The 115343-nt window shown below is 57.0% G+C and carries 98 protein-coding genes, 1 pseudogene and 1 other annotated feature (2 of these 100 cut by a window edge); of the genes and pseudogenes, 44 read left to right on the forward strand and 55 right to left on the reverse strand.

Going from position 1 to position 115343, the window contains the following annotated elements; translation table 11 throughout:
• Nucleotides 1–301 carry the 3' portion of a FadR/GntR family transcriptional regulator gene (locus tag PGH32_RS10380; RefSeq protein WP_337893972.1) on the forward strand. It extends 461 nt beyond the left edge of the window, so the window shows 301 of its 762 coding nt (coding positions 462–762); its start codon lies off the left edge, out of view; its stop codon occupies nt 299–301.
• Between the two features lie 38 nt (nt 302–339).
• Here the strand turns inward: PGH32_RS10380 and licT are convergent, their stop codons facing one another.
• From licT to PGH32_RS10395, 3 genes are read right to left on the reverse strand one after another with little or no spacing between them, the layout of a single operon-like run.
• Nucleotides 340–1194, reverse strand: a complete 855-nt coding sequence (gene licT / locus PGH32_RS10385; RefSeq protein WP_337894287.1) for a BglG family transcription antiterminator LicT — start codon at nt 1192–1194, stop codon at nt 340–342.
• Between the two features lie 45 nt (nt 1195–1239).
• Nucleotides 1240–2652, reverse strand: a complete 1413-nt coding sequence (locus PGH32_RS10390) for a glycoside hydrolase family 1 protein (RefSeq protein WP_337893973.1) — start codon at nt 2650–2652, stop codon at nt 1240–1242.
• Complete coding sequence (locus tag PGH32_RS10395; protein WP_337893974.1) at nt 2649–4709, reverse strand: glucose PTS transporter subunit IIA; 2061 nt, start codon at nt 4707–4709, stop codon at nt 2649–2651. The genes PGH32_RS10390 and PGH32_RS10395 overlap by 4 nt, the downstream gene beginning before the upstream one ends.
• Before the next feature lie 361 nt (nt 4710–5070).
• Here PGH32_RS10395 and PGH32_RS10400 point away from each other — a divergent pair, with 361 nt between their 5' ends.
• The 4 genes from PGH32_RS10400 to PGH32_RS10415 all read left to right on the forward strand — a co-directional run bounded on the left by PGH32_RS10400 (nt 5071) and on the right by PGH32_RS10415 (nt 10824).
• Nucleotides 5071–6072: a LacI family DNA-binding transcriptional regulator gene (locus tag PGH32_RS10400; RefSeq protein WP_337893975.1), complete on the forward strand. Its 1002-nt coding sequence runs from the start codon at nt 5071–5073 to the stop codon at nt 6070–6072.
• A gap of 48 nt (nt 6073–6120) precedes the next feature.
• Nucleotides 6121–7806, forward strand: coding sequence for an alpha-glucosidase (locus tag PGH32_RS10405; RefSeq protein ID WP_337893976.1), 1686 nt, complete (start codon nt 6121–6123; stop codon nt 7804–7806).
• Nucleotides 7799–9190, forward strand: coding sequence for a PTS transporter subunit EIIC (locus tag PGH32_RS10410; protein WP_337893977.1), 1392 nt, complete (start codon nt 7799–7801; stop codon nt 9188–9190). The genes PGH32_RS10405 and PGH32_RS10410 overlap by 8 nt, the downstream gene beginning before the upstream one ends.
• Nucleotides 9191–9318: 128 nt before the next feature.
• The gene (locus tag PGH32_RS10415; protein WP_337893978.1) at nt 9319–10824 is read left to right on the forward strand and encodes a carbohydrate porin; all 1506 of its coding nucleotides are present in this window, start codon (nt 9319–9321) and stop codon (nt 10822–10824) included.
• A gap of 54 nt (nt 10825–10878) precedes the next feature.
• Here the strand turns inward: PGH32_RS10415 and PGH32_RS10420 are convergent, their stop codons facing one another.
• From PGH32_RS10420 to nac, 10 genes are all read right to left on the reverse strand, one after another.
• Nucleotides 10879–11721, reverse strand: coding sequence for a transporter substrate-binding domain-containing protein (locus tag PGH32_RS10420; protein ID WP_314423703.1), 843 nt, complete (start codon nt 11719–11721; stop codon nt 10879–10881).
• 22 nt (nt 11722–11743) lie between these two features.
• Complete coding sequence (locus tag PGH32_RS10425; RefSeq protein ID WP_337893979.1) at nt 11744–12481, reverse strand: amino acid ABC transporter ATP-binding protein; 738 nt, start codon at nt 12479–12481, stop codon at nt 11744–11746.
• Nucleotides 12482–12484: 3 nt separating this feature from the next.
• Nucleotides 12485–13243 (reverse strand): amino acid ABC transporter permease, encoded by a 759-nt coding sequence (locus PGH32_RS10430; RefSeq protein ID WP_314423709.1) that lies wholly within the window; start codon nt 13241–13243, stop codon nt 12485–12487.
• 5 nt (nt 13244–13248) lie between these two features.
• The gene (locus tag PGH32_RS10435) at nt 13249–13950 is read right to left on the reverse strand and encodes an amino acid ABC transporter permease (RefSeq protein ID WP_314423712.1); all 702 of its coding nucleotides are present in this window, start codon (nt 13948–13950) and stop codon (nt 13249–13251) included.
• Nucleotides 13951–13976: 26 nt separating this feature from the next.
• The gene (locus PGH32_RS10440; protein ID WP_337893980.1) at nt 13977–14729 is read right to left on the reverse strand and encodes an SDR family oxidoreductase; all 753 of its coding nucleotides are present in this window, start codon (nt 14727–14729) and stop codon (nt 13977–13979) included.
• Nucleotides 14730–14864: 135 nt separating this feature from the next.
• Nucleotides 14865–15635: a LamB/YcsF family protein gene (locus tag PGH32_RS10445; RefSeq protein ID WP_337893981.1), complete on the reverse strand. Its 771-nt coding sequence runs from the start codon at nt 15633–15635 to the stop codon at nt 14865–14867.
• Entirely contained in the window at nt 15632–16120 is a 489-nt protein-coding gene (locus PGH32_RS10450) for an acetyl-CoA carboxylase biotin carboxyl carrier protein (protein WP_337893982.1), read from the reverse strand. The genes PGH32_RS10445 and PGH32_RS10450 overlap by 4 nt, the downstream gene beginning before the upstream one ends.
• Before the next feature lie 15 nt (nt 16121–16135).
• Entirely contained in the window at nt 16136–17104 is a 969-nt protein-coding gene (locus PGH32_RS10455) for a biotin-dependent carboxyltransferase family protein (RefSeq protein WP_314423722.1), read from the reverse strand.
• Entirely contained in the window at nt 17101–17772 is a 672-nt protein-coding gene (pxpB, locus tag PGH32_RS10460; protein WP_123334848.1) for a 5-oxoprolinase subunit PxpB, read from the reverse strand. Before pxpB ends, PGH32_RS10455 begins: the two co-directional genes overlap by 4 nt.
• Nucleotides 17773–18080: 308 nt before the next feature.
• Entirely contained in the window at nt 18081–19004 is a 924-nt protein-coding gene (gene nac / locus PGH32_RS10465) for a nitrogen assimilation transcriptional regulator NAC (protein WP_123334850.1), read from the reverse strand.
• 328 nt (nt 19005–19332) lie between these two features.
• Between nac and PGH32_RS10470 the strand changes: the two genes are divergently transcribed.
• Nucleotides 19333–20541, forward strand: a complete 1209-nt coding sequence (locus PGH32_RS10470) for an aspartate transaminase (protein ID WP_337893983.1) — start codon at nt 19333–19335, stop codon at nt 20539–20541.
• A 14-nt stretch (nt 20542–20555) separates the two neighbouring features.
• The gene (locus PGH32_RS10475) at nt 20556–21248 is read left to right on the forward strand and encodes an RraA family protein (RefSeq protein WP_123334853.1); all 693 of its coding nucleotides are present in this window, start codon (nt 20556–20558) and stop codon (nt 21246–21248) included.
• Between the two features lie 59 nt (nt 21249–21307).
• On the opposite strand, the gene PGH32_RS10480 is transcribed toward PGH32_RS10475, so the two are convergent.
• Nucleotides 21308–22246 carry a 2-hydroxyacid dehydrogenase gene (locus PGH32_RS10480; protein WP_337893984.1) on the reverse strand — a complete coding sequence of 313 codons (939 nt, stop codon included), beginning with the start codon at nt 22244–22246 and terminating at the stop codon, nt 21308–21310.
• A gap of 117 nt (nt 22247–22363) precedes the next feature.
• Nucleotides 22364–22867, reverse strand: coding sequence for an SRPBCC domain-containing protein (locus PGH32_RS10485; protein ID WP_337893985.1), 504 nt, complete (start codon nt 22865–22867; stop codon nt 22364–22366).
• A gap of 157 nt (nt 22868–23024) precedes the next feature.
• Between PGH32_RS10485 and PGH32_RS10490 the strand changes: the two genes are divergently transcribed.
• On the forward strand, nt 23025–23942 hold the full coding sequence (locus PGH32_RS10490; RefSeq protein WP_337893986.1) for a LysR family transcriptional regulator: 918 nt from the start codon (nt 23025–23027) through the stop codon (nt 23940–23942).
• Between the two features lie 115 nt (nt 23943–24057).
• On the forward strand, nt 24058–25158 hold the full coding sequence (locus PGH32_RS10495) for an NADH:flavin oxidoreductase/NADH oxidase (protein ID WP_314423739.1): 1101 nt from the start codon (nt 24058–24060) through the stop codon (nt 25156–25158).
• Nucleotides 25159–26238: 1080 nt separating this feature from the next.
• On the opposite strand, the gene PGH32_RS10500 is transcribed toward PGH32_RS10495, so the two are convergent.
• The 6 genes from PGH32_RS10500 to PGH32_RS10525 all read right to left on the reverse strand — a co-directional run bounded on the left by PGH32_RS10500 (nt 26239) and on the right by PGH32_RS10525 (nt 33899).
• Entirely contained in the window at nt 26239–28611 is a 2373-nt protein-coding gene (locus tag PGH32_RS10500; RefSeq protein WP_443112751.1) for a TonB-dependent receptor domain-containing protein, read from the reverse strand.
• 712 nt (nt 28612–29323) lie between these two features.
• Nucleotides 29324–29863, reverse strand: coding sequence for a PadR family transcriptional regulator (locus PGH32_RS10505; RefSeq protein WP_314427433.1), 540 nt, complete (start codon nt 29861–29863; stop codon nt 29324–29326).
• Nucleotides 29864–29944: 81 nt separating this feature from the next.
• The gene (locus PGH32_RS10510; RefSeq protein ID WP_443112773.1) at nt 29945–30730 is read right to left on the reverse strand and encodes a siderophore-interacting protein; all 786 of its coding nucleotides are present in this window, start codon (nt 30728–30730) and stop codon (nt 29945–29947) included.
• Nucleotides 30731–30825: 95 nt separating this feature from the next.
• Nucleotides 30826–31269, reverse strand: a complete 444-nt coding sequence (locus tag PGH32_RS10515; protein WP_337893987.1) for a GlcG/HbpS family heme-binding protein — start codon at nt 31267–31269, stop codon at nt 30826–30828.
• 173 nt (nt 31270–31442) lie between these two features.
• Nucleotides 31443–32873 carry an EmmdR/YeeO family multidrug/toxin efflux MATE transporter gene (locus PGH32_RS10520; RefSeq protein WP_314427439.1) on the reverse strand — a complete coding sequence of 477 codons (1431 nt, stop codon included), beginning with the start codon at nt 32871–32873 and terminating at the stop codon, nt 31443–31445.
• Nucleotides 32874–33002: 129 nt separating this feature from the next.
• Entirely contained in the window at nt 33003–33899 is an 897-nt protein-coding gene (locus PGH32_RS10525) for a Kdo hydroxylase family protein (RefSeq protein WP_443112752.1), read from the reverse strand.
• A 207-nt stretch (nt 33900–34106) separates the two neighbouring features.
• Here PGH32_RS10525 and PGH32_RS10530 point away from each other — a divergent pair, with 207 nt between their 5' ends.
• Nucleotides 34107–35192 carry a LacI family DNA-binding transcriptional regulator gene (locus PGH32_RS10530; protein WP_337893988.1) on the forward strand — a complete coding sequence of 362 codons (1086 nt, stop codon included), beginning with the start codon at nt 34107–34109 and terminating at the stop codon, nt 35190–35192.
• 90 nt (nt 35193–35282) lie between these two features.
• Here the strand turns inward: PGH32_RS10530 and PGH32_RS10535 are convergent, their stop codons facing one another.
• From PGH32_RS10535 to PGH32_RS10560, 6 genes are all read right to left on the reverse strand, one after another.
• A complete protein-coding gene (locus tag PGH32_RS10535) occupies nt 35283–35597 on the reverse strand; it encodes a DUF496 family protein (RefSeq protein WP_123334873.1) in 315 nt (104 codons plus the stop codon).
• 159 nt (nt 35598–35756) lie between these two features.
• Entirely contained in the window at nt 35757–36815 is a 1059-nt protein-coding gene (locus PGH32_RS10540; protein WP_314427444.1) for an FUSC family protein, read from the reverse strand.
• Between the two features lie 226 nt (nt 36816–37041).
• Nucleotides 37042–37512 carry a GyrI-like domain-containing protein gene (locus PGH32_RS10545; RefSeq protein ID WP_314427446.1) on the reverse strand — a complete coding sequence of 157 codons (471 nt, stop codon included), beginning with the start codon at nt 37510–37512 and terminating at the stop codon, nt 37042–37044.
• 102 nt (nt 37513–37614) lie between these two features.
• Entirely contained in the window at nt 37615–38520 is a 906-nt protein-coding gene (locus PGH32_RS10550; RefSeq protein WP_314427447.1) for a LysR family transcriptional regulator, read from the reverse strand.
• A gap of 88 nt (nt 38521–38608) precedes the next feature.
• Entirely contained in the window at nt 38609–39790 is a 1182-nt protein-coding gene (gene dacD / locus PGH32_RS10555) for a serine-type D-Ala-D-Ala carboxypeptidase DacD (protein WP_337893989.1), read from the reverse strand.
• A 110-nt stretch (nt 39791–39900) separates the two neighbouring features.
• Nucleotides 39901–40653 (reverse strand): D-alanyl-D-alanine carboxypeptidase family protein, encoded by a 753-nt coding sequence (locus PGH32_RS10560; protein WP_337893990.1) that lies wholly within the window; start codon nt 40651–40653, stop codon nt 39901–39903.
• A gap of 340 nt (nt 40654–40993) precedes the next feature.
• Between PGH32_RS10560 and sbcB the strand changes: the two genes are divergently transcribed.
• A complete protein-coding gene (sbcB, locus tag PGH32_RS10565; protein WP_337893991.1) occupies nt 40994–42421 on the forward strand; it encodes an exodeoxyribonuclease I in 1428 nt (475 codons plus the stop codon).
• An 84-nt stretch (nt 42422–42505) separates the two neighbouring features.
• Here sbcB and PGH32_RS10570 read toward each other — a convergent pair whose 3' ends face one another.
• On the reverse strand, nt 42506–43873 hold the full coding sequence (locus PGH32_RS10570; RefSeq protein ID WP_314427454.1) for an APC family permease: 1368 nt from the start codon (nt 43871–43873) through the stop codon (nt 42506–42508).
• Between the two features lie 485 nt (nt 43874–44358).
• Entirely contained in the window at nt 44359–45777 is a 1419-nt protein-coding gene (locus tag PGH32_RS10575; protein ID WP_314427544.1) for a glutamine synthetase family protein, read from the reverse strand.
• A gap of 226 nt (nt 45778–46003) precedes the next feature.
• Here PGH32_RS10575 and puuD point away from each other — a divergent pair, with 226 nt between their 5' ends.
• Genes puuD through PGH32_RS10595 form a run of 4 tightly spaced genes read left to right on the forward strand, consistent with a single transcriptional unit; the run spans nt 46004 to nt 49511 of the window.
• Nucleotides 46004–46765, forward strand: a complete 762-nt coding sequence (gene puuD / locus PGH32_RS10580; RefSeq protein ID WP_337893992.1) for a gamma-glutamyl-gamma-aminobutyrate hydrolase — start codon at nt 46004–46006, stop codon at nt 46763–46765.
• Complete coding sequence (gene puuR, locus PGH32_RS10585) at nt 46762–47319, forward strand: HTH-type transcriptional regulator PuuR (protein ID WP_314427459.1); 558 nt, start codon at nt 46762–46764, stop codon at nt 47317–47319. The genes puuD and puuR overlap by 4 nt, the downstream gene beginning before the upstream one ends.
• Nucleotides 47320–47359: 40 nt before the next feature.
• Complete coding sequence (locus PGH32_RS10590; RefSeq protein ID WP_337893993.1) at nt 47360–48634, forward strand: NAD(P)/FAD-dependent oxidoreductase; 1275 nt, start codon at nt 47360–47362, stop codon at nt 48632–48634.
• A 49-nt stretch (nt 48635–48683) separates the two neighbouring features.
• Nucleotides 48684–49511 carry a hypothetical protein gene (locus PGH32_RS10595; RefSeq protein WP_337893994.1) on the forward strand — a complete coding sequence of 276 codons (828 nt, stop codon included), beginning with the start codon at nt 48684–48686 and terminating at the stop codon, nt 49509–49511.
• Between the two features lie 60 nt (nt 49512–49571).
• Here PGH32_RS10595 and PGH32_RS10600 read toward each other — a convergent pair whose 3' ends face one another.
• Entirely contained in the window at nt 49572–50402 is an 831-nt protein-coding gene (locus PGH32_RS10600; RefSeq protein ID WP_337893995.1) for an SDR family oxidoreductase, read from the reverse strand.
• A gap of 178 nt (nt 50403–50580) precedes the next feature.
• Between PGH32_RS10600 and hisL the strand changes: the two genes are divergently transcribed.
• The 10 genes from hisL (at nt 50581) to PGH32_RS10650 (ending at nt 58424) form a co-directional block, all read left to right on the forward strand.
• Entirely contained in the window at nt 50581–50628 is a 48-nt protein-coding gene (gene hisL, locus PGH32_RS10605) for a his operon leader peptide (RefSeq protein WP_124231649.1), read from the forward strand.
• Nucleotides 50604–50726: a sequence feature (His leader region), on the forward strand. It overlaps the preceding gene by 25 nt.
• Nucleotides 50727–50815: 89 nt before the next feature.
• Nucleotides 50816–51715 (forward strand): ATP phosphoribosyltransferase, encoded by a 900-nt coding sequence (hisG, locus tag PGH32_RS10610; RefSeq protein WP_314427467.1) that lies wholly within the window; start codon nt 50816–50818, stop codon nt 51713–51715.
• 4 nt (nt 51716–51719) lie between these two features.
• Complete coding sequence (hisD, locus tag PGH32_RS10615) at nt 51720–53027, forward strand: histidinol dehydrogenase (protein WP_337893996.1); 1308 nt, start codon at nt 51720–51722, stop codon at nt 53025–53027.
• The gene (gene hisC / locus PGH32_RS10620) at nt 53024–54118 is read left to right on the forward strand and encodes a histidinol-phosphate transaminase (protein ID WP_337893997.1); all 1095 of its coding nucleotides are present in this window, start codon (nt 53024–53026) and stop codon (nt 54116–54118) included. Before hisD ends, hisC begins: the two co-directional genes overlap by 4 nt.
• Nucleotides 54115–55182, forward strand: coding sequence for a bifunctional histidinol-phosphatase/imidazoleglycerol-phosphate dehydratase HisB (gene hisB / locus PGH32_RS10625; protein ID WP_337893998.1), 1068 nt, complete (start codon nt 54115–54117; stop codon nt 55180–55182). Before hisC ends, hisB begins: the two co-directional genes overlap by 4 nt.
• Nucleotides 55182–55772 carry an imidazole glycerol phosphate synthase subunit HisH gene (hisH, locus tag PGH32_RS10630; protein WP_337893999.1) on the forward strand — a complete coding sequence of 197 codons (591 nt, stop codon included), beginning with the start codon at nt 55182–55184 and terminating at the stop codon, nt 55770–55772. Before hisB ends, hisH begins: the two co-directional genes overlap by 1 nt.
• Nucleotides 55773–55777: 5 nt before the next feature.
• On the forward strand, nt 55778–56515 hold the full coding sequence (gene hisA / locus PGH32_RS10635) for a 1-(5-phosphoribosyl)-5-[(5-phosphoribosylamino)methylideneamino]imidazole-4-carboxamide isomerase (RefSeq protein WP_314427479.1): 738 nt from the start codon (nt 55778–55780) through the stop codon (nt 56513–56515).
• Nucleotides 56497–57273 (forward strand): imidazole glycerol phosphate synthase subunit HisF, encoded by a 777-nt coding sequence (hisF, locus tag PGH32_RS10640; RefSeq protein WP_314427483.1) that lies wholly within the window; start codon nt 56497–56499, stop codon nt 57271–57273. The genes hisA and hisF overlap by 19 nt, the downstream gene beginning before the upstream one ends.
• Nucleotides 57267–57878 (forward strand): bifunctional phosphoribosyl-AMP cyclohydrolase/phosphoribosyl-ATP diphosphatase HisIE, encoded by a 612-nt coding sequence (gene hisIE, locus PGH32_RS10645; protein ID WP_314427486.1) that lies wholly within the window; start codon nt 57267–57269, stop codon nt 57876–57878. The genes hisF and hisIE overlap by 7 nt, the downstream gene beginning before the upstream one ends.
• Before the next feature lie 60 nt (nt 57879–57938).
• A complete protein-coding gene (locus tag PGH32_RS10650) occupies nt 57939–58424 on the forward strand; it encodes a YbaK/prolyl-tRNA synthetase associated domain-containing protein (RefSeq protein WP_314427488.1) in 486 nt (161 codons plus the stop codon).
• A gap of 185 nt (nt 58425–58609) precedes the next feature.
• On the opposite strand, the gene wzzB is transcribed toward PGH32_RS10650, so the two are convergent.
• The 16 genes from wzzB to galF form a co-directional block, all read right to left on the reverse strand.
• Complete coding sequence (gene wzzB / locus PGH32_RS10655) at nt 58610–59626, reverse strand: LPS O-antigen chain length determinant protein WzzB (protein ID WP_337894000.1); 1017 nt, start codon at nt 59624–59626, stop codon at nt 58610–58612.
• A gap of 164 nt (nt 59627–59790) precedes the next feature.
• Nucleotides 59791–61197, reverse strand: a complete 1407-nt coding sequence (gndA, locus tag PGH32_RS10660) for an NADP-dependent phosphogluconate dehydrogenase (protein ID WP_337894001.1) — start codon at nt 61195–61197, stop codon at nt 59791–59793.
• Between the two features lie 218 nt (nt 61198–61415).
• Nucleotides 61416–62168, reverse strand: a complete 753-nt coding sequence (locus tag PGH32_RS10665) for a glycosyltransferase family 2 protein (RefSeq protein WP_337894002.1) — start codon at nt 62166–62168, stop codon at nt 61416–61418.
• The gene (locus tag PGH32_RS10670; RefSeq protein ID WP_337894003.1) at nt 62168–63034 is read right to left on the reverse strand and encodes a glycosyltransferase family A protein; all 867 of its coding nucleotides are present in this window, start codon (nt 63032–63034) and stop codon (nt 62168–62170) included. Before PGH32_RS10670 ends, PGH32_RS10665 begins: the two co-directional genes overlap by 1 nt.
• Before the next feature lie 39 nt (nt 63035–63073).
• A complete protein-coding gene (locus PGH32_RS10675) occupies nt 63074–64108 on the reverse strand; it encodes a glycosyltransferase family 2 protein (protein WP_337894004.1) in 1035 nt (344 codons plus the stop codon).
• Nucleotides 64109–64116: 8 nt separating this feature from the next.
• The gene (locus tag PGH32_RS10680; RefSeq protein ID WP_337894005.1) at nt 64117–65151 is read right to left on the reverse strand and encodes an EpsG family protein; all 1035 of its coding nucleotides are present in this window, start codon (nt 65149–65151) and stop codon (nt 64117–64119) included.
• 161 nt (nt 65152–65312) lie between these two features.
• Nucleotides 65313–66233 (reverse strand): WavQ, encoded by a 921-nt coding sequence (locus PGH32_RS10685; protein WP_337894006.1) that lies wholly within the window; start codon nt 66231–66233, stop codon nt 65313–65315.
• Nucleotides 66230–67741: a lipopolysaccharide biosynthesis protein gene (locus tag PGH32_RS10690; RefSeq protein ID WP_337894007.1), complete on the reverse strand. Its 1512-nt coding sequence runs from the start codon at nt 67739–67741 to the stop codon at nt 66230–66232. The genes PGH32_RS10685 and PGH32_RS10690 overlap by 4 nt, the downstream gene beginning before the upstream one ends.
• 64 nt (nt 67742–67805) lie before the next feature.
• Nucleotides 67806–68933: a dTDP-4-amino-4,6-dideoxygalactose transaminase gene (gene rffA, locus PGH32_RS10695; RefSeq protein WP_337894008.1), complete on the reverse strand. Its 1128-nt coding sequence runs from the start codon at nt 68931–68933 to the stop codon at nt 67806–67808.
• Nucleotides 68934–68984: 51 nt separating this feature from the next.
• Entirely contained in the window at nt 68985–69527 is a 543-nt protein-coding gene (gene rfbC, locus PGH32_RS10700; RefSeq protein ID WP_337894009.1) for a dTDP-4-dehydrorhamnose 3,5-epimerase, read from the reverse strand.
• A gap of 1 nt (nt 69528) precedes the next feature.
• Nucleotides 69529–70410 (reverse strand): glucose-1-phosphate thymidylyltransferase RfbA, encoded by an 882-nt coding sequence (rfbA, locus tag PGH32_RS10705; RefSeq protein WP_314427548.1) that lies wholly within the window; start codon nt 70408–70410, stop codon nt 69529–69531.
• Between the two features lie 33 nt (nt 70411–70443).
• Nucleotides 70444–71346: a dTDP-4-dehydrorhamnose reductase gene (gene rfbD / locus PGH32_RS10710; protein ID WP_337894010.1), complete on the reverse strand. Its 903-nt coding sequence runs from the start codon at nt 71344–71346 to the stop codon at nt 70444–70446.
• Nucleotides 71343–72434, reverse strand: coding sequence for a dTDP-glucose 4,6-dehydratase (gene rfbB, locus PGH32_RS10715; protein ID WP_337894011.1), 1092 nt, complete (start codon nt 72432–72434; stop codon nt 71343–71345). The genes rfbD and rfbB overlap by 4 nt, the downstream gene beginning before the upstream one ends.
• Nucleotides 72435–72513: 79 nt before the next feature.
• Complete coding sequence (wecA, locus tag PGH32_RS10720) at nt 72514–73560, reverse strand: UDP-N-acetylglucosamine--undecaprenyl-phosphate N-acetylglucosaminephosphotransferase (protein ID WP_337894012.1); 1047 nt, start codon at nt 73558–73560, stop codon at nt 72514–72516.
• Between the two features lie 451 nt (nt 73561–74011).
• Nucleotides 74012–75025 (reverse strand): UDP-glucose 4-epimerase GalE, encoded by a 1014-nt coding sequence (gene galE / locus PGH32_RS10725; protein ID WP_337894013.1) that lies wholly within the window; start codon nt 75023–75025, stop codon nt 74012–74014.
• A 46-nt stretch (nt 75026–75071) separates the two neighbouring features.
• Nucleotides 75072–75968: a UTP--glucose-1-phosphate uridylyltransferase GalF gene (gene galF / locus PGH32_RS10730; RefSeq protein WP_314427519.1), complete on the reverse strand. Its 897-nt coding sequence runs from the start codon at nt 75966–75968 to the stop codon at nt 75072–75074.
• A 355-nt stretch (nt 75969–76323) separates the two neighbouring features.
• Between galF and PGH32_RS10735 the strand changes: the two genes are divergently transcribed.
• Nucleotides 76324–77889 (forward strand): TerC family protein, encoded by a 1566-nt coding sequence (locus PGH32_RS10735; protein ID WP_314427521.1) that lies wholly within the window; start codon nt 76324–76326, stop codon nt 77887–77889.
• 34 nt (nt 77890–77923) lie between these two features.
• Here PGH32_RS10735 and asmA read toward each other — a convergent pair whose 3' ends face one another.
• The 3 genes from asmA to udk form a co-directional block, all read right to left on the reverse strand.
• The gene (gene asmA, locus PGH32_RS10740; protein ID WP_337894014.1) at nt 77924–79768 is read right to left on the reverse strand and encodes an outer membrane assembly protein AsmA; all 1845 of its coding nucleotides are present in this window, start codon (nt 79766–79768) and stop codon (nt 77924–77926) included.
• A gap of 13 nt (nt 79769–79781) precedes the next feature.
• Complete coding sequence (dcd, locus tag PGH32_RS10745; RefSeq protein ID WP_314427525.1) at nt 79782–80363, reverse strand: dCTP deaminase; 582 nt, start codon at nt 80361–80363, stop codon at nt 79782–79784.
• Between the two features lie 111 nt (nt 80364–80474).
• Nucleotides 80475–81116 (reverse strand): uridine kinase, encoded by a 642-nt coding sequence (gene udk, locus PGH32_RS10750; RefSeq protein WP_123334955.1) that lies wholly within the window; start codon nt 81114–81116, stop codon nt 80475–80477.
• Nucleotides 81117–81335: 219 nt separating this feature from the next.
• Between udk and PGH32_RS10755 the strand changes: the two genes are divergently transcribed.
• From PGH32_RS10755 to yegD, 3 genes are all read left to right on the forward strand, one after another.
• Nucleotides 81336–81950 (forward strand): phosphatase PAP2 family protein, encoded by a 615-nt coding sequence (locus PGH32_RS10755; protein ID WP_314427527.1) that lies wholly within the window; start codon nt 81336–81338, stop codon nt 81948–81950.
• Nucleotides 81951–82080: 130 nt separating this feature from the next.
• A complete protein-coding gene (locus tag PGH32_RS10760) occupies nt 82081–84651 on the forward strand; it encodes a diguanylate cyclase (protein ID WP_337894015.1) in 2571 nt (856 codons plus the stop codon).
• A gap of 110 nt (nt 84652–84761) precedes the next feature.
• A complete protein-coding gene (gene yegD, locus PGH32_RS10765; RefSeq protein WP_337894016.1) occupies nt 84762–86114 on the forward strand; it encodes a molecular chaperone in 1353 nt (450 codons plus the stop codon).
• Nucleotides 86115–86174: 60 nt separating this feature from the next.
• Here the strand turns inward: yegD and PGH32_RS10770 are convergent, their stop codons facing one another.
• Together PGH32_RS10770 and PGH32_RS24700 are read right to left on the reverse strand one after the other, a co-directional pair.
• Nucleotides 86175–86432, reverse strand: a complete 258-nt coding sequence (locus tag PGH32_RS10770; RefSeq protein ID WP_314427534.1) for a hypothetical protein — start codon at nt 86430–86432, stop codon at nt 86175–86177.
• A gap of 845 nt (nt 86433–87277) precedes the next feature.
• Nucleotides 87278–87637: pseudogene (locus PGH32_RS24700) on the reverse strand (IS630 family transposase); the annotation flags it as partial.
• An 84-nt stretch (nt 87638–87721) separates the two neighbouring features.
• On the opposite strand from PGH32_RS24700, the gene PGH32_RS10775 reads away from it, so the two are divergent.
• On the forward strand, nt 87722–88432 hold the full coding sequence (locus PGH32_RS10775) for a DUF6216 family protein (protein WP_314427536.1): 711 nt from the start codon (nt 87722–87724) through the stop codon (nt 88430–88432).
• A 376-nt stretch (nt 88433–88808) separates the two neighbouring features.
• On the opposite strand, the gene PGH32_RS10780 is transcribed toward PGH32_RS10775, so the two are convergent.
• Complete coding sequence (locus PGH32_RS10780; protein ID WP_337894017.1) at nt 88809–89771, reverse strand: aldo/keto reductase; 963 nt, start codon at nt 89769–89771, stop codon at nt 88809–88811.
• 231 nt (nt 89772–90002) lie between these two features.
• Here PGH32_RS10780 and PGH32_RS10785 point away from each other — a divergent pair, with 231 nt between their 5' ends.
• The 14 genes from PGH32_RS10785 to PGH32_RS10850 all read left to right on the forward strand — a co-directional run bounded on the left by PGH32_RS10785 (nt 90003) and on the right by PGH32_RS10850 (nt 112462).
• On the forward strand, nt 90003–91256 hold the full coding sequence (locus PGH32_RS10785) for an MdtA/MuxA family multidrug efflux RND transporter periplasmic adaptor subunit (RefSeq protein ID WP_337894018.1): 1254 nt from the start codon (nt 90003–90005) through the stop codon (nt 91254–91256).
• Nucleotides 91256–94375: an MdtB/MuxB family multidrug efflux RND transporter permease subunit gene (locus tag PGH32_RS10790; RefSeq protein WP_314420550.1), complete on the forward strand. Its 3120-nt coding sequence runs from the start codon at nt 91256–91258 to the stop codon at nt 94373–94375. The genes PGH32_RS10785 and PGH32_RS10790 overlap by 1 nt, the downstream gene beginning before the upstream one ends.
• Entirely contained in the window at nt 94372–97446 is a 3075-nt protein-coding gene (gene mdtC, locus PGH32_RS10795) for a multidrug efflux RND transporter permease subunit MdtC (RefSeq protein WP_337894019.1), read from the forward strand. The genes PGH32_RS10790 and mdtC overlap by 4 nt, the downstream gene beginning before the upstream one ends.
• A gap of 1 nt (nt 97447) precedes the next feature.
• Nucleotides 97448–98857, forward strand: coding sequence for a multidrug transporter subunit MdtD (mdtD, locus tag PGH32_RS10800; protein ID WP_337894020.1), 1410 nt, complete (start codon nt 97448–97450; stop codon nt 98855–98857).
• Nucleotides 98857–100242 (forward strand): two-component system sensor histidine kinase BaeS, encoded by a 1386-nt coding sequence (gene baeS, locus PGH32_RS10805; RefSeq protein WP_314420930.1) that lies wholly within the window; start codon nt 98857–98859, stop codon nt 100240–100242. Before mdtD ends, baeS begins: the two co-directional genes overlap by 1 nt.
• Before the next feature lie 23 nt (nt 100243–100265).
• Nucleotides 100266–100973: a two-component system response regulator BaeR gene (baeR, locus tag PGH32_RS10810; protein ID WP_314420555.1), complete on the forward strand. Its 708-nt coding sequence runs from the start codon at nt 100266–100268 to the stop codon at nt 100971–100973.
• Between the two features lie 120 nt (nt 100974–101093).
• A complete protein-coding gene (gene trhP, locus PGH32_RS10815; RefSeq protein WP_314420557.1) occupies nt 101094–102476 on the forward strand; it encodes a prephenate-dependent tRNA uridine(34) hydroxylase TrhP in 1383 nt (460 codons plus the stop codon).
• Nucleotides 102477–102760: 284 nt separating this feature from the next.
• Nucleotides 102761–103660, forward strand: coding sequence for a lipid kinase YegS (gene yegS / locus PGH32_RS10820; RefSeq protein ID WP_337894022.1), 900 nt, complete (start codon nt 102761–102763; stop codon nt 103658–103660).
• A gap of 1950 nt (nt 103661–105610) precedes the next feature.
• The gene (manD, locus tag PGH32_RS10825) at nt 105611–106825 is read left to right on the forward strand and encodes a D-mannonate dehydratase ManD (protein ID WP_314420563.1); all 1215 of its coding nucleotides are present in this window, start codon (nt 105611–105613) and stop codon (nt 106823–106825) included.
• Between the two features lie 10 nt (nt 106826–106835).
• Nucleotides 106836–107846 (forward strand): Zn-dependent oxidoreductase, encoded by a 1011-nt coding sequence (locus PGH32_RS10830; protein WP_337894023.1) that lies wholly within the window; start codon nt 106836–106838, stop codon nt 107844–107846.
• A gap of 96 nt (nt 107847–107942) precedes the next feature.
• On the forward strand, nt 107943–109226 hold the full coding sequence (locus tag PGH32_RS10835) for an MFS transporter (protein ID WP_337894289.1): 1284 nt from the start codon (nt 107943–107945) through the stop codon (nt 109224–109226).
• Between the two features lie 46 nt (nt 109227–109272).
• Nucleotides 109273–110739 carry a mannitol dehydrogenase family protein gene (locus PGH32_RS10840; protein ID WP_337894024.1) on the forward strand — a complete coding sequence of 489 codons (1467 nt, stop codon included), beginning with the start codon at nt 109273–109275 and terminating at the stop codon, nt 110737–110739.
• Between the two features lie 130 nt (nt 110740–110869).
• On the forward strand, nt 110870–111556 hold the full coding sequence (locus PGH32_RS10845) for a GntR family transcriptional regulator (protein WP_314420569.1): 687 nt from the start codon (nt 110870–110872) through the stop codon (nt 111554–111556).
• 282 nt (nt 111557–111838) lie between these two features.
• A complete protein-coding gene (locus tag PGH32_RS10850; protein WP_314420570.1) occupies nt 111839–112462 on the forward strand; it encodes a LuxR C-terminal-related transcriptional regulator in 624 nt (207 codons plus the stop codon).
• Between the two features lie 98 nt (nt 112463–112560).
• Here PGH32_RS10850 and fbaB read toward each other — a convergent pair whose 3' ends face one another.
• The 3 genes from fbaB to thiM all read right to left on the reverse strand — a co-directional run.
• Nucleotides 112561–113613 carry a class I fructose-bisphosphate aldolase gene (fbaB, locus tag PGH32_RS10855; protein WP_337894025.1) on the reverse strand — a complete coding sequence of 351 codons (1053 nt, stop codon included), beginning with the start codon at nt 113611–113613 and terminating at the stop codon, nt 112561–112563.
• Nucleotides 113614–113791: 178 nt separating this feature from the next.
• Entirely contained in the window at nt 113792–114592 is an 801-nt protein-coding gene (gene thiD, locus PGH32_RS10860) for a bifunctional hydroxymethylpyrimidine kinase/phosphomethylpyrimidine kinase (protein WP_337894026.1), read from the reverse strand.
• A protein-coding gene (gene thiM / locus PGH32_RS10865; protein ID WP_337894027.1) for a hydroxyethylthiazole kinase crosses the window boundary here: on the reverse strand, nt 114589–115343 show its 3' portion. 37 nt of this gene lie beyond the right edge of the window; the window shows 755 of its 792 coding nt (coding positions 38–792); its start codon lies off the right edge, out of view; the stop codon is at nt 114589–114591. The genes thiD and thiM overlap by 4 nt, the downstream gene beginning before the upstream one ends.

The raw sequence follows: 115343 nt of genomic DNA on the forward strand, positions 1-115343 counted from the left end.
GGAGCTGGATTTTCACGGCGTGGTCGCCAGCTATGCCGACAACGTGCTGCTGGCGTTTCTCTGCCACTTCTTACAGCGGCTGCTGAAGGATCTGGCGGTGTGCAAGGATATTTATCAGCGCCCCGAGCCGGTGGATCGCCGGGTGGGCATCAACTTTCAGCGCCGCCTGATCGACGCGATGCGCCACAAGGATGCGGAGGAAGTGGAGGCCATTATGCGCGCGCATATGCAGCACGCCGAGGCATCAATGCTGGCGCTGGAGGCAACGCTGGAGGAACGTTTTCTGAGCGACAGCATTTAACGTTTACCGCCCGCTTTCGGCTAACTGACGGCCCGCAGTCAGTCGTCGGCCGGCTCCCCTGCCGGCGGCACCACCCGCACCAGATGGATCATCAGGTACAGCAGCTCGTCGGTGGTGAGCGTCACCTGCAGCAGATTCAGCACGTATTCGCCGATCAGCTGGCTGGCGCGATAGTGATCGGGATACTCGCCGCGCACCTGTTCGAAGATGAAATCGTCTTTGGTGGCGATCTGCCGCCGCTCGATCATCCGCTGAATGAAAAACTGCAGGTGGGTCAGAAAACGCTGATAGTTCAGCGAGTCGCGGTCGATCTCCACGCGGAAGTGATATTTGATAATGTTGAAGATATCTTTCAGCATCTTCACCGACAGCAGCGTGGATTCCATATTCAGCACCTCGGTCTGCCCGTTGACCAGATGGAAGGCGATATTGCCCGCCTCCTCCTCCGGCAGGCTGATGGCCAGCCGCTGATTCAGCGTGTTGACCGCCTGCTGCGCCAGCGCGAATTCACGCGGATAGAAGCGTTTGACCTCAAACAGCAGCCGGTTCTGGATGGCAATGCCCTTGTGGAAACGCTCAATCGCAAAGCTGAGGTGATCCATCAGGGTAAAAAACAGCTGCTCGCTGAGGCGGCCGTTCAGCCCGACGTTGGCCAGGTCAATCAGCGACTGCACCAGCGGCGGCAGGTATTCCGGCGAGTTTTCAATCACCCGCAGATAGTCGCGGGCGGCCTGGCTGTTCTGCACCGCGTAGATTTTTTCAATCTTCTGCGGATCCAGCTCGTCGCCGGGCCGGCTGCTGAAGCCCAGCCCTTTGCCCATCACAATCACGTCTTCATGGCCGGGGGTACTGGCTAACACCAGACTGTTATTCAGCACCTTTACTACCGTCATTTTTTCCATTTATCGCCACCCGGCCATTGTCTGCTGCGTGTTGTTTTACAGGCTCTGCCCGTTGCTGGCAATCACCTGCTGATACCAGCCGAAGCTCTGCTTGCGAATCCGCTTCAGGTCTTTCAGATCGTGCTCGCCGCGATTAACGTAGATAAAGCCGTAGCGTTTGCCGTAGCCCTGATGGGTGCTGACCACATCAATCGCCGACCACGGGCAGTAGCCGATCACCTCCACGCCATCCGCCAGCGCCAGCTGAAGCTGTGCGATATGCTGGCGTAAAAAGTCGATGCGGTAGTCGTCGTTAATCACCTCGCCCGCTTCCAGCGCGTCCGGCGCGCCGATGCCGTTTTCGGTGATCAGGATCGGCAGGTTGTAGCGCTCCCAGGTTTTACGCAGCGTCAGGCGCAGCCCCACCGGATCGACCACCCAGCCGTATTGGGTTTTGCCGACGAACGGATTTTCCGCCGCGCGATAGACCCCGGGTTCACCCAGCATAATCTGCTGATCCCCGGCGCGGGCGCTGATATCCGAGGCGTCGCCGCGGCTGGCGGCGATGGTGGCCGTGGAGTAGTAGTTGATCGCCACGTAGTCCGGCCGGCCCTGCAGCAGGATCGCCGCATCCCCTTCCTCGACCTCCGGCGCAATATCGCGGTCCAGCAGGTAGCGCCAGGCCAGCGAGTTGTAGCGCCCGTGTACCGCGACGTCGAGGAAATTCCAGCCGCGCAGGGTTTCCCAGTTGTGCGCCGCAATGGCATCTTCCGGTTTGCAGGTTTCCGCATACATCGAGGTGGTGTTAATCGCCGGGCCGATTTTCGCCACCGGCAGCAGGCGGTGGCAGAGCGCCATCACCTGCGCCTGGGCCAGCATCATATGGTGGTTCTGCTGCCACAGCGATTTCGCCGTGGGCATCACGCCGCCTTCCGGCAGGCCAATCGCCCCCGGATGGAGGATCATGGTGTTCTGTTCGTTGATGGTCAGCCAGTAGCGAACCTTTTCGCCAAAGTGGGTAAACAGCGTGCGTGCGTACGCCACAAAGGCGTCGATGGTTGCCCGGCTGTTCCAGCCGCCCTGCTGCTCAAGGCACCACGGCAGATCGAAGTGGTACAGGGTGACGATCGGTTCGATGCCGTGGCGGTTCAGCTCATCAATCAGCCGCTCGTAGAAGGCCAGACCGGCCGGATTCACTTCCCCGACGCCGCCGGGGATGATGCGCGTCCACGCGATCGAGAAGCGATAGGCCTTCAGCCCCAGCTCGGCGAACAGCGCAACATCCTCCATCACGCGATGATAGTGATCGCTGGCCACGGTAAAATCCGCCGTTTCCGCCGGATGCTGGCACATATCAATCACCGACGGGCTTTTGCCGTCTTCGTTCCACGCCCCCTCAACCTGATAGGCCGAGGTTGAAGCGCCCCATAAAAAATCGGCTGGGAACGGTGCTGTCTGACGATAAATCATGCTGTAGCCTCCCCTGGTTGATTTCTCAGGGCCAGCAGATCGGCCCCCGTGGCGATCTGGCCGTCGGCAACGGCCTCAACCGCCCGATACTCCTCGCTGTTGACCACCAGCACCGGGGTGATCGGGTCATAGCCGGCGGCAATAATCGCCGCCAGATCGAAGCTCACCAGTTCGTCACCCGGGCTGACGCGGTCGCCAACCTGCAAAGCAGAGGTGAAGTGCTGACCGGCCAGATTGACCGTATCAATACCGATATGGATCAGAATTTCCGCACCGCCGTCTGATTTGATGCCCACCGCGTGCTTAGACGGCAGGAAGGTCACCACCTCCCCCGCTACCGGGGAGAGCAGCACGCCGCTGTCCGGAATAATCGCCACGCCCTGGCCCAGCAGGCCGAGGGAGAAGACGTCGTCCGGCACCGCCGAGAGCGGCACAATGCGGCCGCTGAGCGGGCTGCGCAGCGTTTCAGACGGCTGCGAATGAGCCGCTGACGTGTCGCTGTCAGAGGGACATCCAGCACCCTGTACGGAGTGCGCTTCCGACCCGGCGATGGCTGATGCCGCAGGGCTGGACTGTCCCGATTCGGCCGTAGCGGAACCTGATACTGCCGCCCTGGACACCGGAGATGCTCCGCTACCGGCAGGTTTCGCCCCGGCGGAAGGGGTACCATCAGAAGGCGATAAATCACCCTCTCCTTCCGGCTGCGGATCGTCAAAGCCGAGGAACCAGGTCAGCGAGAACGTCACCACGATGGCGATGGCACAGGTGACCAGCGCATGGACGATATTCATCGGGTTGTCGCCGATAAACGCGGGCAGCGCGGCCAGGCCCGGCGAAACAAACGCATAGCGCACCACGCCGCTCAGCCCGGCGTAAATCCCGGCGCAGCCGCCGCCGATCATCGCGGCAATGAGTGGACGTTTCAGCTTCAGCGTGACGCCGTACAGCGACGGTTCGGTAATGCCCAGCAGCGCGGTGAAACCGGCCGACGACGCCAGCTGCTTCAGATCTTTATTTTTGGTTTTCAGCGCCACGCACAGCGTTGCCGCGCCCTGCGCAATATTCGAGGCCAGCATGCCGGGGCCGTTGATGGTTTCAAAGCCCTGACGGGTCAGCTGGGCGGTGGCAATCGGCGTCATCGCCCACGCCGTGCCGGTGATCACCAGGAAGGGCTGCAGACCGCCCATCAGCATCGGGATCAGCCAGCTGGCTTTCCCGTTAACCACGGCGGCACCGGCGGCGACCAGATCGTTAAGCAGGATGCCAAACGGCCCCACCACCACCAGCGCCAGCGGTGCCGTGACCAGCAGGACAATCATCGGCTTGATAAAGAACACCAGCATCGACGGCGAGACTTTTTCCGCGAAGCGCTCCACCCACGACATCAGCCAGACGGTGAAAATAATCGGCAGCACCGAACCGGCATAGTCCGCCAGCCGCACGTCGATGCCGATAAAGGTGATATCGCCGCCTTTTGCCAGCATCTGCGCCAGGTTCGGGTGCAGCAGCGCCCCGGCGATGGTCATCGCCAGAATCGGGCTACAGGCAAATTTAATCGCCGCGCCGTAGGCCAGCAGCACCGGCAGGAAGAAGAACGCGGCGTCGGCAATGGTATCCAGCAGCTGATAGGTGGTGCTGCTGGCGCTGATTAACCCGCAAAGCTTGAGGATTGCCAGCAGCGCCTTGATCATCCCCGCGCCGGTAATCGCCGGGATCACCGGGGTGAAGGTGGTGGAGATCACGCTGATAATCTGGCTGAATATGCCGCTTTTTTTCGCCGCCGCGTTTCCGCCGGCGGGCTGCGCGTTCAGCGTGCCGATTTCCGACATCAGCGTGCGATAGGTTTGCTGCACCTGATTGCCGACCACAATCTGGAACTGGCCCCCGCTCTCCACCACGCCGATGACGCCCGGCAGTTTTTCAATCGCCTGCGCGTCAACCTGAGTACGATCGTTAAATTCCATGCGCAGCCGCGTTGCGCAGTGGGTGAGCCTGCTGATGTTGCTTTTGCCACCGCCGAGCGACAGGATTTGATGGGCGAGCTGTTTATAATCCACTGTTTTCCCCAGAAAAAAACCAAAAAAAAAGACCAAAATAAGAAATGCGCCTCATGGTGGAGGAGCATTTTTATTTTGGTCTTGCCTGCTTTACCAGTGACACGCCTTAATAAAAAATCACGGCAACCTGTAAAGCTCGTTGCGTGGCGATTATCGACAGAGCCGGTGCAGGCTGGCAATCCCCTTAGTGCAGTATTGCGATCTGGCTCTCAACTTTAACCGCACGCCGCCGCCCCTTTGCTGCCATCTGGAAATTTCTGACCGCTTTCATGTGATTGCGATCAAATTCTGGAAGGTTGCGTTTGACAATTCTGCCGGCAAAAAATAGCGTAGCGGCATTCTGATATCGATTTCATACATTATGACTGCAACCATTAAAGATGTGGCAGAGCACGCCGGACTGTCGGTCACCACCGTCTCGCGCTTTCTGAATAACCACCCTTACATCTCCGAAGATAAGAAAATCCGCATCCTCGCGGCGATGAAGGCGCTGGACTACGAGCCAAGCACCGCCGCGCAGCAGATGCGCGGGGTGAAGTCGCATCGCATCGGCATTCTGGTGTCGCGGATAACCAACCCGTTCTTCGCCAATCTGGTCGACGCGCTGGAAGTGACGGCGCGCAAAAACGGCTACTCGGTGCTGATCGTGCAGAACCACGACAGCGCGGGGGAAGAGGCCAACTGCCTCGATCTGCTGAAGAAAAAGATTATCGACGGCCTGATCCTCTGCTCGGTGGAGAGCGATAAAGCGGTGCTGGAAAAATACCAGCAGCACGGCCCTATTCTGCTGTGCAACACCCGCGTGGACGGATCGGACCTGCCGGTGGTGCGGGTGGATGATGAAGAGGCAACGTTTAATGCGATGGGCTATCTGCTGGAGCAGGGCTACCAGAAAATCGCCTACTGCACCGGCGGCGACTTTCTGCAAAAGGGCCACGGCGAGCGCCGCAACCGGGGCTTCCTGAAGGCGATGGCGGCCGCGGGCAGAGCCGTTGATGACGCGCTGATTTTCCGCAGGCTGCACAGCTACAAAGACGGCATCCGCCTGGCGGAGCAGCTGGCGGCGCTGCCCCCTTCCGCACGGCCGGACGTGGTGTTTACCGGCAGTGACGATGTGGCCTGTGGCCTGGTCACCTGGCTGACCAACCATGACATCCGGGTGCCGCAGGATATCGCGGTGGTCGGCTTCGATAACCTGCCGGTTTCTGAAATGGTCAGCGTACCGATTACCACGGTGAATCAACCAGTGGACAAGCTGGGCCAGTTCTCGGTGGAGTACTTGATTGCGCTTATCGCCGGTAAACCGTACCGCTACAACAGTGACGACCTGAAAGCGGAACTGGTGCTCAGAAAGTCGGCGTAAATTTTTTTTATCACAATGTGGTATCGATACCACATCACAGGGGTGGACATGTTAAAGCAGCAAAGAGACCAGGATAACGCCTGGTGGAAGGGATCCGTGATTTACCAAATCTATCCGAGGAGCTTTAAGGACAGTAATAACGACGGCATTGGCGATCTGCCGGGGGTTATCGAAAAACTGCCCTATCTGCATTCACTGGGCGTGACCCTGCTGTGGATATCGCCGTTTTATCTGTCACCGATGGCCGATAACGGCTACGACATCGCCGATTACTACGCGGTCAACCCGGAGTTCGGCGAGATGCGCGATGTGGATACGCTGATTGAGAAAGCCGCCGCGTTCGGGATTAAAATCATGATCGACCTGGTGGTAAACCACACCAGCGATGAGCATCCGTGGTTTCAGCAGGCGCTGGCCGATGCAAATTCGCCTCATCGCGATTATTATCTGTTCCGCCCGGCGGTGAACGGCCAGCCGCCGAATAACTGGCGCTCGATTTTCGGCGGCAGCGCGTGGGAAAAGGTGCCGGGCGAAGAGACGTATTACCTGCACGTGTTCCACAAAAAGCAGCCCGACCTGAACTGGGAAAACCCGCAGATGCGCCACGATATCTACCGGATGATCAACTGGTGGCTGGAGAAAGGCGTGGCCGGCTTCCGCGTGGATGCGATTACCTTTATCAAGAAAGATGCCGACTACGCCAGCGTCCCGGTCGACGGCGCGGACGGGCTGGGATCGATTAAAAGCAAGGCGCGCAACCGCCCCGGCATTGAGGTGTTTCTGAACGAGCTGAAGGAAAACACTTTTGATAACTATGCCTGCGTCACCGTGGGTGAAGCGCCGGGCGTTCCCTATGCGGAATACGGCCAGTTTATCGGCGAGAACGGCTACTTCGATATGATTTTTGACTTCCACGCGGCGGACATCGACGTGGAAAACGGTTCCGAATGGTTCCGCCGCCGCGACTGGACGGTAGCCGAGTTCCGCGACGCGCTGTTTGACAGCCAGAACGCCTTTGCGCAGTGCGGCTGGGGCACCAGCTTTATTGAGAATCACGACCAGCCGAGGGCGCTGTCAAAACTGGTTCACCCGGACTATCAGAATGCCATCGGCGCGAAATGCCTGGCGGCGATGTACTTCTTCCTGCGCGGCACGCCCTTCATCTACCAGGGCCAGGAGCTGGGCATGACCAACTTCTGCCGCAGCGATATCAGCGAGTTCGACGATATCTCCAGCATTGATAACTACCATCGCGCGCTGGCGGAAGGGTTCTCCGCACAGCAGTCGCTGGCGTTCGTCAATAACCGCTCGCGGGACAACTCGCGCACGCCGTTCCCGTGGGACAACACGGCAAACAGCGGATTTAATCAGGGGGCGAAACTCTGGCTGGCGCTCTCCTCGGACGACGGCAAAATCAACGCCGCCGATCAGCAGCAGGATGCGGATTCGGTCTTTGCCTTCTACCAGCGGCTGATCCGCCTGCGCAATCATGACTATCCCGATGCGCTGATCTGGGGCGACTTTATGCCGCTGGAAACGGCCGAACCGGAAATTATCAGCTATCAGCGCCGCACGGAAAGCGAATGCTTTATTTCTGTCACCAACCTCAGTAACCACGCAGTTGATTATAAAATACCGGAGGGCGAGATTATCGTTAATAACTATCCACAGCTCAGTTCTTCATTAAAGCCTTATCAAAGCATTCTTATCAAGGGAACAACCCAACATGAATAAATATAAAAATATTGCCGTTGAGCTGGTGAATATCATTGGCCGGGAAAACATTATTTCTGCAACGCACTGTGCCACCCGGCTGCGTTTACAGGTAAAAGATCGCAGCCTGATAGACGATGAGAAAATAAGAAACGTCGATGAAGTGAAAGGCGTCTTTTTTAATTCGGGGCAGTATCAGGTGATCCTCGGCACCGGGATTGTGAATAAGGTTTACGCCGAGTTTATGCAGGCGTTTAATATCAGCGAAGTCAGCAAGGATGAGATGAGCCGCCAGGGCAGCGGCTCGCTGCAGGCGGGGATCCGCCATCTTTCGGACGTATTTGTGCCAATCGTACCGGTGCTGGGGGCAACCGGGCTGTTCCTCGGGCTGAAGGGGGTGCTGTTTAACGATACGGTGCTGGCGATGTTTGGCGCCAGCACCCTCGCCCTGCCGGCCTCGGTGACCACCCTGATGACCGTGCTGTGCGATACGGCGTTTGCGTTTCTGGCGGCGTTTATCTGCTGGTCGGCTTTTAAGAAGTTTGGCGGCACGCCAATTATCGGCTTCCTGATCGGGCTGATGCTGGTGTCCCCCGCCCTGCCTAACGCCTATTCGGTCGCTTACGGCAACGCGCAGCCGATCTATCTCTTCGGTTTTATTCCGCTGGTCGGCTATCAGGGGTCGATACTGACCGCGCTGATCACCGGCATTATCGGCGCGAAGCTGGAGAAGGTTTTCCGCCGGATTATGCCCAACTCGATGGATCTGATCTTCACCCCGTTCCTGGTGATCCTCTGCGCCGTGGCGATTGCGCTGCTGGTGCTCGGCCCGCTGGTGCACGGCTTTGAGCACTATGCGGTAATGGCTATCCAGCAGTTCCTGGCGCTGCCTGCCGGTATCGGCGGCCTGCTGATCGGCTTTATCTACCCAATTGCGGTGATGACCGGGATGCACCATATGTTCATTATGATTGAAACCTCGCTGATTGCCGGCACCGGGTTCAATCCGCTGATCACCGTCTGCGCGATGTACGGGTTCGCCAACGCCGCCGTGTGCCTGGCGATTTCGCTGAAGTCGAAAAACGTGGCGTTTAAGACCGCCGGGATCTCGGCCACCGTTACCCAGCTGCTGGGCGTTTCCGAACCTGCGCTGTTCGGTATCGTCATGCAGTCCGGCATGCGGGCCATTGCCGTCATGCTGTGCAGTTCGGCGCTGGGCGGCATGGTGCTCTCCCTGCTGTCGATTAAGGCCAACTCCTACGGGCTGGCGGTGCTGCTGTCGCCGCTGATGTACCTGTACGACCGCTATCAGTTTATTACCTATATCACCGTCGGCGTGGCCGTGGCCGTCTTCGCCTTTGTCTGCACGCTGCTGCTGGTCAGGGTGGATAATAAAAAACGATAATAAATCACAGACCGATGCCGTAAACCCTTTGCCGTAATCCTTTGCTGTAAAAGCACGCTTCACTTTATTAATGGCAACCCGTATGCCCTGAATACTTCTATTCAGAGCAGGGTGACTCACAGGTATAAATGATGAAAATAGCACTTCTTACTTTCTGTACCCTGGCCTGTACTTTACCTGCGCACGCAGCGGAATTAACCCTGGCCGAAATTAACGCCCGGCTGGAAAAAGTGGAGGCGGAACTTAAGCTTTCACAAAAACAATTAACGCTTGCTGAAAATAAAATTGCCGTGGCGGAGAAACGAGCCAGTGACGCGGAATTAAAAAATAAAAACAGCAAGAGCGATATTATTAATAACGATACCGAGATTAAATTCGGCGGCTACGCCCGCACCGGCATCCTGAGCGGAAAACAGGGCACCACTACCACGGTCGGCCCTTCCCTGACGCCCGCGGGCAGCACCGGCGGCAGCGTTGGCCGCCTGGGGAACGAAGCCGACACCTACGTTACCGCCGACTTCGACTACAAGCGCCACTACGCCAACGATTCGAGCTTCCGCTACTACATGAAAATTGCCGAGTGGGACAAAACCTATAACACCGACAGCGCGTTTAACGGCCAGATGAACCTGCGCCAGGCGTTTGTGGAGATGAGCAACCTGCCCACCTTCACCGGCGCGTTCAGCGGCTCCACGCTGTGGGCGGGCAAGCGCGAGGACCGGGATAACTTCGATATCCACTGGCTGGACTCGGACATGATGAACCTGATCGGCACCGGCGCGGGGATTTACGACGTGAATTTCTTCGGCGACGTGAAAACCAACCTGTCGGTCTACGGGCGTAACTTCAACGATATCGATGCGATGGAAAATGTTGAATACAACAACATGACCGGCGCCGATAATACGTTTATCCAGAACTACACCTTCTCGCTGAATAACCGCGTCGGCAACTGGCAGTGGATGCTGAACGGCCTCTACTCGAAGGAAAACGACAAGCGGATCAACGACGGTCTGGCGCAGGATAACGCCGCCTCGCACGGCTTCAACACCATGCTGGCGTGGCACGGCGACAGCTTCTACGGCCTTAACGAGGGGTCGACCAAAACCGTGCTGCTGTACGGTAAGGCGCTGGGGGCCGAAGTGCGCGGGCCGGGTTCGGATGGCTATCTGATTGACGATGCCTGGACGGTGAAGTTCGCCACCTACGGCATCACCCGGCTGAGCGAGAAGCTGAGCGTTGCCCCGCTGCTGGTGGCTCAGAGCAGCAACAGCCGCTACATCAAATCCGACCATTACGACTGGGTGACGCTGAACTCGCGGCTGATTCAGGAAATTAATCAGAACTTTGCCCTGCAGTACGAGGCCAGCTATCAGTATATGGACATCGATCCGAAGGGCTTTAACGGCAATAAGCCGGTGTCCGGCAGCTACTACAAGCTGACCTTCGCGCCGACCTTTAAAATGCAGAACGTCACCGACTTCTTTGAGCGTCCGGAGATCCGTTTCTTCGTCACCTGGATGAACTGGGACAAAAATCTGGATAACTACTCTTCGACCGATACCTTCGGCAACGCGGGCTATCACAGCGGCGGTTCGCTGATGGTCGGCACCCAGCTGGAAACCTGGTTCTGAGGTTAACCGGCTAACGGTAACGGGGCTGAGTTCAGTGCATCAACCCCCAAAACCTTACTCCAGCGCCTCAAACTTCAGCTGGCTGAGCGGCTGCACCTTATCCTCGCGCACCATTTTGTATTCGGTGTCCGGCCCCAGCCAGCGATTCCAGATGGTGTCGATCTCGCCGCCCTGCTCCATCTTCGCCAGGCTGTCGTTCACCTTCGCCAGCAGCGCCTCGTCGCCCTTCTGCATCCCCACCGCCACCGGCTCCAGCGCCATCGGCTCTTTCAGGATCGCCAGATTAATGCCGTCGGCTTTGGCGCGGTTCACCAACTGGGTGGCGGTCATGCCGTTGGTGACAAAGCCCACCGATTTATTCTGCTGCAGCGCCAGATACGCCGAAGCGGTGTCCTGGAAGGTGACCGGCTTCGCCTGCGCCAGGCGGATCGACTGCTCGGAGGTGGAGCCTTTGGTGGAGCTGAGGCGTTTGCCTTTGAAATCGGCGCGGGTTTTCGCGGCGTTGGCTTCCTTCACCACCAGCACCTCTTTGGCGATGTAGTACGGATCGCTGAACTGGATCTGCGCGGCGCGGCTTTTGGTGTAGGCGAGGTTGGCAATCAGTACGTCAACCCGCCCGGTGGTCAGCACGGCAATACGCGCCTCAACGGAGACCGGCATCAGGTTGGCTTTTACCCCCAGCTGCTTCGCCAGCGCGTTGCAGAGATCGACATCCATCCCGGCCAGCTGGCGGGTTTTGACATCCGGCGAGGAGAACGGCGGTACGTCGGCATAGACGCCGCAGTTCAGCTCGCCGCGGCTGCTGATATCGGCAAGCGTATCGGCGCTGGCGGGCAGTGCGGCACTGAGCATTAACGGCAGACAAAGTGACAGCAGCGGCGTGGTGATTTTTCTCATGGTTTCAGGCTCCGTTTCGGTTTCAGTGCTGACGCAGGTCGGTAAGGAAACGTTGCGCGCGCGGGTGCTGGGGACGGGTAAAGAAGGCGTCTGGCTCAGCCTTTTCCAGTATTTTTCCTTCATCCATAAACCAGATGGTATCCGCCACCTCGCGGGCAAAATTCATTTCATGGGTCACGCACATCATGGTCATGCCTTCGTTCGCCAGGCTGCGCATCACGTTCAGCACCTCGCCGACCATTTCCGGGTCCAGCGCCGAGGTCGGTTCATCAAACAGCATCACCGGCGGCTTCATCGCCAGCGCCCGGGCAATCGCCACGCGCTGCTGCTGGCCGCCGGAGAGCTGCGCGGGCCAGGCGTTGGCCTTGTGCGCCAGACCCACCCGCTCCAGCAGCGCCAGGGCATGCTGCTTCGCCTCGCTGCGCCGCACGCCCAGCACCTTGATCGGAGAGAGCATGACGTTGTCGATCACCGACAGGTGTGGAAACAGGTTAAAGCTCTGAAAGACGAAGCCGATCCGCGCCCGCAGCCGGTTTTGCTGGGTGCTGGCCCCGTGAATATCCAGCCCGTCGAAGACAATCTGGCCCTGCTGGATCGGCTCCAGCCGGTTGACGGTGCGGATCAGCGTGGATTTGCCGGAGCCGGACGGCCCACAGACCACCACCACCTCGCCGCTGTTCACTTCCGCGTTGAGGTCGGCGAGCGCGTGATAGGCGCCGTACCACTTGTTAACCTGGTTAAAGTGAATGATCGGACTCATGCCTTACTCCTCGATAGCGGGTTTGTTGACCAGCAGCGCGGCGGGCTGCGGTGCTGAGCTGACGGCGGGGCCGCGTCGTTTGGCGGCGATGCGCCGTTCCAGATAACCGGCCAGCCACGTCAGGCTGAAGCAGATGATGTAGTAGCTGATGGCGACAATGGCGAACACCTGAAACGGCTTGGTCAGCAGCTGGTTATTCACCTGATTGGCGGCAAAGGTCAGCTCCGGCACGTTGATCACGTAGCCGAGGGTGCTGTCTTTGATAATCGACACCAGCTGGCTGACCAGGCTCGGCAGCATGTTGTAGAGCGCCTGCGGCAGGATCACCAGCCGGAAGGTGCGGGTGTAGCTCATGCCCAGGGCGCGGGAGGCTTCGTACTGCCCCTGCGGCAGCGCCTGGATCCCGGCGCGGACAATTTCCGCAATGTAGGCGCTTTCATAGATAACTAACGTGACCAGCATGGTGCCGAAGCCGCTCAGCGTGTGGCCCAGCAGCAGCGGCACGCAGAAGTAGGTCCAGAAGATCACCATCAGCAGCGGCACGCCGCGCAGCACATAGACCCAGACGGTGGCGGGCCAGCGCAGCATGCGGTACGGCGAGATGCGCGCCACGCCCAGCAGCACGCCGATCGGCAGCGCCAGCACAATCGCCATCAGCGATACCAGCAGCGTACAGAGCACCCCGCCCAGCGGGCCGTTGGGATACTGCCCCATCAGGAACAGCATGCCGTTCTGCTGTAAAATCGTCAGCATTTCACTCATTCAGCTTACCTCGCATAGACGCGCTGGAAACGCTGTGCCAGAAACGCACCGGCGGCCATCAGCAGCAGAGAGAAGAACAGGTAACAGAGCGTCGACACCAGATAAGCCTCGAAGGTGCGGAAGGTGTAGTTTTCGATTTCGCGGGTCACGTAGGTGAGGTCCGCCACGCCGATCACCATCGCCAGGCTGGTGTTTTTAAACAGCAGCACCGTGTGGTTAATCAGCGCGGGCAGCGCGTTGCGGATGCCCTGCGGCAGAATAATCAGCCGCATTGACTTCACGTAGCCCATGCCCAGCGCCCGTGCTGCCTCGCGCTGCCCGTCCGGCGTGGCGCGCAGGCCGCTGCGGATATCTTCGGAAAAATACGCCGCCTGGCACAGCCCCAGCGCCACCATCGAGAACAGAAACTCCGCGTTGTAGTCATTCAGCCAGATCTGCGCCGACTCCGGCAGCAGAGTGGGCACGGCGAAGTACCAGATCATCAGCTGGATCAGCGTAGGCACATTGCGATGCCAGGAAACGTAGGCCGCCACCAGCCACTGCAGCGGCTTCAGCGGGGTCAGCCGGATCACCACCAGCACCATCGCCAGGATCATCGCCAGCAGCCAGGAACCCACCGCCAGCTTCAGCGTTAACGCGACGCCATCGACGATCATCTGTCCGTACTGGCCGTGCAGAATGACGCTAAAATCAAGTGAACCGTTCATCGTCGATCGCCCTCACTCAGTTCGGATTAACGCGCAAAATCACCGGGGCGCATGGTGGATAACCCGCCCGGCACCTGCAGCGTGGGGGTAATCTCGATATTGCCGATATTCACCGCCAGCGGCGCAGAGATGGCGAAGGCCACGGTATCGGCAATATCTTTCGCCGTCGGCAGTTCGAAGCCGTCGATAAATTCGCGGCGCGCGGCCTCTTTATCCCCGGTGACGTTGCCGAAGATATCGGTCGCCACGCGGCCCGGGCAGATCTCGGTGATACGCACACGTTTGCCATAGCAGTCCACGCGCAGCTGGCGTGAGAGCGCATGAACGCCCGCTTTGGTGGCGTGATAAATGGAGTTGCCGCCGAAGTTGTAAATTGCGGCAATCGAGGTGATGTTAATCACGTGGCCACGGTCGCGCTCGACCATGCCCGGCACCAGCAGGCGGCAGAGGTGCAGCACCGCGCGCAGATTGACGTCAACCTGGGTTTCGATCTGCGACTCCTGCGATTGCAGAATGGAACCGGGATGGGAAACGCCGGCGTTGTTTACCAGGATGTCGATGGACAGGTCGCGGCACAGCTCATTCAGCGCCTGCACGTCGGAGACGTCGATGGCGTGGGGAATACAGCCGGTTCTCGCCGCCAGCTGCTCCAGTTCGTTATGACGACGGGCCACCGCGTGAACCACGATACCCTCCTGGCACAGACGCTCAACGATGGCTTCACCCATTCCGGCGGAAGCGCCGGTCACCAGTGCGGTTTTATAATCTGAAAATGGCATTCACTTCTCCTGTTGTTATTTTTGCTCTGTCTTTGACTGTATCCCCTCCCCCGCGCCGAGGGGTAAGAGGTAAAGTCTTTGTGGCAATAAGCCGATCTTATAGAGCCAGACAATCTAAGCTATCTCGCTGTTTATTCAATAAAAATGTTTAGATATCGGGCGAATTTCTCCGCCCTGTGCGGCGATATCGGTCCGCAGTTGTGCAATCAGCGCCAGCGAGCCGGGCGTGTCGCCGTGCATTAAAATCGAGGAAATCGCCATCGGCAGCCGGGTGCCGTCAATCGCCGTGACGCAGCCGGTTTTCAGCAGATCTATCACCCGCTGGCTGACCTGCTGCGGGTCGTGGATCACCGCGCCGGGGGTTCCGCGCGGCACCAGCAGGCCGCTGGCCTGGTAGGCGCGATCGGCCAGAAACGTGCAGGCCACGCGCAGCCCCAGCTCGCGGGCGCAGCGCTCCACCGCGTTGGCGGCGGTGGTGCTGATAATCAGATCCGGGTCAAACGCCTTTACCGCCGCCAGCAGCGGCCTTGCCAGCGCCTCATCCTCGGCGGCCATGTTGCCCAGCGCGCCGTGGAAGCTCATGTGGCTCAGCGGGTAGTCCGCCACGCGGGCAAACGCCGCGAGCGCGCCGAGCTGATAGGTGACGTAGTGCGCGAGGGTTTGCGTGTCGATCTGCATCCGCCGACGGCCAAATCCGGCTAAATCCGGGAAGCCGACGTGCGCCCCGAGATCCACGCCGTAGCGTTTTGCCAGCGCCACGCTGCTGGCCATGATCGCCGCGTCCCCGGCGTGGAAGCCGCAGGCGACGTTGGCGGAGCTGATCAGCGCCATTAACCCGGCATCATCGCCGATGCGCCAGTCGCCAAAGCCTTCACCGAGGTCGGCGTTAAGATCGATGCTTCTCATGGTGCTGCCTCCGTTTTAACGATGCGAACCACCGGCTGGCCGTACTCCACCCGATCGCCCTGCGCAACCGCGTACTCATCCAGTTGCCCGTCGGCCCCGGCCCGCAGCGGCAGACAGATCGGTCCGGCCTGCAGCAGCGCCAGCAGATCGCCGGCTTTCACCGTGCGGCCGTCGGCGGCGATGCGTTTGCCGGTCAGCGGGTCCTGCAGCCAGATGCGCCCCGGCATCGGCGCGTCCAGCTCAACGAGGTTGGGCTGCGGGGATGCAGGATAAGTCGCAATAGCGGGCGTACGCGTTGATGGCCGTTGTGCATTGGGAACGGATAATGCTGATGACGGCGTATGGAATGCGGCACCGGTTAGCGGCATCCCTTCAGCGCCGCAGCGAATGCGCACGCTGTAGCCGTCGCCTTTAATCTCAATGCTGTCTATGCCACTGCGCCGCAGTCGGCGGGTAATGGCCTGAAGTTCACGAATGGTGGGCATTTTCTCTCCTCCCGGTTAAAGCGGGCAGCGGCGGTAGTCGTCAATACGCTGGCAGAGCCCCGCCAGCCATCGCTGCTGCTGACGTTCCGCCTCGTCGGCCTGCGGCCAGTTCACCTCAACAAACTGTACGTTGCTGCCTACCGGCACCTGGCCCAGCAGCCACATATCGGCATCGATTACCGTGCCGAGTTTCGGGTAGCCGCCGCTCGGCTGGGCGTCGCGCATCTGAATAATCGGCTGGCCGCTGTGGGTCACCTGGATAACCCCGGGAATAATGCCGTGGGATCGCATCTCCAGCGGTGCTTTCGCCACCAGCCCTTCGCCGTCCAGCCGGTAGCCGTAGCGGTTGCTCTGCGGTGAAACGCGCCACTGCTGCTGCCAGAAGCGCGCCACCGATGCGTCGGTAAAGGCACCGTACTCCGCCGCAGGGAGCACGCGGATCTGCGGCACGCCGTCAGGGCGGTCGCACAGGCTCAGGCGCGGAGAGGCAATGCCGAAGTCCACCGCGCCCCGATACGCGTCGCGGGCGGCGCTGAGCCTGTCGCCCTGCTGCAGTCCGCGGCCGTGGAAGCCGCCAAATTCGCCCCTGAGCTGGGTGCTGCGCGACCCCAGTACCTTCGGCACGTCAACCCCGCCGGGCAGATGCAGATAGCTGCGCGCCGAGAAGCGCGAGGCGTGCAGGGTCAGCACCTCGCCCGCCTTCGCCTGCGCCACCCACCAGGCCGGAATACGCCGATCGCCGAGCATCGCCGGGCTGTCTCCGCCGCTGATGGCAAAGGCGCAGTCGCGGGTGAAGCGCAGGCGGAACGGGAACAGGGGGATCTCAATCACCGCATCGTCCGGCTGGTTGCCGAGCAGCGCGTTGCCCAGCCGCAGCGCCAGCGGGTCCATCACGCCGGCGGTTCCCACACCGAAGTGCAGCGCGCCAAAGCGGCCCTCGTCCTGCACGCTGGACAGCGCGGTAGTGCGTTCAATGACGATCATGCCAGTACCCTGCTTACCCGGAAGCGAATGCTGTCGCCGGGCTGGAGCCGCACCGGCGGCGCGGCGTGGGCATCAAAGAAAACGAAGTCGGTACGGCCAATGGTGTTCCAGCCGCTGGGGCCGGGAGAGGCGGAAACGCCGGTCTGAACGCCGCCGATGGACACCGATCCGCCGGGAATGCTCTGCACCGGGCTGGCGCGGCGCGGGGTGGCCAGCTGCGGATCCATGTTGCCGAGGTAGCAGTAGCCCGGATGGCTGCCGAGGGCATACACCGGGTACAGCGGTTCGGTGTGGCGCTGCACGATCTCCTGAATGGTCATGCCGGTGTGTTCGGCCACGTCGCAGATATGCGGCCCCGGCTCGCCGCCGTAGGTGACATCCAGCTCAATCACCCGGCCGGAGAAGGTTTTGCTTTCACCGCGCTGCCACTGCTGGCGCAGGTGGTCAAACAGCTGCTCGCCCCCGCTCATCTGCGGGCCAAAGACCAGCATCAGGTTATTCATGCCCGGCACCACGCCGCGAATGGCGGCCAGCCCGCTGGCGTAATCGGCCAGCGCCCAGATGCGCTGCTGGTTTTCCAGGGTGATCTCGCCGGGGGCTTCAAACAGTACCGCGTGGGTGCCAAGCCAGCTAATTTGCGGGGCCTGTAACTGACGTGCTGGGTCCATTCCTCATCCTCAACTTCATATCCGCTAACGGAAAAATGCGATAACCCACTCTATCCCGCCGCTCCTGGCGGTCTGTAAGAGGGTTTCGCTTTAGGGGGATAAGGCAGACTTATTACCGGGAAGCCGGGGCGTGCGGCAGGCACGCTGGCGCGGGTTATCGCCCGTCGATGACGGAGGCGGGTGGACCGATACGGGAATCATCTGCCCGGAAAAGGGGCAGCAGCGTGGTGACTTCGGCGACCGTAGGAACAGCGGCGTGGTGACTGCGGCCACCCGTCAGAACGGGCTGGCGGCCGCATCGTGTGATGTCAGCTGACCAGGGTCAGCGGTCGGTTGTCGTGGGTGCGTTCGGCCATCAGCGACAGCAGGATCTTCTTCACCGCTTCGGCAGGCTGGGACAGCGGCAGATGGTCGGAGGTGCAGAACGACAGCGGTGCCTGAATCCCCGGATCGATGATTTTAGACATCCGTGCGCGGGACTGCTTGACCATATTGCGCGCGATGGATTCCGGCAGGATGGTGGCGCCGAGGTTGCCCTCCAGCGCCTGCGCCAGGGTGGTGGCCGATTCGATTTCGCACTTCACCTTATAGGAGAGGTTTTTCTGCACGAAGGCTTCGTCAACCAGCTTGCGCATGATGTTGTAAGGGCGCGGCAGGAACAGCTCAAGATGGGCTATCTGCTCCAGGGTGACGGTTTTACCGAAGCTGATTTCACTCTGCGGCGTCACCAGGTAGAGATCCTCCTTCATCAGCGGAATAAAGGCCAGCCCGTGGATCTGACGATTGCCGTACAGCACCGCCATATCCATGCGCCCGCTCATAATCAGCTCGCTGAGGGTGGTGCCAAAGCTTTCGTTGAAGTAAAGCAGGATGCCGGGATGCTGTTTACGCACCTCCTCCATCAGCGGCAGCGCCAGCAGCGAGGCGGCGGTACCGGGCGCCAGCCCGACGGACACCTGGCCGCTCAGCGCCAGACCCGCGCCGTCGATGGCGCTCTGCGCCTGCTCACACTGGCGCAGTATCGCCTGGGCGTGGGCATAAAGGATGCTGCCCGCTTCGGTCGGCGTCACGCCGCGCTTGGTGCGGATCAGCAGCTGCTGTTTGACTTCGCTTTCCAGCGAGGCCAACTGCTGGCTGAGGGCTGGCTGGGCGATATGCAGAATATCGGCCGCCTGGGTCAAACTGCCGACGTCGACAATTTTGATGAAGTAGCGGAGCCGCCTGAGATTCATTGTCATACCTCTCGTCACCGGACAGAATGTTAAGAAAAAGTGAACGGAAGTGTAGCAAGATCCGGACCAGCCTGAGTGTTAACTGCCCCGCAAAGCCGGATGACAAAAAAGTTAATATGTAAAACAGTGAGATAGATCGTGTTATTTCGCTATCCATCCATTAATCAAACGCTTGCTTCCCGCCGCCGTCTGCACCATTGCGGGGAGTTTTACTTATCGCTGGGCCCCATCCATAAGCTTTTGCTCTTGAATCAGAACAAACTCCTCTTAACCGTCGCCCGCCGCTTATTCGTAACGTAGAGGCATCCCGGAACAGACTGGAGTGACCATGAGTGCTATCCGTATTGCCGCCCGCGTTACGCGTATTAAACCTTCTCCCAGCAGCAGCGCATCCGATCGCGCCAACGCCCTCAAGCGTGAAGGGAAAGCCATTATTAACCTGGTGGTCGGTGAACCTGATTTCGATACCCCGCCGGAAATCTGCGAGGCGGCCTGCGCCGCGATCCGCAACGGGGAAACCCGCTACACGCAGAACAACGGCACCCCCGCGCTGTGCGAAGCGATTGCCGCCAAGTTCCTGCGCGAAAATCATCTGACGGTGAAGCCGGAAGACATCATCGTCACCAACGGCGCGAAGAGCGCGATCTTCAACGCGCTGGCCGCCACCCTGGAAGTCGGCGATGAGGTACTGATCCCCGCACCGTACTGGGTTTCCTATCCGGATATGGTACTGGCCTGCGACGGCCGTCCGGTAGTGATTACCTGCCAGGAAGAGGCCGGATTCCGCCTGACCGCCGAACAGCTGCGGGCGTCGATTACCAGCCGCTGCCGCTGGCTGATCCTCAACTCGCCGTCTAACCCGAGCGGCGCCACCTACAGCCGCGACGAGCTGCGCGCGCTGGCGGATGTGCTGCTGGACTATCCGCATCTGGCGATTATGACCGACGATATTTACGAGCATCTGCGCTACGACGACAGCCCGAACGTGCATCTGCTGGAGGTGGAACCGCGCCTGGCCGACCGCACGCTGGTGGTCAACGGCGTGTCGAAAACCTACGCCATGACCGGCTGGCGCATCGGCTACGCCACCGGACCGAAAGCACTGATTACCGCCATGGGCACCCTGCAGTCGCAGTCCACCAGCAATGCCAGCTCCGTCAGCCAGGCCGCTGCCCTGGCCGCGCTGAACAGCGGCACCGGCTTTATCACCCACAGCCGCGAAATCTACCGCCAGCGCCGCGACGATATTGCCGCCCGCCTGAATGCCGTGCCGGGCCTGAGCTGCCGCGTGCCGGAAGGGGCATTTTATCTTTACGTCAACTGCGGCGGTCTGCTGGGTAAAACCACCGCGCAGGGACAGGTATTGAACAACGACAGCGAGGTGGTGCTGTGGCTGCTGGAGAGCGCGGGCGTGGCGGTCGTCGCCGGTGCCGCCTACGGTCTATCGCCCTACTTCCGCCTGTCTATTGCCACAGACCTTGCCACGCTTCAGGCCGGGGCCGCCCAGATTGCCGCCGCCGTCAGCCAGCTGAAATAATCAGGAGATTCGCTATGCCCGCAGGAAACCGTATTTTCTTACAACGTAATCTCGAAGCCGCTGGCTACGTCGAGGCCTTCCGCACGCTGCCCGCCGCCGTGGTGGCCGACTGCATGAGCCGCCTGCCCGCGCTGTCCGGTGAAATTCGCCTGATGAGCGCCCCGCGCAACGCGGTAATGTGCGGCCTGGCGGTCACCGTTAAGGCCCGCTCCGGCGACAATCTGATGCTGCACAAGGCGATGGATATGGCCGGTAAAGACGATGTGATCGTGGTGTCCAACGAAGGCGATCGCAGCCAGGCGCTGATGGGCGAAGTGATGACCACCTGGGCCCGCCAGCGTGGTATTGAGGGGCTGGTGCTGGACGGCCCGATCCGCGATATCGAAGGCATCGGCAAGATGGATTACCACCTGTATGCGGCCGCCATCACCCCCGGCGGCCCGTATAAAGACGGCCCCGGCGAAATCAACGTGCCGATCGCCTGCGGTAATATTCACGTGTCGCCGGGCGACATTATCCTCGGCGACCACGACGGGGTGATCGTCATCCCGCACGGCGATGCGGCACAGATTCTGGAAGCGGCGCAGGCCTATCTGATCGTCGACGAGCGCAACTTCGAGCTGGCGAAGCGCGGCGAGCTGGAGCGCGGCTGGATTGATGAGACGCTGAAAAACAAGCAGGTGGAGATTATCGACGGGCGGTTCTAGGCGGTAAAAGAACACTATTCTGTGTTGATAACAGGCACCCATAACGGGTGCCTTTTTCGTTATGCAACCGGCGTAATGGCTTTGCCGTGAGCAAACCACGAGGCGAGATTATCCGCCACGTTTTGCGCCATCGCCTGGCGCGTTTCCACCGTGGCGCTGGCGATATGCGGGGTCAGTACCGTATTTTCCAGCGCGAAAAAGCGCGGATCGATTGCCGGTTCACCTTCGAACACGTCCAGCCCCGCGCCGGCGATGGTGTGATTTTCCAGCGCGGCGATCAGATCGTCCTCATTAACCACCGCCCCGCGCGCGACGTTAATCAGCACGCCCTGCGATCCCAGTGCGTGAAGCACCTCGCGATCGACCACTTTGTAGTTACGCGCATCACCCGGCACCGCCAGCACCAGCACATCGCTGAACAGCGCCAGCTGATGCAGATCGCCAAAGCGCTGCCAGCCGGGTTCATCACTCTGGCGGCTGTTGCAGTAGCCGATCTGCATATCGAAGGCGGCGCAGCGGCGGGCAATCGCCGAGCCGATGCGTCCCAGCCCGAGGATGCCGACGCGCCTGCCGCTGAGCTTGCTGCCCAGCACCGGCGGGCGGTTTGCCCATTCGCCCGCGCGCAGGAAGGCATCCTGCGCCACGATCTGCCGGGAGACGCTGAGCATCAGCGCCAGCGCCAGGTCGGCGACGTCATCGGTGAGGATATCGGCGGTAACGGTAACGGTAATGCCGCGATCGCGGGCGGCGGCCAGATCGATGGCGTCAGTGCCCACGCCGAACACGGCAATCACTTCCAGTGCCGGTAACGCGGCCATCACGTCAGCCGCCAGCCCGACGTCTCCCCGGGTGGCAACCGCGCGGATAGTCTGGCCGTGCTGCTGCAGCCAGGCGGCCGCATCCGGCTGCTCGTACAGGCGATGGCACAGGTAGTCGCGGTGCAGCATCTCGCTCAGCGCGGGCATCAGCGGCTGGATAATCAGTATCTGTTGTTTCATTGCGGGCATCCTTATTAACGTAGGGTTCAGAACGTTAATAAACTAGCGGAATTCCGCCGTGGCCCCCGCAAGGTTACGCTTATCGCCAGATAGGATTCGCTTATCATGCACGCGAAATCACCCGGCGCGCGCGGCGGCGATCAGCCCGTCCAGCCACTGCTGATGGCCGTTGATCATCGGGTTGGGGCGCGCGTTGGCCAGCTCAACCGCCGGTTTGCCGTTCTGGGTTTCCTGGGTCAGCAGGCGCACGCGGCCCCCCGGCAGCGCCTCAATCAGCCATGCATGATGCACGTCAAGCCGACTGTCGCCCTCGCCGCACCCGCCGTGCCAGGCAATACGCGCCGCACCACAGACTTCCGGTGCGACGAATTCGTTAACTTCGCTTTCCACCACAAAGCCAAAGGTGGTGAAGCGGAAACGTGCACCGTCGGTCAGATACGGGCCGCTGCCGTCGTGGAACTGAATATCGCTGGCGTTGCTGTAATAACCGGGCCAGGCGGCGGTATCAATCAGTTTGTCCCACAGCGCCGCGACGCTGACGCCGGTAATAATCATTTCGTTGCTGGCGAAGTTGTCGCTGAAACCTGGAATGTAGCCCTGCGGCCAGTGAATTGCGTTCATGATGTTGCCTCTCGGTAAGTCTGGTCAGCCACAGCGCGGGATGCGCCTGCCGAAAACCACGGCATAATGCACGGCGTGATGATATAAAACCAATCAGCATATTTTATTTCAGATATCATCCTTAGTGATATCTGACCCATTAGCCGCCGGGGAGTCGATGAGTAGCCCACTACGCACGCTGGATTTAAATCTGTTGAAAACGCTGGATGCGCTGCTGGATGAACGCAGCGTGACGCGCGCCGCCCAGCGCCTGTCGCTGACGCAGCCGGCGGTGAGCGCGATGCTTAATCGCCTGCGCGAGCATTTTGGCGATCCGCTATTTACCCGCGGCCAGCACGGCATTAACCCGACCCTGCGGGCGCTGGCGCTGGCCGTTCCGCTAAAACAAATTCTCGGCGACATCGATCGGATGCTCCAGCCCGCAGCGTTTGATGCCGCCAGCTCGCAGATGTCGCTGAACATCGCCGCGACCGATTACGCCCTGAGCGCGGTAGCGGTGCCGTTTATTGCCGCGCTGCGCCAGCAGGCTCCCGGCGTGCGGGTGAGCGTGCAGCCGGTGGAAAGTGACAGACTTCCCGTGCAGATGGAGCGCGGCGAGGTTGATATGGCGCTGCTGACTCCGGACATCACCCCTGCCGATCTGCACGCCCGTCATCTGTTTGACGAGCAGTACGTCTGTCTGCTGCGGCCCGATCACCCGGCCCTGCTGCACGGCGAGCTGTCGCTGGATAACTTCTGCTCGCTGGACCACGTGCTGGTTTCGCACAGCGGCCGCGAGTTTCGCGGCGTGACCGACCAGGCGCTAGCCGCAATTGGCCGTCAGCGGCGGGTGACGCTGGCAGTGAACAGTTTCCTGGTGCTGCCGCAGATCCTGCGCAGTAGCGATTTGATTGCCGTGGTGCCGCGCAGGCTGGCAGAATCCGCCGACGGGCTGGTGCGGATAACGCCGCCGGTCGCGGTGGCGGGCTTCAGCAAAACGCTGGTCTGGCACGAGCGCAGCCATCGCGATCCCGGCCACCGCTGGCTGCGCGCCCTGCTGTTTACTACCCTGGGGCTGGACGCCCGCGCGCTGTGATCGGCCAGTGCGTTTCGCACATACGGCTTAGCGGTAATGTGTGGCCATCGCTTACCGTGATCGCCACTTATCGACAGGCCACGTGTTTTTCGATCGTCTATGACTGAGGTTATCTATGTCCGCGCTTTTTACCCCGTTTAAACTGAAAGACGTTACGCTGCGTAACCGCATTGCGGTGCCGCCAATGTGCCAGTACAGCGCCGTTGACGGTCTGACCAATGAATGGCATCAGGTTCACTATCCGGCGATCGCCCGCGGCGGCGCGGGTCTGGTGATTGTGGAAGCCACCGCCGTTTCACCGGAGGGTCGCATCACGCCGGCCTGTACCGGGCTGTGGAACGATGAGCAGGCGCAGGGCATGGCGCGCATTGCGGCGTCGATCAAGGCAGCGGGTTCCGTTCCGGGTATTCAGATTGGTCACGCCGGTCGCAAGGCCAGCGCTAATCGTCCATGGGAAGGCGACGATCATATTGCCGAAGGCGACAGCCGCGGCTGGCAGACGATTGCCCCTTCCGCCATTGCGTTCGGCCACCATCTGCCAAAGGTGCCGCAGGCGATGACGCTGGATGATATTAACCGGGTGAAAAGCGACTTCGTTGCCGCCGCCCGCCGCGCGCGCGATGCCGGTTTTGAGTGGCTGGAGCTGCATTTTGCCCACGGCTATCTGGCGCAGAGTTTCTTCTCCGCCCATTCCAACCAGCGTACCGACGCTTACGGCGGCGATTTTGCCGGTCGCAGCCGCTTCCTGCTGGAAACCCTGGCCGCCGTGCGCGAGGTGTGGCCGGAGAATCTGCCGCTGACCGCGCGTTTCGGCGTGCTGGAGTTTGACGGCCAGGACGAGCAGACGCTGAGCGAGTCGATTGAGCTGACCCGACTGATGCATCAGGGCGGGCTGGATCTGCTGAACGTCAGCGTGGGCTTTACTATTGCGGAAACCAGCATTCCGTGGGGGCCGGGCTTCCTGGCACCGATTGCCGAGCGCGTGCGTCGTGAGGCCGGTCTGCCGGTGGCGTCGTCCTGGGGCGTGGAGCAGGCAGATGTGGCGGAGCGGGTGATTGCCGATCGGCAGATGGATCTGGTGATGATTGGCCGTGCGCATCTGGCGAATCCGCACTATCCGTATTATCTGGCGAAGAAGCTGAACGTTGAGGATCCGTCGTGGGTGTTGCCAGCGCCGTATGCGCACTGGCTGGCGCGTTATCGTTTAGCGGAGTAAAGAGTTGGGGCATTCAATTGCTCGAGACTGTGGGGGCACAAACATGTTTTGCCGGTGACTGTCGTGGCAAAGCCGACGGGGTGTGCCCCTGACCAGGCGGTTCTGTCGGTGACTGTAGTGGCAAAGCTGACGATGTGTGCCCCCGCCCGGGCGGTTTTGCCGGTGACTGTCGTGGCAAAGCCGACGGGGTGAGCCCCCGACCGGGCGGTCCTCGCGCCGCTTCGCGGTGCCTTCACTTCGTTCGTCAGCCGGACGGACCGCCACAGACTCGCGTCCTGCGCGGCTGTGCCTTTCGCCTGCGTCCATGCAGGCGAATCCTGGCTTCCTCGCTCCGTTCAGCGCTGCGGATTGCCCGGTCGGGGGCTCACCCCGTCTGCTTTTTGCATAAGTGTTGTCTGGCAGAAAAAGGCGAACGACAACTGAAGCGATCAATTCCGGAATCAGAACTCAGAACTCAGAACTCAGAACTCAGAACTCAGAACTTCGATTTTCGAGATCCAGCAAAGTAGATTCAAGGTTTAGACTCTGCCTTTACTGAGAAAACGTCCGCATATCCAATCGCTTTAAGGATTAGAAGCCCGTCATTTCAAGAGCAGAATCCAGATTTAAACAGCCAGCACAGTATATTAAAGGCCCGGCCTCTGCGGTTAAAGAGCAAACATCCATCTGTCCTGTAACCTGAAAGATGGGGATCTAATCCCTTAGAGAACGGCATTGAGATTTAAACAGCCAGCACAATGTATTAAAGGCCCGGCCTCTGCGGTTACCGGGTAATCCACAGCGCTGAGGTGGAGGCGACGAGCCAGGAGACGCCAACAGGACGTTGGCGTCAGGCGTGGCGCGGGCAGGACGCCCGCTCCACGGCGGTCCGGAAGGCACGGAGCTGCAACCGAAGGCATCGTGCACAGCGCGACGCGAGGACCACCCGGTAACCGCAGAGGCCGGGCCTGAATCACCGCCACTGAAGCCATCGCCATCGCATTTTCAACCGCCACAAAAAAACCGCTATCCCCAAAAGAGACAGCGGCTTCAAACTCCACTACGCGGGCAACAACCTGACCCGTTAGGCGATCGACCTCATCAGAAATCGACGTTAATCCCCGCCTGGAAAGTACGGCCTGGCATCACCGCCAGCGCCTTCTCGTAGGCATCCTGAGTGGTACTGCCAGTCAGATCGCGGCTGCTGAGATAATCCCAGTACTTACGATCGGTCAGGTTATAAATCCCCCCGCTCAGCTTGACGTTCTTCGCCACCTGCCAGTACGCGGTCATATCCACCATGCCGTAGCCAGGAATACGATTGTACTCGGTGCTGGAATCGGTCAACGCCGTGCCGCTGTTGGTGTAGCTCTCGCGGTTGGTCGCACTGGCCTGCTTGCCCTTCACAAAGGTCGCCACCACCGCTGCGCCGTAGCGCTTCGCCGGATCGTCCCACGCCATGCCCACCACCGCTTTCATCGGCGCAACGCTGTCGATATCAACATACTTGTCGCCGTCGTAGCTGGACTTGGATTTACCTTCGCTGTAGCCCAGAGCAAAGGTCGCGCTCAGGCCGTTAACCTCTTCAAACCAGGTCCCGAAGTTTACCTTGCTGCTCAGCTCACCGCCCCAGATATAGGCTTTATCGCGGTTTTCAGCCTGATAAACGGTGTAGATGTTCGATGGAACATTAGTGAACTTGTCCGGGCTACCGGCACGGGTGTAGCGGCTATAGGCGATGAAGTTCTTGTAGGTGTTGTAGAACAGGGAACCGTTCAGCGTCACGCCGTCGGTCACGTTGCCTTTCACGCCCCACTCCAGGTTGTTACTGGTTTCGGTTTCCAGATCCGCATTACCGATCAGCGCATACTGCGCGGTGCCGGCATAGGAGGAACCCAGGTTCCACGAACCGTATAGCTGGCTGGCGTTAGCAAACTGCGCGCCGCGTTTGTACTGCAGATAGGTAATCATCTGCGGGGTGAGATCGTACTGCAGCATCAGCGACGGCAGGATCTGGCTGTCGCTGTTCGCCGAACCGTACAGGGTTTCCAGCTCGGAGGCGGTCAGCACCGTGCTGCCGGTAGTCAGGCTGGACAGATTCTGCGGTTTGGTATTCTGATATACCGCGCGCACGCCCGGGATCACCGCGAAGCGGCTGCCGTTCAGGTCAAAGTTGATCTTATCCTGCACGAAGCCACCGACCGTATAGCTACGGCTGTCGGCCTGCGGCTGCATGATCACGCTGTAGACGCTCGGAGCCGGATCCTGACGGAACGGACGCTCGGTATCGGTGATGCGGCCGTTGATTCCGGCGCTCAGATCGTGGCGGCCAAGCGTTTTGTTGCCGTGGGTGTCAAAGCCCCAGGTATCAACGTTGTAGTCCGAGTAGACGTGCTGCATGGTGCCGCTGGCATCGGTTGGCATGTAGGTGTTGTCATGCGCTTCGGTGTGCTGGTAGTAAACGCGGCTGGAGAGGCTGTCGACAAAACCGCTGTCCGGCGTGTACTCATCCGCCAGGCTCACGCCCCAGCGGCGGGTATCGCTCTGCTGCTGGCTGTCGCCGATGGTGCTGGTCCCTGCGGTATTCCAGGTATCGTAGTGGCTGTGGTTAACCTTGTGGTAGTAGTCCAGCGTGGCGCTGAATTTATGCTCGTCGTTCGGCTGCCAGATCCCGGAGGTCATCAGCGCGGTGGAGTGCCAGTTCGTCGGGTAGGCGCTGACCTCATCGCTGTTGTTGCTGGTCTGCTGACCGTCACGGCGGCTCAGAACGAAGACGCCGCGCAGGGTGCTGTCGCCCGCTGCGGCGGTGATCCCGTTATGCCAGCCGCGGTTGGAAGAGTCGTAATCACTCTGGTAGCCAAACCAGCTGGAACGTCCCGGGGAAAGATAATCGTCGGCGGATTTATTACGGAAGGAAACGTTGCCGCCGATCGAGGTATTCGGCTGTTCGACGGAGGTGGCGCCGGCATCAATATCCACGCTGCCAAACATATACGGGTCAATATAATCGCGGCCAATACCGAAGGTATTTAAACCCGCACGACTGACGTAGCTGCGACCGGTGGCATCCGGCAGTGGAATACCGTCCACGTCTAAACCAACGCGGTTGCTTTCCAGCCCACGAATATTAAATCCGGTGTAGCCGCTGCGGTCGAAACCGCTTTTACCTGCGGTAGAACCGCCGCTCACACCCGTTGCGCTAATCAGCGGCTGATAACGCATCACCGAACCGAAATCGGTGGTGCCGTTCTTCTGCATCTGTTCAGCGGTGATGGTGGTTTTGCTGCCGCCCTGAAGCGGAGCCTGGGCGGTGACGGTCATCGTGCCCTGTTCATTGCTGCTTTCTGCGGCGGCGTTCGCTGTGGCAGAAGTTTCAGCCTGCGCATAGCCGCAGGCACAGTGAATCGCTGCGGCCAGTACCGCCCATTTCATTACCGGCGCACTGATTCCCTGTAATTTTGACGTGGTGAGCATTTAATTACCCTTTGCTTGTTATTAGTATTGGCTCACGGATTGCTTCGATAAAAAAGAATATGAAATCAGTTAAGTTTCGCTAATATTATTATATTTTTAAGGCGGCGGGATATTAATAGGAATGATTATCTTTATCAATAGAGCTCAGGGCATAAAGTTCACTTTATTATTAAGAATAATTAATTCCGCAGGATAACGTTAAGGGCATTAAATCAACCAGACATCTGCTTTCGAAAAACTTTCACTCTCTGCACAATTTCCTCACAATTATTTCAATGTAACACTCAACGCTGAAAATTAATGATTAGAAAACGGATGTAAATAATCGCGCGCATGCGGAATGTCAGGTGGTGGGTCTGCGGTGCCTGATGTCTTTTCCTGCGGGTAAGCGGAATGACTTGCGCGTTGATGCAAGTGCAACCCGGAAAATTCGGCAATTAGGATCGGTATACAGAAAGGGATCAGGGATCAGGGATCAGGGATCAGGGATCAGGGATCAGGGATCAGGGATAAATCATGTACGGGGTACAACAGAGGGGCAACAGAAGCCTGCATGCATCTGAGAAAACCTGGGCGGAACTAACAGGCGCGGTGTGCATCTGCACGAAGCCAACGCCAGTGGCTATGGCACTGGCAGACTGGCTCTGGCTCTGGCTCTGGCTCTGGCTCTGGCTAACAGGCTAACAGGCTAACAGGCTAACAGGCTAACAGGCTAACTACGTTCGATCTTTTTCGCCGCTTCGTCCAGCGCATCCACGATAGCGTAGAGGGTTTCCTGCGAGATAGCCTGCTGTGACAGCCGCGTGTTGAGCGCGGTTTTCATATTGTGGATCGCCCGCTCCACTTCCGGCACGCTGCGGTTATGCACCAGCACCGCCAGCGAGGAGAGCCGCTGCACGATTGTTGCCAGATCGGGCTGATTCTGCTGCAGCCAGTCGCGGCCCTGCGGCTCCAGGCGATAGGCTTTACGCGCCGCCTGCGGATCGACGGCGGCGATCATCGCCGTTTCTTCCAGCAGCGTCAGGTTGGGATAGATAATGCCAGGGCTGGGCGTGTACTCCCCTTTGGACAGATCCTCAATGGCTTTGATCAGCTCGTAGCCGTGGGCCTCACCCTGGCTGAGAAAATGCAGCACCAGCAGGCGAATATCGCTGCCGTCGAGCATTTTTTCCCGGCGCTTTTTGCGCTGGCTGCCGCAGGCGGCGCGCGGCTCGCTGTCTGAGGGGGTAAAGGGGAACTGCGGTCGTTTCATCGCCTGCCCGTGCGGAAAAATAAGGGGGGTGATAGTAGACCGCCACCCGGTGAAACACAACCGGCGCGGCGGCCCACAGGGTTACTTCTGGTGCCAGTAGGCCACGGCGCGGACAAAGTTCTCGTCGCAGCCGCGCTGGATAACAAAGTAGTCGTTAAGCTGCTTCACCGCGTCACCTTCACCGGTCAGCCAGATAAAGTAATCATCGAGCGGCAGCTGGATGCTGTCGAGTTCGCTAATCAGCGCCCGTAGCGGTTCGCCGTGCATTTTCCCGCTGCCGATCCAGCTGGCATCAATGCCGTTCAGGCCGTCCAGATAGAGGCTGCCGCTGGCTTCGTCAGCAAAGGCGAACAGCTTACGCACTCCGCCCTGTACGGTTTCTTTCCGGCGTTTAAATGCCGGCAGGCCGCTTTCGTCGCAGACGTACAGCTGGAAGGCATAATCCTCCGGTACAATCATCGAGCCGCGCGGGCCGCCAATCGCCAGCGGATCGCCAACCTTCGCCTGCGCCGCCCAGTTGCTGGCCACACCGCCATCGTGGATATAAAAGTCCAGGGTCAGGGTGTTTTTTACGCCGTCAAACCACAGCGGCGTATAGTCGCGGGAAGCCGGGCGGGCGCCCTCTTTCCACACCACGCCGTCGGAGGTGACTTCCGGCAGATGCAGTTCGCCGGTGGCGGCATCGGGGAAAAACACTTTGATATGGTCATCAAAGCCCGGGGAGACGAACCCGGCGAGATCGTCGCCGATAAAATCAATACGCCAGAAATTTTCGGCGACGAGCGTTTTAGCGGCGACCGTAATCTGGCGGAAGCGCAGTTCATTACGTACGCGCTTAGGTGCGCGGCTTTTATTTTCAGACAAAATTATTCTCCTTGGGCTGCCGGATTGACATCCGGCAACGTAACTCCGGCAGGCAGCGCCCACCGGACATCATCGATAATATTTAATGAGGATCCCACTCAGACGCCCACGGCCAGCACGGCGGTTTCCGCCACCAGCGAATCATTGGCACCGTGTGCGCCGCTGACGCCGACGGCACCAATCACCATACCGTTCAGCCAGACGGGCACGCCGCCCTCAAGCGGCGTTACGCCGGGCGTGGCGAGAAAGCTGGGGCGTCCGCTATTGATAAACTGCTCAAATTCCTGCGAGGGAGCCTGCAGCAGCGCCGCCGTTCGTGCCTTACCCAGCGCAACATCCGGACTGATACCAATTGCGCTGTCGCTGCGTTCCAGGGCAATCAGCTGGCCGGCATGGTCGACCACCGCCACGCTGATATGCCAGCCGTTCTCCGCCGCTTTCTGCTGGGCGGCGGCAATGGCGTTACGCGCGCCCTGCAGGGTGAGGCTTAACTGAGTACGCGATGCTGCCTGTGCTGTTTCTGTTACCGATGTCACTGTCATGACGTTCTCCACGGTTCTGGCGATGGCTGAACTGGTAATGATTCGTATTAACGAATCAAAATATATCCATGATATATCTTCACTGCAAGTTATGATCGACCAGGACAACCGGAATAAAGTAACAATCTGTGCGTTTGATGATGGCAGCGACGCCGTTTAACGGCGCCGGCCACTTATTTGGCGACCGGGCGATACTTCCACAGCCAGCGGCCGCTGTTTAAGCGACGCCAGAAGCAGGCACCGCGAATCATCCAGTCCAGCGCCATACCCAGCCAGATCCCCGCCACGCCCATCCCCAGCACGATGCCAAGGAGGTAGCCGGCCACGATACGCCCGCCCCACATGCTGAGCAGCGACACCCACATGGTATAACGCGCATCGCGCGCGCCCTTCAGCCCGGCGGGCAGCACCCAGGAGGCGGCCCAGAACGGCATAAAGGCCGCATTCAGCCACACCAGCATTTTCACTACGTGGATAACCTGGGGATCCTGGGTGTAGAACGCCGCCAGCACCCCGGCAAACGGCACCGTCAGCAGCGCCAGGGTACACAGGCCAATATTCGACAGCCAGAAGATATAGCGCAGCAGCCGCTCCGGCTGGCCAAGCTGGCCGCGCCCAAGTCGGGTGCCGACAATAATCGTCGATGCGGATCCCAGGGCGTTACCCGGCAGGTTAATCAGCGATACGATGGAGAAAGCGATAAAATTCCCGGCAATCACATCGGTGCCCATTCCGGCAACGAAGATCTGCGTCAGCAGCTTGCCACCGTTAAACAGCACAGACTCAATGCTGGCGGGAACGCCGATGCCGAGCACTTCACGCAGGATATTGATATTGAGCCGCGTGAAGTAACTTTTTAGCGATATTTTCAGCGCCGGGACAAAGCCTATCACCAGCACATAGATCACCGCCGCCGCGCCGATATAGCGGGAGATGGTCAGGCCCAGCCCGGCCCCCACAAAACCCAGGCCGTGCCACGAGAAGCAGCCGTAGATCAGCACACTGCTGATGGCAATATTCAGGATATTCATCCCGCCATTGATCAGCATCGGAATTTTGGTATTGCCCGCGCCGCGCAGGGCACCGCAGCCGATCAGCGCAATCGCCGCCGCCGGATAGCTCCACGCGGTGGTTTGCAGATACGAGAGCGCCAGCGCTTTCACCTCCGGCTCCGCTTTACCGGCAATCAGGTCAATAATCTGCGGCCCGATAAACTCGATGGCGATCGCCAGCAGCACGGCAAACAGGGTCATAATAATCAGCGACTGGCGGGCGGCGGCGACGGCTCGTTCGCGGTTCAGTTTACCCAGGCTGAAGGCCACCACCACCGTAGTACCGAGGTCGATGGCGGCAAAAAAGGAGATCACGACAATATTAAAGCTGTCCGCAAGGCCAACGCCGGCCATCGCTTCACTCCCCAGCCAGCTGACCAGGAAAGTGCTCAGCACCCCCATCAGCAGAACGCAGAGATTCTCGAAAAAAATCGGTACGGCCAGCGGAGTCACTTCACGCCAGAACAACACCCGCCAGGAGCGTCTTTTGGGATACCACGCGGTACGTTGAATAGCCTGCTGCAGAGAAACTCTGAGGTTTTGCAAGGTCATTCCAGCTTTTATGTCAGGGAGAGAAGGGACTTAATTATGATGGTTAAAGCACGGGATTTATGCAAAGTCTTTTTATGTTTCAATGTGCTTTGCCTGGACGATGCAGGCCTCCGCCTGCATCGTCAGCGGTCAGATTAGCGGCTGCTGAAGGAGCTTTTGCAGGATGTTAAGCGGGGCATTGTCGGGATTTTTCATCGCCGCCACCGGCAGCAGGAAAGTCTGCTCCAGCATAAACTGACCGCTCATTGCCGCATGGGGCGTCTGGTCGGCAAAACAGATCCAGCTGCTGCCCGGCGGCAGCTCCAGGGTCACCTGTGGCCCCTGCTGCTGATAGTGCTCATCCCCTTTCATGGTGTCGTGCAGCTGCAGCATCAGGTGGTCGTAATGGCTGCGGTAGCATTTGGTGATACCAAGGCGGCTTTGCAGCCAGCTGTTGAACGGCGAGAAGCGTTTCAGGCGCGGTATAAAGCGTTTGGCCAGCACCGGGAACGGCTCCCCCACTCGCCAGTAGCGGCTTTCACCGTGTGGGTTGATATTGGTGAAGATGCGCAGGATACGCTCGCCGTGGTTTGGCCGCGACGGGAAGGCATCCACATGCAGGCGGGAGTCGTCCTTTCGCCAGGAGGTCGAATCACGCCAGACGTTAATCGGATGCAGCCGCAGGGAGTTAACCGGCGCGTGCAGCGCGGACTGATATTCCGGCATCAGGCTGCTGACCAGCTGACAGGCATAGTCATGATGACGCTGGAGCAGCGCCTGCACCTGGTTTTTTTTCTCCGCCTGCGCCACGCCGTTCAGCCTGCCGGTTTGCGCATTAAAACTGATATTCTTACGTTTCGGATCGACCAGCTCCGGGGTTAACAGCGCCTGCTCCTCCGGGCTGAGTTGAAAGGCCAGTGAGGGCAGAAACAGCACTTTCCCCTGCTCCAGCGCATCGACGACGCGGCGATCGTCGACGGTTTCATTCCAGTGACGCGTCGCCAGCGAGCGGATCACCATATCATGTGATAGTGGGCGTTCAGACATTTGATATCCTTATTTCCTTGCGGCGTGAACGGGCCTGCAGCACGCCGCCGTTGTCTAAATGGAGTGTCGATGAAGCCGATTTTTGTGGGGTAAATATCGACCCTTTGACGGCTGATTATAGGGCGCGTAAGCAGAATTAATTAAACCAGAGGTCAACAGAGTCACGGTGTTTACTGTTACACTGCGCCATCTTCAGAGGAGCTAATCATGAGATCCCGTTCCGTGACGCTGGACGATGTGGCTCAGGCTGCCGGCGTCTCCTATCAGACCGTTTCCCGGGTGCTGAATCACTCCAGCCAGGTGGCTGAATCAACCCGCAGTCGGGTGGAGGCTGCGATGCGGGCGCTGAACTATGTGCCGAATCGCGTTGCCCAGCAGCTGGCCGGTAAAAACACCCGAACGCTGGGGCTGGCCACCAGCGATCTGGCCCTGCTGGCCCCGGCGCAGATCGCCTCCGCGATGCAGCAGCGCGCCGGGCAGCTGGGGTGGCATCTGGTGATGGCGATGGCCGGTGCAGATACGGATGGCCCACAGGCGGCGGTCAGCGATCTGCTGTCGCAGCGCGTGGATGCTTTGCTGATTAATCTGCCACTGGAAACCGCAGCCGCTCAGCAGATTGAAACCATGGCCGGATCCCTGCCCTGCCTGTTTCTTGACGTGGCGGAGGATGCCACGGTCGCGAGCTGCGGCTTCAGTGCGCAAACCGGGGCACGCCAGGGCGCGGAGCATCTGCTGGCGCTGGGCCACCGGCGTATTGCGCTGCTGAACGGCCCGTCATCATCGGTAGCCGCCCGCGCCCGCTCAGACGCCTGGCGGCGGGTGCTACAGGAGCATCAGCTCACGCCGCAGGCGGAACTCTACGGTGACTGGAGCGCCAGTTCAGGCTATCGGGCGGTGATGCAGCTGACCGGCGACGCATTCCCTTCGGCGCTGCTGGTGGCTAACGATCAGATGGCGCTGGGCGCGATGCAGGCGCTGCATCAGCGCGGTAAAATCGTGCCTACGGAGGTTTCAGTGGTGGGTTACGATGATACCGCCGACAGCGCCTGGTATCAGCCGCCGCTGACCACGGTACGCCAGGATATGCGACTGCTGGGAGAACGCAGCGTGGACTGGCTGATCGGGCGCGTGGAGCAGCCTGAGCGATGCGATCCTGCGGAGATTTTCCCCACCGAACTGATCGTGCGCAACAGTACCTCACCGGTGTTCAACGGCCAGCCCGGCAGTGCGCAGATCGCCGCGGAGCTGAAGCGCCTGGCGAACGTGCTGGTGCAGGATCTGGACGCGAAATAGACCATCATCAGGCGAAAAAAAAGCCACTATCTGCATAGTGGCTTGTCTGCCGCGCGCCGCGATATCGCGGCGGCCGGGTGAGTCTGACCGTTACTTCGGCTCGCCCATCGCTTTCAGTTTTTTCGACAGGTCGCGACGCTCTTTCGACAGATCGGCATTTTTGATGATGTAGTCATCAACGCGGTCTTCATAATCGCTGCGCATGCTGCCAATGATTTCCTGGATCGCTTCCACGCTCATGCCGGGTTTGATGTACTCGGACAGGTTATCAAGCAGCAGTACGCGTTTCTGGTTGTCGCGGATTTTCTTTTCGTTATCGACGATTTCACGCTGCAGCTTATTTTTGCGACGGAACATACGCACGAACTCCAGTACGTCCTGAAATGATTGCTTTGCATTTTCCATGAAGACACCTTTCTTTTGGGCCTGTTACACAGGCATCACTGTCGTGGCTATCAGCTTAGCGGCACACCGCTGCCGATGGCAATGTTGAATCTGCTAAAACGAATGACCCTATCTTACCCTGGCGTTGACCATCCCGCAGTAAGTAGTTGCTGAATCGTTTTATTTTCGCAGCGCAAGGCGTAAAAGCTCAGACAGCCGCTCCAGCTGGCGGGCCATTTCCAGGCTCAGCCAGACGTAGCCATGGATCGGCGTTTCCACCTGCTCGTCGCCACCCGATTCAGCAATCAGCTGGCGCAGCTCCCGGCTGATTGTCGCCAGCTCTTCGCTGTTGGCCGCCATCTGCTCGGTGTTACCATCAACAATGGCTTTCGACAGCGTGCGCAGCATCTCCTCCGTCATCTGCTGGGTGCGCCGCAGCGCCGAAGCGTTAAGCAAAATCAGATGGCTCTGACGGGACGCCCACCAGGCATTGACCTGCAGCTCCAGGGTACAGACGATATTACGGTTGAGCGTCTGAATCGCTTCAAAGACCGATCGCGGCGTACGCGTTTCCTTGCTGGCGGGTTCGATCAGCGAGCGCATTTTCACCACCCTGCCCAGCAGCCTTTGCAGCGGTCTGCTGAGGCGCGGCTGCTCAACCAGGTTGGGGGAGAAGCCGGCATGGTAGATTTTTGCCGTTTCCAGCAGGGAGTCCGACAGCTGGATCCGCCAGTGGGTATAGGCTTTCTGCGGCCAGATGCTGGTGAACAACAGCGCCAGCAGGGAGCCGAGGATCACGTCCCCTCCGCGCCACAGGGCGGAGTGAATATCCCCCGGCGTGCCGCCGCAGATCACCGCCAGGGTAATGCCAATCAGCAGGGCCATATAGGGATGCTTACCCAGGGTAAGGAAACCACAGATAAACATTACAACGGCGCACCATAGCAGCATCACCGGCAGGTTAAACAGCTCCAGCCTGAGGGCGATCAGGCCGGATATCGAACCGAAAATCGTGCCGCCAATACGCTGCACCGCACGGGGAAACACGTTGCCCCATGAAGATATCGGCCCCATGACCACCACCAGGGTGATCAGCGGCCAGCTGCCTTCCGGGATATCCAGCAGGCGAACCAGCAGGAAGGTGAGCACAAAGGCCAGGGCGATGCGTATGCCATGAACGATGCGATAGTTGCGATAAACGCTAAAATGCAGGGCCGAGAGCGGCGTGTCGGGTCGCAAAACAGGCTCCGAAAAGGATCAGAAATTGCGGCTCATCATACCTTAAGTGCGGAGGATGCGCAGACGAAGCGGGGGGATTTGCGTGAGATTTTGTGGTCATTTCCGTGCGGTAATCCGCATAAAGCGCTGTCATTACCGCACGGTAGCAAGCTGTTAACGCATTCAATTTTATTGAATTTTTACAACAACATACTTATAACCACATTTTAACATGAGTCATCCGCCCTTACGGCTGGCGCTTTTCAACCGGAATGCAGATCAGAAAGTCCCACGTGCCGGTTTGTGAGCCGTCGGTGAGGTAACGATCGAAACAGGGCCCGTCCGCGCGCTGATAGCCGCTGCCGGGTAGCCACTCGTCAAAAAACTCACACCACGGACGGGTAAAATTACCATCGCTGACCTGGACCTGTGCCACGGCATAGCACGCGGCGGGTATCGATCTTAACGATACGCCTTCACTGTCCAGCGGCAGGATAAATTCCGGCGGCACGCTGATGCCGGTATCGACCTCAAGATGGTCTGCGGGCATCTGCTGCGGGTTGCCGTGGTAGACCGCCAGCCATTCTCCCTTCAGCCGGTTTCGGTTCACCCACTCACTCAGCCGTGAAAACCCCTGTGGCACCGTCATTTCCCACGGACCTTCCAGGCGGTATCCCGCCATCTGACTGGCCGGTAAATGCTGAATTTCCACTCTCATCACATTTCATTCCTTTTCATGTTGTAGTGTTGCGATGCACATCGTGGGCGCGATGCTCTCCCGCAGCGACGCCATCATCCCGTGGCGTCATATGCCGCGGGTTTAAAAATTATTCCAGTGCTGTGCCAGCTGCAGCCTCAGCTTCTCAACGAACAGCCTGACTCGCGGCGGCTGATGAAGACCGCTCAGCCAGATGGCATGCAGCGGTGCCGCCGGAAGAGGATAATCGCCGAGGACCGTCAGCAGACGGCCGTCGCGCAGATCCCCGGCGACGTCCCAGATGGATTTCATCGCGATACCCGCATTGTTCAGCGCCAGCGCGTGCGCGGCTTCTCCGGTATTCACCTGCAGCCGGGAGTTTATCGGCACGCTGCGCTGCTCCTCGTCACTGCCAAAACGCCATTCGGTCATCGGCGCATCCCCGGTAACAATGCAGCAGTGGGCGCTCAGCTCTTCCAGGGTTTGCGGCAGGCCGTGCTTTGCCGCATAGCCCGGCGAGGCGCAGAGCACGCGGCGATTGCCGACCAGCTCGCGCGCCACCAGCCGCGAATCGGCCAGCGCACCGTAGCGGATAGCCAGGTCATAGCCGCTGGCGGCCAGGTCAATAACCCGATCGCTGAGATGAAGCTGTAGCTTAACGCCGGGATGCTCGGTCATAAACTCGTTGAGGATCGGCGCAAGCCAGCGCTGCCCCATGCTGTGAGAGGCGGTGATCCGCAGCGTGCCGCTGGCACGACCCAGCCGGTTTGCCAGCGCGCTGTCTATCGCTTCCAGTTCATGCTGCAATCGCACCGCATGCTCCGCAAAGACCAGGCCTTCGTCGGTCAGCGAGACGTGGCGTGTGGTGCGATGAAAAAGCCGCACGCCAAGCTGCTGCTCCATTTGCGTCAGGCGCTTGCTCACCACGGCCAGCGATATCCCCAGCTGGCGCCCGGCTGCGGAAAGCGTTCCGCCGCTGGCAATTGCATTGAACAATGCCACATCACGCAGATCTTTTAACATCGCCATTCTCAATTTTATGGAAACAATTCATTTCCATTCTTGCACAACGGGATGATAAATACAGTCATCCGCCCGCTCCCGCCGCGGCGTCCTGTTAAAGCTTGCGCTGAATGTAATCTTCAATACGGGTGAAGATGCCCGCCTGCTCTACCGGCTGCAGAGTCACCAGCGGATAGCTGGTCAGCAGCTTATCCCCTTCCACCAGCTGAATGGTGCCAACCTGTTCATGCAACTTAAGCGGCGCTTCGAGATTTTTATTATCGACCACGTAGCGCGCTTTGATTTTCTGCACATCATCACGCGGCAGGGAGAGGTAAATATCTTTCTCGCTGCCGAGAGGAACGCTGTGCGGCTTGCCGTACCACACTTTCTCATGGCCGATTTCCCTGCCGGCATGGAACAGCTGTACGGTATCAAAGTTGTTCTGCCCCCAGGTCAGCAGTTTTCGCGCCTGCTCTTCCCGGCCTTTGGTACTTTTTCCGCCCATGACCACGGCGATCAGGCGGCGCTGCCCCTCAACGCTGGAGGCGATAATATTAAACCCGGCGCTTTCGGTGTGGCCGGTTTTCAGGCCGTCCACATGCAGGGTTTTATCCCACAGCAGCCCGTTTCGGTTCTGCTGGGTAATGCCGTTCCAGGTCAGCGATTTTTCACTGTACATCTGATAGAAATCCGGCTCGCCGCTGATGATCGCCCGGGAGAGGATCGCCAGATCGCGGGCGGTGGTGAACTGCCCCGGCGCATCCAGACCGTGAACGGTTTCAAAGTGACTGTTGATCATGCCCAGCTTGCTGACGTACTGGTTCATCAGATCGACAAAGCTGGACTGGCTGCCCGCCACGTAGTCGGCCAGCGCCACGCAGGCATCGTTACCGGAGTCAATAATCACTCCCCGGCTCAGGTCGCGGACGGTAACTTTATCGCCGGGCTTGATGAACATCAGCGAAGACCCTTTAAATACCGGGTTACCGGCGGCCCAGGCGTCTTTACCAACGGTAACAATATCATCGCGGCTGATGCGCTTTTTATCGATAGCGCGATCCACCACATAGCCGGTCATCAGCTTGGTGAGGCTGGCCGGGTTTCGGCGTTCATCAGGGTTGCCCGCCGTCAGAATTTGCCCGGTAGTGGCATCCATCAGCACCCAGGAGGCGGCATCAATTGCCGGAGGGGTAAGCGGGAACGTCAGCGCGTTCTCAGCGGGGATATCTTCAGCACGCGCCACCGTACTCAGTAATAAAACCAGGCATACACTTCCAAGCTGACGCTTCTTCACCGCTAAATCCTCGAATTAACCAACAAAAACAGCGCATGTTGTACGAGATATCGCGTGGCAAAGTGTAATAAAATTGCAAGAAAGTGTGAATAAATCAGCGCATTACCGCATCAGCTGGCTTTCGGGGTCAGGTACTGCATTTTCACCGCGTCAATCAGCGCCTTACAGTCGGTGAAACGATCCTCAGCCCGCTCGGCCCCCAGCGTGACCACCAGCAGCAGCTGATTGTTGGGCATGGAGACGACGCAGGCCAGATTGTAGATAGGCGTCAGCGTACCGGTTTTACCACCAATCACTTCCAGGTCGGAAAACAGCAGGTTATTGGTATTGGAGATAGTTTCGATACGCGGCGTATCGCCGAACACCTTCAGCCGGTAGTTCTGCGTTTTCCAGCTGCGCATGATCAGCGGATAACGGGTGGCGCGGGCCACCATCTTCAGGGCACCAATCACGCTGGCATGATTGCTCCCCAGCCCGGAAGGCGTGGTAAACAGGGCCGATCCCATGCCAATCGCACGTGATTTCGCATTCATCTGGCGAACCCAGCGAACCAGCGCCTGTCTGTCGGTATAGTCGGTCACCCCTTCCGCACTCAGCAGCTTACCGCCCCAGATGCGGGCAATCATATTGGCGGTGACGTTGGAAGACGGCAGCATCAGATTGTAGAAGGCGTCGTTAACGGAAATCGATTCGCTGACGTTGAGGTTTGCCCCGGACCCCAGCGCGGAATCGGCCTCGGTACGGGTCAGCAGCGTGGTGAGATCGGGTTTGAGGTCAGCCAGTACCATCGCGGTTAATATTTTGGTCATCGACGCCATCTGCTGCAGATCGCGATCGCCCTGCGTATACAGCGCTTTCGACACGACCGGTCCCGGCCCTTCATTAATCAACAGGATGCCAGCGGCTTTCGAGCTGCTCAACGCAACGGGCGGAATGGCTAACAGATTAACAGGCAATTTATTCCCCGATTTCAGACAGTAACCCGGTTTAATTGTAACCCGTAACCGGCCGGCAGGCGAGAGGCGGAAAACAGCTTAGCGCACGATCGTCTGAAAATGAGTGGCCGCTTTTTGCCACAACGACTGAGCCTGACGGAGCGCGGCACATTCGTCACTTCAGAGCGGCGGGATTATGGTTTACCATGTAGGCAACGTCGTTCTGTATCGCTCAGGGCCATATGAACAAAGTGAACGGATATAAAATTTGAAAAACGATCGCGCACAGCCTACCTTCCTCTTCCACGATTACGAAACCTTCGGTAAAAGCCCCTCGCTGGACCGACCGGCGCAGTTCGCTGGGATCCGCACCGATATGGATTTCAATATTATCGGGGAGCCGGAAGTGTTTTACTGCCAGCCCGCCGACGACTATCTGCCGCAGCCGGAAGCGGTGATGATCACCGGCATCACGCCCCAGGTGGCGCGTGCGCGCGGCGTGACCGAAGCCGAGTTTACCCGCCGGATCCACCAGCTGTTCAGCGAACCCGGTACCTGCATTGTCGGCTATAACAACGTGCGCTTTGATGATGAGGTAAGCCGCAACCTGTTCTATCGTAACTTTTACGACCCCTACGCATGGAGCTGGCAGAACGGCAACAGCCGCTGGGATTTGCTGGATGTAATGCGCGCCTGCTACGCCCTGCGCCCGGACGGCATTGTCTGGCCGGAAAACGACGACGGTTTTCCCAGCTTCCGCCTTGAGCATCTGACCAAAGCTAACGGCGTTGAGCATGCCAACGCGCACGATGCGATGTCCGATGTCTATGCCACCATTGCCATGGCGAAGCTGATAAAGGAGAAGCAGCCCAGGCTGTACGAGTTCCTGCTGACCCACCGCAATAAGCAAAAAATTACCGCGCTGGTGGATATTCCGCAGATGAAGCCGCTGGTGCATATCTCCGGGATGTTCGGTGCCGCGCGCGGCAATACCAGCTGGATAGCCCCGCTGGCCTGGCATCCCGACAACCGCAACGCGCTGATTACCTGCGATCTGGCCGGCGATATGACGCCGCTGCTGACGCTGGATGCAGACCAGCTGCGGGCGCGGCTGTACACACGCCGCGATGAGCTGGGCGAGGACTCGCCGGTTCCGCTTAAGCTGGTGCATATCAATAAATGCCCGGTAGTGGCCCCGGCCAATACCCTGCGGCCGGAAGATGCGGCGCGGCTGGATATCGATCGCCAGCGCTGCCTGGATAACCTTACGCTGCTGCGTCAGCATCCGGAAGTGCGTGAAAAAGTGGTCACGCTGTTTGCGGAAGCGGAGCCGTTTACCCCGTCGGAAGATGTGGATGCCCAGCTGTATAACGGCTTCTTCAGCGATGCGGATCGCCAGGCGATGAACATTATTCGTCAGACGTCGGCGGAGAATCTGCCGGCGCTGGACCTGACTTTTGCCGATGCCCGTATTGAGAAGCTGCTGTTCCGCTTTCGCGCCCGCAATTTCCCCGGCACGCTGGACGATGCCGAGCAGCAGCGCTGGCTGCAGCACCGTCGCGAGATGCTGAACCCGCAGCGCGTGCAGGACTATGTGCAGGAACTGGAGGCGCTGTTTAACCAGCATGAAGGGGATGCCGCGAAGCTGGCACAGCTTAAAGCGCTGTTTGAATACGCCCGCGAGCTGGTGTCCTGACGATCATCTCCGGCGGCGGGATCGAAAAAGGGCGGTTCATGTGAACCGCCCTTTTTTATGGCCTGACGCAAATCGACAAGGCGATTACATCAGGTCTTCACTGCACTGTGGCACCGGATTACGGAAGCTGCGGGTCACGAAGGCCAGATAGATCAGGCCAATTGCGCCCCACACCAGGCCGAGAACCATTGAGCTCTCTTCCAGGTTAATCCACAGCGCGCCAACGGTCAGCGCACCCAGCAGCGGCAGGATCAGGAAGGTGAAGTTATCCTTCAGCGTTTTATTACGCCCTTCGCGGATCCAGAACTGCGAAATCACCGACAGGTTAACGAAGGTAAACGCCACCAGCGCACCGAAGTTAATCAGCGCGGTCGCCGTCACCAGGTCGAAGGTGATGGAGGACAGCGCGATGGCGCCAACCAGCAGCACGTTCAGTGCCGGGGTACGCCACTTCGGATGGATGTAGCCGAAGAAACGCTCCGGGAACACGCCATCACGCCCCATCACGTACATCAGACGCGATACGCCAGCGTGGGCGGCCATGCCTGAAGCCAGTACGGTCACACAGGAGAAAATCAGAATACCGAACTGGAAGGCTTTGCCCGCCACGTACAGCATGATTTCCGGCTGGGAGGCATCCGGATCTTTAAAGCGAGAGATATCCGGGAAGTACAGCTGCAGGAAGTAAGAAACCACGACAAAGATAACGCCACCGATTAACGCGGTCAGGAAGATCGCTTTCGGGATTACGCGGCCTGCGTCTTTGGTTTCTTCAGACAGCGAGCTGATGCCGTCGAAGCCGAGGAACGAGAAGCAGAGTATGGTTGCTCCCGTAATCATCGGGACGACGTGGGCATTTTCGGACCAGAAAGGTTTGCTGCTGACCAGCGTACCGGCACCTTCGCCGTGCGCCACGCCCCAGACAACCATGCCCATAATGACCACCATCACCGCCACCTGCAGCACGACGATCACGCTGTTGAAGTTGGCAACGGTTTTAATCCCTTTCAGGTTAGACAGGGTCATAAAGCCCACCAGCATGATCACGAATATCCATGATGGAATGCCGGGAACCAGTGCTTCCCAGTAAATTTTGGCCAACAGAATGTTGATCATCGGCATAAACAGATAATCAAGCAGTGAAGACCAGCCGACCATAAAGCCGACGTGCGGGCTGATGGCTTTCTGCGCATAGGTATACGCCGAACCCGCAGACGGGAAACGACGAACCAGCTGGCCGTAGCTCAGCGCGGTAAACAGAATAGCAATCAGCGCAAATGCGTATGCAGTTGCTACGTGACCGTCAGTTAAGCCGGAAACAATGCCAAAGGTATCGAAGAGGGTCATTGGCTGCATGTAAGCCAGGCCCATCATCACTACAGGCATTAACGTCAGCGTTTTCTTCAGGTGAGCGCGTGGCTGTGCGCCAGCAGTAGCGGTATTAAGCGACATGATTCAGCCTCCCCATAGAGTCAACCTTTCTGGGTTGCACCACAGGGAAACTTCGCGTACTGCGATAGTCTTTCTTAAGAGGATTGAGGGAATAGCAGGCAGGAGTAAAGAGAGATCCTGCTTTCGCGCCGTAGTCGTCGCGTTGGCGAATGCCAGCAGATGCTGGAGTAAGAAGATGTTGCCCCATGTTTGTTTCCTCAATAAGACACGTCACTGTGTGTGCTGAAAGCTTATATCTATCCGGTTATGAACCGGCCTCTTAAAATACGAAATTCATTTACCTGCATAAAAAAAATAACCGCCGCCAGGATTAATTAGCGTCGGTTACGTGATCTTTCTTTAATGCAGGGCGCGTATTTTGCACCAAACGGAGGCGGCCTGACAAGCTTTTGAGACGTCCAGTTACAAATTTACGGATTATCCTATTGAACAAGGCACGTTTACACGGTCGATTGCGCTTTCCCAACGCCCGCCAGACACCACCTTCAGGCGTTTTTCAGCATCCAGTCAATCTCCGTGGCGGTGATCAGCCGCTCGAAGTGCATCAGCTCATGATGCTTGCAGCTGTGCCAGACGAAGCCAAAGCGCGTACCCAGCAGTTTCTGTAATGCATGGCTTTGTTCAAACTCATACAGCGCATCGCTCTGGCGAATCGGCAGCGGATTCCCCTCCGCCTCATGACCGTTGCCTTTCACCGCCACGGGCAGCGGCAGCTGATTGTCCAGTCCGTGCAGAATACCGGCCAGAATCACCGACATCACCAGATACGGATTGGCATCGGCACCGGCCACCCGGTATTCCACGCGGTGACTGTCGCTGTCACCGCAGGGGATGCGCAGCGCCACGGTGCGGTTGTTATGGCCCCAGGAGGCCTGAAGTGGCACAAAGGCATCCGGCAGGAAGCGGCGATAGGCGTTGACGTTCGGGGCCAGCAGCGCCATCGACGCCGGCATCAGATCGATCATGCCGGCCAGCGCGCGCTTCAGCAGCGGCGAATCGCTGCCGTCATCGCAGATAAACGCATTATGTCCAGCGGCATCCAGCATGCTGATATGCACGTGCATGCCGCTGCCGGCGTACTCTTCATATGGCTTGGCCATAAAGGTGGCATTCATGCCGTGGCGTTCGGCCACCTGGCGGATCAGCCGCTTCAGCTGTATGGCATGGTCGCAGGCGCTCAGCACGTTGCGGGTGTGATGCAGGTTAATCTCAAACTGGCCGGGAGAGGCTTCCGCCAGCGCACCGTCTGCCGGAATGCCCTGCTGTTTCGCCAGATCGTCTATTTCACTCAGCACGTCGGCAAAGTGGTCGAGGTTGTCGACGGAATAGACCTGGCTTTGCATATTGCGCTCGTCGCTGCCCGGCGCGCACGGCGGCTGAATGTAGCCCTCGGCATCGCGCTGCTTGTCGACCAGATAGAACTCCAGCTCTACCGCTACCACCGGGAACAGCCCTCGGTTACGCAGCTGTTGCCACAGCTGGTTGAGAACATTGCGGGGTTCAACGTCAAAGGGAGTGCCATCTTGGTTGCGCATGGTCAGGAGAATTTGCGCCAGATGCTGAGGATCGGAAGCGGAGGGGATTAACGAGCCTTCAACCGGAACGCAGATGTTGTCCGGTTCGCCCAGCACCTGTCCCAGGCCCGCTTCTTCAACGGTGTTGCCCAGGATGTCCATAGCGTAGACGGAAGCCGGGAAGTAACAGCCCTTTTCCAGTTTCTTCAGGCTGGCAATCGGAATGCGTTTACCGCGGAAGACACCATTTAAATCATTGAGGAGAATATCGACGTACTGCGTTTCAGGATGGCGTTCCAGGTAAGTCTGCACTTCACTCTGGAACGCGGTGGTTCGTTTCTCTTCACTGTGCCGCGTGAAGTCTTCAACTTCGACAATATTGGTCATGATGCCACCCACCAGGTTCGTTTCGTTGTTGAGCGTTGCTCAAAATAACAGCCACACTATTAACATAGCGCCAACACAAAGAGTGTGCAAATGTAACCAATCGCTTTATTTTTCGCCTCATCACGTTTGAATATTACCCAACCCGTTGCTAGATTGACATAATATTGCACAGTTTTGCGCCACGGGCGGTTCCACCGGATGATATTTTTAACAGTGTAACGGGGTGAGAATGGGCATTATTTTTGACAAGCCATTGATTGGCGTGGTGATGTGCCAGATCGACAAAAGCGGCCATTCGACGCAGATGGTGCACAACAAATACCTCGACGCCGTGCTGCTGGCCGGCGGCATCCCGCTGGCACTGCCTCACGGACTGATGTCGGCCCCTCATCTATTAGAAAATGCTATGGCGGTAATGGACGGAATTCTCCTGACCGGCAGCCCAAGCAATATCGAACCCCACCATTATCATCAAGCCGGTGAAGAGCCGGATGCCGACCCCGGCCGCGATCGGCTGGCGTTTGCCCTGATCAACTACGCGCTGGAACAGCACATGCCGCTGCTGGCCATTTGCCGGGGCTTACAGGAGCTGGTGGTGGCCACCGGGGGGACGTTACATCGCGAGCTGCACCGGGTCGCCGGCATGCAGGATCACCGTGAAGACCCCGCTCTGACGCTCGACGAGCAGTACGCACCGGCTCACGAAGTCTGGCTGGAGCCGGACGGCCTGCTCTCTTCGCTGGTGAACAACGCCAGCAGGCTGCGGGTCAACTCGCTGCACCAGCAGGGGATTCAATCGCTGGGGTCGACGATGCGCCCCGAAGCACGCTCCGCCGATGGCCTGATCGAGGCCGTCAGCCATGCTCAGCATCCCTTTGCCCTGGCGGTGCAGTGGCATCCGGAATGGCAAAGTGGCGAATCGGAGTCCTCCCGCCAGATTTTTGACGGCCTGATAACGGCCAGCCAGCGTTTCAGGAAGGAAAAACGATGAGCGAAATCACCCTGGCTCCCGGACGGCGTTTATCCGAACTCCGGCAGCAGATGGGGTTATCCCAGCGCCGCGTGGCGGAACTTTCAGGTCTGACGCACAGCGCAATCAGCACCATCGAACAGGATAAGGTCAGCCCTGCGGTGAGCACGCTGCAAAAATTACTCAAGGTGTATGGTCTGTCGCTGTCCGAGTTCTTCTCGGAGCCGGTGGTGGATGACGTGCCCAAAGTGGTGATTGAAGAGCACGAGCTGATCGATATCGGTGGCCAGGGGGTTTCACTGCGCCTGATCCACAACGGCAATGCCCGCAGAACGCTGGCCATGCTGCTGGAAACCTACGAACCCGGTGCCACCACCGGTGAGAAAATTCGCCATCAGGGTGAGGAAACCGGCACGCTGCTGGAGGGCGAGATCACGCTGAATATCAACGGCCAGAGCTATCACCTGCATGCCGGGCAAAGCTATGTCATTGATACCGGTAACCCCCACAGCTTTACCAACGCCTCTACCCGGCGCTGCCGAATCGTCAGCGCCCATACGCCCGCAACGTTTTAGCCATGAGTAACCCGGTGCAGCCGGGGATAAGGGAAAAACTATGCATGTGAATAGCTACTATGCAGCAACCGCCAACCCGCACGATGCCTGGCCGCAGCTGGAGGAGAGTATTCAGTGCGACGTGTGCATCATCGGTGGCGGGTTTACCGGCCTCTCTTCGGCATTGTTTCTGACGGAGGCGGGCTACGATGTGGTACTGCTGGAAGCCGCGCAGGTTGGCTTCGGTGCCAGCGGCCGCAACGGCGGGCAGGTTGTGAATTCCTACAGCCGCGACGTTGACGTCATCGAACAGCGCTACGGCAGCGAGACCGCGCGGCTGCTGGGCAGCATGATGTTTGAAGGGGCGGAGATCATCCGCGACCGCATCGACCGCTACGCCATTGACTGCGATTACCGCCCCGGCGGAATTTTCGCCGCCCTCACCCCGCGACAGATGCAGCATCTTGATGCCCAGTCTCAGCGCTGGCGGCGCTATGGCAATCATCAACTGGAGCTGCTCGACCGTGAAGCGATTCGGGCCGAAGTGGGCAGCGACCGCTACGTGGGCGGGCTGCTGGACCGCAGCGGTGGGCATATTCATCCGCTGAATCTGGCGCTGGGCGAGGCCGAAGCCATTCGCCGTCACGGCGGGCGGATCTATGAACGTTCGGCGGTGACGTCCGTGCAGTACGGTACGCCGCACCGCATCAGTACCGAACAGGGCCAGGTTCAGGCGAAGTTTGTCATTTTTGCCGGGAATGCCTATCTGGCACCGCATCTGGAGCCAAGGCTGGCGAAAAAGAGTCTGCCCTGCGGCTCGCAGATTGTCGCCACCGAACCGCTCTCCGCCGGGGTGGCGCGGTCGCTGCTCACGAACAACTTCTGCGTTGAGGACTGTAACTACCTGCTGGACTATTTTCGCCTGACCGCCGATAACCGCCTGCTGTACGGCGGAGGCGTGGTCTACGGCGCGCGTGAACCGTCCGATGTGGATGCGCTGATCCGCCCCAAGCTGCTGAAAACCTTTCCGCAGCTGGCGGGCGTGAAGTTTGATTACGCGTGGAGCGGCAACTTCCTGCTGACGCTGTCCAGAATGCCGCAGTTTGGCCGCCTGGAGAACGGCGTCTACTACATGCAGGGCGACAGCGGGCACGGGGTGACCAGTACGCATCTGTCCGGCCGGTTAATCGCCGAGGCGATGCGCGGCGACGCCGAGCGCTTTGATGCCTTCGCTAAGCTACCGCATCTGCCCTTCCCCGGAGGGCGCACTCTGCGCGTGCCGCTGACCGCGATTGGTGCGGCGTGGTACGCACTGCGCGACAGACTGGGGGTTTAAATCCGGCCGGTTCGCAGTAAAATGCGAACCGGTCACCTGAGGAACCGTCATGAATTCAACCAGTAGCAACACCCGCTTCTTCGTTATCGTCGTTTTTGGCATCATCCTGTTCTGGGCGGCGGCGTACCCCCTCTCCCGCTATGTATCCAGCGCCGCCTTTGGCGAACCCACCGGCGCGATCTACAACGCCATCAACGTGCTGTTTACCGCGCTGGCTTTTACCGGGGTGGTGATTACCTTCCGCTTCCAGTACATCGAATCAGAACGATCCGCGAAGGATCTGGTTGAACGTTCCATTTTTGAACTGCTGACCACCTTCACCACCGATGAGTTTCAGAAGGTGAAAGACGAGGCGTTTCTCGCCCTGCTGATTGCGGTGAGGAACAAAGCGTATGCCGAATATCTCAGCAGCCGCCTGTTCCCAATCGGCAGGAAGCCGTTCCCTGACTCTGCCGCAGGGGTGTATGCCGAGCTGAAGCCGGAACTGAACGGAATGGGTCTGGATGAAGTGATCGCGCTGGATCGCAACGCGCGGCTGAAGCTGGATAATGTGCTTAACTTCTTTGCCATGCTTTCCCACCGCCAGGCGGCGGCGACGGTGATCCGCCATGTGGATTTCGCCTATGACTGGTGGCGGCCAACGCTGTGGATTATCGCGCAGCTGCAAAAGGAGATTAAGGACGGCAGCGAGGAAATCAGCCTGTACTGCCGCAATCCAATGCTGCACACCACGCTGGAGCGGCTGGATGAAATTTATCAGTATCCGCCAATAACGCCGGGGCCGGAGGTTTACCGCTATCTGGCCATCCATCCCTGGCTTAAAGAGCAGCGGATCGATCCGGCCTTCTTCAGTCATCCCCCGGAGAATGCGGCCTGACGTGCGAACGCCCTGCATCCGGGCAGGGCTGGCAGCGTGACGGGCCGTATCGGTTAAGGGTTACGCCAGCGGCATTTTGCCCGGGTCCGGGTAGCGGTATTCAAAGCCCAGCTCGCGGCAAATTTTGCTGCCGTCGATGATTTTACCGCCGTCTTTACTGGCTCCGTCGTCAGTAAAGGTCGGCGGCGTCAGGCCAAGCTGGCGCGCGACGGAGGGATAAAACGTCTCTCGCGCGGGATGGACCGGAGCACACAGATTGTAAACGTGGCCGCCTTTCGGGCGCTGCAGCAGCAGCCGGATCGCCTCGATCACATCCTCAAGATGCACCAGATTCACTCCCTGCGCGCCGTTGCTTAACCCCTCTTTTCCGGCCAGGAAGCGCCCCGGATGACGTTTCGGCCCCACCAGACCGGACAGTCGCAGAATGTCCACGGACGTGTGCGGCAGCTGGTGCAGCCAGCTTTCCAGCTCCTGCAGCGTGCGCCCTGCCACGCTGACCGGCATCAGTTCAGTACTTTCTTTGGTCACGCCGGGACGATCGCCATAAACGGACGTTGAACTGGTAAAGATGATACGCGGTACGTTAAAGGCCAGCGCGCTGTCCACCAGCTGCTGCACGGCCAGCAGATAGCTTTCGCCGCCGGAAGCCGTGCGGCTGGCGGGCAGCGTGATGACTAGCGCATCAACGCTCAGCAAGGCGGCCAGGTCGTCCGCCTCACACACCAGTTCCGGGTTGAGCTCCAGTACGTAGCTTTCAATGCCGCACATCCGCGCGGCTTCAACCCCGTCCCGGGTCGTTTTGCTGCCGGTGACCTGCATGCCCGCGGCCGTCAGCGACAGCGCCAGCGGCATACCCAGCCAGCCCAGCCCGACAATTGCGACTCTCTTCATTCCTTTACTCCCCTCAGTTCCAGCCCGTTTAACCTCAGGCTACGCCAGCCCTGTGCCGGTGACAACCGCCAGTTGATGAGAGAATCTTTCAACATTGACAAAAAAGTGTTGCGTCATCTTCCTATCCTGGTTAGGTTAATTGTCACGATATGAATAGACATTCATCCAAGAGAATTTTATGACACGCGTTCAGTTTAGCCATCATCATCACCATCACCCTGACTAGTCTTTCAGGCGATGTGTGCTGGAAGACGTTCAGGATCTTCCAGTGGTGCATAAACGCGAAATGGCCCCCGGAAGATCACCTTCCGGGGGCTTTTTTTTGGGCGCAATATACCGCCCGAATGCTGAGATGACAGGCTGACCGCCCGCATAATGAATATAAAGCAGACAGGAAAAGAGGATTAGCACCGATGTTAGATAACACCCGTTTACGCATAGCTATGCAGAAATCAGGCCGTTTAAGTGACGAATCACGCGAACTGCTGGCACGCTGCGGCATTAAAATTAACCTGCAGCAGCAGCGTCTGATCGCCTTCGCTGAGAACATGCCGATTGATATCCTGCGCGTACGCGATGACGATATCCCGGGCCTGGTGATGGATGGCGTGGTTGACCTCGGCATTATCGGTGAAAACGTGCTGGAAGAAGAGCTGCTGACCCGCCGCGCTCAGGGCGAAGATCCGCGCTATTTCACCCTGCGTCGTCTGGATTTCGGCGGCTGCCGCCTGTCGCTGGCGATGCCGGTTGATGATGAATACACCGGTCCGGCCTGTTTACAAAACTCCCGTATCGCCACCTCCTATCCGCACCTGCTGAAAAAATACCTCGATAAACAGAACATCAGCTTCAAATCCTGCCTGCTGAACGGCTCGGTTGAAGTCGCGCCTCGCGCCGGCCTGGCCGATGCGATCTGCGATCTGGTCTCCACCGGTGCCACGCTGGAAGCCAACGGCCTGCGTGAAGTTGAGGTGATCTACCGTTCTAAAGCCTGCCTGATTCAGCGCGACGGCGAAATGCCTGCCGCCAAACAGGAGCTGATCGACAAGCTGATGACCCGTATCCAGGGCGTGATCCAGGCCCGCGAGTCGAAATACATCATGCTGCACGCGCCGAGCGAGCGCCTGGAAGACATTATCTCCCTGCTGCCGGGTGCCGAGCGCCCTACCGTTCTGCCGCTGGCGGGCGACAAGAGCCGGGTAGCGATGCACATGGTCAGCAGCGAAACGCTGTTCTGGGAAACCATGGAAAAACTGAAATCCCTCGGGGCCAGCTCCATTCTGGTGCTGCCAATTGAGAAGATGATGGAGTAATCCCATGGCGACCACGATGACTCCCATTGCCTGGCAGGATTGCAGCGACGAGCAGCAGCAGGCCCTGCTGATGCGCCCGGCAATTTCCGCCTCGGACAGTATCAGCGCCACCGTGCGCGGTATTCTTGAGAAGGTTAAGACCGAAGGTGACGACGCGCTGCGCTACTACAGTGCCACCTTTGATAAAACGCAGGTTGATGCGCTGCGCGTCAGCGAGCAGCAAATCGCTGACGCCTGCGCGCGTCTCGGTTCAGAAATCAAGCAGGCGATGGCCGTTGCGGTCGCCAATATTAATACCTTCCACGTGGCGCAGAAGCTGCCCGCGGTGGATATTGAAACCCAGCCGGGCGTGCGCTGCCAGCAGGTGACCCGCCCACTGGCTTCCGTTGGCCTGTATATTCCCGGCGGCTCGGCGCCGCTGTTCTCCACCGTACTGATGCTGGCCACCCCTGCCCGCATCGCCGGCTGCCGCCGCGTGGTGCTGTGCTCGCCGCCGCCGATTGCCGACGAAATCCTTTACGCGGCAAAGCTGTGCGGCGTGGAGGAAGTTTTCCAGGTGGGCGGCGCGCAGGCGATTGCGGCCCTGGCGTTCGGCACCGAAAGCGTGCCTAAAGTGGACAAGATCTTTGGCCCGGGTAACGCGTACGTTACCGAAGCCAAACGCCAGGTCAGCCAGCGCCTTGACGGTGCGGCTATCGACATGCCGGCCGGCCCCTCGGAAGTGCTGGTGATCGCCGATGAGGGTGCCACACCGGACTTCGTCGCCTCCGATCTGTTGTCACAGGCCGAGCACGGTCCTGATTCTCAGGTGGTACTGCTGACCCCGTCCCTGCCGATGGCGGAAGCGGTAGCCGCGGCGGTAGACCGTCAGTTGGCAGAGCTGCCGCGTGCGGCCACCGCCGCCAAAGCGCTGGAGAGCAGCCGCCTGATTGTGGTCCGCGATTTGCAGCAGTGCGTGGAAATCAGCAACCGCTACGGGCCAGAGCACCTGATTATTCAGACCCGCCAGGCGCGCGATCTGGTCGAAAGCATCACCAGCGCCGGTTCGGTGTTCCTGGGTGACTGGTCGCCGGAATCCGCGGGTGACTATGCTTCCGGTACCAATCACGTGCTGCCGACCTACGGCTATACCGCCACGTATTCCAGCCTGGGCCTGGCGGACTTCCAGAAGCGCATGACGGTGCAGGAACTGACCCAGGAAGGCTTTATGAGCCTGGCGTCCACCATCGAAACGCTGGCCGCTGCCGAGCAGCTGATCGCCCACAAAAATGCCGTGACCCTGCGCGTCGCCGCGCTGAAGGAGAAGCCATGAGCACGAATTCCGTTGAATCGCTGGCCCGTGCAAACGTTCGCGCCCTGACCCCGTATCAGTCTGCCCGCCGCCTGGGTGGCAACGGCGACGTCTGGCTGAACGCCAATGAATATCCGCTGGCGGTGCCGTTTAACCTCAGCCAGCAGACGCTGAACCGCTATCCGGAGTGCCAGCCGAAGCGGGTGATTGAACGCTACGCCGCCTACGCCGGGCTGAATGCGGATCAGGTGCTGGTCAGCCGCGGTGCCGACGAAGGGATTGAGCTGCTGATGCGCGCCTTCTGCGAACCGGGGAAAGATGCGGTGCTGTTCTGCCCACCGACCTACGGCATGTACAGCGTCAGCGCCGAAACTATCGGCGTGGAGTATCGCACCGTTGAAGCACGTGACGACTGGCAGCTGAACCTGTCCGGTATTGCGGAACAGCTGGACGGCGTGAAGCTGGTTTACGTCTGCAGCCCGAACAACCCGACCGGCAACCTGATCAACCCGGACGATTTCCGTGAGCTGCTGGAGATGACGCGTGGGAAAGCGCTGGTGGTGGCCGATGAAGCCTACATCGAATTCTGCCCGCAGGCGTCACTGGCCGGCTGGCTGAAGGACTACCCGCACCTGGTGGTTCTGCGCACCCTGTCCAAGGCTTTTGCCCTTGCGGGGCTGCGCTGCGGCTTCACCCTGGCTAACGCCGAGGTGATTGCGCTGCTGATGAAAGTGATTGCCCCCTACCCGCTTTCGACCCCGGTCGCGGACATCGCCGGGCAGGCGCTGAGCGAAGAAGGTATTGCGCTGATGCGCGATCACGTCGGCCAGCTGATCGCCAACCGCGAAAAGCTGATTGCCGATCTCCGCCAGTGCGACTGCGTTGAAGAAGTGTTCAACAGCGAAACCAACTATATTCTTGCGCGCTTTACTGCCTCCAGTCTGGTCTTTAAGACCCTGTGGGATCAGGGTATTATCCTGCGCGACCAGAATAAGCAGCCGGGACTGTCCGGATGCCTGCGTATTTCCATCGGCACCCGCGAAGAGTGTGACCGTGTTATCAGCGCGCTGAAATCCTTACCCGGCGCAACCGTACCTCAGGAGCAAGCATGAGTCAGAAAGTCCTTTTTATCGATCGCGATGGCACCCTTATTTCTGAGCCACCGGAAGATTTCCAGGTGGACCGCATGGATAAACTGGCCTTTGAGCCGGATGCAATTCCCGCGCTGCTGTCGCTGCAGAAAGCCGGATACCGGCTGGTGATGATCACCAATCAGGACGGACTGGGCACCAGCAGCTTCCCGCAGGCGGACTTCGACGGCCCGCACAATCTGATGATGCAGATCCTCACCTCTCAGGGGGTGAAGTTTGACGATATTCTGATCTGCCCGCACAAGCCGGAAGATAACTGCAACTGCCGCAAGCCTAAAACCAAAATGGTCACCGAGTGGCTGGCGGAAGGCGCACTGGATACCGCTAACAGCTACGTCATCGGCGACCGCGCCACCGACGTTCAGCTGGCGCAGAATATGGGCATTACCGGGCTGCTGTACGGCAAAGACGGCCTGAGCTGGTCCCGGATTGAAGCGCAGCTGACGAAACGCGATCGCTACGCGCTGGTCAACCGCAGCACCAAAGAGACACAGATTAAGGTTGAAGTATGGCTGGACCGCGAAGGCGACAGCAAAATCAATACCGGCGTCGGCTTCTTTGACCATATGCTCGATCAGATTTCCACCCACGGCGGCTTCCGTATGAATATCGACGTGAAGGGCGATCTGTATATCGACGATCACCACACCGTGGAAGACACCGGCCTGGCGCTGGGCGAGGCGCTGCTGAAAGCGCTGGGCGATAAGCGCGGCATTGGTCGCTTTGGCTTCGTGCTGCCGATGGACGAATGCCTGGCGCGCTGCGCGCTGGATATCTCCGGTCGCCCGCACCTGGAGTATAAAGCCGAGTTCAGCTACCAGCGCGTGGGCGATCTGAGCACCGAGATGGTGGAGCACTTCTTCCGCTCGCTCTCTTACACCATGGCCAGCACCCTGCACCTGCGCACCAAGGGCAAAAACGATCACCATCGCGTGGAAAGCCTGTTTAAAGCCTTTGGCCGCACCCTGCGCCAGGCGATCCGCGTAGAGGGCAACACGCTGCCAAGTTCGAAAGGAGTGCTGTAATGGATGTGGTGATCCTGGATACCGGCTGCGCCAACCTCTCCTCGGTTAAGTGGGCGATACAGCGCCTGGGTTATCACCCGCAGGTCAGTCGTGAAGCCGATATCGTGCTGAATGCCGACAAGCTGTTTCTGCCGGGCGTTGGTACCGCGCAGGCGGCAATGGACCAGCTGCGCGAACGCGACCTGATTGAGCTGATCAAAGCCTGCACGCAGCCGGTGCTGGGCATCTGCCTCGGCATGCAGCTGCTCGGCTCGCACAGCGATGAAAGCGGCGGCATTCCCACGCTGGATGTCATTGAACATCCCGTTGAGCGGATGCAGGACGTTGGCCTGCCGCTGCCGCATATGGGCTGGAACCAAATCACCTCGCAGGCCGGTAATCATCTGTTCCGCGGCATTGAAGACGGTTCGTACTTCTATTTCGTCCACGGCTACGCCATGCCGGTGAATCCGTACACCATTGCCCAGTGCAACTACGGTTCGCCGTTTACCGCTGCGGTGCAGAAGGATAACTTCTACGGCGTGCAGTTCCACCCCGAGCGTTCCGGTGCCGCTGGCGCGCAGCTGCTGAAAAATTTCCTGGAGATGTAACCGGTATGATTATCCCGGCGTTAGATTTAATTGATGGCAAAGTGGTGCGCCTGCACCAGGGCGACTACGGCCAGCAGCGCGACTACGGCAGCGATCCGCTGCCCCGCCTGCAGGATTATCAGGCTCAGGGTGCCAGCGTACTGCACCTCGTCGATCTGACCGGCGCGAAAGACCCCGCTGCGCGTCAGATCCCGCTGCTGACCAAACTGCTGGCGGGCGTCAGCGTGCCGGTGCAGGTTGGCGGCGGCATTCGTACTAAAGACGACGTTGAGGCGCTGCTGAATGCCGGCGCAACCCGCGTGGTGGTCGGTTCGACGGCTATTAAGCAACCGGAAGAAGTTCAGCAGTGGTTTAAGCAGTACGGCGCAGAAGCGATTGTACTGGCGCTGGACGTGCGTATTGATGCCGGTAACCGGAAAGAAGTGGCGATCAGCGGCTGGCAGGAAGCCAGCGGGATCACCCTGGAAGAAGTGATCGAGCAGTTCCTGCCGTTTGGCCTGAAGCACGTGCTGTGCACCGATATCTCGCGCGACGGCACGCTGAGCGGCTCTAACGTTGAGCTGTACCGCGAAGTCTCCGCACGCTATCCGCAAATTGCCTTCCAGTCCTCCGGCGGCATCGGCTCGCTGGACGATATTGCTGCCCTGCGCGGCAGCGGTGCGCAGGGCGTGATCGTCGGTCGCGCGCTGCTGGAAGGTAAATTCAACGTATCGGAGGCGATTTCATGCTGGCAAAACGGATAATTCCCTGCCTCGACGTGCGCGACGGCCAGGTAGTCAAAGGCGTTCAGTTCCGCAATCACGAGATCATCGGTGACATCGTGCCGCTGGCGCAGCGCTATGCGCAGGAAGGGGCCGACGAGCTGGTGTTTTATGATATCACCGCATCAAGCGATGGCCGGGTGGTGGATAAAAGCTGGATCTCCCGCGTGGCGGAAGTGATCGATATCCCCTTCTGCGTGGCGGGCGGCATTAAATCCGTCGAAGACGCGGCGCTGCTGCTCTCCTTCGGTGCGGATAAGATCTCCATCAACTCCCCGGCGCTGGCCGATCCGGAGCTGATCACCCGCCTGGCGGATCGCTTTGGCGTGCAGTGCATCGTGGTTGGCATTGATACCTGGTACGACAGCGAAAGCGGCAAGTACCACGTGAATCAGTACACCGGCGACGAAAGCCGCACCCGCGTCACGCAGTGGGAAACCCTCGACTGGGTGCAGGAAGTGCAGAAGCGTGGGGCCGGTGAGATCGTACTGAATATGATGAACCAGGACGGCGTGCGCAACGGCTACGACCTGGTGCAGCTACAGAAGGTGCGCGAAGTGTGTAAAGTCCCGCTGATCGCCTCCGGCGGCGCGGGCACTATGGAACACTTCCATCAGGCATTTCGCGATGCAGACGTCGACGGTGCGCTGGCCGCGTCCGTCTTCCATAAGCAGATTATTAATATTGGGGAACTGAAAGCGTTCCTGGTAGAAAAAGGTGTGGAGATCCGCGCATGTTAACTGAACAACAGCTGGCTAAGCTGGACTGGGTAAAAACTGACGGAATGATGCCCGCCGTCGTACAGCACGCCGTTTCCGGCGAAGTTCTGATGCACGGTTATATGAATCAGGAAGCGCTGGATAAAACCCTGTCCAGCGGCAAAGTCACCTTCTGGTCGCGGACCAGGCAGCGCCTGTGGACCAAAGGGGAAACCTCTGAGCATTTCCTCAACGTGGTCAGCATCACCCCGGACTGCGATAACGATACGCTGCTGGTGCTGGTCAACCCGGTGGGGCCAACCTGCCACCTTGGCACCTCCAGCTGTTTCTCGCCGGCCGCATCGGACTGGACCTTCCTCTATCAGCTGGAGCAGCTGCTGGCCGAACGCAAGCACGCCGATCCGAAAAGCTCGTACACCGCCAGTCTGTACGCCAGCGGCACCAAGCGCATCGCGCAGAAAGTCGGTGAAGAAGGCGTGGAAACCGCGCTGGCCGCGACGGTTAACGACCGCTTCGAACTCACCAACGAAGCCTCCGATCTGGTTTATCATCTGCTGGTGCTGCTGCAGGATCAGGATCTGAACCTGTCGGCGGTGATTGAAAACCTGCGCCAGCGGCACAAGTAATCGTTCACTATCCTAAAGGGGCCGGTTATCCGGCCCTTTTTTTTATGACAGGGAGCCATGATGAATACGTTTAATCAGCTTACCGCCCTGCTCGACGGGCAGCAGGCGCGTTACCGGGTAATGGAACACGCGGCGATGGGGAAATGTGAAGAGGTGGCGGCGCTGCGCGGCACCGAGCTGGGCCAGGGCGCTAAAGCGCTGGTCTGCCACGTGAAGGGGAACGGGGTGAAGCAGCACGTGCTGGCGGTGCTGCCCGCCGACAGGCAGGCCGACCTCTCGCGGCTGGCATCGGCGCTGGGCGGGCTGCGCGCCTCGCTTGCCAGTCCGGCCGAGGTGGATAAATTGACCGGATGCGTATTCGGCGCCATCCCGCCTTTCAGCTTTCATCCGGACCTGCTGCTGGTTGCCGACCCGAGCCTGCTGACGCGGTATGACGAACTGGCGTTTAACGCCGGGCTGCTGGAGAAGTCGATGGTGCTGAATACGCAGGACTATCAGCGCATTGCGGCACCGACGATACTGAGTTTTTTGCGGGAAGACGTTTAAACGCGGTGGCCTGAAGTGCGACTATGACGATAACGCGCTTGAGCGTGGTCCATAACGCCGTAATTGTACGGGCAGGATGCTGCAGCGGCGGTAAAGGGCGCGAGTACGCCGATCAGTTCGTGGGTATGATGCGTCGTGCAGAGAGATAAAGTGCGGCCGGATCGCGCCGGCCGCTGCGTCAACGCTTAAGACTGCTTGCGCTGGCGATACTGCTGGCTGACCAGGCGGCCAATCACGATGCCGGAACCGATAATGCCACCGAGGATCACCGACAGCAGGACGGTCAGTACGCGCTTCGGACTGTCGCGGCGTATTGGCAGATCGCCCGGTGCGATATAGCGGTAGGACTGCAGGTTATCCACCTGAATTTTCAAATGGGTCATTGCCAGGAGTGAACGCTGCGTGTCGTAATACGCCGCGTCCAGCGGCAGCGGTTTCGTTGCCTCATTGGCGATCATCGCCTGCAGGGAAACGGTGCCCAGCAGGTACAGCGTATCGTCAGAAAGGAATTCGGCCTGATTCAGCTGCGAACGGGTAATATTAGACGCCTCGGCAATTTTCAGCGACTGCTTAATCACATCGATGCGCTGCTGCTTCTTATCCAGCGCCACCTGCTTCTGCGTATCTAAAGAGTCCGTCAGCTCGCGGGTTTTTACGCTCAGGCTGCGACGGATATCTGCGCCGTAGTCGTCCACAACGTCGTCGTTAACGCGCTGAATATACTCACCCAGCTGCTTGCGCGCCAGCTCGGCGGTTTCTGCGGTGAAAGAGATGCGTAGCGGTTCGCTACTACCTTTAATAACCTGCTGGACTTTTAAGCTTTGCGGCTCGTCAAGATTCTCAAGTTCAGATGAAAGTGCACTCATCGAACCACTGAATCGATTAAACAGCTGCTGCTGTAGTGTACCTATCGCTGGTTTATCCTGAGGACTCTGGGCATAAAGCACGCTGAGCGCTGCATTGTAGTTCGCTACCTGCCCCGCAGCAGGAAGCGTGACGATGGCTTTTGAGGTCCACTTCTCTTTTGCCAAAAACACATAGGACAGAGCAAATATTAACGCGATGATGACAGAAATTATGATGACCTTTCTACCTCGCCAAAGTTGAACCAGAATCTCGATTAAATCGAGTTCATCATTTCGGACGGTAGAGTTTTGGTAAGGCAGGTCTTTCTCAGAATTGGAATGGGTATCGCGACTCATAGTTTCAGTTTACTCAACACAAAGGAAAGCTAATGCAAAGGCGGTAAGTATAGGTAAAAATAGGTGAAGAGTCAGCGAGGTAGGATAGGGATTATCTTAAAAAATTTTGGGGGCGAGGGAATGTGAGAAATAACCTCCCGCAGCGCGGGAGGTTGATGACAGGATTAGTCCAGCCATTCGGTGTGGAACACACCGTCTTTATCAGTACGCTTATAGGTATGCGCACCGAAGTAGTCACGCTGAGCCTGAATCAGGTTCGCCGGCAGCACCGCTGAACGGTAGCTGTCGTAGTAGCCGATGGCAGCAGAGAAGGTAGGCGTTGGGATACCGTTCTGAACGGCATAGGCCACAACGTCACGCAGCGCCTGCTGGTATTCGTCAGCGATGTTTTTGAAGTACGGAGCCAGCAGCAGGTTTGCGATGTCGGCGTTATCGGCATAGGCATCGGTAATTTTTTGCAGGAACTGAGCACGGATGATGCAGCCCGCGCGGAAGATCTTGGCGATTTCGCCGTAGTGCAGATCCCAGTTGTTCTCGGTAGAAGCGGCTTTCAGCTGTGAGAAGCCCTGTGCGTAAGAAACGATTTTGCCCAGGTACAGTGCGCGACGCACCTTCTCAACGAACTCGGCTTTGTCACCGGATACGGCCTGCACGGTTGGACCGGTCAGCACTTTCGATGCCGCAACGCGCTGGGTTTTCAGTGAGGAGAGGTAGCGGGCAAATACGGACTCGGTGATCAGAGACAGCGGCTCGCCGAGATCCAGGGAGCTCTGGCTGGTCCACTTACCGGTACCTTTGTTCGCTGCTTCATCCAGAATCACATCAACCAGGTAGTTACCTTCTTCGTCTTTCTTGGTGAAGATATCTTTGGTAATGTCGATCAGGTAGCTGCTCAGCTCGCCTTCGTTCCACTCGCTGAAGGTTTTCGCCAGGTCGTCATTGCTCAGGTTCAGCGCGCCTTTCAGCAGAGAGTAGGCCTCTGCGATCAGCTGCATGTCGCCGTATTCGATACCGTTGTGCACCATTTTCACATAGTGACCCGCACCGTCCGGCCCCATGTAGGCCACGCAGGCTTCGCCTTCGGCACGTGCTGCAATCTCAGTCAGGATCGGAGCAACCAGCTCGTAAGCTTCTTTCTGGCCACCAGGCATGATGGATGGGCCTTTCAGTGCGCCCTCTTCGCCACCGGAAACACCGGTACCGATAAAGTTGAAGCCCTGCTCAGACAGTTCGCGGTTACGGCGAATGGTGTCTTTATAGAAGGTGTTACCGCCATCGATAAGGATGTCGCCTTTATCCAGGTGTGGAGTCAGGGAGGCGATAGTTTTGTCGGTCGCTTCGCCAGCCTGCACCATCAGAAGGATACGACGAGGTTTTTCCAGTGAGTCAACAAACTCTTCGACGGTGTAGTGCGGAACCAGATTTTTACCTGGGTTCTCTGCGACCACTTCATCGGTCTTCTCACGAGAGCGGTTGAAGATAGAAACTGAATAGCCACGGCTCTCAATGTTGAGTGCCAGATTACGGCCCATAACAGCCATACCCACAACGCCGATCTGTTGCTTGGACATACCTACTCCTGTCTACGTGATTTTACCTGCAGCAATGTGACTGCGGTCAATGTTCCAGACATGTTAACTCAGGTTTAGGCAATGTGGATAGTGATTGGTGCAAAGGAATATATGAATATTCCTTATTATTCAGAGGCGGTATGTGATAGAGCTTAATACACGCAAATCAAGTGTGTCTATATGAAGCCAGGGGACTTGATAAATCGTTTGAAGTTGTTCTATCTACGAAAAACAGCACGCCATGCGTAGGAAATAAAGCAAATCGTGGCATGATGTAACTTCAATTTTTCGACTTGTCTATATATTTCCCATTGCCGCCTGGCTTTCCTAACTTTGTTTCTAGAAATTGAACCTGAAACAATTCTGTACTGTGTCAAGACTTCGGTTAAAGCATAGGCTTTAACTCCAGTTTTTAATATTTTTAGCCACAAAGCATAATCTTGACCAGTTCTTAATAATGGCATGCTTAAATCATCTATAACACCTCGCCTTAACAGGACTGTGGAACATCCCAAAGTTGCTTTTTTCATCAACATATCTTGATAAGAAAGGGGCTCTGTATGAAAAGTATCTATTTGCTGGCCGAGTCGTTTCCCATCAGAAGAGATAGTTTCATAAGCAGTGAAAGAGAAGTCTATATCATCTTTCATAAAGACTATTTGCTTTTCTAGCTTATCCGAAAACCAAATATCATCACTATCGATAAATGCTATGAAGTCACCAACAGCACGACTTAATGAATTATTACGAGAAACGGCAGCACCAGAATTAAAATCATTTACGGCCATTTTAACTCGCGGATCATTGATGCTAAGGCTCTCAATAATGACTCTGGTATTATCAGAAGAGCAATCATCTGTAATTAACCACTCCCAATTAGTATGAGATTGGGAGCAAAGAGACGAATAAACGTCTTCAATATATTTTTCAGCATTATATGTTGGAGTAATAATAGAAACCAACTTATTCATCACTCACCTACTAAGTCAGAAACTGAAATTTTGAAATACTTCATGCTAGCTGTAAATTGAACAGTATTATAATCATTATGAACATTGACTTTTTCCAATCCTTTGCCAAAACCCGTTAAAACTGGAGTAAAATGAGTGCTATGCTCTACCACCAATTTAGACACATATCTATTTTTTACCGTTATCATTTTATACCAGATATCATCCGCGCAAGGGCATATTTTATCAATTGTTAAGTAGTCGAAAACATCGTCACTTATGGCTCCCCTCGGATAGCATACACCTGAAACTCCAGTAGGGATCAGATTATTAGCCAGTGAATTTTTTATATTGGCTAGGGGCCAGTCACTATATCTGACAGGATCAATATTATCAGATTTGTAAGTGATAATACGACCGCGATAGCAGTACACGCAATCAGATTGTTTTGTATAATTATCTTTGAAGATTTCCAGCCAATTTTTGGGATAAAAGACATCATCATCAGCAGTAACTACATAATCAAAATCAATCCCTTCCATCTCGAATAATGGAGATAATTTCTTATAGGAACGCGAATCACGTTCTACATAGTTAATACTTAAACCACGCATTTTTTGTCTGTTGAGTATCCAGCCAGATAAGCCTTTGGGAATATCATCAATATAAAGCCATAAATATATTTTTCTTGGCATATAAGATTGCTGAATAATAGATTCTATTGTTAGAAATACGAAATTTATTCGTTTACCATAAGATGTCAATGACACTATAATCTCATCATTGTCATATGCTAATTTTTTTTTGGAAAATAAAGCCATAAAAAAATAGTAGACAGTTAAAACTACAGACTTCATTAAAACCTTTAATTTCTCACTTAGAGTCATAAAAACGCCTTAGATAAGAAAAAATAGCACTTAGCTAATTCAATATCCATTATTAATGGTACTTTCAAATTTATTTCTATCAACGCAATTAAGCTTCAATGAATCCACTAACAACTTAAATGTAAATAACATTGCCTTAAATAAAGAAAGTTTGTTAATTGAAATGACATTCATAAAAACTTTCATTAAAGATGGCATTAACCATGGGTACCATAGTAATCCAAGATGGTTTTTCATATTTACAAATCGATTAAGATAGTGGATATAAGCCTTCCTGACTAACTTAGTTTTGTCACCAGTTAAACTTGCGCCAACTTTATGATAAATGATTGATTTTGGCACACATACCACACTTGCTTTCAAGGATTTCAGTCGCAAGGAAAGATCTATATCCTCTTCTCCAAAAAAGAACTTCTCACTAAACATACCTATATCAATAAAATAATCAGTTCTAAATAGTAATGCACAACCCGTAGAAAACGTGATAGATATGTTCTTTTCTCCGAGATTGACATCTTCAATACTTCTGTTTGCGAAAAGGTAATCACGCTTACCAAAGCGACTAATTGAACCTCCACAATTCCAAATGATTTTTTTATTATGGAAATATCTTATCTGAGGAATTACAGCATCGTTCGTTTTCAATGCTTCGAGCATATAAGGAAAAAAATCGTCCTCTACTACAGTATCATTATTTAAAAATAATACTTGTTCGTATTTCTTTTCTTTAGCATACTTAGCACCGAGATTGCAAGCGCGAGCAAAACCATGATTAACCGAAGACTTCAATAAAAAGAAATTAACGTCATTAACAGAGTATGCAAAACCCTTTTTAATCTCGTATTCGGATGCCAACTTTGAATTTGATAATTCAACTTCCCAACATGCATTATGGGAAAGATCGGTAAGGCCATCTTGCAAAAATTCATATTGATCCGTTCTAGAATCATTATCAATAATCAAAACATCATAATTAATATTATTTCGAGCAAGGCTTCGGCTGCACTCTATAGTATCAATTGTTCCATTCCAATTCAACACTACAACCAAACACTGTCGGTTTATATTTTCCATAAAAAACCCTATAACACTTCAAAGTTTAACAGCTTAACATTTACCACGCAAAAATAAATAATAGCCCAAACAATGAAAACACAGCCCATAAAATATTTTTGTTTTATCTTTAATGTTAATGAAGGTAATGAAAGAATCAATGAAACTCCAAACAATTCGAATGTTCGTGATGCTAATACAGGTACGGAAGAGAAGACATAAAAAATAACAAGCATCACACTCATTATTTTAAAGTAAATGACATCTTCTTTCGGCGGCTTGCGATATTTAATCAATGCCACTGCGTAAATAATAAAAAACGAGAAAACACAGAGGGAAAATTTACTGAATACATTTACATTATCGAACCTACCTAGATTAAGATTATTTATATATCCAATTGCCTTAGTTCCTAAAGGACCAGGAAAATAACTAAAAAAATAAATAAGCATGGCATCCATGTTTTGGACCAGTAATACCGCGGCCAATGCAAAAAAAGGCATTAAAAAATAAATCTTAATATTTAGACGCTTATTGCTAAATAGAATAAGAGGGAACAATATAATGCAACTAAAATGAAACGCACACGCAATTGATATTTTTATTAAATAAGGCTTTACTTTCCTCTCAGTTAAATCTGGGATTGCCAAAAGAAAAAAAGCAGCAGCCGCCCCAACTCTTATTTGTGTAAGATCGTGCAATGTAAAATACATACACAAATAAATAACAAGCGACATCAAAGGCACTTGGGAGTATTTATAAATAGCCACCATTTTAATGGTAATAGCTATTAAAGCATAGGTAATAAATAGAATGGCTATATTATTATTGAAAACAAAACCATCCAGCCATGCGAGTAAAATAAAAGTAGGCTCTTTAATATCATACTGACCATCAAGTATGGAACTGACTGCGGATTGATAGGCCAAAGAATCATTATCGAAACCTACAGGTCGAAACCCAGATATAACTATTAAAAAAACGGTAATGACAATAAATACAAATAAAACAACACCATTTCGACTGTTGCTTAGAGTATTAGCATGCTTATTAATCTCAGACATACGGATTTCGACTCATACGAATTAAAAAATCCAAGTTTTACAAACCATAGCATCAAAAATGCTCTGTTCATATTTTAAAAAACCTGAATTAATTGAAATCATTAATATTGAAATACATTCTATTAAAAATCATAATTATAATCCAATGTATAAACACATGTTCAGGAACTTCTATTTCTAAAGAAAGATTCGATTTCGCCAACACAGCGCTCAACATTCAACTGTGATTTTTCGTGCTCGCTCACTATATGTTGATGAACATAATGGCATGTATCTCTAGCCCATCCTTTTTGCTCATTACTTAAACCATATGCAATACCATAGCGATCTGATTCATTTGGATACCAGTCATCTATACTACGGTTGATACCGGGAACTACAATCGACTCACATCCACAAAGAACCGCGAATATTGAATATGCAGTGTAATCATCATATGAGATGAACTTCTTAGAGCGCCTGAACACTTTAGCCATCTCATCATGAGTCAGTCCGTCAACTTGCACGGAATCAATTGAATGAATGTGTGATTTGTCCTTTCCTTTACGAATCATATGACATGAGGCTATATCTCTTTGGCAATCATTGATGTTATCCATATTGTAAATATCAATAGGATAATAGATAACCTTCAATTCCTCACGAGAAAGACTGGAACCTGAAAACTCGAAATCGTCAATAGCTGAATTAAATTTAAAATAAAGTTCGCCTGTTGAATAATCGATCTCACCAGTATGATACCCTGGTTGGTGCAAAAACCACCTAACCACATTATTAATTTTTAAAGGATTCCCATTTATAATTTCAGGATATATAACTACGCTATTTTTAGGGAATTTTCTTTTTGACCAAACTGGTGTATTCCAATGATAATTTACTTTAAACCTCTTCCTATTAATCAAATACCATTTCAATTGAGAAAAAAACATACGAACCGTTAGCTTACCGCTAAAGATTGGCTCAGACTTAACCAAGTAAGCATTGCATCCTTGTATATTATTTATTAGATGGCACAATCTGTGTAAAACGATAGCACCACCACTATTTTCATTGTAGCTTGGCGTACAAATAAAATAATTCATGCGTTTTTCAACCGAAGTTTGATATTGATTTTTTTTCTAATAAGAAAAATGTAGAAAGCAACGATAACAGACCCACTAAATCCTATTCCAAATAAAACAATAAAGGAGATAAGTCTATCCGATGGTTCTATTTTTAAAGAGTTAATGAAAGAGAAATAGCCACAACATATTAAAGATACAGGAATCAAAAGCTTAACAATAAAATCCAATCCAGACACAAAATATTTATTAAAGTTGTAAACAGACCAACTAAAAAAAAGCGTAGCGGAAGATATGCAGAAGAATATAGAAGTACCTACGCCGTGATATTTATTAGCTATGTAAATATTTGCAGGAACAACAAACACACTAAACAAAAGATATACTAAGGTGTGGTTTCTCAAATCACCGGAACTGTATCTCAGTAAGAAACAAAAATTAGAAAAAACACCAAATACCCCGCCCAAAAATATCCATGGTAAATATCTGCTCGCGCTTGCAGCCAGTTCATAATCTCCACTCCATGCCAGAAGTAGTGACTGACTGAAGAAGAATAAAAATATTGCTAAAGGAACCAAACATAAACAGACAAAGTAGTATGCATAAGTAAAATACTTAGTATATGTTTCATAGTTCCGTTCGGTATAGCTTCGAGTTAGTCTGGGTAAAAGAATTTGATTTAGCGGATCACTTATCACAAAAATTATAGCACTAACCGATACAGCCACACTATATTTAGCATATTCAGAAAGTTGCATGAATTTTGTTAATGCAAGTTTATCTGATTGATTGACTATTATCCACAAAATCGAAAGAGTTGACAGTTGCAATGCAAATAAAAATATTACCTTGATGGAAATCTTACTTTCTAATTTATTATTATCGACAAGGGATAATGCTATTTTTTTCTTTATATACTCACCATAAACAACGGTTAAAAGAGTGTTAATAGCCGCAGCCATAAACTGAACAATAAAATAAAATTTTATGTCCTGCCGGAAATACAACAAGAACATCAAAGTAACAGGTTGTGATAAGGTAATGTAAACGAAATTAATAGTGGAAATGGCAACCTGACTTTCATTTGAGAGTAAAATACTTCGATATGGTCCCTGAATATACCTTACAGCAAAGATACAAAACATTAACAAAGTGCAAAACTGCACCTCTTCATCACTCAAGCTAGTATTTAACCAAGTCTTACTATATTGATGCGCGAATATTGCGCCAATTATAGAAACACTAACGCCGATGAAAATAAAAATCTTTATTACTTTATTAAATACAGCAGTGAACTCAATAAAACTTTGTCGGCTTTCTCGAGAAACAATAGCTTGACGAGCTAAAACCCCACCAATACCAGCATCGAGTATGTTCAAACAAGCCATCAAAATGGCATAAAAACCCACTAACCCATAAGAATCATAACCAACTATCTTGATAATATAGGGGATTAGAAAAATACTTATTAGTGCAGTATAGATTCTCACACTATAAACATAGGAAACAATTTTTAGTTGTTTTTTCATTTTATAATCGCAACTGGACATTTGTTGGTCGACATTAAAAATCAAATCGACCTACTAACATGAATCATTCAGAATAGAATGACGCAATCAAATTACATATTTCATCGACCTGAGAAATTTCCAACTCATAGAAGAGAGGTAGACGCAGTAAGGTATCAGTGAAGCGATCGCTGTTTATAAGATCTTTTCCTTCATATAACTTACTGTAGAACTCACTTTTATGCAGTGATAAATAATGAAACACTGTGTGTACATTATTTTCCTTCATAAAAGATATAAGTCTTGTACGGGTGTCCAGATCTGCGCATATAATGTAAAACATATGTGCATTATTTGTACTATCAGGTGTCAATACAGGTAATCCTATTTTACAGTTCTCTCCAAGATTACTTAAATTTTGATAGTATCTGTCCCAAATGGCCTTTCTTTTTTGCTGAATAGCATCGATATTTTCTAGTTGAGCATATAAATAGGCTGCAATAATATCTGAAGGTAAAAATGATGATCCAATATCTACCCAACCATATTTATTAACTTCACCTCGGAAAAATGATGCACGATTAGTACCTTTTTCCCTTATCACTTCAGCTCTATTTATATATCTCTCATCATTGATGACCAACATACCACCTTCACCTGCAATGATATTTTTGGTTTCATGAAATGAAAAGGTAGCAAACGTTCCAATGCTACCTAGCGGTCTATCTCGATAAAATGAATCAATGGCCTGAGCCGCATCTTCAACAACAGGGACATTATATTTTTCGGAAATTCTCATGATTTCCTGCATGTCACATGCTACACCGGCATAATGAACGACTACAATAGCTTTAGTTTTTTTATTGATTAATGACAATACACTTTTGGGATCAACATTTGGATTATCAGAGTAACTATCAGCAAACTTAATAGTAGCCCCCCGTAAAGCGAAAGCATTCACTGTTGACACAAATGTAAACGAAGGGGCGATAATTTCATCCCCTGGTTTTATATCTAACAATATTGCAGCCATTTCTAAAGCATCGGTGCAGGACGTGGTTAGCAAAACCTTTTTGAAGTTATATTTTCTCTCGAAGTAATCATGACACTTCTTGGTAAATAAACCATCACCCGAAATTTTCCCACTTGCAACAGCTTCTGATATATAAACTAATTCTTTACCATGCAAGTAAGGCTTATTAAATGGAATCATTATTTTATCCTTTTTTCAACATCATTGGCAGAATAGACTTAATATTTGATATTACTGAAAACCAAGTGCGCATGCGTTAAGATCTTTTTCAGACAAAATAAGTTTTTCAATAACACCAAAGGGCCAATTGATATTGAGATTTGTATCATCATAGACTATTGTTTTTTCACTCTCCGGATGATAATAATTTGTCGTTTTATAGAGAAATTCTGCACTCTCGCTCAATACCAGAAAACCATGAGCAAAACCCTCTGGGATCCACAGCTGGCGTTTATTTTCCGCAGAAAGATTCACACCGACCCACTTCGCATAAGTCGGGGAGTCGGGGCGGATATCAACGGCCACGTCAAAGACTTCGCCCGCCGTGCAGCGCACGAGCTTGCCCTGCGCATAGGGTGCCAGCTGGTAGTGCAGGCCGCGCAGTACACCGCCGGCAGATTTAGAATGATTGTCCTGCACAAATTCAACCCTGCGCCCTACCGCCTCTTCAAACGCCTTATGGTTGAAGCTTTCAAAGAAAAAGCCACGCTCATCCCCGTAAACGGCTGGTTCAAAAATTAATACGTCTGGTATCGCCGTTTGAATTACCTTCATTTCAGAACTGACCTTTAATCATTTTTAGTAAGTATTTGCCGTAATCATTTTTCGCCAGCGGCTCCGCCAGCTTTTTCACCTGCGCCGCATCGATAAACCCTTTGCGATAGGCAATCTCTTCCGGACAGGACACCTTCAGTCCCTGACGGTCTTCGATGGTCTTAATGAAGTTACTGGCTTCAATCAGGCTGTGGTGCGTACCGGTATCCAGCCACGCGTAGCCTCGACCCATCATCGCCACTTTCAGCGTGCCGCGCTCCATATAAAGGCGGTTGATGTCGGTGATTTCCAGCTCACCGCGCGGGGAAGGCTTCAGGCTTTTAGCCAGCTCAACGACGCTGTTGTCGTAGAAATAAAGGCCGGTCACCGCGTAGTTGCTTTTCGGCTCCAGCGGTTTTTCTTCCAGCGAGACCGCGATGCCCTGTCTGTCGAACTCGACGACGCCGTAGCGCTCCGGATCGTTGACGTGATAGGCAAATACCGTGGCTCCCGAAGGCTGACTGACGGCCTCCTCCAGCTCTTTCGGCAGATCGTGACCATAGAAAATATTATCGCCGAGCACCAGCGCGCAGTTATCTTCACCGATAAACTCTTCGCCGATAATAAACGCCTGCGCCAGCCCGTCAGGGCTGTCCTGCACTTTATACTGCAGATTCAGCCCCCACTGACTACCGTCACCCAGCAGCTGCTCAAAGCGCGGCGTATCCTGTGGGGTACTGATAATCAGAATATCGCGGATCCCGGCCAGCATCAGGGTGCTGATTGGGTAATAGATCATCGGCTTGTCGTAGATCGGCAGCAGCTGTTTGCTTACGGCCATGGTAACCGGATAGAGGCGGGTTCCGGAACCGCCAGCGAGAATAATGCCTTTACGCTTCATAATTTTTCTCTTTTTAATTCAAACGCAGTGCGTTAGTTAGCCCAGAATCTGCGAAACGTTGAGTTCCTGCAGCATTCGCCGCACGCCCAGCTGCCACTCGGGCAGGGTAAGTCCGAACGTCGTGCAGAATTTTTCGGTCACCAGTCGGGAATTTAGCGGGCGGCGTGCCGGGGTCGGGTAACGGCTTGTCGGCACCGCATGCAGATTTTTTAACGCAAGCTCGACACCCCTTTTTCTGGCTTCGGCAAAAACGAACTGGGCATAGTCGAACCAGGTTGTTGTACCGGATGCCACCAGATGGTAAAGCCCTGCTGCATCGGGGATATGCTGCACCGTGCGGATTGCATGTGCGCTACAGTCTGCAATTAAATCCGCACCGGTTGGTGCGCCAAACTGATCGTTAATCACCGACAGTTCTTCACGTTCTGCGGCAAGACGCAGCATGGTTCTGGCGAAGTTATTGCCCCGGCTGGCATACACCCAACTGGTTCTGAAGATTAAATGTTTTTTGCAGTGCTGCTGAATCGCCCGTTCGCCCGCCAGCTTGCTGGCACCGTAAACGTTCTGCGGATCGGTCGCATCGCTTTCCTGCCAGGGGCGATCGCCCTCCCCCGGGAAGACATAATCGGTGGAGTAATGCACCAGCAGCGCGCCCAGCCGATGGGCTTCTTTTGCCAGGACCTCAACGGTCGCGGCATTGACCTGATGCGCCTGCTCCGCTTCCGACTCGGCTTTGTCCACCGCCGTCCAGGCGGCGGCATTCACAATCACATCGGGCCGCAGCAGGCGCACGGTATCAGCGAGATCCTGCGGCCGGGTGAAGTCGCCGCAGTAGTCGGTTGAGTCAGAGGCCAGGGCCGTCAGCTGGCCCAACGGCGCAAGAGCACGCTGCAGTTCCCAACCTACCTGGCCGTTTTTACCCAATAGCAAAATCTTCACGGCTGACGCCCGCTGTAGTTTTGCGCAATCCACGACTGGTAGGCACCGCTTTTAACGTTGCTGACCCATTTAGCGTTATCCAGATACCACTGCACGGTTTTGCGAATGCCGCTTTCAAAAGTCTCCAGCGGCTGCCAGCCCAGCTCACGGCCGATTTTATTGGCATCGATTGCATAGCGACGATCGTGGCCCGGACGGTCAGCAACGTAGCTGATTTGCTGGCGATAGCTCCCGGCTTTCGGCACCATCTCGTCCAGCAGGTCGCAGATCGTTTCCACCACCTGCAGGTTCTGCTTCTCGTTGTGGCCACCGATATTGTAGGTTTCACCCACTTCGCCGCGGGTCACCACCGTGTACAGGGCGCGGGCGTGATCCTCAACATAGAGCCAGTCGCGGATCTGATCGCCTTTACCATAAATGGGCAGGTTTTTACCTTCCAGGGCATTGAGGATCACCAGCGGAATCAACTTCTCCGGGAAGTGGTACGGACCGTAGTTATTGGAGCAGTTGGTCACCACCGTCGGCAGGCCGTAGGTGCGAAGCCAGGCTCGAACCAGATGGTCGCTGGAGGCTTTGGAGGCGGAGTAAGGGCTGCTGGGAGCGTACGAGGTGGTTTCAGTGAACAGCGGCAGTTTACTGTGCGGATCGCTGACTTCATCGGGGTGAGGCAGGTCACCATACACCTCATCCGTTGAAATATGGTGGAAACGGAAAGCCGCTTTGCGCGAGCCGTCCAGCCCGCTCCAGTACTGGCGAGCAGCCTCAAGCAGCACGTAGGTTCCGACGATATTGGTTTCAATGAAATCAGCAGGGCCGCTGATAGAGCGATCGACGTGGCTTTCTGCCGCCAGATGCATGACGGCATCCGGCTGATGGCGGGCGAAAATAGCGGCCATAGTGGCTTTATCACAAATATCAACTTGCTCAAAGGCATAGCGGGGATCTGAACTGACCGCCGCAACGGATTCGAGGTTTCCGGCATAGGTGAGTTTATCAACGTTGACAACGCTGTCAGTGGTTTCGTTGATGATATGGCGCACAACGGCAGAGCCGATAAAGCCGGCACCGCCGGTCACTAAAATTTTCACGCGTATCTCTCTTAAAATAATGTCTGGCAAAATGCGCTGAGGAACGGTTTCCTCTCGCGTAATGGCACATCAAAGCGGACTATTTCACGGCAAGGAATCGCCCAAAAGTCACTTTTAATTTTTCCAGTGATTTCATCGCAAACAGCATTGAAATAAAGCTACCGACGAACAGGGCAAGCTGCCAGTTGTCAGGCACGCGGCAACCTTCCAGAATAATGCCGATCATGCCACTGAAAACCTGGGCGGAGGTCATAATCACTAACGTCCAGCGACCGCTGAGGCCGACGCGCATCAGAATATGATGCATATGCTCACGATCGGGGCGGAACGGGCTGCAACCCCGCCGCAGGCGCGCAATCATCACACGCATCATGTCCATCAGCGGCACCGCAATCAGCCACAGCGCCGTTACCGGGCTCATAATGGCGTCCTGTCCCTGTGAGGCAACAATCAGCAGCCAGATAACCGTAAAGCCAATCAGCATGCTGCCGGCATCGCCCATAAAGACTTTGAATTTACGTCCCCAGGGAATACCGAGGTTGAGCAGAATATACGGCAGACAGGCGGCCATCAGGCACATACACCACATCGCCATATCATCATTGCCGCCCATGATAAACACGATGCCCAGCGAGCCAAAGGTCACGCAGGACAGCGCGCCCAGTAGTCCATCAATGCCGTCGACCATATTGAAGGCGTTAATTGCCGCAATGACGGCGAACAGAGTAATCACGTAGCCGAATGCGCCAAGAACCAGTTGGTAGCCAAAAAGAATGTTGCCCAGCGAAGACAGATACAGGCCGTTGTACATCATAATGCCGGCAACCGCCGCCTGCAGACCCATACGCGGCATGACGGGCAGGTCAAACCGATCGTCAAGCACCCCCACCAGCAGCAGCAGGGTGGCGCAAATCATATAGATGTCAAAATCAGGCAGCCACGCGGGCTGCAGCGCGTAAAGTATCCATAAAGAGAAATAGACTGAAACACCGCCGACCAAAGGGATATGCCCACTATGGAGTTTGCGCGCGTTGGGCTTGTCCACCAGCCCCACTTTGCGAGCCACTTTTCTCGCAATAAACAACAGCGCTAAAGCTCCCAGAAAGATGAGAACGATCTCTTGCATATGTGCACCAATGCTCACTTAGCTTTTGCATTTTGCTCTTTGAAACCACGCTACCGCCCCTGGCACAGTAGTCCAGTTCGCTTCACATGATTTCCCCTACTCAAGCATAGTCAGACTATCCTGCCTGACTAATTTTTTTCTTCAGATAACTCCTGGAAACAAAATCACACCAAGCATTACCAAAAGAATCACTAATTCTCCCGCCTCGGCAGGACGCATACAAGTTTAATTTGAAAATTTTTATGAAGAGTGGGGACACCTGCTTTATGTGCGTAATTAAGCAGCGGTTGCGCTCTTTTTTTCATCCAGGAATGTTAATAATACGCTATTGAGAATTTTCTCATATAATTCATAAGATAAGTTTTTCTGCTGAGTTGGAGCGAATTTTGAGCGGGCAAAAAAAAACTCCCGAGCAGGGAGTTTTTAAAGTAATTACGATGGCAATTGATAATTAACGATAACCATTCGGGTTATTTGACTGCCAGTTCCAGGTATCGCGCATCATTTCATCAATGCCGCGGGAAACCCGCCAGTCGAGTTCACTGTCGGCCAGCGAGGCATCCGCCCAGAAGGCAGCCAGATCGCCATCGCGACGCGGAGAAACCTGATAAGGCACCGCACGGCCGGAGGCTTTTTCAAAGGCCTTCACCATCTCCAGAACCGAATATCCCTTACCTGCCCCAAGGTTATACGCTTTATACCCTGCGATAGCCGGGAGATGATCCAGCGCCTTTAAATGGCCCTCTGCCAGATCCATGACGTGAATGTAGTCACGCACGCCGGTCCCGTCTTTGGTCGGATAGTCATCACCGAAGATGCCGAGTTTTTCCAGGCGACCGATCGCCACCTGCGCAATATATGGCAACAGATTGTTAGGAATACCGTTAGGATCTTCACCAATCAGTCCGGATTCATGCGCGCCGACCGGGTTGAAATAACGCAGGGCGATGGTTTTAAATTCCGGAATGGCTTTGGCATAGTCGCGCAGGATCTGCTCAACCATCAGTTTCGACGTGCCGTATGGGCTGGTGGTGCCACCAATCGGAGTGGTTTCCACATAGGGAACCGGCGCATCGGCACCGTATACCGTGGCAGAAGAGCTGAAGATAAACTGGTTGACGCCTGCGCTGCGCATCTCCTCCAGCAGCACCAGCGTTCCGGTGACGTTATTCTGATAATACTCCAGCGGCTTGCGCGTTGATTCTCCGACGGCCTTCAGCCCGGCAAAGTGGATCACCGCGCTGATGTCGTGGCTGGCGAAAATATCACGCAGGCAGGCACGATCGAGGATATCCCCTTCGCAGAAGGTGGCGGTTTTACCCGTCAGCGTTTCAACGCGATTCACCGATTCCCGCGAGGCATTGCTCAGATTGTCCAGCACGACCACATCATCGCCCCGCGCGAGCAGCGACAGGACAGTATGGGAACCGATATAGCCTGCTCCACCCGTTACTAAAATAGCCATTGAGACTCCTTTACGCGGCGGGCAGATCCGTCGCGCCAACAGATTGTTATTTAGCCAGAATTTTCTTCACTGCGTCGCGGAAATCACGACCCTGGGCATTGTTACGCAGTCCCCAGGTGACAAACGCCTGCATGTAACCCAGCTTGCGCCCGCAGTCGAAGCTTTGTCCGCTCAGCAGGTGCGCATCAACCGGGCTCTTTTTGCTCAGGTTAGCAATCGCGTCGGTTAACTGATAGCGGCCCCATGCGCCCGGCTCCAGATTTTCCAGTTCTGACCAGATATCAGCTGAAAGCACGTAGCGGCCCACGGCGGAGAGATCGGAGCCCAGCGCCTGCGGCTGCTCCGGCTTTTCAACATACTCGACAATCTGGCTGACGCGGCCCGGGATAGTCAGAGGGTCTTTGGTGGTAATGACCGAATACTCAGACAGGTCGGCGTCCGGCAGGCGGTTGACCAGCACCTGGCTACGGCCGGTTTCTTCGAAGCGCGCCACCATTGCGGCCAGGTTGTAGCGCAGCGGATCCGCTGACGCATCATCCAGCAAGACGTCCGGCAGCAGCACGACAAACGCTTCGTCATGCAGCATCGGGCGGGCACACAGCAGAGAGTTCGCCAGGCCCAGCGGCTGCGGCTGGCGGACGTTCATAATCGTCACGCCCGGCGGGCAAATCGACTGGACTTCACTGAGCAGCTGACGCTTAACGCGAGCCTCCAGCAGCGCTTCCAGTTCGTAAGAGGTATCAAAGTGGTTTTCTACTGCATTTTTAGAAGCATGGGTGACCAGAACAATTTCCTTGATGCCCGCTGCCACGCATTCGTCGACGATATACTGAATCATCGGCTTATCTACGATCGGCAACATCTCTTTAGGAATGGCTTTTGTAGCAGGGAGCATATGCATACCGAGACCCGCGACCGGGATAACTGCTTTAAGCTTGGTCATAATTTTTCCATATAAATGAAGTAATAAGCGTTCGCTAATTATGCATTACCGGGACGATCTTTAAGTATAATCTTAATCTGAAAAATCTTCAGCCGCGCCGATCGATTAAACGCAAAACTTCAGCGGCACCGCGCATCAATGCTCGCCTGTCCGGGTGAATAATATGCTACCTGGGCCAGCATAAAACCAGCCTGAATATCAGATGTTTTACTCTTAATGCTCAATTAATCGCTCATTCCACCTAAGTCGATAATTGATAATAATCAGCCACTCCCATCAGTGGGCATTATCAGTTGAAATAGTGCAGATTCGCACCCATCATTACGCATCAACTTTTGGTTAACAGGTAAAAACGATGTTCGAATGGATCGCCGACCCGTCAATCTGGGCCGGACTGGTCACCCTGGTGGTGCTGGAGCTGGTGCTGGGCATTGATAACCTGGTGTTTATCGCCATCCTGGCGGAAAAACTGCCCCCTGCCCTGCGCGACCGTGCCCGCGTCACCGGGCTACTGCTGGCTCTGCTGATGCGGCTGGTGCTGCTCGCCTCTATTTCCTGGCTCTCTTCCCTGACCGCCCCGCTGTTCTCCATTGCCGGCCATGCCTTCAGCGCGCGGGATGCCATTATGCTGGTTGGGGGGATCTTCCTGCTGTTTAAAGCGACCGTTGAACTGAATGAACGGCTGGAAGGCAAAGATGAAGAGCAGAATCCGCAAAAACGCGGAGCGCGATTCTGGCCGGTAGTGGCGCAAATCGTGGTGCTGGACGCGGTATTCTCACTCGATTCGGTGATCACCGCCGTAGGCATGGTGGACCATCTGGCCGTAATGATGGCCGCGGTGATTATCTCGATCATGCTGATGCTGCTGGCCAGTAAGCCGCTGACCCGCTTCGTAAACGGTCACCCGACGATTATTATTCTGTGCCTGAGTTTCCTGCTGATGATTGGTTTCAGCCTGGTCGCCGACGGCTTTGGCTACCATATTCCGAAAGGCTACCTTTACGCGGCGATTGGTTTCTCGGTGATGATTGAGGCGCTGAATCAGCTTTCCCAGTTCAACCGCCGCCGTTTTCTGTCGGCAAAATCGCCGCTGCGTAAACGCACCGCCGAAGCGGTACTCCGCCTGCTGCGCGGCAGCCACGAACCGGCGGAACTGGACGCGGAAACCGCCTCCCTGGTAGCCAGCAATACCGCGCCAAAGGCCATTTTTAATAAGCAGGAACGCATGATGATTGCGAGGGTGCTGGCGATGGGGCAGCGCAGCGTCAGCAGCATTATGACTTCCCGTCATGATATCCAGCACATTGATCTGGCCGAGTCGCCGGAGGAGATCATGTCCCGCCTGGACAACAATCAGCACACGCGCCTGATCATTACCGAAAACAGCGAAGAGCCGCTCGGGGTGGTTCACGTCATCGAGTTGCTCAAGCAGGCGCTGCACGGTAATCACCTCGATCTGCGGGCGTTAATCCGCCAGCCGCTGGTCTTCCCTGAACAGCTTCCGTTGTTGCCTGCACTGGAGCAGTTCCGCAATGCGCGAACCCATTTTGCCTTTGTGGTGGATGAGTTTGGTTCGGTTGAGGGGGTGGTCACGCTCAGCGACGTTATGGAAACCATCGCCGGGAATCTGCCAAACGAAGGAGAACGGCTGGATCCGCGCTACGATATTCAACAAAACGCTGACGGTAGCTGGACCGCTAACGGCCATATGCCGCTGGACGATCTGACGATGTATCTGCCGCTGCCGCTGGATGAAAAGCGTGAATACAATACGCTGGCGGGGCTGCTGATGGAGCATTTACAGCACGTTCCCCAGGTTGGGGAAGAGGTGCAGATCGGTGATTATCTGATCCGCACCCTGCAGGTTGAGAACCATCGGGTGCAGAAGGTGCAGATCGTTCCACCGCAGGAAGAAGATTAACCAAACGGCCACTAAGGCGTGCCGCAGGCCCGCCTTACATATCTTTCAGCAGCTTTTTCACATCGTTGCGGTTTTCATTATCCGGGTTGCGGCCCATCCACTCTTTCAGCCGCTGTTTCGCCTCGTCACGCAGCTGCAGACGCAGTACCTGATCGACCTTCAGGCTGTAGTTAATCGTCGACCACGGGCCGTAAATCCGCAGCGGAACCGGGGTCTGCTGCAGGCGTCTGACCAGCGTATCGTCCCCCTGCCAGCCCTGCGTTACCGTCACGCCAAAGTTAATATCCAGTTCCCTTTTTGCCAGATCGACATTACCGCTGCCGGTGTAGTTCAGCATCGTCGACTGCGCGCTCAGATCGGGGAAGGTCACCAGGCCGTTATTCAGGGTGGCGTGGCCGCTGATTTGCTGCAGGATCGGCTGGTCGCTTCGCTCGCCGCGCACTTTATCACTGTTACCCTCAACGGCACGCTGGATCAGCTGCTGGAAATTAAGCCCGGCAAACTGGGCATTATCCAGTTTAAGATCCGCGCTGCCCCGCCACTGATGGTTAAATTCGGCCACGGTTAAGCCGTTACCGCTGAAATCACCGTCCAGCGACAGCTCACCGCTGATGGTATCCGGCAGATTAAAGGCTTTCAGCAGGGGGCTGATGCCCACCCGCTGCAGCGACGGCTTCAGCGCAACCTTCGTTTGCGGGCTGCGCACGTCAATGCTTCCCGGCAGAGAGAAACGACCGCCGTTTGCCTGCCCCTGCAGGCTGGCCAGCGTCAGCAGCCCCTGCTGATTGTTGGCATGCAGCTGCACCGCATCCATATCAATACCGCGCCAGCGCAGTTTCGCAACGTTCAGATTGAGGCTGCCGTCAATGACATTCAGCGGCGAGTCGGCATTATCAGGCGGCGCGGACTCGGCAATCACCGGTGCCCGCCCGGCGCGCTGGCTCTGCTGCGCGGCCTCATCGCCGGCGGTTTCGGTAATGCCCAGCAGGGTATCCATATCCAGCGATGGCGAACTGAGGTCCGCCACGATCAGCGGCCGGTTACCCAGTGTACCGGTGATTTTTCCGTTAAGCTGGCTGTCGTTGGCGCTGAGCTGGATATCACCGAGGCTGAAGCGCTGCCCCGCGCTGTCCCAGCTGGCCGTCATGGCTGCCTGACCTTTAATGCCGGCTTTCGGCAGGTCTGCACCCTGCAGCTGGTAATCAAGCTGTTTAATGGCGGCGCTAATCTGGCGTGGATAGTGGGTGATGTCCATATCGCTGCTGAACTGCAGGCGCAGATCGCGCTGGTCGCGACTGATGCGGCTACTGAATTCCAGCGTAGCCTGCCGCGGCTGGGTCTGATCGAGCCGCAGATTGAAATCACGCACGTTAAGCTGCTCGCCGTTGTTCTGCTGCCAGACCAGCAGGCTGTCAACGATCTGCAGATGGGAAATATCAAACTTCCAGCCGCGGGTAACGTCCTCAATCACCGACGGCACCGCACTGCCTGCGGGGCCGATCGGTGCATCCGCCGGGCGCTGGCGATCGCTTTCCGGAATTAACCGGACAACGGCACCTTTGAGCATCACCTGCTTGACGGAAAGCTGGTGGGAGAGAAGAGGCAGAAGATTGACATCCAGCCGCATGTTTTCCGCACTGACCACCGGCTGAGAGGCACCCGGCGCGGTCAGCGTGACCGGCCCGGACAGAATGCTCAGCTGCGGCCAGACGTGCCAGCGCAGATCGCCTTTCAGCGCCAGCTGGTAGCCGCTGCGCTGTTCAACCTGCTGGGCCATGTAGGCGCGAAAATCATTGGGATTGACCAGCAGAACCAGAGCGGTCATTCCGGCCACCATCACCACCAGTAAAATGGCCAGTGTGGTTATCAATCTTTTCATGCCTCTGCCACCTTTAATCTTTATCGATTCGACTGGCAACCGCGCCCTGCTGATCTTTGTATTTCGCATCCTGGCGGCTGTTGTACGGGCGTGCTGCCGGGCCCGATAGCGGTTCAAAACTCAGTGCGCCGATCAGCATGCCGGGGCGTAACGCCAGCGGAAGCTTACCGGAATTATAGAACTCCAGCACAATGCGCCCCTGCCAGCCCGGATCGATGCGGTGCGCGGTCACATGCACCATCAGCCCCAGCCTTGCCAGCGAAGAGCGCCCGTCCAGCCAGCCGACCAGATCGTCAGGCAGCGTGACCGACTCAAAGGTTACCGCCAGGGCCAGCTCGCCCGGGTGAAGGTAAAACGCCTCGCCTTCCGGCAGGACGATTTCATCGCTCATAACGCGATCCAGCGCGGCGCTGACTTCGTGCTTAGGCCCGCTTAAATCAATAAATGCAGCCGTGTGCCCGCGAAACGTGCGGAACTGGTTCCCGAGACGGACATCAACGGTGGCACCACTAATACGCTCCACCGGCGGGCGCGGGGTGATGCCCAGTTTGCCATTATCGAGCCAGGCTTCAATATCGCGGTCACATAATCTCATAACGGGTACTCCAACCTTTTCAGAAATGCGTAAAAGCGGCTACGGTCACAGCGGGAAAACACACCGGTTCGGCTCCGTAGCCTGCCCGCCGGGCGGGCCGGTCGGTGAGGATCACTCAAAGAACTGATTGATCTTCGCCTTGAGGATATCAATGGCAATGCGGTTTTTACCACCGCGCGGCACGATAATATCGGCATACTGCTTCGACGGTTCAATAAACTGCAGGAACATCGGACGCACCGTCTTCTGGTATTGCGCCATCACCGAATCCATTGAGCGGCCACGTTCATTTACATCACGTTTCATGCGGCGCATCAAACAGATATCGAGCGGCGTGTCGACGAAGATCGAGAAATTCATCTCCTGACGCAGACGCGCATCGGTCAGCAGCAGGATGCCTTCAAGGATAATGACCTTCTTGGGCTTCAGCGTAATGGTCTTTTTCTCACGCGTATGTTCGACATAGCTGTAGACCGGCAGTTCAATTGACTGCCCGGCCTTCAGCATTTGCAGATGCTGAAGCAGGAGCGTGTGGTCCATGGCACTCGGATGGTCGTAGTTGGTTTTAACCCGCTCTTCCATGGTTAAGTGGCTTTGGTCTTTGTAATAGGCATCCTCTGGGATCACGCCTATATTTTCATCACCTACGCGATCGCGCACTTCGCGATACAGCGTGCTGGCAATAAGACTTTTCCCCGAGGCTGAAGCGCCTGCGATACCTACGATGACGCACTGGTGCGACTTGTCAGCCATAAATTAACGACCTGATTCCGAGACAAAATGAAAGGATAAATTGCCAGCTTCCTGAAATATGAAGGGCATAGCGCGCGCAATTATAGGGAGTTCACCCATTCGATGCCAGAAAAAAGCATCCTCAACCTTTTCAGATTATACCGTTAGATAATATGCTGGCGTCCGGGTAAAGTACGACAAGCAAAAAAGCCTCAAGGAAACAGCGTGCCAGATCACATAATGCATCTTTTGACTTATTTCGGTGACAGCATGCTGCTGCTGCCGACGGCGGTCATTATCGCTTTCCTGCTTCGCTGGAAAAACGACGACAAACGCGCCGTCTGGTTCTGGCTGCTGGCCTTTGGCTGCGCGGGGCTGGTGGTCAGCCTGTCGAAAATCGCTTTCCTTGGCTTTGGCATCGGCAGCGTGCGGTTTAACTTCACCGGATTCAGCGGCCACAGTGCCATGTCCGCGACGCTCTGGCCGGTGATGCTCTGGCTGCTGAGCGGCCGACTTGCCCCACTGTGGCGACGGGTTCTGCTTGCGGTCGGCTATCTGATCCCGGTAATTGTTGGCCTGTCGCGTCTGGAGCTGAACGCGCATTCGGTCAGTGAAGTCATTGCCGGTTTGATCCTCGGTTTTACCCTCAGCACCGCTTTTCTGCTCAGCCAGCGCACCGTTCGCCCGCGAGGCTTTTCGCTGGCGCAGTTGTGCATTGCGCTGCTGGTGCCGGTGCTGCTGTTCAGCCACGGCCGGGTGGCCACCACTCAGCAATTTTTGCAACACTTATCAGCCCAGATCGCCGGGATTGATCACCCCTGGACCCGCGCGGATCTTTTAAAAATCAAGCAATAAACCCCATTGATATCTGCGGCGTTTATCGCAGGTTTTATGTGCCATTCACTTCAACCCGGTTTTCTTGTGCTAGCATGGCTTTAGAGATAACGATCGCGCCGCTGTCTGGCGCCGTGCTGGATAAGTGTGGATGGCCTCAGAAACGTTAGCCAATGTACAACATAGCCGGACGCAGTGGCTGAACAGCCTGCTGCTGGGCCTGCTGAGCCTGGCATCCACCTTTTACTGTCTTGAGCTGATTAAAATCAGCGGTCAGATCTCACCGCTGTGGTTTTCCACGGCGCTGATGACCATCGTGGTGTTCCGCAATCCCGTCCGTCACCTGCCGCTGCTGCTGAGCGGCTGCATGGTCGGCGTGATCTGCGCCAATGCGATCATCCTCGGCCCGGGCCTCTCCAATCTGAAATTCCCGCTGATCAATCTGGCCCAGGCGCTGATGGGCGGCGTGATGCTGCGCCTGCTGCTGGATCATCACGCGCCGCTGAATACGCTTTACAGCTGGGTCAAAATGATGCTGGCGGTTGGCCTGTTCACCCCGCTACTGGGTGCAATGCTAGCCAGCGCCCTGCTGAATATTCCGGCCGCCTCGCTCACTCAGTTCTTCTCCACCTGGGTTGCCTCCGAAGTGGTCGGCATGCTGGCGCTTGGCCCGGTGGCGCTCCTCTGGCAGCGCGACTCGCTGATGAAGCACCGGGTGATGATTGAGACGCTACTCACCCTGCTGGTCACCCTTATATTCAGCTGGCTGGCGCTCCGCTACCTGCCGTGGTCGTTTGCCTTCGTGATTGTTATTCTGTTCTACAGCGCCGTGCGCCTGCCGCGCCTGGCCGCGTTCATCGTTTACCTGGTGACGGTATCGATGATCTCACTGATGCTGGCGCTCAATCTCATTCCGCAGGATTTTGTCAGCACGCCGCTGCTGATCTCCATTCCCTGGCTGCCCTTCCTGCTGGCGCTGGTCCCCAGCCATCTGATGACCCTGGTGATGCACTCGTTTCGCGAAGAGCGCAAGCACATCTCGGAAAGCGAAACCCGCTTTCGCCACGCGATGGAATATTCGGCGATCGGTATGGCGCTGGTGGCACCCGGCGGCCAGTGGCTGCAGGTCAACAAGTCGCTGTGCCGCCTGCTGGGTTACAGCCAGCATCAGCTTGAAGGCATGACCTTCCAGCAGCTGAGTCACCCCGATGACCTGAACGCCGATCTGACGCAGATGAATGCCCTGCTGGCCGGAGATATCGCCACCTATAGCATGGAAAAACGCTACCTGCGTAGCGACGGCAAAACCGTCTGGGCGCTGCTGGCGGTTTCGCTGGTGCGCGACAGCGAGCAGCAGCCGCTCTATTTTATTTCGCAAATCGAAGATATTACCGGGCTGAAGCTGACCGAAAAAATGAATCAGCAGCTGATGGAACGCATCACCCTGGCCAACGAAGCCGCCGGGATTGGCGTATGGGAATGGAACCTGAACACCGGCGAAATGAACTGGGATCGGCGCATGTTCCAGCTCTACCATCTGCCGGAAAGCGTGAAGATCACCCAGCAATACTGGATAAACTGCCTGCTTCCCGCCGATCGAAAAAAAGTTCTCGCCCTGCTGGAAAACGCGGTGAAAAATACGTCCCCGGTGGACGTTGAGTACCGGATTGAAACCCCCGCGGGCATCCGCTATATCCGCTGCCAGGGCAATCTGGTCGCCGACGAGCCGGGCCAGTCTTCACGCATGCTGGGAATTAATCAGGACGTCACCGTATTCCGCCGGCTCACCGATGCCCTGGATCAGGAGAGAGAGCGGATGCATATCACTCTGGATGCCATTGATGAAGCGGTGATCAGTACCGATGAAGAGATGCAGGTGATCTTTATGAATCCGGTGGCGGAGAAAATGACCGGCTGGCCGCAGCACCATGCGGTGGGCAAACCTATCACCGAGATTTTACAGATCACCCGCGGCGGCGATGGGCCGGAGCAGGAGATCGTCCTCAGCTGTGCGCTGCCGAAAAATACCAAACCGGCGGCTTCCCCGGACCAGGACCTGGTGCTACATAATCGCGCCGGGGAACAGTTTGCCATCAACTACAGCCTGTCACCGCTGAGCACGCAGGAAGGCGATAATATTGGCAGCGTGATGGTAATACAGGACGTCAGCGAATCGCGGGAAATATTCAAACGCCTGCGCTACAGCGCTTCCCACGATATGCTGACCCGCCTGCCGAATCGCGCCAGCTTTGAACAGCGGCTGAAAGTATTGCTGATGCCGCAGGAAAACCAGCATCTGCGCCACGTGCTGGCCTTCGTCGATCTTGATCGCTTCAAGGCAGTCAATGACAGCGCCGGTCACGCCGCCGGTGATGCGCTGCTGCGGGAGCTGTCGACGATCATGATGCGCCAGCTGCGCGGCAGCGACTTCCTCGCCCGCCTTGGGGGCGACGAATTCGGCATGCTGCTGCCGGAATGTTCCCTCGAGGATGCCAGCGAAATCGCCAGCCGACTGGTCGCCACCATCAGTCAGTATCGCTTCCAGTGGAAAGGCCAGGAGTTCTTCGTGGGCGCCAGCGCCGGGCTGACCGCCTTCGACAGCAGCAGCAACGCGGTTGAGGTAATGGCACAGGCGGATATTGCCTGCTACCGGGCTAAAAACAGCGGCCGGGGCCGGATTGCTGTTTACGAAGAGAAGCCCCACACCGACCCCCAGCACTGATCCGGGCACCGCCCTCCCCCTTATTGAATAAAACCACGCTTCCCCCTTGCTCTGCCGACACGGCCAGGCTAAAGTCGCCCCCTTTTTTTCCCCACTCAGCGGAGAGAACGATGTTTATCGGTTTCGACTACGGTACGGCGAACTGCTCGGTCGCCATTATGGATAACGGCCAGCCAAGAATGCTGCCTTTAGAGCAGGGTTCACCTTATTTACCCTCAATGCTGTGTGCGCCGACTCGTGAAGCCGTGAGTGAATGGCTGTTTCGTCATCATCAGGTGCCCACGCCGCAGGCGGAAAGCCAGGCGCTGCTGCGCCGCGCCGTGGCGTTCAACCGCGAAGAAGATATTGAAGTGACTCCGGCCAGCGTGAAGTTTGGCCTGGCCTCGCTGGCGCAGTACATGGACGATCCGGAAGAGGTGTGGTTTGTAAAATCCCCGAAATCGTTCCTCGGTGCCAGCGGCCTGAAGCCGCAGCAGGTGGCGCTGTTTGAGGATCTGGTGTGCGCGATGATGCTGCAGATCCGCCAGTCGGCGGAAAGCTCGCTGAACGACAGCGTGACCCAGGCGGTGATTGGCCGCCCGGTCAACTTCCAGGGGCTGGGCGGTGAAGACGCCAACCAGCAGGCGGAAGGAATTCTGGCCCGCGCGGCCAGCCGCGCCGGATTCAGCGATGTGATTTTCCAGTTCGAGCCGGTGGCCGCCGGTCTGGACTTTGAGGCCACGCTGAGCAAGGAAAGTCGGGTGCTGGTCGTGGATATCGGCGGCGGAACCACCGACTGCTCGATGCTGCTGATGGGCCCGCAGTGGCACGATAAATCCGACCGCAGCGACAGCCTGCTGGGCCACAGCGGCTGCCGCGTGGGCGGTAACGATCTGGATATTATGCTGGCCTTCAAGGAGCTGATGCCGCTGCTGGGCCTGGGCGGTGAAACCGTGAAGGGAATGGGGCTGCCTGCCCTGCCGTGGTGGAATGCGGTGGCGATTAACGATGTTCCGGCGCAGAGTGATTTCTATGCCGCGGCCAGCAACAAGCTGCTGCAGGACCTGATCCGCGACGCGCGCGAACCGGAAAAGGTGAAGCGCCTGCTGAAAGTGTGGCGTCAGCGCCTGAGCTATCGTCTGGTGCGCGCGGCGGAAGAGAGCAAAATTGCCCTTTCCGACCGACCGCAGACGCTGGCGGGTCTGGATTTCATCGACGACGGGCTGGCAACGGATATCAGCGTGGCGGCGCTACAGGCGGCAATCAGTCAGCCCCTTGAGCGCATTCAGGAGCAGGTTGCGCTGGCGCTTGAGACCAGCGGTACGAAGCCCGATGTGATTTATCTGACCGGCGGCAGCGCGAAGTCTCCGGTGCTGCGCCAGGCGTTGCAGCGCCAGCTGCCGGATATCCCGCTGACCAGCGGTGATGATTTCGGCTCGGTGACGGCGGGGCTGGCGCGCTGGGCGCAGGTGATGTTCCGCTAGGGTTTAGTCTGTTCAGGCCGGGCGGTAGTGGCCCGGCATATCGCAGAAGAAGCCCGTGGCTCAGGCTTTACGTCGGTTAATAATTGCGCGAGCGCAGCGGCCAATCAGCGGAACGGCAATCATTGCCAGAATTACCGAGACGATCGCCAGGAAGAGCAGCACGGAGGCAATCGGGTTAAGCACGCCGCCAAGGCTGGTGATATGGCTGAACGAGGCAAAACGCTCCGGGGGCATATCGCGCAGAATGGCGCCCGGCAGGATCATAAAGAACACCAGGCTGACCGGCAGGTAGACGATAAAAATCTTTTTCTTGTTCATACGGTTTGCCCTGTGGCGATGGAGAACGTGTACAGGGCGGTGATGATACCTCAAAGCTGCGAGTCCCATCAACGCGTTGCCGTGCGGGCGCTGCGGAACTGGCGTACGGGGTCCAGCCTTTGCTGCTGCTCCAGGGCAGTCCTCGCGCCGCGTTGCGGTGCCTTCGGTTACGCCATTGTGCCGACCGGACCGGCCAGGATTGAACATCCCTGTTCAAACCCGGCCTGACGCCAGCTTCCCTGCTGTCGTCTCCTGGCGCAATGGCTTCACCTCAGCGCTGCGGATGCCCGTACGCAGCAGCAGAGGCTGTCCCCTTTCAGAATTTCATCGCTTTTGGATTTAGACAAAGGCCACGTCTACTAACAACGTGTGATTCCGCATGAACTCAGCTCAATGAGCAAATAATCAAGTCGCATCTGCAACTCCGGAATTTGCAACCAGCCAGCGCTAGCACCCGACTCTGCAAACAACGCTGCACAAATCACCGGTTGTATGTCTGAAACCGTACTGCATACTTTTCTCGCTGATGAATAGGGGTGCGTGGTTCAGCCTCTGCTGCTGCTCCAGGGCGGTCCTCGCGCCGCGTTGCGGTACCCTCGGTTACACCATTGCGCCGACCGGACCGGCCAGGATTGAACATCCCTGTTCAAACCCGGCCTGACGACAACATCCCTGTTGTCGTCTCCTGCGCAATGGCTTCACCTCAGCGCTGCGGATGCCCTTGCGCAGCAGCAGAGGCTGTCCCCTTTGATAATTTCATGGCTTCTAAAGAGCTGCGCCGAACATCGCTAAACTTTCCCAATCCATGATTGCTCCAGGGGGAACGTACAGGCCGTCTCCATATCTTCATGGATAAGCGCCCTTTTTTTCGCTTTATGCGGATCGCGAATACGCAGTACGGGAACCGCCATGCGCCATACCAGGCCAGCAGCAGGTAACCAGTACAGGAGCTTCCTGGCATGTCACCTGTATCCGATTATCACATTGATTTTTATTGCCAGCAGTTCGTTATCCTGGCGTAAGCGCGGATAGCCAAAATCACCCAGCGTATGTCTTACAAGTTAATGTAATAGCAAACAGATATATTCATAAGGCCACTGGCGCCCGCGCCGGGTGAGTAAAGAGACGAAACCTTCAACACCCGTTAATGTAGACCAATTAATCCACCGCCCCATGGATGAGCTGACACCGCAGAGGGATCTACTTTTTCACGCGGCTATTTAACTTTATTATTGCTTTTTGAGAATCAGGAATAGAGTATAGTAAAAAATCATTGAAGGGATACGGTGATGACAGAAATAACCAACCTGAACCTCCTGCAATCCACCCTTGCTATAATTACAGGGTTAATAACTATCTTTGGCGCCATCTATTCAGTCATTAAAAAATTGAGGGCACCTTCAACCGATCATAATGAACTCTTCAAAAAGTCCGGAATACCCGTATGGATATTGCGAATCCTTATGATCAAAATATCACTACAGAGAATTCCTGACATCAAACGGTCGGACATCATTGCTACTACAATTCTTGTCACGATATTTAGCTGCGCACTGATACTTTCTGGTTACCTCCACACTCGTGTAATCCAGGTTCCCGCAGACTGGGCGGCGTTAACGCTTAAAACCACGGGAGAGAATTTCTTTATGAACTTGGATAAGGCAACGGGTGTTTCTTTCATTAAAGATCATCGTTGGGAAATTGATCGTTCATCCTGCCAGCTGATTTCGACCGAGAAGATAGCGCAGATTGCGGCAATATCTGTCGATCTGGCGACGAATATATGTCAGGTATTCTCCGAAGAAAAGGATCAGAAGATACTCGCCGAGTTTATAAAAAAAACACCAAAGGAAAAAAAATTATTAGAGACTATTCTTGGTTTTCTTGAAGTTATTCTCGTCTGGTTAATGCTCAGTATAATCCTCACGCTGGTATTTAAAAAACGATTGATTGGTGCCATCTTACAACAGCAGGAACGGGCTAAACATTACTTGACCTGATACCTTTGTATCACAGTCCAATATTATTTCCGTCAAGGAGCACGGAAGTTTGACAGCATGCGGGTTGCGCCCCCGAGAGGGCAATCCACAGCGCTGAACGCAGAGAGGAAGCCAGGATTTGGACGCATGGACGCGGCCAAAAGTCACAGCCGGGCCAGGACGGCCCGTCTGTGGCGGTCCGACCGGCTGACGAACGAAGTGAAGGGACCGCGACGCGGCGCGAGGACCAGCCCGAACGGGGGCACAACCCGCCAGCGCCAACTCCCGACTCTGCAAACAGCAGAACCCGTGCCAACACAAGACTCTGGAACCAACACAGCAAGCGTCTGGCCGTTATGCCCTCTTTCAGTCACTAAGCCTTCGGCTTACCAGCAAATCAGTAACTGCTCACCTCGGAAAGCAAACGCTTATCCGCCTCGCTCAGCTTCAGCTGGGTCGCCTTCACCAGCTCATCCACCTGCGCCAGCGACGTCGCACTCACGATCGGCGCGGTAATGCTCGGGCGGGCAATCTGCCACGCCAGCGCCACCTGGGTTGGCGTCGCATGATGCGCTTCGGCCACCTGAACCAGCGCATGAACAATCTTCAGCCCGCGATCGTTCAGATACTTCTCCACCACGCCCTGCCCGCGCGCGCTCTTCGCCGCATCCTCCGGCTTGCGGTATTTACCGCTGAGGAAGCCGCTGGCCAGCGAATAATAGTTAATCACGCCCAGACCGTGCTCCTCCACGACCGCTTCCAGACCGCTCTCGTAGCCTTCGCGATCGTACAGGTTATATTCCGGCTGCAGCGTTTCATAACGCGCCAGTCCGGCATCCTGGCTGATTTTTAGCGCCTCGCTCAACCGGTCGGCCGAGTAGTTTGATGCACCGATAGCGCGCACCTTACCTTCTTTAATTAACGCATCAAAGGTAGCCAGCGTATCCTGTAATGGCGTATCTTCGTCGTCGCGGTGCGCCTGATACAGATCGATATAGTCGGTTTGCAGACGCGTAAGGGAAGCCTCTACCGCCTGGCGAATGTATTTTGGTGCCAGACCGGTTTTACCGTCGCCCATACTGATTCCCACCTTGGTGGCCAGAATGATTTTGTCGCGCTTGCCGCTCTGCTTCAGCCAGTTACCGATGATGACTTCCGATTCCCCGCCCTGATTACCGGGAACCCAGCGAGAATAGACATCAGCGGTATCAATGAAATTCAGCCCTTTCTCCACCAGCGCATCCAGCAGGGAAAAAGATGTGGATTGATCGACGGTCCAGCCGAAAACGTTCCCCCCAAAGGTCAGTAGCGGAACCTGAATGCCGGAACGACCAAGCTGGCGATGTTCTGAAGTACTCATTTCAATCTCCTGGTTAATGGGTTGTACGGCGTCAATCTTAGCAGACTAACTATTTGTCGCTTCGACATTTTCTGTCTAATAATTTGCAGAATGTGAACAGAAGACAATGCAGAACTATACAGTTATCCTTATTTCCTTCATTTTTCGTAAGTTATAATTAGCTAATATGAAGAGTGGACGCCTTTTCGTCCCATCTGGACATGTCCCCGCTACCGGAGAGCAAGAGAGTTAATGAAAGCACAGCGCCGTTTCCCCCTTATCCCACTGGTTATTATTGTTGCCGCACTGGCTGGCGGCGGCCTGTACTGGTGGCACAGCCATGCTGACGCTCCGGGAGCTCAACCTGCCGCCGCAGACAAATCGGCACATCCTCGTGGACGTGGCGGTCGCGGACCCGGTGGGCCTGGCGGTATGGGCGCCGAGTTAAGCCCGGTGCAGGCGGCAGAAGCGCAAAGCAAAAGCGTGCCGCAGTATCTCTCCGGCCTGGGCACCGTCACCGCAGCCAATACCGTCACGCTGCGCAGCCGCGTTGACGGTGATTTGATGGCGCTGCACTTTACCGAAGGGCAGCAGGTGAAAGCCGGCCAGCTGCTGGCCGAAATCGATCCCCGCCCGTGGCAGGTCGCTCTGATGCAGGCAGAGGGCCAGCTGGCGAAGGATCAGGCGACGCTGGCTAACGCCCGCCGCGATCTGGCCCGCTATGAGAAACTGGCGAAAACCAGCCTGGTCTCACAGCAGGATCTGGACACCCAGAAAGCGCTGGTCAGCGAAACGCTGGGCACGCTCAAAGCCGATGAGGGCAGCGTCGCCAGCGCTAAGCTCAACCTCACCTACAGCCGGGTTACGTCGCCGATTGACGGCCGCGTGGGCCTGAAACAGGTGGATGTCGGCAACTACATCACCAGCGGCGACACCAATGGGATCGTGGTCATTACCCAGACGCACCCCATCGATCTGGTGTTCAGCCTGCCGGAAAATGACATCAGCGCCATTCTCAGCGCGCAGAAACAGGGTGCCGTCCCGGTGGAAGCCTGGGATCGCAGCAATAAAACCCTGCTGACGCAGGGTGCGCTGCTGAGCATGGATAACCAGATCGACACCACCACCGGCACCGTTAAGCTGAAGGCCCGCTTCAGCAATGAGGACGACCGGCTGTTCCCCAATCAGTTCGTGAACGCCCGCCTGAAGGTCGCCACCCTGCAGGATGCCATCGTGATCCCGGCGGCGGCGCTGCAGATGGGCAACGAAGGCCACTTTGTCTGGGTGGTCAACGCCGACAATAAGGTCAGCAAAAAATCCGTGACGGTCGGCATTCAGGACAGCGAAACGGTGGTGATTAACAGCGGCCTGCAGGCCGGTGAAAAAGTGGTCACCGACGGCATCGATCGCCTGACCGAAGGAGCAAAAGTCGAAATCGTCGCCCCGCAGTCCACGCCGCTGACCTCGGGTAAAAGCGCGCAGCCAGCCAAGGGAGCCAGCGACTGATGCAGGGAATGCCTTCCAACACCGGCGGCGGGCCGTCGCGCCAGTTTATTCTGCGGCCGGTTGCGACCACGCTGTTAATGGTGGCGATCCTGCTGGCCGGGATTATCGGCTATCGCTCGCTGCCGGTCTCGGCACTGCCGGAAGTGGACTACCCGACGATTCAGGTGGTCACGCTGTATCCCGGTGCCAGCCCGGACGTGATGACCTCCGCCGTCACCGCCCCGCTGGAGCGCCAGTTTGGCCAGATGTCCGGCCTGAAGCAGATGTCCTCACAGAGCGCGGGCGGCGCTTCCGTGGTGACGTTACAGTTCCAGCTGACGCTACCGCTGGACGTGGCCGAGCAGGAGGTGCAGGCCGCGATCAATGCCGCCACCAACCTGCTGCCAAATGACCTGCCTAACCCGCCGGTTTACAGCAAGGTTAACCCGGCGGATCCGCCGATCATGACCCTGGCCGTGACCACCACCAGCATGCCGATGACCCAGGTTGAGGACATGGTGGAAACCCGCGTGGCGCAGAAAATTTCACAGGTCTCCGGCGTCGGGCTGGTCACGCTCTCCGGCGGGCAGCGCCCGGCGGTCAGAGTGAAGCTGAACGCGCAGGCGCTGGCCTCGCTGGGCATCACCACCGAAACGGTGCGTACCGCCATCAGCAACGCCAACGTCAATTCGGCGAAGGGTAGCCTTGACGGCCCGGAACGCGCCATCACGCTGTCGGCCAACGACCAGATCAAAACCGCCGAGGGCTATCGCCAGCTGATCGTCACGTACCTTAACGGCGCGCCGGTAAGGCTGGGCGATGTGGCTACCGTTGAGCAGGGTGCGGAAAACAGCTGGCTGGGCGCCTGGGCCAACCGCCAGCAGGCGATTGTGCTGAACGTTCAGCGCCAGCCGGGGGCTAATATCATCGATACCGCGGATAATATCCGCCAGATGCTGCCCGCGCTGACCGCCTCCCTGCCGAAATCAGTCGACGTGAAGCTGCTGACCGACCGCACCAACAACATTCGCGCCTCGGTAAATGACGTACAGTTTGAGCTGCTGCTGGCGATTGCGCTGGTGGTAATGATTATCTATCTGTTCCTGCGCAACGTTCCCGCCACCATTATTCCGGCCGTGGCGGTGCCGCTGTCGCTGGTCGGCACCTTCGCGGTGATGTACTTCTGCGGCTTCTCGATCAACAACCTGACGCTGATGGCGTTAACCATCGCCACCGGCTTCGTGGTGGATGATGCGATTGTGGTGATCGAGAATATCTCGCGCTATATCGAAAAGGGCGAAAAGCCGCTGACCGCCGCGCTGAAGGGGGCCGGTGAGATCGGCTTTACCATTATCTCACTGACCTTCTCACTGATTGCGGTGCTGATCCCGCTGCTGTTTATGGGCGATATCGTCGGCAGGCTGTTCCGCGAATTTGCCGTCACCCTGGCGGTGGCGATCCTGATTTCTGCGATTGTGTCGCTGACCCTGACGCCGATGATGTGCGCGCGTATGCTGAGCGTGGAGTCGCTGCGCAGGCAGAACCGCTTCTCGCGCGCCAGCGAGGCGATGTTTGACAAGGTTATCGCCCGCTACGGCAGCCTGCTGCGCCGGGTGCTGAATCATCCGTGGATCACCCTCGGCGTGGCGCTGAGTACCCTGGCAATCACCGTGCTGCTGTGGCTGGCGATCCCGAAAGGTTTCTTCCCGGTGCAGGACAACGGCATTATCTCCGGCACCGTGCAGGCCTCGCAGTCGGTTTCCTACGCCAGCATGGCGCAGCGCCAGCAGGAAGTGGCGTCGGTGATTATGAAAGATCCGGCGGTGCAGAGCCTGACCTCGTTTGTCGGCGTGGACGGCACCAACTCCGCGCTGAACAGCGGCAGGCTGCAGATCAATCTCAAGCCGCTGGATGAGCGCGACGACCGCATTCCGGTGGTGATTGCCCGCCTGCAGCAGCAGGTTTCGCAGATCCCCGGCATCAGCCTGTGGCTGCAGCCGGTGCAGGACCTCACCATCGATACCCAGGTCAGCCGCACCCAGTATCAGTTCACCCTGCAGGCCGGTTCGCTCGACTCGCTCAGCCTGTGGGTGCCGAAGCTGCTGGCAAAACTGAACACCATGCCGGAGCTGAAGGACGTCAGCAACGACTGGCAGGATCAGGGGCTGGAAGCCTATATCCGCGTCGATCGTGATACCGCCAGCCGGCTGGGCATTTCCATGGCCGACGTGGATAACGCGCTGTATAACGCCTTCGGCCAGCGTCTGATCTCCACCATTTACACCCAGGCAAACCAGTACCGCGTGGTGCTGGAGCACGACACCACCGCCACGCCGGGACTGGCGGCGCTGCAAACCGTGCGGCTGAAAAGCACCGACGGCGGCAGCGTGCCGCTGAGCGCGATTGCCAGCGTTGAACAGCGCCACGGTGCGCTGAGCATTAACCACCTCGACCAGTTCCCGTCGGCAACCTTCTCCTTCAACGTCAGCGACGGCTACTCGCTGGAGCAGGCGGTGAACGCCGTCACCCAGGCCGAAAAGACCATGGAGATGCCCGCGGAGATCATGACCCAGTTCCAGGGAAGCACCCTCGCCTTCCAGGCTGCGCTGTCCAGCACCGTCTGGCTGATCGTCGCCGCCATCGTGGCGATGTATATCGTGCTGGGTATCCTCTACGAGAGCTTTATTCATCCGATTACCATTCTCTCCACGCTGCCCACCGCGGGCGTGGGTGCGCTGCTGGCGCTGATGATCAGCGGCAGCGAACTGGACGTGATCGCCATCATCGGCATCATCCTGCTGATTGGTATCGTGAAGAAAAACGCCATCATGATGATCGACTTTGCGCTGGCCGCCGAGCGCGAGCAGGGTATGTCGCCGTACGATGCGATTTACCAGGCCTGTCTGCTGCGCTTCCGCCCGATCCTGATGACCACGCTGGCCGCCCTGCTCGGCGCGCTGCCGCTGATGCTGAGCACCGGCGTTGGCGCGGAGCTGCGCCGCCCGCTGGGTACGGCGATGGTCGGCGGGCTGATCGTCAGCCAGGTGCTGACCCTGTTCACCACCCCGGTTATCTACCTGCTGTTTGACCGCCTGGCCCACGCCACCCGCCAGCGCTTTGCACGCCGGGAGGCAGAGTGAAATTTTTCGCCTTGTTTATCCATCGCCCGGTCGCCACTATCCTGATGACCGTGGCAATTCTGCTGGCCGGTATTCTCGGCTTCCGGCTGCTGCCGGTGGCCCCGCTGCCGCAGGTGGATTTTCCGGTGATCATGATCAGCGCCTCGCTGCCGGGCGCTTCGCCGGAGACCATGGCCTCGTCGGTGGCGACGCCGCTGGAACGGGCGCTGGGACGGATTGCCGGGGTGACGGAAATGTCCTCCAGCAGCTCGCTCGGCTCCACGCGCATTATTCTGGTATTTGACTACGACCGCGATATTAACGGTGCCGCCCGCGACGTGCAGGGCGCCATTAACGCCGCGCAGAGCCTGCTGCCGAGCGGCATGCCGTCGCGGCCAACCTACCGCAAGGCCAACCCGTCCGACGCGCCGATCCTGATCATGACCCTGACCTCGGATACCTATTCGCAGGGCCAGCTTTACGACTACGCCTCCACCCAGCTGGCGCAAAAGCTGGCGCAGATTGAGGGCGTGGGGGATGTGTCGGTCGGCGGCAGCTCGCTGCCCGCGGTGCGCGTTGAGCTGAACCCGCAGGCGCTGTTTAACCAGGGCCTGTCGCTGGATGCGGTCAGGGAAACCATTGCCAACGCCAACGTGCGCAAGCCGCAGGGCGCGGTGGAAGATAACCAGCACCGCTGGCAGTTAAAAACCAACGACGAGCTGAAAACCGCGGCGGAATATCAGCCGCTGATCGTGCACTACAGCAACGGCGCGGCGGTACGGCTGAGCGACGTCGCCAACGTAACCGATTCGGTTGAGGACGTGCGCAACGCCGGGATGGCGAATGCCAAACCGGCGATCCTGCTGATGATCCGCAAATCGCAGGAAGCCAACATCATCGACACCGTCGACCGCATCCGCGCCGAAGTGCCGGAGCTGCGCAAGATTATTCCGGCGTCCATTGAGCTGAACGTGGCGCAGGACCGTTCCCCGACCATCCGCGCCTCGCTGCATGAGGTGGAGCAGTCGCTGGCGATCTCCGTCGGCCTGGTCATTCTGGTGGTGTTCGCCTTCCTGCGCTCCGGCCGCGCCACGCTGATCCCGGCGGTGGCGGTGCCGGTTTCGCTGGTCGGCACCTTTGCCGCCATGTACCTGTGCGGCTTCAGCCTGAACAACCTGTCGCTGATGGCGCTGACGGTGGCCACCGGCTTTGTGGTCGACGATGCGATTGTGGTGCTGGAGAATATTTCCCGCCATGTGGAAGCCGGAATGAGACCGGTGCAGGCGGCCCTGCAGGGCGTGCGCGAAGTCGGCTTTACCGTGGTGTCGATGAGCATTTCGCTGGTGGCGGTATTCCTGCCGCTGCTGATGCTCGGCGGGCTGATTGGCCGGCTGTTTACCGAGTTTGCCGTCACGCTGTCGGTGGCGATCGGCATCTCACTGCTGATCTCGATCACCCTGACGCCGATGATGTGCGGGCTGCTGCTGAAGCCGCAGCGCAAACATCAGCAGCAGCGCATTCGCGGCTTCGGCAAAGTGCTGCTGGCCGTGCAGCGGGGCTATGGCCGTTCGCTGCGGGTGGTACTTAACCACGCGCGCTGGACGCTGCTGGTGTTCTTCGCCACCATCGGCCTGACCATGTACCTCTACGTCTCCATTCCGAAAACCTTTATGCCGGAACAGGATACCGGGCGGCTGATGGGCTTTATTCAGGCGGACCAGAGCATCTCCTTCCAGTCGATCCGCGACAAGCTGCAGGACTTTATGCGCATCGTGCATGACGACCCGGCGGTGGAAAGCGTGGTCGGCTTTACCGGCGGTTTCCGTACCAACAGCGGCTCGATGTTTATCTCGCTGAAACCACTTGCGGAACGCACGGAGAACGCCCAGCAGGTGATTGCCCGCCTGCGCACCAAGCTGGCGAAGGAGCCGGGCGCTAACCTGTTCCTGATGGCGGTGCAGGATCTGCGCATCGGCGGGCGCGAGTCCAATGCCGGATATCAGTATTCCCTGCTGTCGGACAGCCTGGACGACCTGCGCGAGTGGGAGCCAAAAATCCGCCGCGCCTTTGCCGCCCTGCCGGAACTGGCCGACGTGAACTCCGATCAGGAAGATAAAGGCGCGGAGATGGCGCTGACCTACGACCGCGCGGCGATGTCCAGCCTCGGGATTGACGTTTCCGACGTCAACAACCTGCTGAATAATGCCTTCGGCCAGCGGCAGATTTCCACCATTTACCAGCCGCTGAATCAGTACAAGGTGGTGATGGAGGTCGATCCGCGCTACACCCAGGACATCAGCGCGCTGAACCAGATGTACGTGATCAACAGCGACGGAAAATCGATCCCGCTTTCTTACTTTGCCAGCTGGAAGCCGGCGAACTCGCCGCTGTCGGTGAACCACGAGGGGCTGTCGGCCTCCTCGACCATCTCCTTCAACCTGCCGGAAGGCGTGTCGCTGTCGCAGGCTTCGGCGGCTATCGATCGCAGCGTGACTGCGCTGGGCGTGCCGTCCAGCGTGCGCGGCAGCTTCTCCGGGACGGCGGCGGAGTTTGAGAAATCGCAGAGCAGCCAGCTGTGGCTGATTGTTGCGGCAATCGCCACCGTCTATATCGTGCTGGGCATTCTGTATGAGAGCTACGTGCATCCGCTGACCATTCTCTCCACCCTGCCCTCGGCGGGCGTCGGTGCGCTGCTGGCGCTGGAGCTGTTCGGCGCGCCGTTCAGCCTGATCGCCCTGATAGGCATTATGCTGCTGATCGGCATCGTGAAGAAGAACGCCATTATGATGGTGGATTTTGCCATCGAGGCGCAGCGCAACGGCGGGCTGACCGCGCGGGAAGCGATTGAACAGGCCAGCCTGCTGCGCTTCCGGCCAATTATGATGACCACCCTGGCCGCCCTGCTCGGCGCGCTGCCGCTGGTGCTGACCAGCGGTGACGGCGCGGAGCTGCGCCAGCCGCTGGGGATCACCATCGTCGGCGGCCTGGTGATGAGCCAGCTGCTGACGCTGTACACCACCCCGGTGGTTTATCTGTATATGGATAAACTGCGCCGCAGGCCGCGCCCGGTGCGTGTGTCGGAGGACGCATAATGTGAACGCCTCGCCGCCCTCCTCCGTTCGCTGGCAGCTGTGGATCGTTGCCTTCGGGTTCTTTATGCAGACGCTGGATACCACCATCGTCAACACGGCGCTGCCGTCGATGGCCGCCAGCCTGCATGAAAGCCCGCTGCATATGCATTCGGTGATCGTCTCCTACGTGCTGACGGTAGCGATTATGCTGCCGGTCAGCGGCTGGCTGGCGGACAGGTTTGGCGTGCGTAACGTGTTTTTCAGCGCCATTATCCTGTTCAGCATCGGCTCGCTGTGCTGTGCCCTTTCCGCCACGCTGGATCAGCTGATTATGGCGCGGGTGGTTCAGGGCATCGGCGGGGCGATGATGGTGCCGGTGGGCCGCCTGACGGTAATGAAGCTGGTGCCGCGCGACCAGTATATGGCGGCGATGACCTTCGTCACCATCCCCGGGCAGATTGGTCCGCTGATGGGGCCGACGCTGGGCGGTGTGCTGGTGGAGTACGCCAGCTGGCACTGGATTTTCCTTATTAACATTCCGGTGGGCATCGTCGGTGCCGTCGCCACCCTGCGGCTGCTGCCCAACTTCACCCTGATCGCCCGCCGTTTCGATTTTACCGGCTACCTGCTGCTGGCGGTGGGCATGGCGACGCTGACGCTGGCGCTGGACGGTCAGCGCGGGCTGGGGATTTCTCCTCTGCTGCTGTGCCTGTTTATTCTTGCCGGGGTGTTTGCCATGCTGTTTTATCTGCTGCACGCCCGCCACAACGACCTCGCCCTGTTCAGCCTGAAGCTGTTTGATAACCGCGTGTTCTCCATCGGCCTGCTCGGCAGCCTGACCGCCCGCATCGGCAGCGGTATGCTGCCGTTTATGACGCCGCTTTTCCTGCAGATCGGCATGGGATACAGCCCGCTGCACGCCGGGCTGATGATGATCCCGATGGTGCTGGGCAATATGGGCATGAAGCGCATCGTGGTGCAGATCGTTAACCGCTTTGGCTATCGCCACGTGCTGGTGGGCTCCACCGTCGCGCTGGCGCTGGTGACGCTGCTGTTCCCGGTGGTGGCGCTGCTGGGCTGGAGCCTGCTGCTGCCGCTGGTGCTGTTTTTACAGGGCATGGTGAACGCCATCCGCTTTTCGGCCATGAATACCCTGACGCTGAAAGAGCTGCCGGACGATCTCGCCAGCAGCGGTAACAGCCTGCTGTCGATGGTACAGCAGCTGTCGATGAGCATCGGCGTCACCGTTGCCGGGCTGCTGCTGGGCACCTTCGGCCATCAGGCGGCGGCGGACAGCCCGCTGGTGCATCAGGCGTTTATCTGGACCTACCTTTGTATGGCGCTGGTGATTGCCCTGCCCGCGCTGGTGTTCTGGCGCGTACCGGCGGAAATCGCCCCTAATACGGTACTGGCCCGCAGGAGAAAACAATGATTTTTGCCCGTCTACGCATCGGCATCACCGCCAAGCTGTTCGCCGCTATCCTGTCGACCTGCATGCTGGTGCTGATTACCATGCACTGGGGCGTGCGGCTGAGCTTTGAGCACGGCTTTATCGACTACATTAAGCGCGGTAACGAGCAGCGGATCACCATGCTGAGCGATGCGCTGGCCGATCAGTACGAGCAGCACGGCAGCTGGACCTTTCTGCGCAATAATAACCGGCTGGTGTTCAACATTCTGCGCTCGCTGGATCAGAACCCGGAGTCCAGCAACCAGCTGCCGCCGCACGGCTGGCGCACGCAGTTCTGGATTATCGATCAAAACTTCAGCGTGATGATGGGGCCGCGCGGCCCGGTGCCGCCGGAAGGCACGCGCCGGGCGATCACCACCAGCGACAATAAGGTAGTCGGCTGGGTGGTCGGCTCCCCCTCCGAGCGCCTGACCCGCGTGGCAGACATTAATTTTGACCGGCAGCAAAACCGCACCAGCTGGATGATCGTCGGCCTGACCATGCTGCTGGCCGCGCTGGTGACCTGGCTGATGTCGCGCGGGCTGCTGGCACCGGTTAAACGACTGGTTGAGGGTACGCATCATCTGGCCGCCGGCGATTTCACCAGCCGGGTTGAATCCACCAGCCGCGACGAACTGGGCCGCCTGGCGCAGGACTTCAACCGCCTGGCCAGCACGCTGGAGAAAAACGAACGCATGCGGCGCGCCTTTATGGCCGATATCTCCCACGAGCTGCGCACCCCGCTGGCGATCCTGCGCGGAGAGCTGGAGGCGATTCAGGACGGCGTGCGTAAGCTGACGCCGGAGTCGATTATTTCACTGCAGGGCGAGGTCGCCACCCTGACCAAGCTGGTGGATGATGTCCACCAGCTGTCGCTGTCCGACGAGGGCGCGCTGGCCTACCGCAAGCGCGATACCGATCTGGTGCCGCTGCTGGAAATGGTCGCCGCCAATTTCCGACATCGCTATGAGCAGCAGGGGCTGCAGCTTAACCTGTCGCTGCCGGACACCGCCCCACAGTTCGGCGACCCGGACCGGCTGGGACAGCTGTTAACCAATCTGATGGAGAACAGCCTGCGCTATACCGACGCCGGCGGCGGCCTGAGTATTCATCTTGAAACCGGCCCCGGCGGCAATCGGCTCTGCTTCGAGGACAGCGCACCGGGCGTCAATGACGATCAGCTGCAGCAGATTTTCGATCGTTTCTACCGCGCCGAAGGCTCACGCAACCGCGCCAGCGGCGGCTCCGGGCTGGGGCTGGCTATCTGCCAGAATATCGTGACGGCCCACGACGGTACGATGAACGCCCAGCATTCCGCCGCCGGCGGCCTGAAAATTACGATAAACTTACCCAACAAACCGCACTGATTGATCCGTACTGAGGAAGTGATATGGAGCAGGAAAAACCGGCACCGCTGATTTTAATCGTCGAAGATGAACCCAAGCTCGGCCAGCTGCTGGTGGATTATCTGCAGGCCGCCAACTATCGCACCCACCACCTGATGCGCGGCGACGAGGCGCTGGCGTGGGCGAAGCAGAATCAACCCGATTTAATGCTGCTGGATCTGATGCTGCCGGGGCTGGACGGCCTGTCGGTGTGCCGCGAGCTGCGCCGCTTCTCCGAGCTGCCGGTGATTATGGTCACCGCCAAAACCGAAGAAATTGACCGCCTGCTGGGGCTGGAGATCGGCGCGGACGACTATATCTGCAAGCCGTTCAGCCCGCGTGAAGTGGTGGCCCGGGTGAAAACCATCCTCAAGCGCTGCCTGCGTCCGAAAGAGGCGGCGGTACAAACCTCGCTGCTGTGTATGGATGAGAACCGCTTCCAGGCCAGCTGGGATGATAAACCGCTGGATCTCACCCCGGCCGAGTTCCGCCTGCTGAAAACCCTGGCCCACGAGCCGGGCAAGGTCTTCTCCCGCGAGCAGCTGCTGAACCAGCTGTATGACGACTATCGCGTGGTGACCGATCGCACCATCGACAGCCACATTAAAAATCTGCGCCGCAAGCTGGAATCGCTGGACGCCAGCCAGCCGTTTATCCGTGCGGTGTACGGCATGGGCTATCGCTGGGAAGCCGATATCTGCCGATTGATTTAGATCAACTATTCTCACGCCTCCCTGCCTTACAATCTCGCACCGAAATCTGCCCTCCGCGACGCCACGCCGCAGGGGGCAGCCATCCTGGCAAGATCTGACCTGACATCAGACTGAGAAATTATGTTTAAACCGGAACTCCTCTCCCCGGCCGGCACGCTGAAAAATATGCGTTACGCCTTTGCGTATGGCGCAGACGCCGTTTATGCCGGTCAGCCGCGCTACAGCCTGCGCGTGCGCAACAATGAATTTAACCACCAGAACCTGGCGATCGGCATCAACGAAGCGCACGCCCAGGGCAAGAAGTTCTACGTGGTGGTCAATATCGCCCCGCACAACGCCAAGCTGAAAACCTTTATCCGCGATCTGCAGCCGGTTATCGATATGGGGCCGGACGCGCTGATAATGTCCGACCCCGGCCTGATAATGCTGGTGCGCGAGGCCTTCCCGCAGATGGATATTCATCTGTCGGTGCAGGCCAACGCGGTGAACTGGGCGACGGTGAAATTCTGGCAGCAGATGGGGCTGACGCGGGTGATCCTCTCGCGCGAGCTGTCGCTGGAAGAAATCAGCGAAATTCGCCAGCAGGTGCCGGAAATCGAGCTGGAGATCTTCGTCCACGGCGCGCTGTGCATGGCCTATTCGGGGCGCTGCCTGCTTTCCGGCTACATCAACAAGCGCGATCCGAACCAGGGGACCTGCACCAACGCCTGCCGCTGGGAATACAACGTGGAAGAAGGCAAAGAGGACGCCATCGGCAACATCGTCCATCGCCAGCCGCCGATTGCGGTGCAGAACGTTGAGCCGACGCTGGGCGTGGGCCAGCCCACCGACAAGGTGTTTATGATTGAAGAGGCGATGCGCCCCGGCGAATACATGACCGCCTTTGAGGACGAGCACGGCACCTACATTATGAATTCGAAGGATCTGCGCGCGGTGGCGCACGTGGAGCGGCTGACGCAGATGGGCGTGCATTCCCTGAAGATTGAGGGCCGCACCAAGTCGTTTTACTACTGCGCGCGTACCGCCCAGGTTTATCGCCGCGCCATTGACGATGCCGCCGCCGGTAAGCCGTTCGATCCCGCCCTGCTGGAGACGCTGGAGGGGCTGGCGCATCGCGGTTATACCGAAGGCTTCCTGCGTCGCCATACGCACGACAGCTATCAGAGCTACGACGCGGGCTATTCGGTTTCCGACCGCCAGCAGTTTGTCGGCGAATTCACCGGCGAACGCCGCGGCGCGCTGGCGCAGGTGGACGTGAAGAATAAATTCAGCGTCGGCGACAGCCTGGAGCTGATGACCCCGGCGGGCAATATTAACTTCACGCTGACGCAGATGGAGAACGGCAAGGCGCAGGCGATAGAGGTGGCACCGGGCAACGGTCATCTGGTATGGCTGCCGCTGCCGGAGGAGATGGACCTGCAGTACGCCCTGCTGATGCGTAACCTGGCCGGGACCACCACCCGCAATCCGCACGCGGTGGAACTGGCAAAAGAAGTTTCATAAGGTTATCGATCTTAGAATCCGATCACAGTACCGGGGGAACATCCCGGCTATGATGCGCTGGCTTCTAACGACAAACATTAAACAGCATTCTCTGCACGGCCGGATATCAAGCTGAAGTCCGATCGGAATGAACCACCTCATTGGCCCGGTCGGCTCCCCCGTCCGGGCTTTTTCTTGTCCTTTTTTCCTAAAGTTTTCCCTTCTGCCGTCTTACGGTTCACCGCCTGTAACAGGATATGCTATATCTTGAATCCATCCGCTACCCACTTCAGGAAAATAAAAAAATGGTAAACGATTCAATCACGCTGGCGATTTTAAACGGAAAAAGCGCGGGCAATGAGGATCTGCGCCAGGCGATTGCCACCCTGCGCGAGGAAGGCTTCCGGCTGGAGGTACGCGTGACCTGGGAACACGGCGACGGTGAACGTTACGTGCGCGAGGCCGTGGATCTGAACGCGACCACGGTGATTGCCGCCGGCGGCGACGGCACGATTAATGAAATTGCCACGGCGCTGGCCGGTCTGTCGCCGGAACAGCGGCCGGTGCTGGGGCTGGTCCCGCTGGGTACCGCCAACGATTTTGCCACCAGCGCGGGCATTCCGCTGGAGATGGAAAACGCGCTGCGGCTGGCGATTATCGGCAAGGCGTCGGCCATTGATTTAGCGCGGGTGAACGGCAATCGTTATTTTATCAATATGGCGACCGGCGGGTTTGGTACGCGCATCACGACGGAAACGCCGGAGAAGCTGAAGTCGGCGCTGGGCGGCGTGTCCTATTTCATCCACGGTTTGATGCGGATGGATACGCTGAAGGCCGACAGCTGTCATCTTCGCGGGCCGGATTTTGACTGGCAGGGGGATGCGCTGGTGATTGGGATTGGCAACGGGCGTCAGGCGGGCGGCGGTCAGCGTCTTTGCCCCCATGCGTTGATTAACGACGGTAAGCTGGAGCTGACGATTGCCACGTCGCAGGAGCTGTTGCCGACGCTGCTGCATACGTTGACCAGTGATGATGAGAATCCGAATCTGATTACGGCGTCTTTGCCGTGGCTGACGATTGATGCGCCGAATGAGATGACGTTTAATCTGGACGGTGAGCCGTTGACGGGGACGGAGTTCAGGATTGAGGTGATGCCGGACGCGCTGGAGTGTCGGTTGCCGCCGTCGTGTGAGCTGCTGGCATAGTTTTGAGTGTGGTTTCTACAGGGGACACCGTTTTAGGGCGTTGATTGCAGGCTGTGTTGTGTTGTTTGCAGGCTGTGTTGTGTTGTTTGCAGAGTTGGAAGTTAGCGCTGGCTGGCAGTGCCCCCGTTCGGGCGGTCCTCGCGCCGCGTTGCGGTTCCTTCACTTCTTTCGTCAGCCTGTCGGACCGTCACAGACGGGCCGTCCTGGCCCGGCTGTGACTTTCACCCGCGTCCATGCGGGTGAATCCTGGCCTCCTATCTCCGTTCAGCGCTGCGGATTGCCCGCTCTGGAGCACAGCCAGCCTGCTTTCTGACTTTCGCGTTGCCTGAAAAACCTAAAGCGAAGACATTGGTAAGGGGGACAGCCTCTGCTGCTGCGCAAGGGCATCCGCAGCGCTGAGGTGGAGCCATTGAGCCAGGAGACGACAGCAGGGATGCTGGCGTCAGGCCGGGCTTGAACAGGGACGTTCAATCCTGGCCGGTCCAATCGGCACAATGGCGTAACCGAGGGCACCGTGCCATGCACGGCGTGAGGACCGCCTGGAGCAGCAGCAGAGGCTGAACCCCAGATACCGATTCAACAGCGAGAAAAATTTACACACTGGGGATTTGTGCTGTGTTGCTTGCGGAGTTGTAAGTTAGCGCTGGCTTGCAGTGCCCCCGTTCGGGCGGTCCTCGCGCCGCGTTGCGGTTCCTTCACTTCTTTCGTCAGCCTGTCGGACCCTCACAGACGGGCCGTCCTGGCCCGGCTGTGACTTTCACCCGCGTCCATGCGGATGAATCCTGGCCTCCTCTCTCCGTTCAGCGCTGCGGATTGCCCGCTCTGGGGCACAGCCAGCCTGCTTTCTGACTTTCGCGTTGCCTGAAAAACCTAAAGCGAAGACATTGGTAAGGGGGACAGCCTCTGCTGCTGCGCAAGGGCATCCGCAGCGCTGAGGTGGAGCCATTGAGCCAGGAGACGACAGCAGGGATGCTGGCGTCAGGCCGGGCTTGAACAGGGACGTTCAATCCTGGCCGGTCCGATCGGCACAATGGCGGAACCGAAGGCACCGCCACGCGGCGCGAGGACCGCCCTGAAGCTGCAGCAGAGACTGCACCCCAGCCCCGAACTTCGCAGCACCACCTTTCTCCAAACTAAAAACGTTGAAAATGTGACAAGGGGGCTGCCTCTGCTGCTGCGCAAGGGCATCCGCAGCGCTGAGGTGGAGCCATTGAGCCAGGAGACGACAGCAGGGATGCTGGCGTCAGGCCGGGTTTGAACAGGGATGTTCAATCCTGGCCGGTCCGACCGGAACAATGGCGTAACCGAGGGCACCGTGCCACGCACGGCGCGAGGACCGCCCTGAAGCAGCAGCAGAGGCTGAACCCTGCCCACACATCTCCCAGCACCTTATTATTTAACGCATCCCGATTATCGGACTCTCAGGATATCCATACTTTGAGTTGATTTATGCAGCATCATTCTTGGTAGGCCGACCAGCCTGTTATTCAAATCCAAAAGCGATGGAATAATTAAAGGGGGCAGCCTCTGCTGCTGCGCAAGAGCATCCGCAGCGCTGAGGTGGAAGCTGATGGCCAGGAGATGCCAGCAGGGAAGCTGGCATCAGGCGGAGTCGGTACAAGGATGTACCGTCTCCGCCGGTCCGGACGGCCAGCAGCTGTAACCGAGGGCACCGTGCCATGCACGGCGCGAGGACCGCCCTGGAGCAGCAGCAGAGGCTGAACCCCAAACGCCTGTTCCACAGCGGCATTTTATTACATATCCGAGGGCACCGGGCAACGCACAGCGTGAGGACCGCCCTGAAGCAGCAGCAGAGGCTGCCCCCCACCCACCATTTCTCAACCTCCCCCCAATCTGTGATCCCCCTCGTAAATCCACCCAATTCAACTTGTATGGTAGTACGTCATTAGCGTAATTTTGCGCCATAGTCAGTCAACAAGGCGAATTGAAATGAAGATTGTTAAAGCGGAAGTGTTTGTCACCTGCCCCGGCAGAAACTTTGTCACCCTCAAAATCACCACCGATCAGGGACTGACCGGCATCGGTGACGCCACGCTCAACGGCCGCGAACTGCCCGTCGCGTCCTATCTGAAAGATCACGTCTGCCCGCAGCTGATCGGCCGCGATGCACACCAGATCGAGGATATCTGGCAGTTCTTCTATAAAGGTGCCTACTGGCGTCGCGGGCCGGTCACCATGTCCGCCATCTCTGCCGTTGACCAGGCGCTGTGGGATATCAAAGGCAAAGCCGCCAACATGCCGCTCTATCAGCTGCTCGGCGGCGCATCGCGTACCGGAGTGATGGTCTATTGCCATACCACCGGCCACAGCATCGATGAAGTGATGGACGACTACGCCAAACATAAAGAGCTGGGCTTCAAGGCGATTCGCGCCCAGTGCGGCGTGCCGGGAATGAAAACCACCTACGGTATGGCCAAAGGCAAAGGCGAAGCCTATGAACCGGCGACCAAAGGCGCGTATCCGGAAGAACAGCTGTGGTCGACCGAAAAATACCTCGACTTCACGCCAAAACTGTTCGACGCCATCCGCAACAAATTCGGCTTTGATGAACACCTGCTGCACGACATGCACCACCGCCTGACGCCGATCGAAGCCGCGCGCTTCGGCAAAAGCGTGGAGGACTATCGCCTGTTCTGGATGGAAGACCCGACCCCGGCCGAAAACCAGGAAAGCTTCCGCCTGATCCGCCAGCACACGGTCACCCCGATTGCCGTGGGCGAAGTGTTTAACAGCATCTGGGACTGCAAACAGCTGATCGAAGAACAGCTGATCGACTACATCCGCACCACCATCACCCACGCGGGCGGCATTACCGGCATGCGCCGCATCGCCGACTTCGCCTCGCTGTATCAGGTGCGTACCGGATCCCACGGCCCGAGCGACCTGTCACCGATCTGCATGGCCGCCGCGCTGCACTTCGACCTGTGGGTGCCGAACTTCGGCGTGCAGGAGTACATGGGCTATTCAGAACAGATGCTGGAGGTGTTCCCGCACAGCTGGACGTTTGATAACGGCTATATGCATCCTGGCGACAAACCGGGCCTCGGCATTGAGTTTGATGAAAAGCTGGCGGCGAAATATCCCTATGAACCGGCGTATCTGCCCGTTGCCCGTCTGGAAGACGGCACGCTGTGGAACTGGTAAGGAGAACGAAATGAAAAGCGTCGTCATTGAACGCCCCGGCGAACTGCAGATTAAGGAGCGACCGCTGCCGCTGCCGGACGCGGGCGAAGTGCGGGTGAAGGTGCAGTACGCCAGCATCTGCGGGTCCGATGTGCATATCTGGCACGGGCATAATCCCTTTGCCCGCTATCCGCGCACCATCGGCCACGAGTTTTTTGGCCTGATTGATGCGGTGGGTGACGGCGTGGACGGTGCACGCCTCGGCGAGCGTGTGGCGGTCGATCCGGTGGTCAGCTGCGGCCACTGCTATCCCTGCTCCATCGGTCGCCCCAACGTTTGCAAAGAGCTGCAGGTGATCGGCGTGCATCGCGACGGCGGCTTCAGCGAATACGCGCTGGCACCGGCCGCGAACGCCTGGCGGCTGCCGGAGAGCATTCCCGATACGCTGGCCAGCCTGGTCGAGCCGTTTACCATCGCGGCCAACATCACCGCCTTTTTACAGCCGCAGCCCAACGACGTGGCGCTGATCTACGGTGCCGGGCCGATGGGCCTGACCGCGATCCAGGTGCTGAAAGGCGTCTATGGCGTGAAAACGGTGATCGTCGCCGACCGGATAACCGAACGCCTGACGCTGGCGCTGAATAACGGTGCGGATCGCGCCCTGAACAACAGCGAAATCTCGCTGGCAGAGCAGCTCGGCGACGTGCAGCCGACGCTGATTATCGATGCCGCCTGCCACCCGACGATCCTGGCCGAAGCCGCCGCGCTGGCCTCGCCCGCCGGGCGCATCGGCCTGCTCGGTTTCTCCGGCGAACCCTGCTCCGTGACCCAGCAAAGCCTGACCAGCAAAGAGCTGTCGCTGTTTACCTCCCGACTGAACAGCAACCGCTTCCCGCAGGTCATTAGCTGGATTCAACAGGGACTGATCGAACCGGAAAAACTGGTCACCCATACCCTGCCGCTCAGCCAGATTGAACAGGCGATGACCCTGTTTGAGAAGGATCCGCGCAGCTGCTGCAAAGTGATTTTAAAAGTCAGCTAACAAAACACCGGGGGGATTGACCCAGCCCTCCGGCCACAATACCTCTACCTGCATCCCCCAACCGCCAGCAGGGCGGAAAGAGGGGAAGGAGTCATGATGATTAAAAACCTGCGCTGGACCATCGTACTGCTGCTGTTCCTGGTTTATATGATCAACTACCTCGATCGTGTGGCGCTGTCGCTGACCGTGCCGATGATTGAGAAAGACCTGATGCTCAATGCGGAAGAGTTCGGCCTGATTTTTGGCAGTTTCTTCTTCGGCTATGCGATTTTCAACTTCGTTGGCGGCCTGGCAACGGACCGCTTCGGCCCGACCATCACCCTTGGCGTGGCGGTCGGCATGTGGTCGCTGTTCTGCGGCTTTACCGCCCTGGCCACCGGCTTCTGGTCCATGCTGATCCTGCGTGTGCTGTTCGGCATGGCGGAAGGCCCGATCTGCGCCTCGGCCAATAAGGCGATTAACGGCTGGTTCCCGAAAAAACAGGCGGCCACCGCGATGGGGCTGCTCAGCGCCGGTTCTCCGCTCGGTGGCGCGATAGCCGGTCCGATTATCGGCTATCTGTCGCTGGCCTTCGGCTGGCGCCCGGCGTTCGCCATTATTTGCTCGATCGGCATTATCTGGATGGTGGTGTGGTTCTTTATCGCCGCCGATAACCCGCTGAAGAGCAAGCTGATCAGCGAGCGCGAGCGCGCCCTGATTGCTCAGCTGAAAGACGAACAGCTGAGCGCCGAAGAGGAGCTTTCGCAGTCGCAGCACGGCCTGGGCCACTATCTGCGCCAGCCGATTATTCTGGTCACCGCCTTCGCCTTCTTCTGCTACAACTATATTCTGTTCTTCTTCCTCAGCTGGTTCCCGGCCTATCTGGTGCAGTCGCACGGGCTGGATATCAAGGCGATGAGCATCACCACCATGATCCCATGGATTGTTGGCTTCTTCGGCCTGGCGCTGGGCGGGATTATCTCCGACAAGATCTTCCGCATGACCGGCAAACTGCTGCTGTCGCGAAAAATCGTGCTGGTGGTGTGCCTGTTCGCCGCCGCAATCTGCGTGGCCTGCGCCGGGACGGTGAAAGACGTGGTGCCTGCGGTTGGGCTGATGTCGGTGTCTATCTTCTTCCTGTATATCACCGGGGCGATCTACTGGGCGATTATTCAGGACGTGGTGCACAAAAGCCGCGTCGGCAGCATCAGCGGCTTTATCCACCTGATCGGCAGCATCTCCGGGATTATCGGACCGATTGCCACCGGCTATATCGTGCAGCACACCGGTAAGTTCGACAGCGCCTTTATCCTGGCCGGGGGTATTGCCGCGCTGGGTGCCCTGCTGGTGCTGGTGGTGGTTCGCCCGCCGAAAAAATACAGTAAGACTGTTTCAGTTTAAAGCGTCGTGCGGGGCACTCCCCCGCACCGTCAATTAAGGATAATTTATGTTGTCTGTGGAGAATCTCCCTGCCGGCGTGCAGAAACCCGCGTATGACCGCCAGGCATTACAAACGCGTATGGTGCATATCGGCTTCGGCGCCTTCCACCGCGCTCACCAGGCCGTCTGCAGCGACAGGCTGGCCGCCGAACAGGGCAGCGACTGGGGCTACTGCGAAATCAACCTGAACAACGGCGATGCCATCCACGCCCTGCGCCAGCAGCAGCTGTGCTACAGCGTGGCGGAAATGGCCGATGACCGGCTGGATCTGCGCATTATTGGCGTGGTGACTCAGGCACTGCACGGCCAGTCGGACGGCGTTGAGGCAGTGATTAACGCGCTGTGCCAGCCAGACGTGGCGATTGTGTCGATGACGGTGACCGAAAAAGGCTACTGCCACCATCCTGCCAGCGGCGAACTGAATCTGCAGCACCCGGCGATTGTGCACGATCTGGCCCACCCCGATGCGCCCCTGTCGCTGCCGGGGATTATTCTGGCCGCTATCCGCCGCCGCCGTGAGCAGGGACTGCCCCCCTTCAGCGTGATGTCCTGCGACAACATGCCGGAAAACGGCCACGTCACCCGCCGGGTGATTACCCAACTGGCGCGCCAGCAGGCGCCGGAGCTGGCTGAGTGGATCGCCGACAACCTCACCTTCCCTTCCACCATGGTGGACCGCATTGTCCCGGCGATGACCGAAGAGACGCATCAGGCCCTGCGCGAACAGCTGGGCTGCGACGATCCGGCGGGCGTGGTGTGCGAGCCGTTTTTCCAGTGGGTGATTGAGGATAACTTCGTGAACGGCCGACCGCGCTGGGAGCTGGCGGGGGCCGAACTGGTGAAGGACGTGCTGCCGTTCGAAGAGATGAAGCTGCGTATGCTCAACGGCAGCCACTCGTTCCTCGCCTATCTCGGCAATCTGGCGGGCTACGAGCATATCAGCGACTGCATGGACGACGAGCGGTTCCTGCTGGCTGCGCGCCGCCTGATGCTGTCGGAGCAGGCGGTGACCCTGCGCACCAGCGGGGTGGATCTGGAAGCCTATGCCGATTCGCTGATTGCCCGCTATTGCAACCGCGCCATAAAGCACCGCACGGCGCAAATCGCCAATGACGGCACGCAAAAGCTGCCGCAGCGCTGGCTGGACAGCATTCGCTGGCACCTGCAGCACGGCAGCGATTTCGATCTGCTGGCGCTGGGCGTGGCGGGCTGGATGCGCTACGTCGGCGGCGTCAACGAGCGAGGAGAAGCGATTACCCTCAACGATCCGCTGCGGGCAGAGCTGGCGCAGCGGGTGGCTGAGAGCCGGGAAGGCAGCGAGCGCGTCACCGCGCTGCTGGGGCTGAGCAGCGTATTTGGCCATGACCTGCCTGCCAGCAGCGCATTTGTCGCCAGGGTTAATCACTTTTACCGCCTGCTGCTGGATCAGGGGGCGAAAAAGACCGTTCATCAGTGGGTCGGCCAGGCCGACTGACCGCGTTTGCATCACCCGCATGCCGGGGCCGATAAAGCCCTGGCGCTTCACCATCTTGCTGATTAGACTGAACGCTTTGCAACCATGCGCAGACGGGTGAGATCACCTGCCGCTAAAGGGACGTTGCCGAATGTCGACTGTATATACCATTACCGCCAGCGAACCGGTAAATCAGCAGATTTACCGCTTTCTGCGCCATGAAATTGTCACCTGCGCTATTCCTCCCGGCTGCCTGTTGTCCGAAAAGGACGTATCCACCCGCTTTAACGTTTCCCGCCAGCCGGTGCGGGAAGCCTTTATCAAACTGGCCGAGGCCGGGCTGGTTCAGGTTCTTCCGCAGCGCGGCACCTTCGTGCGCAAGATATCGGCGCAGCGGGTAGCCGACGGGCGCTTCATCCGCGAGGCCGTGGAAGTGGCCGTGGTGCGCAGAGCCGCGTTGGAAGCGAGTGCAACGGGGCTGGCCGCACTGGAGCATAACCTCCAGTTGCAGAAGCTGGCCGCGGATCGCCACGACAGCCAGGCCTTTCTGGTGCTGGATGATGAGTTTCACCGCCTGATTGCCGAGAGCATCGACTGCGGGCTGGCGTGGGAAACCGTAGAAAATATCAAAGCCACTATGGACCGGGTTCGTTTTCTGACCCTGAGCAAGGTCTCCCCGCCCGAAAGTTTGATCGAGCAGCACTGGAAAATCTATCAGGCACTGGTGGCGAAAGACGCTAATGCTGCGGAAATCGCCATGCGCGCCCATCTGCAGGAGATGATCTTCTCAATAACTCCGATAGCAGAACAGAATAGCGAGTGGTTTGAAGCTGTATAAAACGGCAGTTCGGGGCCGGAAATACGCCCCGACCCTCTTTTTTCGCTATTAATGAGGCGTACAGACAAGAATTGACGGTCTGAGACATTTGAGACTGTACACTGAGCCTTTATAGTAGATCTACATCACAAGATTGGCGTAATTAGCGAAACCTGATATTTCATTATTATCAGCACCCGCTGATTTTCTTCTGGCGTCATCACTATTCGTTATTGATACTTCGTGTTTAATTAAAATAACAGCAATTAATGCAGTTAACCCACTTAAATAAGGCTGTACTTTATGAGTTATATCATATTAAACAAATGTGATTATTTCAGCCATGGATTAAAAAGCGTTATCAATGAAGCAGGCGGTAAAAAAAAGGATATTCATCTGCTGGATAATCTCCCCAACTGCGCACGACTTTTACAGCAGGGTTCCACCCAAATCGCCTTTATCTGCGAGTCCGTTTACAATACGGAAAACGACAGGGAAGAGATAAAAAAACTGATTGCAATGAATCCGGAAACCCTGTTTATTATCTTCATGCGGGTGGTTCATTCATCGTTCGAAGATTATATTTACATCAAGCCGAACGTGGTGATCATGGCGCAGAATGTGTCGATCGGTACGGTGAAAAATCTGGTCACAACCAACAGGTTAAAGCAGGCTACGCAGCCCACGGGGCTTTATCCGGCTGATGAAACGCCGCTGTCGTTCAGCAAGCGCGAGTCGGAAATACTCAGTTTATGGATGAAAGAAAGGAGTTCGGTCGAGATATCTGAGCATATTAATATCAAGCTTAAGACCGTTCTTTCGCATAAAAATAACCTCAAGAAGAAAAGTAAATCAAAGCGGACGAAAGTGCTGTTCCAGATTATCAATCTGGCCAAAAGCCTGACCCACGTACCGCATTTGAGCTAGTCTTTTGTTGGCAGGAGTATTGCGCCAACGCCAGGGTGTTTTATATAGCAAGAGGCAGGATATGACAGGCGGATATTTTATATCCGCCTGTCATAGTATTACGCTATGGTCACTTTCTTACTCAGATAAACGTCCTGTACCGAATTAATAAGCGCCACGCCGTCTTTCATTGATTTCTTGAAGGCTTTACGGCCAAGGATCAGCCCCATTCCTCCGGCGCGCTTATTAATCACGGCGGTACGAACGGATTCCGCGATATCGGTATCCCCCGCCGCGGCACCGCCGGAGTTAATCATTCCGGCCCGACCCATATAGCAGTTAGCCAGCTGGTAGCGCACCAGATCGATCGGGTTATCGGTCGTCAGTTTGGTGTAAACCCGCTCGTCGGTATGGCCAAAGTTCACCGCCTTGTAGCCGCCGTTATTCTCCGCCATTTTCTGCTTAACGATATCGGCACCGATGGTCGCCGCCAGATGGTTCGCCTGGCCGGTGAGATCCGCGCTGGCGTGATAGTCCACGCCGTCTTTTTTGAAGTCGTTGTTGCGCAGGTAGGCCCACAGTACGGTCACCAGCCCCAGTTCGTGCGCGCGTTCAAACGCCACCGAGATCTCCTCAATCTGCCGGCGCGACTGTTCGGAACCGAAATAGATGGTCGCGCCCACGGCCACGGCGCCGAGGTTAAAGGCCTGCTCTACGCTGGCATACAGGGTTTGATCGTACTGGGTGGGGTAACTGAGGGTTTCGTTATGGTTGAGCTTAACCATAAACGGAATGCGGTGTGCGTAGCGGCGGGATACGGAGGCCAGCACGCCGTAGGTGGAGGCAACGCAGTTGCAGCCCGCTTCGATCGCCAGCTCGACGATGTTTTTCGGGTCGAAGTACAGCGGGTTGGCGGCAAACGAAGCGCCGGCCGAGTGCTCAACGCCCTGGTCAACCGGCAGGATAGAGAGGTAACCCGTCCCGGCTAAACGACCGGTGTTATACAGGGTTTGCATATTGCGTAGGACCGCCGGGGGACGGTTATTATCTACCATCACCCGGTCAACATAGTCCGATCCCGGAAGATAGAGGCTGTCTGCTGGAATAGTCATGCAGCGATGTTGCAAAAGAGAATCTGCTTCTTTGCCCAATAACTGTACGATGTCCGTCATGATAACTCCTGTCAAAGGTTGGGAGGGCCACGACCTGTACAACGGTCAGGTGGCCCGCTGTTCAGAAATGCGACTTATTTCTGACCTCAACAGGGTGGACCTAATCCTTTAACCAGGCAAATTGCTGACTGGATTTTTCAGACGATTACGCACGAAAGAGCCTTTACCCTTAACGTCCTTACCACCATTTGTGGAAGTGATGCACCGGACCAATTCCCTGCCCCACCTCCAGCGAATCCGCCTGCTCCAGCGCACCCTGCAGCCAGGTTTTCGCCGCCTGCACGGTTGCCACCCAGTTATCGTGGCGAGGACGCAGCGCAGCCAGTGCCGCAGAGAGCGTGCAGCCCGTGCCGTGGGTATGACGGGTATTCACGCGCGGCGCGGTGAATCGCTGCTCCAGCTCGCGGGTGAACAGCCAGTCCGGGCTTTCTGTATCGCTGAGGTGGCCACCCTTCATCAGCACCGCCTGGCATCCCATGGCCAGCAGTTCCCTGCCCTGCTCGCGCATTTCCTGCTCGTTGCGGGCCATCGCACAGTCCAGCAGCGCGGCGGCCTCCGGCAGATTCGGGGTGATAATGGAGACCTGCGGCAGCAGACGCTCGCGCAGCGTGGCAACCGCCCGTTCGGAGAGCAGCGGATCCCCACTTTTCGCCAGCATCACCGTATCAAGCACGACCCACGGCGCGGTGGCAGCCCTGAGACGATCGGCCACCACCTCCACCACGTCGGACTCTGCCAGCATGCCGATCTTGATGGCATCGATACGGACATCCGAAAGTACCGAGTCCAGCTGCGCACCGACGAAATCCGGCTCGATGCGGTATACCGACTGCACGCCCTGGGTATTCTGCGCAACCAGCGCCGTAATCACGCTGGTGCCGTAAGCCCCCAGCGCCGAGAACGCTTTCAGATCCGCCTGGATACCCGCTCCGCCGCTGGGATCGGTACCGGCGATGGTCAGTGCATTAATTCGTTTCATGCCAGTTCCTCCGGCGTCAGTAGATAAAGCGCATCCAGGAAGGCGGGAATAAAACTCCCCGGTCCTGCTGCGATCGCGGCGGCACGCTCGCCGGCCAGCGATACCACGCGGCAGGCGCTGGCAACGTGCATTAAACGGTCGCCGGGCAGCGAGGCAAAGCCAGCCACCACCGCCGACAGCGCACAGCCGGTACCGACCACGCGAGTCATCAAAGGTGAACCGCCGCTGACGCTGAGGATGCGCTGACCGTCGGTAACGAAGTCCACTTCTCCGGTCACCGCGACCACCGCCCCGCTCTGCAAAGCAAGTTTTTGTGCAGCCTGAATCGCGGCATCGGACTGATGCTGCGAGTCCACACCGCGACCGGATACCGCTTCCTGCGCCAGCGCCATGATCTCTGAGGCGTTGCCGCGAATGGCGGCAGGCTTGTGGCTCAGCAGCTGATGGCAGAACCCGGTGCGGAACGCTAACGCACCGACCGCCACCGGGTCCAGCGACCAGCTGCGCCCGGCAGCATTGGCCGACTCGACCGCCGCCAGCATGGCTTCACTACGCGAGCGGGTTAGCGTACCGACGTTGACCAGCAGCGCGCTGGCTACCGCACTGAACTGTGCGGCCTCTTCGGCATCGATCACCATTGCCGGGGAAGCCCCCAGCGCCAGCAGCACGTTGGCCGTAAAGGTCTGCACCACATCATTGGTCATACAGTGAATAAGGGGGGATTGCTGGCGGAACAGCGCCAGAGAGTGCG

It is taken from the genome of Erwinia sp. SLM-02 (assembly GCF_037450285.1).
Lineage (GTDB): Bacteria > Pseudomonadota > Gammaproteobacteria > Enterobacterales > Enterobacteriaceae > Erwinia.

Coding starts and splice junctions, on each gene's coding strand:
- PGH32_RS10525 (WP_443112752.1), bottom strand. CDS start 33,899: ATGTCTGAACGCCCACTATCACATGATATGGTGATCCGCTCGCTGGCG.
- PGH32_RS10530 (WP_337893988.1), top strand. CDS start 34,107: ATGAGATCCCGTTCCGTGACGCTGGACGATGTGGCTCAGGCTGCCGGC.
- PGH32_RS10490 (WP_337893986.1), top strand. CDS start 23,025: ATGAGTAGCCCACTACGCACGCTGGATTTAAATCTGTTGAAAACGCTG.
- PGH32_RS10550 (WP_314427447.1), bottom strand. CDS start 38,520: ATGGCGATGTTAAAAGATCTGCGTGATGTGGCATTGTTCAATGCAATT.
- gndA (WP_337894001.1), bottom strand. CDS start 61,197: ATGTCCAAGCAACAGATCGGCGTTGTGGGTATGGCTGTTATGGGCCGT.
- PGH32_RS10430 (WP_314423709.1), bottom strand. CDS start 13,243: ATGAGTGAAATGCTGACGATTTTACAGCAGAACGGCATGCTGTTCCTG.
- hisH (WP_337893999.1), top strand. CDS start 55,182: ATGGATGTGGTGATCCTGGATACCGGCTGCGCCAACCTCTCCTCGGTT.
- yegS (WP_337894022.1), top strand. CDS start 102,761: ATGGTAAACGATTCAATCACGCTGGCGATTTTAAACGGAAAAAGCGCG.
- hisC (WP_337893997.1), top strand. CDS start 53,024: ATGAGCACGAATTCCGTTGAATCGCTGGCCCGTGCAAACGTTCGCGCC.
- galF (WP_314427519.1), bottom strand. CDS start 75,968: ATGACCAAGCTTAAAGCAGTTATCCCGGTCGCGGGTCTCGGTATGCAT.
- PGH32_RS10445 (WP_337893981.1), bottom strand. CDS start 15,635: ATGAGAAGCATCGATCTTAACGCCGACCTCGGTGAAGGCTTTGGCGAC.
- PGH32_RS10495 (WP_314423739.1), top strand. CDS start 24,058: ATGTCCGCGCTTTTTACCCCGTTTAAACTGAAAGACGTTACGCTGCGT.
- rfbC (WP_337894009.1), bottom strand. CDS start 69,527: ATGAAGGTAATTCAAACGGCGATACCAGACGTATTAATTTTTGAACCA.
- PGH32_RS10450 (WP_337893982.1), bottom strand. CDS start 16,120: ATGCCCACCATTCGTGAACTTCAGGCCATTACCCGCCGACTGCGGCGC.
- hisF (WP_314427483.1), top strand. CDS start 56,497: ATGCTGGCAAAACGGATAATTCCCTGCCTCGACGTGCGCGACGGCCAG.
- PGH32_RS10400 (WP_337893975.1), top strand. CDS start 5,071: ATGACTGCAACCATTAAAGATGTGGCAGAGCACGCCGGACTGTCGGTC.
- PGH32_RS10770 (WP_314427534.1), bottom strand. CDS start 86,432: ATGAACAAGAAAAAGATTTTTATCGTCTACCTGCCGGTCAGCCTGGTG.
- wzzB (WP_337894000.1), bottom strand. CDS start 59,626: ATGAGTCGCGATACCCATTCCAATTCTGAGAAAGACCTGCCTTACCAA.
- PGH32_RS10535 (WP_123334873.1), bottom strand. CDS start 35,597: ATGGAAAATGCAAAGCAATCATTTCAGGACGTACTGGAGTTCGTGCGT.
- PGH32_RS10690 (WP_337894007.1), bottom strand. CDS start 67,741: ATGAAAAAACAACTAAAAATTGTTTCCTATGTTTATAGTGTGAGAATC.
- PGH32_RS10520 (WP_314427439.1), bottom strand. CDS start 32,873: ATGACCTTGCAAAACCTCAGAGTTTCTCTGCAGCAGGCTATTCAACGT.
- PGH32_RS10500 (WP_443112751.1), bottom strand. CDS start 28,611: ATGCTCACCACGTCAAAATTACAGGGAATCAGTGCGCCGGTAATGAAA.
- PGH32_RS10440 (WP_337893980.1), bottom strand. CDS start 14,729: ATGCCATTTTCAGATTATAAAACCGCACTGGTGACCGGCGCTTCCGCC.
- udk (WP_123334955.1), bottom strand. CDS start 81,116: ATGGCTGACAAGTCGCACCAGTGCGTCATCGTAGGTATCGCAGGCGCT.
- PGH32_RS10755 (WP_314427527.1), top strand. CDS start 81,336: ATGCATCTTTTGACTTATTTCGGTGACAGCATGCTGCTGCTGCCGACG.
- PGH32_RS10685 (WP_337894006.1), bottom strand. CDS start 66,233: ATGAATTATTTTATTTGTACGCCAAGCTACAATGAAAATAGTGGTGGT.
- PGH32_RS10470 (WP_337893983.1), top strand. CDS start 19,333: ATGAGTGCTATCCGTATTGCCGCCCGCGTTACGCGTATTAAACCTTCT.
- wecA (WP_337894012.1), bottom strand. CDS start 73,560: ATGCAAGAGATCGTTCTCATCTTTCTGGGAGCTTTAGCGCTGTTGTTT.
- asmA (WP_337894014.1), bottom strand. CDS start 79,768: ATGAAAAGATTGATAACCACACTGGCCATTTTACTGGTGGTGATGGTG.
- PGH32_RS10830 (WP_337894023.1), top strand. CDS start 106,836: ATGAAAAGCGTCGTCATTGAACGCCCCGGCGAACTGCAGATTAAGGAG.
- PGH32_RS10415 (WP_337893978.1), top strand. CDS start 9,319: ATGATGAAAATAGCACTTCTTACTTTCTGTACCCTGGCCTGTACTTTA.
- nac (WP_123334850.1), bottom strand. CDS start 19,004: ATGAATCTCAGGCGGCTCCGCTACTTCATCAAAATTGTCGACGTCGGC.
- PGH32_RS10410 (WP_337893977.1), top strand. CDS start 7,799: ATGAATAAATATAAAAATATTGCCGTTGAGCTGGTGAATATCATTGGC.
- PGH32_RS10435 (WP_314423712.1), bottom strand. CDS start 13,950: ATGAACGGTTCACTTGATTTTAGCGTCATTCTGCACGGCCAGTACGGA.
- PGH32_RS10455 (WP_314423722.1), bottom strand. CDS start 17,104: ATGATCGTCATTGAACGCACTACCGCGCTGTCCAGCGTGCAGGACGAG.
- PGH32_RS10405 (WP_337893976.1), top strand. CDS start 6,121: ATGTTAAAGCAGCAAAGAGACCAGGATAACGCCTGGTGGAAGGGATCC.
- PGH32_RS10670 (WP_337894003.1), bottom strand. CDS start 63,034: ATGACTCTAAGTGAGAAATTAAAGGTTTTAATGAAGTCTGTAGTTTTA.
- PGH32_RS10850 (WP_314420570.1), top strand. CDS start 111,839: ATGAGTTATATCATATTAAACAAATGTGATTATTTCAGCCATGGATTA.
- yegD (WP_337894016.1), top strand. CDS start 84,762: ATGTTTATCGGTTTCGACTACGGTACGGCGAACTGCTCGGTCGCCATT.
- PGH32_RS10775 (WP_314427536.1), top strand. CDS start 87,722: ATGACAGAAATAACCAACCTGAACCTCCTGCAATCCACCCTTGCTATA.
- PGH32_RS10505 (WP_314427433.1), bottom strand. CDS start 29,863: ATGAAACGACCGCAGTTCCCCTTTACCCCCTCAGACAGCGAGCCGCGC.
- PGH32_RS10680 (WP_337894005.1), bottom strand. CDS start 65,151: ATGTCTGAGATTAATAAGCATGCTAATACTCTAAGCAACAGTCGAAAT.
- hisIE (WP_314427486.1), top strand. CDS start 57,267: ATGTTAACTGAACAACAGCTGGCTAAGCTGGACTGGGTAAAAACTGAC.
- hisA (WP_314427479.1), top strand. CDS start 55,778: ATGATTATCCCGGCGTTAGATTTAATTGATGGCAAAGTGGTGCGCCTG.
- puuD (WP_337893992.1), top strand. CDS start 46,004: ATGGGCATTATTTTTGACAAGCCATTGATTGGCGTGGTGATGTGCCAG.
- dcd (WP_314427525.1), bottom strand. CDS start 80,363: ATGAGATTATGTGACCGCGATATTGAAGCCTGGCTCGATAATGGCAAA.
- manD (WP_314420563.1), top strand. CDS start 105,611: ATGAAGATTGTTAAAGCGGAAGTGTTTGTCACCTGCCCCGGCAGAAAC.
- PGH32_RS10390 (WP_337893973.1), bottom strand. CDS start 2,652: ATGATTTATCGTCAGACAGCACCGTTCCCAGCCGATTTTTTATGGGGC.
- PGH32_RS10590 (WP_337893993.1), top strand. CDS start 47,360: ATGCATGTGAATAGCTACTATGCAGCAACCGCCAACCCGCACGATGCC.
- PGH32_RS10790 (WP_314420550.1), top strand. CDS start 91,256: ATGCAGGGAATGCCTTCCAACACCGGCGGCGGGCCGTCGCGCCAGTTT.
- hisB (WP_337893998.1), top strand. CDS start 54,115: ATGAGTCAGAAAGTCCTTTTTATCGATCGCGATGGCACCCTTATTTCT.
- hisG (WP_314427467.1), top strand. CDS start 50,816: ATGTTAGATAACACCCGTTTACGCATAGCTATGCAGAAATCAGGCCGT.
- PGH32_RS10760 (WP_337894015.1), top strand. CDS start 82,081: ATGGCCTCAGAAACGTTAGCCAATGTACAACATAGCCGGACGCAGTGG.
- PGH32_RS10650 (WP_314427488.1), top strand. CDS start 57,939: ATGAATACGTTTAATCAGCTTACCGCCCTGCTCGACGGGCAGCAGGCG.
- PGH32_RS10480 (WP_337893984.1), bottom strand. CDS start 22,246: ATGAAACAACAGATACTGATTATCCAGCCGCTGATGCCCGCGCTGAGC.
- PGH32_RS10735 (WP_314427521.1), top strand. CDS start 76,324: ATGTTCGAATGGATCGCCGACCCGTCAATCTGGGCCGGACTGGTCACC.
- PGH32_RS10785 (WP_337894018.1), top strand. CDS start 90,003: ATGAAAGCACAGCGCCGTTTCCCCCTTATCCCACTGGTTATTATTGTT.
- PGH32_RS10835 (WP_337894289.1), top strand. CDS start 107,943: ATGATTAAAAACCTGCGCTGGACCATCGTACTGCTGCTGTTCCTGGTT.
- fbaB (WP_337894025.1), bottom strand. CDS start 113,613: ATGACGGACATCGTACAGTTATTGGGCAAAGAAGCAGATTCTCTTTTG.
- pxpB (WP_123334848.1), bottom strand. CDS start 17,772: ATGGACCCAGCACGTCAGTTACAGGCCCCGCAAATTAGCTGGCTTGGC.
- PGH32_RS10545 (WP_314427446.1), bottom strand. CDS start 37,512: ATGAGAGTGGAAATTCAGCATTTACCGGCCAGTCAGATGGCGGGATAC.
- hisD (WP_337893996.1), top strand. CDS start 51,720: ATGGCGACCACGATGACTCCCATTGCCTGGCAGGATTGCAGCGACGAG.
- PGH32_RS10515 (WP_337893987.1), bottom strand. CDS start 31,269: ATGACAGTGACATCGGTAACAGAAACAGCACAGGCAGCATCGCGTACT.
- PGH32_RS10600 (WP_337893995.1), bottom strand. CDS start 50,402: ATGAAGAGAGTCGCAATTGTCGGGCTGGGCTGGCTGGGTATGCCGCTG.
- PGH32_RS10675 (WP_337894004.1), bottom strand. CDS start 64,108: ATGGAAAATATAAACCGACAGTGTTTGGTTGTAGTGTTGAATTGGAAT.
- PGH32_RS10475 (WP_123334853.1), top strand. CDS start 20,556: ATGCCCGCAGGAAACCGTATTTTCTTACAACGTAATCTCGAAGCCGCT.
- PGH32_RS10780 (WP_337894017.1), bottom strand. CDS start 89,771: ATGAGTACTTCAGAACATCGCCAGCTTGGTCGTTCCGGCATTCAGGTT.
- PGH32_RS10420 (WP_314423703.1), bottom strand. CDS start 11,721: ATGAGAAAAATCACCACGCCGCTGCTGTCACTTTGTCTGCCGTTAATG.
- PGH32_RS10845 (WP_314420569.1), top strand. CDS start 110,870: ATGTCGACTGTATATACCATTACCGCCAGCGAACCGGTAAATCAGCAG.
- PGH32_RS10665 (WP_337894002.1), bottom strand. CDS start 62,168: ATGAATAAGTTGGTTTCTATTATTACTCCAACATATAATGCTGAAAAA.
- PGH32_RS10570 (WP_314427454.1), bottom strand. CDS start 43,873: ATGTCGCTTAATACCGCTACTGCTGGCGCACAGCCACGCGCTCACCTG.
- puuR (WP_314427459.1), top strand. CDS start 46,762: ATGAGCGAAATCACCCTGGCTCCCGGACGGCGTTTATCCGAACTCCGG.
- thiD (WP_337894026.1), bottom strand. CDS start 114,592: ATGAAACGAATTAATGCACTGACCATCGCCGGTACCGATCCCAGCGGC.
- PGH32_RS10840 (WP_337894024.1), top strand. CDS start 109,273: ATGTTGTCTGTGGAGAATCTCCCTGCCGGCGTGCAGAAACCCGCGTAT.
- PGH32_RS10595 (WP_337893994.1), top strand. CDS start 48,684: ATGAATTCAACCAGTAGCAACACCCGCTTCTTCGTTATCGTCGTTTTT.
- galE (WP_337894013.1), bottom strand. CDS start 75,025: ATGGCTATTTTAGTAACGGGTGGAGCAGGCTATATCGGTTCCCATACT.
- rffA (WP_337894008.1), bottom strand. CDS start 68,933: ATGATTCCATTTAATAAGCCTTACTTGCATGGTAAAGAATTAGTTTAT.
- PGH32_RS10485 (WP_337893985.1), bottom strand. CDS start 22,867: ATGAACGCAATTCACTGGCCGCAGGGCTACATTCCAGGTTTCAGCGAC.
- baeR (WP_314420555.1), top strand. CDS start 100,266: ATGGAGCAGGAAAAACCGGCACCGCTGATTTTAATCGTCGAAGATGAA.
- PGH32_RS10425 (WP_337893979.1), bottom strand. CDS start 12,481: ATGAGTCCGATCATTCACTTTAACCAGGTTAACAAGTGGTACGGCGCC.
- licT (WP_337894287.1), bottom strand. CDS start 1,194: ATGACGGTAGTAAAGGTGCTGAATAACAGTCTGGTGTTAGCCAGTACC.
- trhP (WP_314420557.1), top strand. CDS start 101,094: ATGTTTAAACCGGAACTCCTCTCCCCGGCCGGCACGCTGAAAAATATG.